The following is a 115,343-nucleotide window of genomic DNA, read 5'->3' as shown; positions in this document are numbered from 1 at the left end:
CTTCCTGTCCTTCGGTATATTTTAGCTGCTCATCGCTAAGGTTGTTATATTTACGTTGAACTTTAATTTTTACACGTTCCCAATCTTTATTGGAGATACTGATTTCGGCCATTGTTAAATTATTTTAAGCAAAAATATAAAAAATACACGTTGGCTGAATTAAAAATGAGGCTATACACCCTTTTTAGCACTAAATAGCAGCAAGATGAGGCGGCAATGGCAATCCCTGGCTCAGTTTATCGGGGATGGGCGCCAGTCGTTTGGTTTGCAGGGGGATAAGGCCCGACCATATAGGCAGTTCCAGGTCGTCGTCATCGTCAACCGGCATACCGGTGCGTAACTTGGCCGATGCCTCGTCAATTTTAAACGCAAGCGCTGTGGTTTTAAGTACTTCCCTGTCGGTTATTGGGCGAAGGTAATCCCAGCTGCCGGGCACAATTTTTTCGGTAAGCCATTTAAAAGCTTCGGTTTTATCGTCCACACTTTCAATTTTTTCTGCCTGCGCAAATATCACTACCGACCGGTAATTTACCGAGTGATGAAATGCCGATTTGGCTACCACCAGTTCGTCCATCAGGGTAACGGTGATACAAACGGGGATGCCTTTTTCCAGTTCACGCATCAAATGGCTACCTACCGAACCATGCACATAAATACGGTTACCATACCGCACAAACGCAGTAGGGATGGCGTATGGTTTGTTATCTGCCGAATAGCTGATGGTGCAATATAATGCCTCATCCAGGATACTGTTGATGGTTTCGGGCTCGTAATTTGCCCTTTTTGCTGCCCTGCTGGGGATAAGATGTGCCGGTGGATTTGCCATGATTTTGTTTTTTGGTAAAATTATGCGTTTATTGGATGGTGATAATGCTCCAGATAATACAAAATAGGTAGTCCAATTTTATGCAGGTATATTCATCAAGCTTAATAATTGATAAACAGGTGCAGCTGCCGGTTTATATTCAACTGGTCAATCAGCTTATGGCGATGGTAAAAGCGGGCACATTACAACCGGGCCACCGGCTGCCCAGCACCCGGCAGCTGGCCACCTTGTTAAACCTGCACCGTAAAACAGTGATAAGGGCCTATGACGAATTGCTGGCCCAGGGCTGGCTGCAAAGCCATACCGGCAGCGGAACTTTTGTGGCTGGCCATTTACCGGTAACAAAGCCCCGGCAGTTGTTAAATAATAGCGCCGACGTAGCTAAGATAGCAGGCTTTAGTATAAAGGAGGCGCCACACCTGCAACGCAGAATTGTTGATTTAAACATTGATCTGCATCTTGATGATGGTTTCCCAGACACCCGCATGGCACCCGTAACCGAACTTTCGAGGGCTTACCGCACACAGCTTTTAACAGGCAACCCCTATACCCGCTTGGGTTACGCCGACCCGAAAGGATCGGAGTGGTTGCGCACTGAGTTGGCGGCCTATTTAAATATCACCCGCGGCTTGCGGGTTACGCCGGCCAATATCCTGATAGTGCGGGGTACGGTTATGGGCCTTTATTTAACCTGTACCGGCTTGCTGCAACCCGGCGACACAGTAGTTACCGCCCAACCTGGCTGGGCGGGTGCCGAAGCCAATTTTTTACAGGCCGGGGCAAACCTGTTAAAAGTGCCGGTTGATGAATACGGATTGGATGTGGATAAGCTTGATGAACTTTGCAGCAGGCAAACCGTGCGTATGGTGTACGTTACTTCACACCACCATTACCCCACAACAGTGGCACTGCGGCCTGATAGAAGGGTACGCCTGCTTGAGCTGGCCCAAAAACATGGGTTCATTATTTTTGAGGACGACTATGATTATGATTTCCATTACCAAAACAAACCGCTGATGCCATTGGCCAGCGCCGACGAGGCTGGAATGGTGTTGTATTGCGGCGCTTTTTCCAAAAGTATTTCGCCGGCCATAAGGGTTGGGTATCTGGTTGGCCCCGAAAACGTGATTGAACATTTGGCCCAATTACGGCGCACCATTGACCGCCAGGGCGATAGCATGTTGGAGAATGCCATGGCCGAGCTTTTACAAAACGGAGTGATACAACGCCACCTGCGCAAATCATTACGGGCATACCAGCAGCGGCGCGATTTTTTTTGTGGATTACTGAATGATAGCCTAAAAAATTACGTGCAATTTAAAATGCCGGAGGGTGGCATGGCTGTGTGGACTTATTTTGATTCGCAAATAGATTTGAACAGGCTTGCCCAAAATGCCTTAAAAAAAGGACTATATTTCCAGGGCGAGAATAGCCCACTGGCGCCAAATTTTACCAGGCTGGGCTTCGCCTCCTCCGCACCGGCCGAGCTGGAGCAATGTGTAGCTGTACTGGCTAAATTGCTTGAAAAATAACCGCAGATGTTAAGCTTTGTTAAATTATTTTAGTCGGATTATAAAAAACGGGGCAAAGCAACGTTTAAAACTTTGGCGCGTCAATTGATGGGCTGTAAAACAGGCTATCAATACAGCCGTATTGTAAACTAACTATGTAAACAAGGGGTTAAGCTATAATTTTTTGAATATTTATAGCTTCGCCCCGCTAAAAATTAAAATTTATGAAAAAGTATCTATTAAGTGCCGTATTGCTGATAGCAGTGAGTATCAGCGCGCAGGCACAGTTTTCTTTAGGTGTTAAAGGTGGTGTCAATTTTTCGAAGATCAATACAGACAACCTGAAGGAATCAACATTGACTGGTTATCAAGCAGGGTTATTTGCCCGCGTTGGTAGCGGCCTTTATTTGCAGCCCGAACTTTATTTAAGCGGAACCGGTGGTAAATTCAGTTCGAGCGATAACGGCACTGATTACAGCGGAAAAGTAAGGTTTACCAATTTAAACGTGCCTTTGTTGGTTGGTAAATCATTTGGTGGTAAAGATTTAAACTTCCGTTTAATGGCCGGGCCAGTATATACTTACCAACTGGATAAAAGCACAAGTTTCTCCAATAATTTTACGGGGGCCTACCAGGATTTTGGTAACTACAACAAAAGTACATTAGGTTTCCAGGCTGGTGCTGGTGTTGATATCGGCGCAATAACTGCCGATTTGCGCTATGAGGGTGGTTTATCCAAGGTAAACTCTAACTACGGCCAGCGCCAAAACCTTTGGGCTTTAAGCGTTGGATTTAAGATTTTTTAAGCCAGGATAGTAAAGAGCCACGATTATTAAACAAAGCCCGGCGTGTGGAATAGGTCAACATATCGGGCTTTGTTGCGTTAACGTTATTCCTTTTTTTCCGTAGAGACGCATAATTGCGTCTCCCGCATGCAAAGCTCCCTTGCAAAGCACCCATGCAAATAAATTGGCCTTGCAGTTTCTGAATGCCCTGGGGGAGAGGTAATTATGCGTCGCTGCGAAAAGGGCTTAAATACATTTTTTAACACCCCTATGCCCCAACATTTATTCCTTTATTTGCATTTGAGAAAAAACGGTATTGTTAAAAATATAAATGAACAATCTGAAAAAGGAATTATATGATTTGTGCATAGCCCACGTTCGCAGGAGCATGGATGCCGCCGAACTGGCTATCAGCGAAGCGCAAAAATCATCAAACGATGATACTAAAAGCAGTGCCGGCGATAAATACGAAACCGGCCGCGAAATGGCGCAGCAGGAAACCAACCGCAACCTGGCCCAGCTTAACGAAGCCAATAAATTGCTGGTTGCGTTAAACCGCATAGGCACCAGCGGTACATCGGCCGTTGCCGAAGCTGGCAGCGTGATTATTACCAATAATGGCAATTTTTATATGGCTATAAGCGCCGGGGCACTATCACTCCATGGCAAAACCTATTTCGCCATATCGCCCGGTTCACCGGTAGGTATGAAACTGAGCGGTGCAAAAGCGGGCGACAGCTTTACGCTGAACGGGAAAACGTATGTAATTGAATCGGTAAGTTAGTGCAATAGTGGTTATTTGATGCTGCTTGCACTTGTGTTTTAATTGCTAAACATCTGCCTTTAACAGGTATACAATGAATTCGGTGCCTTTGCCAACTTCGCTTTTAATTTCAATGCGGCCTTTATTTACATCAACAAACTGTTTAACAAGGGCCAGGCCTATACCGGCGCCGGTTTCTTTATTGGTGCCATAGCCCGAAATTTCTTTACCGACCACCTTAAAAAGCTTGTCTATTTTTGTTTCACTAATGCCCATGCCCGAATCTTTTACGTGGATGGCTCGGTGGTTATCGTCGCAGGTATAATGGATAACAATAATGCCACCTTGGGGCGTAAATTTAATAGCATTGCCAACCAGGTTCTGGATAATTATTTTTACGTGATTAGGGTCGGCGCTCACCATTTGGTCGCCATTGTGTATGTGTTCTATGTTAATCTCCTTGTTTTTGGCCAGGAAAGCCGATACCGAAAGAATTTCATCAACTACGCCTGTGAGGTTTATGCTTGCTTTTTCAACGTTAACGCCTTTTTGCTGGCTACCAGCCCAAACCAGCATATTGTTTACCATATTATTTACAATGGTTACGTGCTGATAAAAATCCTCAATTAGCAACTTTTGTTCCGCCTCATCAATATCGCCCGAGCGTACAAGATCGATAGTTTGCATAATGGAGGCGAATGGGCTGCGCAGGTCATGGCTTATTACCGAAAACAGCATATCCTTGGTATGGTTTAAATCGTCAAGGGCTTCTTTTTGCCGCGAAATTTCCTGGCTTTGCTGCTTTAAGGCTTTGTTTAAAGCCGTTTTGTGCATGTTGCTTCGGCTAATGATTAATAGTATAATAATAACAAAAACGGCTGCCAGGCTTATTATAATAATCATTAACCGGGTGGAGTTGAGCTTTTGTTTGTTTAGTTCGTTCTCTTTTTCTAACCGGATGTTATCAACCTGTTGCTGTTTTAAATGCAGGTAATTAATCTCTTTTTCCTTGGTATCATTCAATAAGCTATCGTTATTAATTTTATAAAGCGCTTCGTTGCGGTAAGCGTTACCATAATCTTCCAGCGCGGCATAACTTTCAGACAGGATTTTCAGGGCTCTCACAATATCATAGCGGCTGTTAGTTTCGCTTGCCAGGCTTAGCCCTTTATTAGCATTGGTAATGGCTAATTGATATTGGTCCATGCCATAATAAGTTTGGGCGAGGCCCGAAAACGCAAAATCCCGCTCCCAGTTATCCTGGTAATGGGCATTCAATACTTTTTGATAGTACACTATAGCCTGCGGGTAATTTTTTAAATGAAAAAAAGTTTCGCCCATGCGGTTATAGGTCATGGATATAATGTGCTCATCCTTAATCAGCTTGCCGGTATTTAATGCCTTATCAAGATAGGTAAAAGCTTTTTTAGATAGCCCCAGTTCGTCATAACACAGGCCAATATCAAAATACATGCGGCTTATTTTGGCCTGGTCATTAACCTTTGTAAAACCGTCCAGCGCTTTTACAAACTGGTTAACGGCATCCTCAAACTTGTTTTGCCCTAAAAAAATCAGCCCCATTACCTGGTGGGCATTGGCTACCCCCGGCTGGTAATCAATGGCATTGCTAAGCTGCATTAACTTAGATGCCGCATCTAACGATTGAAAATATTCGCCAAGCACATAATAAGCCATGCCAATATTATTTAGGGAAGTAATCTCACCGGGTTGGTTTTTTTGTAATTGGGCAAGCTGTAGCGCCTGTTTGGCAAAATACAACGAACTATCGGCCTGGTTATACCTGTACCCGAGCGATAAACTATTAAGCAAATTAACGCTGGCGGTGTCTGCTTTATAGCCAGGCTGGTGTACCGCCTTTTGCCACTGGGTCAATAACGGCGCCTGGGTTTGCGCAAAACCCGTAACTCCCTCAAATAGAAGGGTACACACAGCAATTAAAAGGCGAAAAATCCGGATAGGTGAAATTTTCAAGCTATTGACAAGGTATTTGAAGTGAATTTATAAAATTTTACCGGTGCGGGCATTTTTTTATAATAAACGATATTGCTTTTATAATTTATGCGCTATAAATAAGGCTGTGTTTATTCACCAGTCGCATTAAATTATATTTTAATAGTTAAAAACGGGTGTTTTTAACCCAAAATCAATAAAAATTAACTTTTTTTAAAAATAAAACCATTCATTCATAAAATCATGCAGTAATCATCAAATATCTATTACTATATTTGATGTTAACAAAACTGGGCAAACAAAACAACCTTGCCTTTTATAAATTAAAGATTGATGAACATATTTGTAGGAAGCCTTCCTTTTCAATTAGAGGAAGCCGATTTAAAAGAGCTTTTTGAAGCGTACGGTGAAGTAAGCACTGTAAAAATTATTATTGACCGTGAATCTGGCAGAAGCAAGGGTTTCGGATTTGTTGAAATGCCAGATGATGAAGCTGCACAATTAGCTATCACGGGTTTAAACGGATCAGATGTTAGAGGCAGATCAATTGCTGTTAGCCAGGCTGAAGACAAAAAACCACGCGACAACCGTGGCGGCGGTGGTTATGGTGGCAACCGTGGCGGCGGTGGCGGCTATGGCGGCGGCGGTAACCGTGGCGGTGGCGGCGGTGGTTATTCAAAAGATAGCCGTGGCGGCGGCGGTGGCAGCCGTTGGTAAATTATAAATAAACAAAGTGCCGGGTATTGGTACCCGGCACTTTGCTGTTAATAATACATCTACTTACTGTACTTTGTGGGATTGGTTTAGCAGGTTTTTTACCTGCTGTGATAGTACTATATCAAAAAACCATGCTTATGTTATTTTTTCGGCGATGTTGCCTGCGGTAGCTTTACCTCAAATGTGGCACCCTGTCCCGGAATCGAAAATATATTAAACGTTCCCTTAAGGCTTTCAACCAGGTGCTTTACAAGCGCCAGGCCAAACCCATACCCATTTTCGCCACCGGTACCATTTGTTGATATAGCATTTCCCTGCAATATGGTGGCTATGCCGCCTGCATCCAGCCCAACGCCCGAGTCGGTTACTTTTACCTGCAATACATTTTCGTTTTTATCTTCAATCAAATCCAGGTCGACAGTAACAAAGCCATTATTCGGGGTGAATTTGATGGCGTTAGATATCAGGTTGCCCGTTATCTGCAGTAATTTATTTTTTGAAAAAGGAATGGTTTCTGATGCCGATGACGTATTTACTGTAAACGTAATATGCTTGTTCATGGCCTGCGGCACATAAAGCTTTTGCAGCTTATCTTTAAATACCACCTGGTTAAATTCGCCTCCCTTCAATTCGGGCACTTTCTTATCTTTTTTATCAGTGCTCAAAATCTCGTCGGCAAGTTCCAGTATCGACCGGCCACTTTTGTGTATCAGGTTCATAAACTCCAGTATCTCGTCCATCTGGTTTTCATCGCCTTGCTCACGAATGAGTTGTGCCAGCCCTATAATACCGCTTAAAGGCCCGCGAATATCGTGCGCTACTTTCTTTTGGGTTTGCTTAGCTTCAGATAAATTGCTCCGTAGGTCCTCAATTACTTTGATGTATTTGAGCCTGTTCACAATTTCGCCGGCAATGATCTTTAACAGCTCTACCTTTTCGGGGTTAAGGTTTTTTGACGAATGCGCGTCAACCACGCATAAAGCGCCTATGTTGTGGTTATCTACATTTAGTGGGATACCATAATAATAGCGCAGATGCGGCCCGCCGGTAACATAGGGCCGGTCTTTAAACCGCTCGTCGGCACTCAAGTCGGCAACTTCCATATTGTCATCACTCATTAACAAGTACTGACATACAGATTCCTCGCGCGGCATTTGCTCCAGGTCCAGGTTGTGGGTGGATATGGTCCATTGGGTATAGGAGTCAATGAGGTTAACCAACGACATTTCAGTGCCGGCAACTTTGGCGGCAAGTTTAGTAAGATCTTTAAAACTATCGGCATGCGCGCCATAGTCCAAATCAAATTCCGACAGGGTCATTACCCTGTCCATTTCATTTTCGGGGATTGGGGGAGTAAACATACAATCAATTAGTTACGCCCTTGTACGGGAGTTTACTGCCAATTGTTTTAACACAATGTCAATAACTGCTAACATGAAAGATGCCTGGGTTGTAAAACATTAATTGCAGTTGCTGCATTTTATTAAAAAAGCGTAATTTAACATTCCTAAAAGCCGATTATTTATGGAAAGCAAAAAACCTTGTTCGGGGCCTGATGAAGGCCTGGATGTGAAGGATAGTTCGCGCAGGAATTTCCTGAAACAATCAACCCTGCTAACCGCCGTAGCCCTTACACCGGGCACTGCCATTAAAGCTGCTGTCAGCCATGTAGATGAGCAGATTGCCGCCGTTTTTGAAAAAATGCCTTTAAAAATGCAGGTAAACGGCAGGCAGCAAAACCTGTCGGTTGAGCCACGATCAACCCTGTTGGATATTTTACGCGAGCAACTGGACCTAACCGGCACTAAAAAGGGCTGCGACCACGGCCAGTGCGGCGCATGTACCGTTCATGTTGACGGGCACCGTATAAATTCATGCCTTACATTGGGCATTATGATGAATGGAAAAAAAATTACCACCATTGAAGGCCTTGCCAATGGCGATAAGCTGCACCCTATGCAGGAGGCTTTTATAAAGCACGATGGTTTCCAGTGCGGGTATTGCACACCGGGGCAAATCATGTCGGCGGTGGCCTGTATCCGCGAGGGGCATGCCAACTCCGAACACGAGATTCGCGAATATATGAGTGGTAATATTTGCCGCTGCGGCGCTTATCCTAATATAGTTAATGCCATACAGGAAGTAAAAGATGGAGGGATGGCCGTATGAAACAGTTTCAATACGTAAAGCCAACTACATTACAGGCAACATTGGATGTAATTGGCAAACCCGGCTCAAAAATTATTGCGGGTGGCACCAACCTGATTGATTTGATGAAGCGAGGCGTTACTGCGCCCGATAAGCTGGTTGATATTAATCACCTGGGGGTAGTTAATCATGTATCATTAAGGGCCATAACCGCAACCAAATCAGGCCTGTCTATAGGTACGCTGGCGCTCAACAGTGTGGTATCAGAAAACGATATGGTAGTGCAGCGGCAACCGCTTTTGGCTATGGCCCTTAAAGCGGGGGCGTCGCCGCAATTGCGCAATATGGCAACCGTTGGCGGTAACATGATGCAGCGCACCCGTTGCGGGTATTTTTACGATACCACGATGCCTTGCAATAAGCGGGTGCCGGGCACAGGCTGTGGGGCCATGGAAGGCGTTAACCGTATGCATGCTATTTTTGGCGCAAGCCCGCAATGTATTGCGGTACACCCCAGCGACATGTGCGTTGCCCTTGCCGCGTTGGATGCTACCGTGATCATAGCAGGCAAAAAAGGAGAGCGACACATTCCCTTTACGGCATTTCATCGCCTGCCGGGAGAACATCCCGAGCTGGATAATACCCTGGCCAAAGATGAGTTGATTCTTGATATCGAGATTCCGGATAATAACTTCGCCAAAAACAGCTACTATTTAAAAATCCGCGACAGGCAATCATATGCCTTCGCGTTGGTTTCTGTAGCGGCGGCGCTTGAAATAGATAACGGGCTGATAAAAAATGCCCGGCTGGCCATGGGCGGTGTTGCCCATAAACCCTGGCGACTTTTTGACGCCGAAAAATCACTTGTTGGCAAACCTGCAACCGAAGAAAGTTTTGCCCACGCGGCACAGCTGGCTATGCAGGGGGCAAAAGGCTATGGCAATAATTCATTCAAATTAAAACTGGCACCGGCCACCATTACCGAGGCTTTAAAACATGCAGCAGGCTTAGTTTAACATCACCATGAAAACAGCGATAGACAAAACGATGCCCTCATCGGCAGAAGGCATGGGCCGGGTAGACGGAAGGTTAAAAGTAACCGGGGCAGCAAAATACTCGGCCGAATATACGCCGGCCGGTTTAACCTATGGGGTACTGGTAGGCAGTACCATTACCAAAGGCAGCATTACTGCCATTGATACCAAGGCCGCTTTAAAAGCGCCAGGAGTATTGGCTATAATTACCCATTTAAATGCCCCAAAAGTGCCCGGCGACCAGCCCGAAAAGGACAAGAAAGGGGGCGACAAGGGCGCTTTAAAGGTTTTTTATGATGATAAAATATATTACAACGGCCAGCCTGTTGCCATTGTAATAGCCGATACTTTTGAGCGTGCGCAGTTTGCAGCATCATTGGTAAAAGCGCAGTATAGGGCCGAAAAGCATACAACCAGCCTGCCCGATAACCAGGATAAAGGCTTTGCACCACGCGGCGAAGGCGGCTACAAGCGGGGGACCGAAGATGCCTGGAAAACTGCCCCGTTTAAACTGGAGCAGGAATATATTGTGCCTACGGTAACCCATAACCCTATGGAGCTTCATGCCATTATTGCCCGTTGGGATGCCGAGGATAAATTAAGCGTTTGGGATAAAACTCAGGGCGTTAAGGACACCCAGCAGGATTTGGCGCGCTTGTTTAAACTGCCTGTACAAAACGTGCAGGTGCACTCGCAATTTGTAGGCGGCGCATTTGGCAGCGCTTTGCGCACCTGGCCGCATGAAGTGGCCGCCATACTTGGTGCTAAGGTCGCGAAAAGGCCTGTGAAGGTAGTTTTAAGCCGCGCCGATATGTTTACATCGGTTGGGTACCGCCCTTTTACCTGGCAAAAAATTGGCATAGGCGCTACTGCCGATGGGAAGCTTACCGGTATTACCCATGAAGCGGCCGGCCAAACATCAACCTACGAAGATTTTACCGAAGGGCCCACCGGCGTAAGCCAGAATTTATACGCCTGCCCCAATGTAAATACCAAATACAACATTGTTCCGCTTGATATTGCTACACCTACCTGGATGCGCGGCCCCGGCGAAGCTACCGGCTCTTTCGCGCTGGAATCGGCACTGGACGAGCTATCTTACCAGCTCAAGATAGATCCCGTTGAATTGCGGATCCGTAATTACGCCGAAAAAGACCCGGATAGCGGAAAACCGTTTTCGAGCAAGTTTTTGAAAGAAGCGTACGCGTTAGGCGCAGATCATATAGGCTGGAAAAACCGGAAGGCAGAGCCCGGCTCGGTAAAAGAAAATGGCTGGTATGTTGGCTACGGAATGGGCAGTGGGATGTTTGGTGCCTACCGCGACAAGGCAACCATCAAAGCCGTGATGAAAGCCGATGGTACGCTGTTACTACAAAGCGCGGTGAGCGATATTGGCCCCGGTACGGGCACAGCTATGGTATTAATAGCCGCCGAACAAATGAACATCCCTGCCGAAAAGATAGAATTTGAGCTGGGCGATTCGTCATTACCCAACGCGCCCACGCAGGGAGGCTCGGCCACTACAGCCAGTGTTGGCTCGGCAGTATATAAAGCCTGTGCCGATTTAAAAGAGAAATTTCAAAAGCTGGTTGGCAATAGCGGCACCGACAACCCTGATTATGCGAAAATATTAAAGGACCACAACCTGGCATCGCTGGATGTAACTACCGAAACTGATGGAGGTAACGGGATGCAAACCTATGCCATGAACTCCTGGTCGGTGCATTTTGTAAAGGTTTTGGTAAATGCCGCAACCGGTGTTGTTAAAATTGACAAGGTTGCCTGCGTAGCAGATTGCGGCCGAATCATCAGCCCTAAAACAGCACGCAGCCAGGTTATAGGCGGCGCGATAGGAGGGCTTGGCATGGCTTTGATGGAGGAGTCGGTGATTGATCACCGGTATGGCCGTTACATCAACAATAATTTTGCCGACTACCACGTGCCGGTAAATGCCGATATCCCGCAAATAGATGCCCTGTTTGTAAACAAACCCGACCCCATCATCAATCCGATGGGTGCTAAAGGCATGGCCGAGATAGCCCTGATAGGCATGGCCGCCGCTGTAGCCAATGCAGTATACAACGCCAGCGGAAAGCGGGTACGGGAGTTGCCCATAACGCCGGATAAGGTGATGGGATAGGGAGGAGGAAATGCATTGCAAAGCGCCCGGAAAATTGAAAGTTTACTTTCAAAATACTTCTTTTTGCCGGCAACGCAAATCATTTCATCTACGTTATTGTTATAATCGCAATAAAAAAACCGACATGAAAAAACTGATCATACTTACGCTGCTAATCGCTTTTAGCTCATTCACCTTTGCTCAAGGCAAAAAAGTGGTTTGCTGCGCCAATCCATCATCAACCCAGCGTTTTGCCATGCTGGCATCCAACCCTGAGTTCCGGATGGCGCATTTAAAGCCCTTGCCAATCCATTTTCAGAGCAGTATAGGCGCAAATATTACCTACCAAACACCCGACGGAAAAACATCTACAGCCTATTTGCTGAAAGCAAAAAAGCCTACCAATAACTATATCCTGGTGATCCACGAATGGTGGGGCCTGAACGATTATGTTAAACGGGAATCGGAAAAAATTTACAATGATTTGGGCAATGTAAATATCATTGACCTTGACCTTTACGATGGCAAAATAGCTACCGACCCTAAAGATGCCGGAAAATTAATGCAGGCAGTTGTTGAAGACAGGGCCAAAGCCATCATCAATGGCGCTATTACTTATGCAGGAGCCGGGGCGCATATTGCTACCATTGGCTGGTGCTTTGGTGGCGGCTGGAGTTTACAAACCGGCCTGCTTGCCGGCAAAAAACTGGCAGGCACCGTAATGTATTACGGCATGCCCGAACAGGATGTGGCCAAATTAAAAACGCTGAACGCCGATGTGCTGGCCAATTTTGCCAATAAAGACCAATGGATAAACCCTAAAGTAGTGGGTAAGTTTAATGATGATATGAAAGCTGCCGGCAAAAAACTATACCTGCACCAATACGATGCCGACCATGGTTTTGCCAATCCCAGCAGCCCGGCCTATAACAGCGACGCCACCAAAGATGCTTATGCCAATACCATAGCGTTTTTTAAAGCAAGGTTGAAATAAACAAAAATGCTAAAGTTGCGTTATTGGGAAGCAAGTTAATCCTTGCTCCATTTTTCGTAACATTGTATAAACTTTTAGCTTCTTGACCACTTCTACTAAAAAAACAATTTCTTATCTACTCAAAGCCAGTATAGTAATAGTAGCCGGATTGTTTATTTACAGGCAATTTTCAAAAAAAAGCACCGAGCTACAGGAGTTTGAACTATTAGCATCCAATTTAAGTGTTTCAAGAGTGGTTTTTACACTTGGCATTGTGGTGTTACTTATGTTCTTAAACTGGTTTTTGGAGGCGCTCAAATGGCGTTACGTTACCAAAGCCCTGATAGCTATATCTTTATGGGAGGCTGTAGAAGCTGTTTTTTGCGGCCTTACCTGGGCTGTAACCACTCCTAACCGGATTGGTGAATATGGTGGCCGTGTTATGTTTTTACCAAACCGAAAAAGGATTCCTGGTGTTTTTGCTATGGGAGTAGGGGCATTTAGCCAGGCTTTAATCACCAATATACTGGGTATCATTTCGTCAGTTTGGTTTGTGCTAAGTTTTATTAATGATAAAAAATGGGCGTATATAACTGTTGTTGCCATTTTGGGCGTATTGGTTTTACTGCAGCTTATCGTTTATTTCCATATTAAATGGATGGTGTATTTATTTGATAAGATTGCCTTTATCCGTAAATATCATCGGTTTTTTGATGTGTTGAGCAGGTATAAAACCAATGAGCTTCTTAAAACCATGGCCTTTAGCCTGGCAAGGTACGCCACTTTTACATTTCAATATTACCTGGTATTCCAGTTGCTGGTGCCACAAGTCTCCATTATTCCTATGCTGCTGGTGCTTATGGTGTTTTTCTTTGTCACGTCAACATTGCCCTCGCTCGATTTATTTGATATCGGGGTGCGCGGTTTTACAGCGGCACACCTGTTTATATACGTTACAGATCAAAAATTGGCCGTTATATCCTGTGTTTCGCTCATATGGCTAATAAATTTGTTTATTCCTGCTATTTTAGGTTCTTTATTTGTTTTTAAACTCAAATTCTTTGATCGCAACGCTTAGTATCATTTCGTTACTGCTTACCTTCCTGTACGTGGCGTTAATCATGTATCTGGTAAAAGGATGGTTTAACGTTAAAACCACGCAACTTTCGCCTACAGGCTTTAATACCAGGGTTACCGTACTTATTGCCGCCCGTAACGAGGCCCAAAGTATCCATTTAACTATCGGCGACATCCTGGCACAGGATTACCCCAAACACCTGCTGGAAGTTATCATTGTAGATGATCATTCGACAGATAATACCGCTGATATTATAGCAAGCTTTGGCGGCCAAGGTATTACGTTACTTAAGCTTAACGAAAACCAACCTTTAAACTCCTATAAAAAGAAGGCTATTGCCGAAGCGATAAAGCTGTCATCGGGCGAGTTAATGGTAGCTACCGATGCCGACTGCCGCATGGGCAGCCAGTGGCTATCAACCATTGTTGGGCATTACGAAGCTTTTAACCCGGTAATGATATCATCGCCTGTTACATTTTTTGAAGAAAAATCGCTTTTTGAATTGTTGCAAACCCTGGAGTTTGCTTATTTAATAGGGATAGGCGCGGCATTTATAGGTAATGGCCGGGCATCAAACTGCAATGGGGCCAACCTTGCCTACCGCAAGGATGTATTTAATGAAGTTGGCGGCTTTGCAGGTATTGACGAACTGGCATCGGGCGATGATGAGTTGCTGCTGCAAAAAATTGCTGAACATTTTCCCGGCAAAATAGCTTTTCTCAAGCAGTCCGAAGCGGTGGTTTATACCCACGCCAAGCCCAATTTTAAAGAGTTTATGCAGCAAAGGCGGCGCTGGGCATCCAAGTCAACAAAATATAAGAATAAAAAGGTAGTGGCATTGGGTTTCGCCTTTTGGGGGTTCAATGTGTTATTGTTGCTCAACTTATTGCTTGGGTTATTCGACGTATATTTTTTTAAGCTTTTTTTAGCGCAGATACTCTTAAAAATTTTTGTCGAGCTTTTTTATATCATCCCCATTACTTCGTTTTTTAAGCGGAGCTACCTGGTTAGTTTAATTTTATTATTAACACCATTGCATATTGTTTATATTGCCGTAATAGGCGTAATAGGCGGTAATAAACAATACCAGTGGAAAGGCCGCATGGTAAAATAGCCCTGTTTTTAATATCAATGTAATTTGTAGCAACGCAATTGCTTATTGTGCCTATTTAAGCGATATTTAGCCAAACGGAACTATTAACTATTGGCCCAGCTTACCCCCTCAAAACGCACCTGGAACGCATTTAAGCGTAATAAAATTGCCATGGCTGGCCTTGTTTTCATTGCGATAACGTTATTGGTAGCTGTATTGGGGTATTTGATAATGCCCGACAACACCCCGCAAGCCAATAACATGACAATACAGCTAAGCATTAAAAAGCCCGGCACGAAATTCATGATGTTGCTTATACGCAAAGGCGAGCAGGTGGACACTGTGGGTTTTTTTAGGCGGATGTTTTTTGGACAGCCCTCATTTTACAGGGAAGTACCTATCACAGGGTATTATTTTAAACAGGATTCTATCCACGTAAATGAATATATTGGCAACGAGGATAAACCCGACCCCAAAGCCTACAATATTTTTGAAGTGGTAACCGGGATTAAACCGCGCTACCATTTTAACAAAGTATTGTTAAGCCCAACCTTCTCCTGCGAAAAAACCGCGGAGATATATAAAAATTTCAGTGATAAAATTAAAGGCGAGCAAATAACCACCAAAACTTTTTGGCTGGGTACCGATGTTTACGGGCGCGACCTGCTGAGCCGCCTGTTGCTGGGTACGCGTATTTCATTGGCAGTTGGGCTGATGTCGGTAATAATCAGCATGTTTTTAGGGGTAACCATTGGCTCCATAGCCGGGTATTTTGGCGGGTGGATTGATGGGGCTTTAAGCTGGGTGATGAATATATTATGGTCGTTACCGGCGTTGTTGCTGGTTATTGCTATATCATTTGCTTTAGGCAAGGGGCTTTGGCAAATATTTATTGCAGTAGGCTTATCCATGTGGGTTGAGGTAGCCCGCCTGGTACGCGGCCAGGTAATGAGCCTGAAACAGGTTGAATATGTAGAAGCCGCCCGCGCCCTCGGTTTCAATAACAGGCGTATCATTACCAGGCACATTTTGCCAAATATAACCGGCCCGATTCTGGTGCTGGCATCCTCAAATTTCGCATCGGCAATTTTGCTCGAGGCCGGGCTTAGTTTCCTGGGTTTTGGTGCACAGCCACCAATGCCAACATGGGGTGGTATGATTAAAGAGCATTACGGGTACATCGTCATGGATTCGGCTTTCCTGGCCATTATTCCTGGCCTTGCCATTATGCTGCTGGTGTACGCGTTTAACCTGGTTACAGTTGGTTTGCGCGATGCTTTCGATATAAAATCACAAAGTACACGCATTTGAAAATATTTTTTTTACTTTAGTCATGCGACTAAAAACAAATGCAATACAAAGACGATAGTTCTGGCGAAGACGAATTAATAAGGCTGTTGCTGAAACGGCAATCCGAGTTGAATTCCTTATTGGAGATCACCAGGGCCATTAATAAGAATACTTCTACCCCAATACTTATACAAATGCTTGAGGTAATCCTGCAAAACTATCTGCAGGTTGGCAAGCTCCGTTTCCTGATAGAAAAGGAAAATAAGTTTGTATGTATCTCTAAATACGGCGGCGAAACAGAGTCGGCGATGGCATTGAGCAGGGCGTGTGATAAATTAAAGAAGGTTAAGTCGCCTGTGGCGATAGCCGACCACCAGGATATTACCCTGCGTAAATACAATTATTTTATTCCGATATACCACAAAAGTAAAGCCCTGGCTTACGCGCTTATCGGCGATTTTGACACATCGGGCGAGATGTTAAGCAACGATCTTAACTTCATCCAAACCCTGATGAATGTGATCATCGTGGCGCTGGAGAATAAGAAATTATTTAAAGAGCGCTTACAATCAGAACGTTTTCAGCGCGAAATGGAGCTTGCCGTTGAGGTGCAGAATATGCTGATACCGCTGAGGATTCATAAAGATGATGCAGTAGAAGTTGGCGCTAAGTACCTGCCCCATCAAAACATAGGGGGCGATTATTTTGATTTTATCCGCCTTAATGAAAACGAATTTTTATGGTGTATTGCCGACGTATCGGGTAAAGGGATATCGGCAGCGCTGCTGATGGCAAATTTTCAGGCCAGCCTGCACGCCTGGGCCGCGGTGGAAGACGACCTGACCAATATTATTGACCGCCTTAATAAAATAGTGCTTAACAATACCAAGGGCGAACGGTTTATTACTTTGTTCCTGGCCCGGTATAACCAAAAGAAACGCAAACTAAATTATATTAACGCCGGCCATAACCCAACCATTCTTTTTGCTGATGGTGAGGCCATTCCGCTAAAACTGGGTACCACAATGATTGGTGTTTTTGAAGAACTACCTTTTTTAAACGAAGGAGAAGTGGATGTTGAACCCGGCAGCCTTATTGTAAATTATACCGATGGTTTGATGGATTTTGAATCAACCAGTAACAAGGTTTGGAACGAAGATAAACTACTTGCTTTTGTAAAAACACACGGACACTTGTCGCCCGATAATTTTAACGACCTGCTTTTAGATCACCTGAGCCTTGGGCATAAAAGCAAGCCAATAGACGATATTACCCTGCTTACATTGAAGATATTTTAATACACGCCAATTTCACGAATTGAAGCGAATTTAATACACACGAATAGGCGTGAATTGGAGCGAATTTCATCAATGCCGGTCAAGTATATTGCTGAACTATTCTTCGGTCCTGATACTTGATACTAACTACTCGATACTAAAAATTTTATCTTTGCCATATGTTAGCAGCAAGGTACCAATTTGAATTGATTGAAGCGGGATGTGATGAGGCCGGCCGCGGTTGCCTTGCAGGGCCGGTGTTTGCTGCGGCTGTTATCCTCCCTCATGATTTTGATCACAATTTACTGAACGACTCCAAGCAGGTATCGGAAGAGATACGGTATCAGCTACGCACAGTAATTGAAGAACGGGCCATTGCTTATGCTGTTGCATCGGTTGATAATTTTGAGATAGACGAAATCAACATTCTTAATGCCTCTTTCCTGGCTATGCATCGCGCTATCGAAAAACTGCACATTGCGCCGCAGTTTTTAATTATCGATGGCAACCGGTTTAAAAAATACCCAAACGTTCCGCACGAATGCATTATTAAGGGCGATGGTAAATATTTCAGTATTGCAGCGGCATCAATATTAGCCAAAACCTACCGGGACGACTATATGTTAAAAATTGCTACCGAACACCCGGAATATGATTGGCATACAAACAAGGGCTATCCAACTATAAAACACCGCGAAACGGTTATGAAAATTGGTTTTACGCCATATCATCGTAAAACTTTCAGGGTGAGCGACCCGCAGTTGAGTATTTTTTAAAGATACTTTGGGTATATGTTTTGATAACCACTTTCTGGTTGGTATTTTTGTGACAAACCCATCAATCATTTGAAGATCCTTATTTTAACACATCGTGTCCCATTTCCGCAAAATGGCGGATATGCCATAGTGGTGTGCAATACCATAAAAGGATTAATTGCCCTTGGGCATGAAGTGTCGCTGGTGGCGTTAAATGCGCAAAAGTATAGCAGCAGCTATTATGAAAAAGATGAGCTGGAAGATAAAATAAACTATAGCTCGTTTAAAATCAACATCAACGTATCTATGTTTGATGCTGCGGTGAACCTGTTTCGCAAAAAATCAAACAACGTAGATAGGTATTACGATGCCGAGTTTGAGAAATTGCTTATCAGGGAGTTAAAGCAAACGGCTTATGACATTATTCAGTTTGAAGGTTTGTTTGTAACACCTTACCTGGCATCTATCCGCAAAGTATCAAAAGCCAAGCTTATTTACCGGTCACATAACATCGAACACCAGGTTTATGAGCGGCTTGCGCATCAAAAAACCGACCTGCTTAAAAGGTGGTATTTGCGCATGGTTGCCCGCCGTATAAAAGATTATGAATTGCAACAGCTTAATAAGTTTGACGCAATTGCGGTATTTACAGCCGAAGATCAAAAAACGGTGCTTTCATACGGCGCCACCATTCCAGTCGAGATTTTTCCTGTTGGGATAGATCTTACCCGGTATCGCCCCGATTTTAAGAAAACAGAATTCCCCAGCTTGTTTTTCCTTGGTTCGTTGGATTGGCTGCCCAACCGCGAAGGGATAGAATGGTTTATTGACAATTTCTATAAAGACCTGACAGAAGGCGACCTGCGGGTTAAATTTTACGTGGCAGGCCATAACATTCCCGAGCGTTTTGACGACTATGAGGTAATGGGTAAAATATTTATCCAGGGCGAAGTTGACGATGCTTTTGATTTTGTAAATAGCAAAGCTATTATGATTGTTCCGCTTTTATCAAGCGGAGGTATGCGGGTGAAAATTGTAGAGGGAATGGCCATGCAAAAATGTATTATATCTACCGCCTTAGGAGCCGAAGGTATAAACTTTACCAATGGCACCAATATCATGATAGCCAATGATCGCGCCGAGTTTTACCATGCCATAGAACGGTGCATATCCGATGAAGAATTTTGCAAAAGCGTTGGCCTCAATGCGCGCAAATTGGTTGAGCAGCAGCATGATGTAAATAAGGTTGCAAAGGATTTGGTTAAGTTTTATGAGGAGCTAAGTAAAACGGATAGCTGAGTCAACTATCAGCTATAAAACCACTTTCTTAATTTGCAACCCGGCTTAATTTTCCTCACCAAAATAATTACCTTTGCGGCTGATTGAACTGACCGCATGAAGAATACTGCTTTAACCGATGTACATATAAAAGCCGGTGCCAAAATGGTGCCTTTTGCCGGCTACAACATGCCCGTGCAATACGTGGGTATTAACGCCGAACACGAAACCGTACGCAAGGCGGTAGGGGTGTTTGATGTAAGCCACATGGGCGAGTTTATTTTGAAAGGCGATAACGCGCTTGACCTTATCCAACGGGTTACAAGTAACGATGCCGCTAAATTATACGATGGCAAAGTGCAATACTCCTGCCTGCCAAACGAAGACGGTGGCATTGTAGATGATTTGCTGGTTTACCGTATTGACGAAAAGACGTACATGCTGGTAGTTAATGCATCAAATATTGATAAAGACTGGGACTGGGTATCCAAATACAATGCCAAGGGTGTTGATATGAAAAACATATCTGACCGTACATCATTGCTGGCCATCCAGGGCCCCAAAGCTGCCGAAGCACTACAAAGCCTTACAGATGTTGACCTGGTATCCATGGAATACTATACTTTTAAAAAGGGAAGGTTTGCCGGTGTTGATAATGTGGTAATATCGGCTACAGGTTACACCGGAGCAGGCGGGTTCGAAATTTATTTTGACAACCAATACGCAGAACAAATCTGGGAGGCAATTTTTAAAGCCGGTGAACCATTTGGCATAAAACCAATTGGTTTGGGCGCCCGTGATACCTTGCGTTTAGAAATGGGCTTTTGCCTTTACGGTAATGATATTGACGATACCACATCGCCATTAGAGGCCGGCCTTGGCTGGGTAACCAAATTCAACAAGGAGTTTACCAATGCTGAAGCTTTGCAACAACAAAAACAAGCAGGCGTAAGCAAAAAACTGGTTGGTTTTGAAATGATAGACCGCGGTATTCCACGTCACGATTACCCCATTGTTGATGTCGATGGCAATACCATTGGTAAGGTAACATCGGGCACGCAATCGCCGTCGCTACAAAAAGCAATTGGCATGGGTTATGTTGATAATGCCTTCGCCAAAGAAGGTACAGAAATTTTCATCAGCATCCGCGATAATAAAATCAAGGCTAAAATTGTAAAGCCGCCTTTTTACAAATAGGAAGCCCCTAACCCCCTGAAAGGGGAACAAGAGTCTGCACTCTAATTTATTGTTTAAACAAATGTCTGAAAGTATCGATAACCAAACTCCCCCTTCAGGGGGCCGGGGGGCACACGTTTGCCTTACCCCTGCATTGCTGCCACTCTTTAACGTGGAAGAATACATTGTAGTGGTTATTGATATTTTCAGGGCAACATCATCTATATGTTATGGTATTGAAAACGGTGCTGAGGCTATTATCCCGGTATCACAGGTTGAGGAGTGTTCCGCGTATAGAGAGAAAGGGCTGGATTACCTTTTGGCAGCAGAACGCGACGGAAAAGTAGTTGACGGCTTTGATTTTGGTAATTCGCCATTTTCATACACTATCGAAAAAGTTGCCGGTAAAACAGTGGTGCTTACCACCACAAACGGTACCCACGCACTGCATTTATCCCGCGCAGCTAAAAAGATTGTGATAGGATCGTTCCTGAACCTTACTGCATTAAGCGACTGGCTCAAAACGCAGAACGATAACGTATTGCTGGTTTGTGCGGGCTGGAAAAATAATTTCAACCTCGAGGATACGCTGTTTGCCGGTGCCGTAATCGATCAATTAAAAACTGACGGTTATATTTTGGATGATGCCGCGCTGGCCGCCAATGATTTGTACCAATTGGGTAAGCATGATATTAACGATTACCTCAAAAAGACATCCCACGGCGAGCGGCTTAAAAAATTAGGTATCCAAAAGGATATCGATTTTTGTTTGCAGGTAGATATCGCAACGGCTATCCCGGTGTTGGATGGGGAGCGATTGGTGAAATTACAGCAATAAAATTAGCAGGGTATTAGCGTCTTTTTATTCGGCATCCTTTTGCAGTTTTCTTTTTCTTGCCCATCTTCTGAACCACCAAAAACCTATAAGTGCTATAACTAAAACCGGCCAAAGTGTGATGATGGTAAAAAACAAGCCTTGTACAATATCCCAGCTTTGGGTTATTGCCTGTTTAAACCGGTAGCTAAAGCCATTTTCGTTAGTTGTTCGCTCGCCTTGTTTATTGTAAAAAGTGATGTCAAGCGAGCTGAAAGCAACCTGGCGAGTCATATAATTTAGCTGCCCCTGGGTTGACTCGATATCCGTGCGGATATCGGCTATCTTGTCTTCTATCTCCAATAAGTCGCTTGTTTTTGTGGCTCTTCTTAACAAGTCCAGGTATCGGCTTTCCAGTAACTGTTTATTTTTTAACCGGGTTGCTATGTCGATAAAATCTGAGGTAACATCTTTCCTGCGGATGTTTTTAGTGTCGATACTATCGCCGCTGGCTTGCAGCGCATCCAGGAACCTGTCGAAATTTTTTGAGGGTACGCGGACCTTTAAATCAAATTCTTTTTGACTGTTATCGCTGCCATTGGTTTCTGTTTCTTCGGCTACATAACCTCCAAGGCTTTGTAATGAATTTACTATTTTTTGTTTTGCAGCGTTAAGGTTGCCGGTGTGGAAACGGATCTCCCCTTCCTTAATGATCTTTTTTGAAGTATCAATCGTCTCTTTTTGGAGTGATATGCTTTTATCTGCAGCTGATTTAGCTAAAGAATTTGCGTTGCCAATGTTCTTTTCTTCTGCCATCGGCGGCGGTGCCAGCATGATATCCGCAGCATTCATTTTTGATGGCTCACTTTTCTTTTCGCATGAACAGAGCGCAATCAACAAGGTAAATGAGATAATATAATTTTTCATAATAAGGAAGTCTAGTTTTGAGTTTTAACGGCACTTTCCTTATTAAAGTATCTAAAATGCGACTTTTAACAAATTTAATTTTGTTAAATAATAAAAATAAATATATAATTTGGTCTTGCGCTATTTCAGCTTCTCGTTATTCTTATGCCGGTCGGCGTCACGGATGCTTTTCTTTTCCATATTCTTTTCCAGTGCATCCGTGAGGTCGATACCGGTTTGGTTAGCCAGGCATATCAGCACAAAAAGCACATCCGCCATTTCATCTGCCAGGTTTACCTCTGTATCCGATTTTTTGAATGATTGTTCGCCATACTGCCTCGCCATAATGCGGGCTACTTCGCCCACCTCCTCCATCAAAATGGCAGTATTGGTTAACTCATTAAAATACCGGATGCCCGTGGTATTTATCCACTTATCTACCAGATGCTGTGCTTCTTTAATTTCCATAAAAGTTGTTAAAATATTTTCAATGATTGTCTCTGTCCCTGGTATCCATCACAATGGTTACAGGGCCATCATTCAATAAACTAATCTTCATATCGGCACCAAAAATGCCGGTGGCTATTTTTTTACCGGTGATTGTTTGCAGCGTTTTTATCATTTGCTCATACATCGGAATCGCTTTATCGGGTTTTGCCGCCCGGATAAATGATGGCCGGTTTCCTTTCTTTGTTTGGGCAAATAGGGTGAATTGCGATATCAGCAATATGTCGCCATTGATATCGGCAAGGGCTTTGTTCATCAAGCCGTTCTCATCGCCAAAAACACGCATGCCTGCAATTTTATTGGCCAGCCAGTTTAGATCCTCGTCAGTATCGGCATCCTCGATACCCAGCAATACCAGGAAGCCGGCGCCAATTTGCCCGGTTATTTCACCATCAACTTTGCAACTTGCTTCGGTAACCCGTTGTAATACTGCCCTCATTATTCCGATTGTTTGGAAGTAGAAAGATAGTGCAAAAAAGGTTCAGGATACAATAAGCGTTGTTTTCTTTCTTGTCTGTCTATTCTCATATCTTGTTACTCACTCATAGTATATTAAAAAAGTCGTCATTTTTTGCTCAAAAACCGCTAAGTTCGCAACCGCTATTATTTTTTTACTGATAGGTTCACAATGACTACTAAAAGAGGCTTTACAACTACCCTATTACATGCCGACCGCCTGGGCAAGCCAGAGCATGGGTCTTTACATAAACCAATCCACACTTCGGTTACTTACGGGCACGAGGATGTGCAGGATTTGGTTGATATTTTTCAGAACAAAAAGAAAGGTTACGCATACTCGCGCCAGGGAAATCCTACGGTTACCGCATTGGAGTATAAAGTAACCCAAATGGAAAAGGGCTTGTCTTCTATCGCTTTCTCTACCGGTATGGCGGCTATTTCGGCCACCATTATGGCATTAATAAAGCATACAGATCATATTGTAGCCAGTTCGTTTTTATTTGGCAACAGCCGCAGCATTTTTCAAACGTATATTGATTTAGGTTTGGATATTACCTTTGTTGATGCTACAGATGTTGAAAACGTTCGCGCGGAAATAAAAGAAAATACCAAACTTATTTTTGTTGAAACCATTGCCAACCCTGCCACGCAAATTGCAGATTTGGAGGGTATTGGCACACTTTGCAGCGAAAAAGGAATTTTATACGTGGTAGATAACACCATGACGTCGCCTTACCTGTTTAACCCGGTTGATGTACAGGCAGGCCTGGTAATCAACTCGTTAACTAAATACATTGGCGGTCACGGCAATGCATTAGGCGGCAGTGTTACCGATACCGGCTTGTTTGATTGGAGCGTATACCCCAATATTTTCCCGAGCTTTAAAACCCAGGTAAAACCCGAAGCTTTGGGTATGACGCAGATTCGTAAAAAAGGACTTCGCGATGCAGGCGGCACTTTATCGCCCGAGGCTGCACACTCTTTGTCTGTAGGGTCAGAAACGCTGGCTTTGCGTTTGGAGCGGGCCTGTAATAACGCGCTGGCGTTGGCTACATATTTTGAAAGCCATCCAAAAATTAAAAAGGTATTTTATCCGGGCCTGGAAAGCCACCCACAACATCAGCGTGCCGGTAAGTTGTTTGCCAAATTTGGCGGGCTGATGAGTATTGAACTGGACGACAGTATTGATTGCCTTGCATTTTTAAACAAACTACAGCTGGTAGTAAAATCGAGCAACCTGGGCGATACCCGTACCCTGGCTATCCCCGTAGCCCAAACTATCTTTTTTGAGCTTGGAGCCGAGCGCCGTGCCGAAATGGGCATCCCCGAAAGCATGATCCGCCTATCGGTAGGTATCGAAGACCTGGACGATTTGGTGGAAGATTTTAAGGCAGCTTTGGAATAGAATCGAGAGGTTAGAGTCAAGAATTAAGACGATATTTTTAGAGGACAAAGAATGAAAACATGCAATAAAAGTTCATTCCTTGTCCTTTTTATCTTTGCGCTTTGTTCTGCATCGTGTAGGCACGATCGCGTGGTTAATACTTCCTTTTATTACTGGAAAACCGTTTATAAGGCCAATCCTGCCGAGCAGGCTTATCTACGGCATTTTCACACCAGTAAATTGTACCTGCGGATAATGGATGTTGATATGGACGAAACGGGCACCTCGCCTGTTCCAATATCGCCCATTACCTTTAACGCTCAACTGCCGGATACTGTTGCTATTGTTCCTGTGGTATTTATCGTTAACAACATTCTCAAAAACATCACCCACCCTCAGCTTGATGACCTGGCCGGTAAAATCAGCAATTTTGTTGATGGTAAAATACACCAGGCCGGCAAATACACGTTTGATGAGTTTCAGGTGGATTGTGACTGGACGGCAAGTACCCGCGAGAATTACTTTTATCTGCTGAAAAAACTGCAACAGGTACCTTACTTAAGAAGCAGGCGTTTTTCGGTCACGCTAAGGCTTCATCAAATAAAAAATCAAAAAAGCAGCGGCATCCCACCGGTTAGCCGGGTAATGTTAATGTGTTATAACATGGGTAACCTGCGCAAGTATGGGCAGCAAAACTCCATCCTGGAAATTGCCGAACTGAAGAAATATATCGGCGATAACATGAGCAACTACCCCATGCCGGTTGATGTTGGTTTGCCGCTTTTTAGCTGGGCGGTGGCCTTTCGTGATCATGAGTACATTGGTATTGCAAAAAGAATTTCGATTGATGATTTGCATAACAAAAATCAGTTTATATTTATAGGAAATAACATTTACAGTGCTAAAACAGACCTGCCCGATGATGGCTTAAAAGCCAATGACGAAGTAAGATGGGAGGCAGTTTCGGCCGGTGATTTGCAAGCCACAGCCGCTTACTTATCGCCGCTGATAAAAGCAGATACACTAAATGTCATTTATTTTCACCTTGACGAGCCAGTAATAAAAACCTATACCTATGCCGACCTTGAAAAAACTGATCATATTTTCCGTTAGTCTTATCGCTTGCTTTTTTATAGGAATAATTATTGACCTGGCTTGTGGCCCGGAAGCCGACCCTTACGATTATTATGCTTCTTTTTTTCATAACACGATACAGGAGAATGATAATTATAAATCATTTTATTTTAACGGGATGTCGTTTTTAAATGAGGACCATGACCCGCTTGACGAGGCAAATGTTAATAGCGCCGAATGGGCTGCGCATTTAGGTAAAGGCGTATTAGAAGGCGACGTGAGCAAAGCGATGTATGAATTTAACAGGCCTGTTGATTCGTTATTGCTTTTAAATTATTTAAAGCCGAACGGTAGGCTACCTGATAGTCTGAAAAAAAATACGTTCTTAAGAGTGCTCGTTTCAGGAAGTAACAATGAAGCGTTGCAATATTATCGTTTTGCAAAAACATTGGAGCCGTTAACCGTCTCATCTGTTGATATTAGATGGAGTACAACGTTGCCAGATAAAAAGTTGATGCATGCTAAAGCACGCGAGGCGGTAAAATATGCCAAAACTACTGCTGATAGTTTTATAAAGCTGCGCTATTATTACCAGGCACAGCGCTTGATGTATTATGCCGGCGAAGAACTTGGTGCAACTAAATTATATGTCAAACATATAGCAGGTTCTAAGTCAAAAAGTCACGTTAAAGGTTGGGCACTTTCATTAAGAGCAGGAAGCGAATGGAGAACAGGCGATCCGGCAAAGGCAGCTTACTTGTTCTCGGTAGTGTTTGCCCGTTATCCCGAGCGACGGATACAGGCTTTTTACGAGTTTAATGGTATTGACATTCCGATTGCAAGTATTACGAAATTTGCCAAAACCCCCAACCAAAAAGCTTACGTGTACGCGATCAAGGGGTTTCGCAACCCCAAGGTGAGTCTTTCTGCACTTGCCTCGGTTTATCAGTGTGCACCAAAATCAGAATTGATAAAAATGTTGTTGGTGCGCGAAATCAATAAAATAGAAGAGGCGTACCTTTGGTCAAAAATTAATAAAAAAACACTTTCTAACCCTTACGATTACTATAATTTTGTTTTTACGCCTAAAGCCAATTCCGTAAAAAAACAAGAAACATATTTACCCCGGCTTAAGGCATTTTGTAATCGCCTTGCAAATGAAGGAAAATATAGCCAGCCAGCATTAGCCAAACTTGCGGTAGCCTATCTTTCCTGGATGCAGCATAACAATTCCGACGGTTTTAAAGCTTTAGCTTCGATAAAAGGTGTACTAACTCCTGCGCTTGAGGATCAGAAACAAATGATAAAGCTTTTACTATTAGCCCAAAAGATAAATAAGCTCAATCGTATGAACGAAGCGGAATTGGCAACATCTTTATCATGGTTAGATAAAAAGGTAAAGTGGGAGGCCGCTTATACCAAATACCCATTGGGAACTAATTATGGAAACGATAGCTATTATCTTAAAAGCTATTCAACATCAGCACGCGATTTTTATAAACTGGTATTGTCGCCAATTTATCTAAAACAAAAAGATACCGCGATGGCCGCCCTCGTAATACTCAGGGGTGATCAAACAATACCCATTTATAGAGTGGCTCCTGGCTTTAATATGCCGGATTTTTTACAACGCAAAGTACGTTCGCACGATCTAAAAAAAATGATATCATTGATTAAAGACCGTAACAAAACACCGTACCTGAAGGTGCTCACTTCGGAGATAAACCAAAAGCTAAGCTACGATATATATGACCTTTTGGGCACAGCTTATTTGCGAGAGCACAAGTATGTAAATGCATTTGGGGCCTTTAAAAATATCCCGAAAGAGCTGGCGAAACATACACCATATACCGATTGGGCGGGAAAAGAATATAGTGCAGACCCTTTTTTCGAGAACGAGCGCATGGGTAAACCTACATATAAAAAAACGGCTTACACAAAATCAAGCTTTGCGCTGCGTATGGCTAAATTAGAAAATCTTGTAAAAACCGATCCCCGGAATGCAGCACAATATTATTACCAAATAGCAACAGGCATGTATAACACATCGTATTACGGTAATGCATGGTACTTGATTGCTTATACCTGGGCCGAGTATGATTTTGACCGTAAACGCGATGAGTATTACGACACCGATTTTTTAAGAGCCTCTAATGCAAAGAAATATTACCTTAAAGCCCGGGCTTTAAGTAAAAACAAGGATTTTGAGGCCCGCTGTACCTTTATGGCAGCCAAATGTTGTCAAAACCAGGTTAGGTACCCGCAACATTATTACCTTACCGATAAGGAATACCAAATAGCAATTAATAAATACAACGTTATGATGGAGCATAATCCCTATTTTGTTGAATTGCATCAAAATTACTCAAAAACTGCTTTTTATAAACTTGCCATAAATGAATGCAGTGATTTCAGAGATTTTATAGCGGGGAGGAAAAAGTAGGGGTTTATTATCGAACGATGGGCCAGCACATGAAGCTGTCTTAACTCTTGATTCTAATCTCTTGACTCTCTTCCCTACGCCCTGGTATCATTCCCATGATAAATGCTCAAATAGCTTTCATAACGTGATAGTTCAATATCACCCTCTTCCAAAGCTTCCAGCACAGCACAGCCTGGCTCGTTAATGTGGCGGCAGTTGTTAAAACGGCACTGGTTCATGCGCGAGCGCATTTCAGGAAAAAAGTGGCTTAATTCGTTTTTTTCTATGTCGATAACACCCAATTCGCGGATGCCGGGGGTGTCGATAATAAAGCCGCCCTGGGGTAGTTCAAACATTTCGGCAAAGGTGGTGGTATGCATGCCTTTGTCGCTCCACTCAGATACCATGTGGGTACGCAGGTCAAGGTTGGGCAACAAGGCGTTAATGAGGCTTGATTTGCCTACGCCGGAGTGGCCCGAAAACAGCGTTACCTTATCTTTTAAAAGTTCCTGTACTTTATCAATGTTGGTGCCCTCCAATGCTGATACTTCAAAGCAGGGGTATCCAATTTTTTCGTAAACGGCTTTCAGGTCGGCCAATATTTCCAGGCCTTCGTCGCTAAACAGGTCTACTTTGTTAAATATCAATCGGGCAGGTATATCATAAGCCTCGGCAGTAACCAAAAATCGGTCGATAAACCCTAAGGAGGTGCGTGGCGAAGCTAAAGTTACTACCAACAGCGCCTGGTCAAGGTTGGCGGCTATAATCTGGGCCTGCTTGCTCAGGTTAATAGCCTTGCGGATTATATAGTTTTTACGCTGGTGCAGTTTGGTAATTACCCCGCTTTCCTGCTCGGGTTCCATTTCAAATTCCACCACATCGCCCACGGCCACCGGGTTGGTGGTGGTGATGCCTTGCATCCTGAATTTGCCTTTTATCCGGCAATCAATCCGTTGGCCATCGGGTGTTTGCACCTGGTACCAGCTTCCGGTTGATTTGATGAGTAATCCCTGCATAATAATTAAGGCTCAAAAGTAACAAATACTATGCATACCATTGTTAAAACAGGGAAATAGCTATAGCCAGGGGTAAATAGTTAACGGCGAAAAGCTGTTATTTAAAAATAGCTAACGGAATAAGCTTATGGCCTGGGGAGATATGAGCATTAAGCGAAACCTTGTTTTTATTGCATGATGCTGGTTAAATGATGGAGCTGCCCAAGCGACTTGTATGGGCCAACACCAGGCACAAATATTTGGATGCGCCTAAATTGCGCAATCAGTTTAGTGTTAACCATGATAAAATATAAAATATTGATTATTAAATACTTATGAGTGTTTTATCTGAAATGTGTTAAGTTATGTTAACCCAATTAGATGCGTTTGCCTTGCACAATGCTGTTAATGAGGCCTCCGTTTTTAAAAAAGTAAAATAAAGCTTGCTTATTATAAAAATATCTATTTACTTTGTCGACATTATAAGTATGACAGCTAACAACACCATTATTACAACAATTATTACCACCGGCATAAAACTCGGAGGAAGATAATCGTATGGTGTAAAACATAAACAAAAGAAACCAAATGAAGCCTTCCTCCAAAAACGAGGAAGGCTTTTTTATTATTTATATTGCTAAAACCACACAATGAAAGTTTTAAAATTCGGCGGCACATCCGTAGGTTCCGCCGCAAGTATCCAAACGCTTTTAAACATATTAAAAGGCGAAGTAAAAAATGAAGTTAAGCCGGTTGTTGTATTATCGGCGATGGGCGGGGTAACCAACCTATTGGCCTCAATGGCCGAAGATGCCGCCAATGGTAAAGAGTTTACCGCTCAACTGGCCGAACTGGAACGCCGTCATTTTGAAGTAGTAAAAACACTGCTCGACGTGCAAAACCAAAACCCGGCCTTCACCCGTTTAAAAATTCACTTTAACCAGTTAGAGGAATTACTGCAGGGCGTATTAACGCTACGCGAGCTTACCCCCAAAACCCGCGACCAGGTACTTAGCTTTGGGGAACGCTGCTCGACCATTATGGTGAGCAAAATTGCCGCCCAGCATTTTAAAGACGTATTATATGTTGATGCTGCCGATGTAATTAAAACAGACAGCGCCTTTGGTAATGCCAAGGTAAACACCGACCTGACCGAACTGCTGATAAAGACTTTACACCAGGAAAATAAAGATAAAATATTGTTTGTTACCGGTTTTATTGCGGGTAACGATGCCGGCCAAACCACAACATTAGGCCGCGGCGGCTCAGATTATACCGCTGCTATCTTCGGCGCGGCGCTTAATGCCAATGAAATTCAGATATGGACTGATGTAAACGGTATGATGACCGCCGACCCACGCATGGTTAAAAAAGCATTCTCATTAACCGAGCTTACTTATACCGAAGCCATGGAACTTTCCTACTTCGGTGCCAAAGTGATCTATCCGCCAACCATGATCCCGGCTTTCCTAAAAAAGATACCTATTGTTATCAAAAACACTTTCGAGCCTGAATTTGAAGGTACGGTGATCCGTCATGATTGTAAGGCTTCAAGCCTGCCTATCAAGGGCATTTCGTCTATCAACAATATCAGCATCCTTAATTTAGAGGGCAGCGGCATGGTAGGTAAATCGGGTTTTAGCGGCCGTTTATTCTCGCTGTTAGCCAGGGAGCAAATCAATATCATCTTAATCACCCAGTCATCATCAGAGCACAGCATCACCTTTGCGGTACAGCCACAGGATACCGAAAAGGCCAAACAGCTGATAGAACAGGAATTTGAACTGGAGTTGTTAGCTAAAAAGCTGGAGCACCTGGTTATCGAAAAAAACCTGGCCATATTGGCCGTGGTTGGAGAAAACATGAAGCAAACGCCGGGCATGTCGGGTAAGTTGTTTCATGCACTGGGGCGTAACGGGGTTAACGTGAGGGCTATAGCCCAGGGTTCGTCGGAGTATAATATCTCGGTTATCATTTCGGCTCAGGATCTTTCAAAGGCCCTCAATGCAGTACATGATGCTTTCTTTGTACAGCTAACTAAAACGCTTCACGCTTTCTGTTTAGGTACCGGCAACATTGGTAAAACGTTGTTTGCCCAGCTAAATGCCCATACCGATTACCTGAAAGATAATAACGGCATCCAGGTAAAAGTTGCCGGCATCAGCAATACGCGTAAAATGACTTTTAACAGTGATGGTATTTCTTTAGATACCTGGCAAAATGATATAGAAGCATCACCATATAGCGCCGATTTGAAAGAGTTTATTGCCAGGATGAAGGCCATGAACCTGCCCAACTGTGTGTTTATTGATAATACCGCCAGCCCTAAGCCAATTGAGTTTTATGAGGATGTGTTTAAAGCTAATATATCGGTAATCACCTGCAATAAAATTGGCAACTCGGGCAGTTATGCGCAATACCGCACTTTTAAAGATACCGCGCGCCGCCATGGAGTCGATTTCTTTTACGAAACCAACGTTGGTGCCGGCCTGCCTATCATCAACACCCTAAAAAACCTGATGAATAGCGGCGATAGGGTGCAACGCATTGAAGCTATTTTATCAGGAACCATATCGTTCATCTTTAATAACTTTAAGGGCGATGCCAACTTTCACGATGTGGTGAAAGAGGCACAGGAAAAAGGATATACCGAACCCGACCCACGCGACGATTTGAGCGGTAAGGATTTTATGCGCAAAATGCTCATCCTGGCCCGTGATGCAGGCTACCCGATGGAAGAAACCGACGTTGATATTGAAAGCGTATTGCCAAAAGCCAGCCTTGAAGCAAAATCGGTAGATGATTTTTACGCTACGCTTAAAGCAGAAGACGCCCACTTTGCAAAGCTAAAAGATCAGGCCGAAAAAGACGGCAAGGTGTTACGCTACATAGGTAAGCTGGAAAATGGTAAAGTAACGATCACCCTGCAAATGGTTGATGAAAATCACCCGTTTTACATGCTATCGGGCAGCGATAACATTATATCGTTTACTACCGATAGGTACAAGGAACGCCCGCTGGTAGTAAAAGGCCCGGGCGCCGGCGCAGAAGTAACGGCTGCAGGTGTATTTGCTGATTTGATAAACTTGGGCGCGAATTAGAAGTCCCCTAACCCCCTGAAGGGGGAACTATAGTTTGATAAATTTATATGGAAGATAATAAGACATTCGAAACAACTAAACCCTCTTTGGCACCCCCTTCAGGGGGCGGAGGGGGCGTACACGTTTTTGCCCCGGCCACCGTTGCCAACGTAGTTTGCGGCTTTGATGTGCTGGGCTTTGCCGTTAATGAGCCGGGCGACGAGGTGATTATGCGGATGACCAATAAACCAGGCATCACTATAAGCAAAATTACAGGCGATGACGGGCGTTTGCCAATGGATCCTGCTAAAAATACGGTGAGTGTGAGCGTTCAGCATTATTTGCAAAGTGTTGGCCGTACCGATGTTGGATTGGATATCGAGCTGCATAAAAAAATGCCGATAGGTAGCGGGTTGGGTTCAAGCTCGGCCAGTACGGTGGCCGGTTTGTTTGCTATTAAAACCTTGCTAGGCGATGATAGCGATCCTGCAAAATTGCTGCCGTTTGCGATGAAGGGCGAAGAAATGGCTTGCGGTCATGGCCATGCAGATAACGTAGCCCCGGCATTGTTAGGTGGTTTTGTACTCATCCGCAGTTACGAACCTTTGGATGTAGTGCGTTTGCCGCATCCGGCAGGTTTGTGGTGCGCCATCGTATTCCCTGATGTGGATGTACCAACAAGGGAAGCGCGTCAAATCATCCGCAAGAACATCCAGATGAAAGATGCGGTAACCCAATGGGGCAATATTGCAGGACTGGTAAGCGGTTTGTTTATGAATGATATTGACCTGATTGGCCGCAGCATGAAGGATGTATTGGTTGAACCGGTACGTTCCATGCTGATACCTGATTTTTACAAAATGCGCGAAATGGCGATGGAATTAGGCGCGGTAAGCTTTGGTATCTCCGGCTCTGGTCCTTCTGTTTTTGCCTTCACAAAAGACGAGGATACAGCGCACCGCATAACCCAAAAACTACAAAAACATTTGACCGGTTTAAAAATAGGCTCTAATGGCTACGTATCAACGATAAATGATGCCGGGCCGAAGGTGCTGGGATAAGTCAAAAGTAAAATTCCAACAACGAATCTAAAACCACGTCATTGCGAGGCACGAAGCAATCTCCGATATGCCGGGGAAATAAGCTTGGTGTGCAGCCAGTCCTAAAGAGATTGCTTCGTGCCTCGCAATGACGGGAGCAAAAAACAAATCCGAAATCGAACATCCGAATTCCAAAATTAAAATGAAACTCTACAGTACCAATAACATCCAATCAGAAGTATCTTTTAAAGACGCGGTTTTTAACAGTATGCCGCAGGATAAAGGTTTATATATGCCTATCAGCATCCCGCGTTTGAGGGATGATTTTATAAATAACCTGGACAAGTATACCCTGCCCGAAATTGCCTTTGAAGTTGCTAAAAATCTTTTAGGCGATGCGATGCCGGTTGATGATTTGAAAGCTTTGATAGATGACGCTATTAACTTTGATGCGCCGGTTGTAAAGCTGGATGATCATGTGCATGTGCTGGAACTTTTCCACGGCCCATCTTTGGCGTTTAAAGATTTTGGCGCCCGGTTCATGAGCCGTGTAATGAGTTACTTTTTAGAAGAAGGCGAAAAACAACTGGATGTATTAGTCGCTACAAGCGGGGATACCGGCGGTGCCGTTGCCCTGGGCTTTTTAGGCGTTCCAAATACAAGGGTTACTATCCTTTATCCCAAGGGCAAAGTAAGCGGTGTGCAGGAACAACAATTAACCACAAACGGACAAAATATTCGCGCCCTTGAAGTTGATGGTACGTTTGATGATTGCCAGGCTTTGGTTAAACAAGCGTTTACCGATGCCGAACTGAACGAAAAATTCCGCCTGACATCGGCCAACTCTATTAACATCGCGCGTTTGGTGCCGCAAACCTTTTACTACTTTAACGCCTACGCACAGTTGTTAAGGCAGGGTGTTAAAAAGGTAATCTTCTCGGTACCAAGCGGAAACTTTGGTAATATAGGCGCTGGTTTATTAGCCTGGAAAATGGGTTTGCCTGTCGAAAAGTTTATTGCAGCTACAAATGCTAATGATACTGTTCCCGAATTTTTAAAAACAGGCATTTATCAGCCAAAACCATCTGTGGCAACCTTGTCAAACGCCATGGATGTGGGTAACCCAAGCAATTGGGTACGCATTGCCGATCTGTTTAAAACAGATATGGATGAGCTGAAGAAATTGGTGATTGGCTTCACTTACAACGATGATGAAACCGTAAAAGCCATCAATTGGGTATTTGATACCTATAATTACGTGGTTTGCCCGCATACGGCTATTGCCTGGCAGGCCTTAACTGATTTTCAGCACGATAATGCCAGTGCAGATACCGCAGGCGTATTTTTATCAACCGCTCATCCGTGTAAATTCCCCGATGTGTTTAGCGCCGAAATAACCGCTAAAATTGATGTGCCCGCGCAGGTAAAAGAACTGGAATCAAAAACCAAACTGGCCATTGCGATAAGTAAAGACTTCGAAGATTTTAAAGGCTATCTGCTGAACGCTAAATAATAAGCGCTTAGACTTCCGAAGTTTTAAAACGGCGAAGCCCTCAACGGGGCCAAACCAATATTATCGAGTTAAACTTCGGAAGTCTGGTTATTCATTCGTCAATTTTGCTATTCGTAGTTATATTTGATCTGTGAAAATTATTTCAATGCGCAACAAAAAAAACATCATTCTTTTTTGTTTAATTACGCTGTCGTTTGCGGCCTGTAAAAGCCATTCTAAATTTAACCCGGACGACTGGAACGAGGGCGACGGCCTTACATTTAGCTATCGCGATGGCATGGTGGACGATTTACTGCAAAACCAAAAACTCAAAGGGCTAAAATATCAACAGGTAATTCACCTGCTACACCGCCCACAGCAAAGCAGCAAGACTGAGATGCTTTACGAAATTTTGGAGATAAGAAAGCCTGGAAAACCACTATACGTTAAACAACTTATCCTATCCCTTAAAGATTCTGTGGTAACCGACGCAAAAATTTACGAGCATACTAATAAGAAATGATCAATACCATCATATTCGACCTTGGCGCAGTTTTGATAGACTGGAACCCGCATTACGTTTACAAAACAATATTTGACGACGAGCAGGAAATGCACAATTTCCTCGCCAATGTTTGCACTTCCGACTGGAACGAAGAACAAGATGCCGGCAGGTCGTTACAAGAGGGTACCGATTTGCTGGTAGCCCGGTTTCCGGAGCACGAGGCCAATATCAGGGCGTTTTATGGCCGGTGGATAGAAATGCTGGGCGAACCTTTTCAGGGAACCGTCGAGATTTTTAAACAGTTAAAGGAGCATAATAAATATAAGATCTACGCGCTCACCAATTGGTCGGCAGAAACATTTCCTTTTGCACAGGCACGTTTTGATTTTCTAAGCTGGTTTGATGGCGTAGTAGTATCTGGTACCGAAAAAATGCGTAAGCCGGCGCCAGAGTTTTTCCAGATCCTGCTCGACAGATATAACGTTAACCCCGCCGAAGCCTTGTTTATTGACGACAATTACCGCAATGTTTTGGCATCAGAAAAAATGGGTATCAAAACCATTCATTTTAAATCGGCCGACGAATTAGCGGAAGAACTGAAGGCGTTGGGTGTTTTGTAATCGATTTTAAAAATCAATCATATCCATATCAAATTGCGGCTTAAAGGTGTAGCGCAACTGCACCAGGCCGCTCGAAAAGGTTTCGCAACCCAAGAACATCAGGTCGGTACGGCCTTTAACATCAAACAGTTGCTTGCCAGCGCCCAGTATCACCGGGTGTACAGATAGTAAAAACTCGTTAATTTGCTTTTTGGCCACAAATGCGGCCACCAGCTCGGCGCCGCCAAACAGCCAGATGTTTCCTCCCGGCTGATGCCTTATCTCATCAACACGACGGTCAAAATCTGCCGACTGAATGATTTCTGCATTGCCTGTTACCGAGGTTAGCGTATCGGTAAACACGTACATTTTAAGCGCCGCAAACAGCCCCGGATCAGTATCAATAAACATTTCATAACTTTTGCGGCCCAGGAATATGGCGTCGGCTTGGTTCAAAAATTCCGTCATCCCATAATCCTGATCGGCAAAACACCAGTCGTACTCGCCGTTTGAGCCCTCAATGTAGCCATCAAGGCTCATGGCCAGGTTTAAAATTACTTTTCGCATGGTAGATGGATTTATGATTATTCTTCGCCCTGGTGTTTTTCCTGCCATTGCCTGGTGAACGATTTTTCGGCAATTTCGGGCATTTCTCTTAAATGGCCCCAGGTGTTTTTAAAGAAAAAACGAAGGAAGAAGTTTTTCATTTTGCCGCCAAAAAAATCTGTAAGACTGCGTTTCAGCATTCCTTTTTTCCAGATGGCCCAGCCCCAGCGCTCTTTGGTGGTTATCAGGCCCTCGTTAACCGCGTCGCGGCGGTTAAGCAACAGCATTTTGTGAATGTCTATCTTAATCGGGCAAACCTCGGTGCAACGGCCGCAGAGGCTTGATGCGTAGCTTAGGTGTTTAAATTCCTCCATGCCATCGGTATGCGGCGTTATAATAGCGCCAATAGGGCCGCTGTAAGTAGTATTGTAAGTGTGGCCACCAACATTCTGGTAAACCGGGCATACATTAAGGCAGGCCCCGCACCGGATGCAATACAAGCCCTGGCGTTGCTCTTTTTGAGCCAGCAGGTTGGTGCGGCCGTTATCAAGCAGTACCACGTACATTTCTTCGGGCCCATCGGTTTCATTAGGCTGGCGCGGGCCGCTTAATATGGTATTGTAAACAGTAAGGTTTTGCCCGGTGCCGTGCGTTGAGAGCATTGGCCAAAATAGGTCAAGATCGGTTATGGAGGGGATAACTTTTTCTATACCCACCACCGCGATGTGAATCTTGGGGAAGGTGGTGCACAAGCGGGCATTTCCCTCATTTTCGCTGATGGCTACACTGCCCGTATCGGCCAGCAGGAAGTTGGCGCCGGTTATGCCAACATCGGCCTGCAGGTATTTGTCCCGTAATAATTCCCGTGCTTTTAGGGTTAGCTCCTCGGCTGTGGCATCTAAAGGAGTGCCGAAATGCTGATTGAATAGTTTGGCAATATCCTCCTTGCTCAGGTGCATTGCCGGGGTAACAATATGGTAAGGTGCTTGCCCTAATAGCTGCACAATGTATTCGCCAAGGTCGGTTTCTAATGACTCGATATGGTTATCTTTCAAAAATTCATTCAGATGAATTTCTTCAGTTACCATCGATTTGGATTTTACAACCGTTTTGGCTTTCGCTTTTTGAATGATGTTCAGGATTTCGCGGTTGGCTTCTTCGGCATCATTGGCCCAGATAACTTTGCCGCCCCTGCGCTGGAAATTGGCTTCAAACTCGGGCAAAAACTTGTCCAGGTTTTCCATCACCTTCCACTTGATCACATGGCCTTTTTTCTTGGCATTATCCAGATTTGCTATGCGCGATATGCCGCTTGCTGCAGCCGCGTTGTACTTATCAATACTGTTATTGATAATACGGCGGTGGTCCGCATCAAATACCTTCTCCTCTGATGCAACCAAAAATTCCTCGGCAGTGCTTCCCATATATGCGAATTTAGGGATTTTAGTGGGAAGTTGATTAGGTTAGTGGTTGATTAGGTGGGTGGTTGATTGGATTAATTTAGAAATAGTCAGTTTATAAACAAAACGAGGCGTAATTTGCGCCTCGTTTTGTTCCGGATATTGGTTTTCAACCTAATCAACAACTCACCTAATCAACCATTTCCCCAATACCAACTATTTCGCTCCATCAACCACCGGTTTTTTATCACGATTGGCTAACTCCCAACCTGTGTAAAATACCAATTGCGCGCGTTTTGCCAGTAACGGGAAGTTGATTTTGCTTACTTCATCGCCTGGCTGATGATAATCGGCATGTACGCCGTTGAAGTAGAAAATAATGGGCACGCCATGTTTTGCAAAGTTGTAATGATCGCTGCGGTAGTAAAAACGGTTAGGATCATTAGGATCATCATATTTATAGTCCAGCTTCAAATGGGTATAAGTATTGTTTGCGTTTTCGCCAATATCATGCAAGTCCTTGCTTAGCATAGCCGAGCCGATAGGGTATACATAGTTGGCAGAATCTGGTTTGCCAATGTACTCTTCTCCTACGCGGCCAATCATGTCAATATTTAAATCGGTAATGGTATTAGCCAACGGATAAATAGGATGGTCGGTATAGTATTCAGAGCCCAAAAGACCTTTTTCTTCGCCTACGTTACCTAAAAACAAAATGCTGCGGCGCGGGCCGTGACCTTGCTTTTTTGCTTTAGAAAATGCCCTGGCAATTTCAAGGATACCTGTAGTGCCCGATCCGTCATCATCGGCACCGTTATTTACTTTGTCTTTAGCTTTAGGGTCAGCCTCTAACCCGATATGGTCATAGTGGGCCGAAAACACCAACACTTCGTCTTTTAAATCGGTGCCTGGCATAAAGCCAACAACATCAACAGCTTTAACATCAGTACGGTCATTTGAAAAATTGGCTGTAAAATCGGCTTTTGCTGTTACAACAGGTGTAGTAGCGGCGGCGGCTTTTAAATCGCTGTAGGTTTTTCCGGTTGATTTTACCAGCTCATCAGCAATTGCTGTAGTTACATGAAAAACAGGTACGCCAGTGTTGGCTTTGGCAGCATCTTCTTTAATAGTTAAACGCGGGCTTGCAATACTTCTGCCGAAACGTTTAAGTAAAGCAGTTAAATCGCCGTTGGCGGCCAAAATAATTGCAGGTTTTTTGCTTTGCAGGTTGGCAAATACTTTTAAACGCGCGGTGGTCATGCGAACGGCCACATTTGGTGTTTTACCTTCTTCGGGTTTGTCCTCGTTTATCCACAATACAACCTTGCCCGCAATATCAGTTGATCCTATTTCGCTTTCGGTGCCGAAGCCTACAAATACAACTTCGCTGCCGCTTACATTTTTATCGGGCACTGTGCCGTTAGGTATAAAATCCTGCCCTAAAACAAATGGTTTTCCATTAACAGTAAAGGCCGATACTTTTAACGCGCTTTGTACAAGTGGTACGTTAAAGAAGTACGATCCGTTTACCGGGGCCTGCAGCCCTAATTTTTTAAATTCGCCGGCTATGTAGTTTGCGGCCTTTTCAGCTCCGGGCTTACCGGTTTCCCGGCCCTCAAATTCGTCAGACGCCAGGATGCTTAAGTGTTTTTTGGCATCCTTGGCCGTAATCAGCTTCCCGTACTTCATGGCAGTAGGGTTTTGCTGCGCACAGGCATTAACCGCTATTGCAGCAGAAAATGCCAGTAATGTTACTTTTTTCATGTATGGTAATTAATTAAGTCAGTTTCTTTTTAGTATCAAGTATCAAGTAGCAAGACCGCTGCAAGTGATTTATCCGTCAGCGTAAGAAATTTTCTACCTTTCGCCTTTTACCTTTACCCTTTCGCCTGATTTACCCTTTCACCTAAAATCAGCAGGAAATTTTACCTGTCCTGGTGGCGTGGCGGCCGCCTTCAAATTCGGTGGCAAAAAAGGCCTGCACTATTTTTTTAGCTTCGTCGATGCTGATGAATCGTGCCGGGATACATACAATATTGGCGTTGTTATGGCTGCGGGCCAATACGGCCAGCTCTTCGTTCCAGCAAATGGCAGCGCGGATGCCCTGGTGTTTATTGGCGGTAATGGCTACGCCGTTGGCGCTGCCGCAAACCAGGATGCCCAAATCGCACTCACCACTTTCAACTGCTGATGCTACAGGGTGTGCAAAATCGGGGTAGTCAACGGAGGTATTGGAATAGGTACCGAAATCTTTTAACTGGTAGGCCGGGATATCGGCCGATAAAGCTTGTTTATAATCAAAACCGGCATGATCGGCGCCAATGGCAATTTTAAGCCCTTCTTTCATTGATATTGAATAATTAGTAGTTTTTGCAAAGGTGCAATAAATGTGCAAATTTCAAATATGCCGATGTGCAGATTATTTGAGGGATGTGAGATTGTTACAAAGCTGCGTTAAATGTGCAGATATGCAGATTTAAGGTGTGCAGATTAACTTTATTGGGGCTGAGCCGTTTTGGATGTAGACCGGTATACCCAGGTGCTATAATTGCGCAATAGCGGTGCAGTTTTAAAGCCCTCTCCTTTGGAGAGGGTTGGGTGAGGCTCTTTACACCACCTTATCTTTGCAGCGTTCTACCACTTCTATGTAGTAGTTTTCATAAAGCGGGAGTATGGTGGCCAGGTCGAATTGTTTGGCACGGGCAAGGGCGTTGTTTTTAAAGGTTTCCAGGCGGGCTTCATCTTCCAGGATGTATATCGCTCTTTCGGCCATGCCATCCACGTCACCTACATTGTTCAGGTAGCCGGTTTCGCCGTCAACATTCAGCTCCGGTAAACCGCCGGCGTTACTGCTGATAACCGGCACCTTGCATGCCATGGCCTCCAGCGCTGCCAAACCAAAACTCTCAGATTGTGATGGCATCAGGAATAAATCTGCTACCGACAAGATCTCCTCGATGGCATCCTGCTTGCCCAAAAAACGCACGTTATCGGTAACGCCAAGATCGCGGCATAACTGCTCGCAGCCCGAGCGCTCGGGGCCATCGCCCACCATTAATAATTTTGAAGGGATGGATTTAATCACCTGGGCAAATATCTTCACCACATCTTCGGTACGTTTTACCTTGCGGAAGTTGGAGGTATGCACCAGTATCTTTTCGCCAAATGGAGCTATCGCTTTTTTGAAGTGGTCCTTTGCTTTTAGGCTGAAACGGGTAAGGTCAATAAAGTTGGGGATTACCTTAATATCGTTTTCGATATCGAAAAATTTATAAGTGTCTGATCGCAGATTTTCGGATACCGCGGTTACGCCATCTGATTTATTGATAGAGAAGGTAACTACCGGTTTAAATGTGCGGTCTTTACCAACCAACGTGATATCGGTACCATGCAGGGTGGTAACTACGGGGATATAGATGCCATAAGTGGCCAGTATTTGTTTGGCCATAAACGCTGCCGAAGCATGTGGTATAGCGTAATGCACATGCAATACATCTAATTGCTCGTGGCGTACCACGTCAACCAAACGGCTGGCCAGGGCCAGTTCATAAGGCGGGAAATCAAACAGCGGGTAATTGCTTACCGATACCTCGTGGTAAAAAAGGTTTTCAGAAAAAAGGTCTAACCGTGCAGGCTGGTTATAAGTAACAAAATGTACCTGGTGACCGCGGTTTGCAAGGGCTTTACCAAGTTCGGTAGCAACAACCCCGCTTCCGCCAAAGGTTGGGTAACATACGATTCCAATTTTCATCTATGATTGATTTCGATGCAAGTTTAACAGCAATTTATGGCAAATGTGTTAACACTGTGTAAAATGATTTAACTTCGTTAAGTAACTTTTACCTATTATAAAACATAAAGCAGCTACCTGTTATGAGCAATGCTATTAATTTAAAAATCAACGCCATACAGCACATTGGTGTGCCCGTAACCAACCTGGAAGCCTCGCAGCTTTTTTATAGCCGCCTTGGCTTCGGCAATGTAATGGAAGCGCCGTTTACCGATAACGACGGCACAGGCACCTGTGTGATGATGCAAAGCGGTAATATCATCATGGAGCTATACCAGCTACCCGATGCGGGCCTGCCGGAAATCCGGTCAAGAAACAACGGACACATAGATCATGTAGCGTTTGATGTAAGCGATATCGACGAAGCCTTTAGGGAGATAACCGAAGCCGGTTTTAACGTAATTGAGCCCGAACCGGTGTTCCTGCAGTTCTGGGAAAAGGGCTGTAAATATTTTAACATCACCGGACCCGATGGGGAAAGGCTGGAGTTTAACCAGGTGCTGTAAGATTTGATGGGGGAGAAGCGTGAGAGCGAAGACTCACCCGGGCATTGCTTCGCTCGCCATTCCTCTCTTCTGCTGCGCAGGAAAGAGGGGCTTGAATGTGGGTTAGTTGTATAGTAATGCCCAAAGCAGCACCTGGTTTTCAAAGCCCAGTTCCAACGAAGCTGAAGAGCGGGTAAGTCATAGCCTGTGTTTAAATTCAGTCCATATATTTTTCAAATACATTTTCGCCTTTATGGTATACGTTATAATGGCTTTTATCATCAAGGATAGAAATTCCTACTGCTCCATTAAGTTCCCAGACATTTAAAACTATGCTTTCAGCGCAGGCGTTGGTTTCAATAGTGATATTTTCATTTACCGGAAGCTGAAATTCGAAGCATTCAGGCTCATGAACTATGGTTATTTCGGATGATGTATTATTTGATAGCTCAAATGTTGTTGTCATTGCTGTATTGTTTTCACTAATATAACAACAATCCCTCACCTGATATAAATCTCGCCTGGTTTACCTGGATTGCTGTGGGGCGCTTCGCCTTTTCGGGAACCGGGCGGTATGGTCCAAACGTTAATAACGTTATTGAGCAGCTTATTTTGCTGGTCCTTTTTTATCACGTTAATCTCGTTGATATCTGCAGTAGCTACCCGTAAGTTTTTATTATCGACAAAAAAACCATCGACCGCAAAATCAACCTCGCCCTTCATATTTAGCCAAAGTTTAATGTCGTTTAACGACTTAGCTTCTACCTTCACACTATCATTAAGTACAAATATAATAACCCCATATTTATCCAGGTTTTTATATTGGGCCAAATCGGGCACATTGCCTTTTAAAACGTTTATCGCTTTAATGTTGCTAACATTAATGGAACAGCCGCCACCAATAATATCCGAGTTGATGATGTACAACGGCACTTTTTGCCGCGCATCTGGCAACTGCTTGTATGGGCTATCGGATTGCGCCATAGCAACGCAAGTAATTGAGCATAGCAATATAGCTGCAATTGCTTTTTTAAAACGGAAATGAAGAAACGGGATCATGTTATAAATTTAATTTTTATTAATGATGCTATAGCTTATTACTTTCCATAAATAATACTTACCTTTTAGGTTAAATAGGCTTATCGCTCCCTGCATCCGACCGGTAAGGCTTATTTGTTATACCAAAACCCCAAACACAATGATGAAAAAAGTATCTGGATGCTTTTTATTGCTCATATTTTGCTGCTCGGTAGCGCTGGCACAGGTAGTTACGTTAAATGGTAAGGTTGCCGATGCCAAAACCGGGCAGGGCATACCAGGGGCTACCATTAAAATGGGCAATTACGGTACATCCACCAATGCCGATGGCGAGTTTGTGCTGGTTGCAAAAAAAGAGGTAGCCGTGCAGTTTGGTATTAATGTTACCTGCATTGGTTACCAGCAACAGCAGCGGCCCTTTAAGCCGGATGTCCCCTATAACATTCAACTAATACCTGCTACCCGCCAGATGGCCGAGGTGGTAATTGCAAATAGCGAAAGCATTGTACACCGGGCTATCCGCAAAATTTCGCAAAACTACCCGGATAAAAGTATCATTATCAACGGCGATATACAGATGATACACGAAGCCCGCGACAGTGTAGCCTACCAGTACTTTTACCATAATAATGCCCAGGTTAAAATGTACTATCCGCCTTATACCGATAACAGCCGCCCCAATGTAATGCTGGTGCACAAGAAAGATACATTAGCAGCAAATCCAAACTCTGACCTGAATGTGCATTGGCTGGCCGGCTATACCGATGCCGTAACCCGCGATTATGTACACAGCCGTATGGATGTACTCGATATCAAATCCAAAGATTATCAATACACCCTGAATGGCAAAGATTGGATAAATGGCCACCGCGTGTTTGTAATTAATTTTTATGGCACCAAAAATAAGGGCAATGGTGGTACTTTATACATTGATACCGCTACCTATGCCTTTGTGCGTATAGCCGTTACCAAATACCACGTTACCCACACTATATTTATTCCCATTGATAAAAATACCGGAATCACCGATTACCGGCAACTGGGGCATAAATGGTATCTTGATGGGGTAAAGGAAATCAGTATTACCCGTCACGGCAAGTTCGACCTGAATACGGTGATCGACTATCAGTCAACAAGTATCGATACCGGCGGGGTAAAGCGCCTGCCTTACCCCAGCATCATCCCCGAATTTTCGGAAGATATAAAAGTGAGCAATCCTGCAAAGCCGTCGGCTGATGGTCCCGGGCAAATGATTATTACCAAAGCAGATACAGGTTTTACCAGTATAGCCACGCCATTGGTTGATACCACCGGCACAAAACAAAAGCGTAAAAATGTACTGACGGTAATTGTTAACTATATGATTGATGATAACGTCCGTTATATCCTCGGCATTAATAAGCTGCCGCTTAGCCTGTCGGGTTATCAGCCGGTATTATCAAAAAGTGTTAGCGGCATCAGTGTTTATGGGTTTAACATTAATACACAGTTCCGGCTATACCATGAATTGTTTTTCTTGTTCGACGGGCAGTTTAATTCCGGTATCGGCGGCATAAAAAACTACGAGTCGGACTATGATCTCACCTACAACTTTATTCTCAATAAGGCTGGCCATCCCATCATGTTATCACCCATGTTCGGCTTTTCAAAAATCAAACTCAGCAGCCACAAAACCGACTACTATACCCAGCAAAGCTGGCTGTACGGTCTTAACCTCACTTTTGAACTAAGCCCCCGCATAGGTTATTTTATCAATGCCAAACACTACGATGCGTTTTACACGCACAACACGGGCTTGCTGCTAAACAACCAACAGTTGGGTTTAGCAACAGGATTTATATTTAAGCTGAAGTTGTAAGGACACTTATCTGTATCACGTTAATTCTGTAGCCTATATTACATTGTTCACCCACCAGGTATTCCCAAACGGATCTTTAACCCCTGCGCTGCGCCCGTAAGGCTGGTTGGCCGGTGGTATAATGTTTTCGGCTCCGTTATCAAGGGCTTTATGGTAGGTTTCGTCGCAGCTATCTACATAAATGAACATGCCGGCATTTTGCTGGGTATAGGTATCGGTGCAGCCGGCAAACATAATGGTGCTGCCTTTAATGTTAAGCTCGGCATGCATTATGGTGTTTTCATCGCGCATGGCTTTGTATTGTTCGGTAGCGCCAAATACGTTTTTCATAAACTCAATAAATTTATCGCCATTGGGTATTACCAGGTAAGGCATAATGCGCTGGTAGTTTTCGGGGATGTTTTTTTCAGGTTCCATTTTGGTTTGTTTTTAAACAAAAGTAAAATGTGGCGAGCAATCAAAATTGTAAAAACCAGACATTATTCCATTTGGGAACGATAATGTTTTATGATTTCAACCAATGCTGATAAAACCCTCGGCCTTACCAGAAAAGTAAAAGCCGGGATGGTAGCCGGTAAACGCTTTTACATCATGTATAAAATGCGATTGGTCGTAATAGCCGCAATCCATCGCAATTTGTGTAAGGGTTTTGCTGCTGTCATATTGTTGAATGGCATTATGCAGGCGCACCACGCGCAGGTAGGTTTTGGGACTAAAGCCCGCGTATTCTTTAAACCGCCTGTCAAATTGCCTTACCGATAGGTTATAAGTATCGGCCAGTTGGGCAACCGTTTGGTTTTGATTGGCATGGATAACCTGCCTTATGGAAGTGATAACCCTATCGTCCCGGCTCGCGCTGCCCCGGAGCAGCTTTATTAAATAGGCTGATAAGATATTGGCCCGTTGCTGGTTATTTGGGGCAAGCATGATCTGCTCTTCCAGCAACCGGCCTGAATTTCCTAAAAAGGTATCATAATCTAAAGCCAGGTTACTGGTTTTGCTGCTTGGAATATTAAATAACAAGGGCACCGCGAAAGGATAAAGATACGCGCCAAAAATGCCAAAGCTTTGTGTGGTTATAAACCGCCGGTACCTGGTACTTTGAAACTGAATGCCCGACGGCCCGCCGTTTTCGATCCCTTTATTGGTTAATTCATCAAATGTCGACTGGTAATGAAAAACCATTTCGGTGCAACTGTCCGCAATAGAACGGTAAACATACTCCGGTTCGCCCACTGTTAGCTCATGCTCCAGCACCCAGTAAAACCTCACATAAGGTTTCAATATTTCGGGTGGAGCAATGGTATAATACTTCATTTGAGAACCGGCTATTTGGAATGGTGGTTTATTAACTTAAAATTAGGGTTTATTTTTGAATTTGCAGCGCTTAACATTAAGGGGTTCAACCGGGGCAAACGCATATAAACATGGTTAACATAACTTAACACATTTCAGAAATTTAATTTATAAGTGCCTGATAAACAATATGTTGATTTTTTTCATGGTTAACACTAAAATTGAGGTTTTGCACAATTCAGGCACGTCGAATGTTTATGCTTATGGTTAAAACAGGTGCTGAACAATATGCCCTAAACGCGCATTAACAGTAAGGGGCCCGTGTGCTCGCAGGCCCCTGGAAAAGAAATGTCATTTGCAAACATCTGAAGGCTATAACCTGCTCATCAATAGTCCGGCTCAATGACTAATATGCAGCCCGTTATAAGTATGCACTCCCGATTGATTGCCGTAGCTAAAGTTGCTTACAGTAAATCGTTTGTATTTTTCTTTGTACTTATTTAAAATCGCTTCGGGTTGTTTTTTGCCGTTAACCGTCATCTCATCGGCGTTCAGCGTTAAATCATGAACGCTATTTTCGTTAGCCACAATATTATCGCTCACCAAATTGGCTATTAATTGCTTCACCAGTTGCTGGTCTGCTTTGGCCTGTGCCTGGTCTTTTTTAGCCTGTATCTGGTCAAGCCGGGCTTGTTGCTGGTCTTTCATGGCCTGCTCCTGATCTTTTTTTGCCTGCTCCTGGTCGCGGGCGGCGTTTTCCTGGTCGTGCCGGGCCTGCACTTGCTCATTTGCGGCATTTTCCTGGTCGCGCTTAGCTTGCTCCTGATCACGTTTAGCCTGTTCCTGGTCACGCGCGGCCTGCTGTTGGTCGCGTTTGGCTTGCTCCTGGTCTTTCAGGGCTTGTTGCTGGTCTTTTTTAGCCTGCACCTGGTCGCGGGCGGCCTGTGCCTGATCCTTTTTGGCCTGAATTTTATCCAGCCTGATCTGCTCCCTTATTTTGCTGATTATTGTGCTGTATTCGCCCCATTTGGCGGCAGGTATTTTTTCGCCATCTACATAAAGTTCTGTCAGTTTCCCGGCTATCAGTTCTGCCTTATAAACGGTGCCATTCCAGTTGGTTTTAAATTCTTCTACCTGTTTGCCGTTGCGGTTTACTACCTGGTCGTAATTACTGTATTTGTAATCTTCGTTGCTTAGCTTTTCTTTTTTTTGTGCGTAAGCTGTAGTTGTAAAGGCAATGGCGGCTATAAGCATGCCATGTTTTAAATAGTTTGTTTTCATTTTGTTTTTGACGATTTGTGGGTTTAAAAAAAGGCAATACAATTCCGGCCCGCCTTGCGGCAAGTTTTAAAAAATGCATAACCTGTTGGGTTTTAAAAATGCTAAGCCTGCAGCAAGGGGCGCGCTTTCCCTTTGCTAACTGCCATTAGCGGGTATATTTATAACTGTACACTTACATTTGGTTTCTTTACGGCTTGTTGGTCTTTAAACGCTTGCTCCTGGTCTTTACGGGCCTGTGCCTGGTCTTTACGGGCCTGCTCCTGGTCTCTTTGGGCTTGTTGCTGATCTATCAAAGCCTGCTGCTGATCGCGTTTGGCCTGCTCCTGGTCGCGTGCGGCCTGTTGCTGGTCTTTGCGGGCCTGTTCCTGATCGCGTTTTGCCTGTTCAGTCGTTTCTGCTTGCCGCGGTTTAATCGGGGTATCATGGCTGTTTAGTAATTCGCGGTCGGCAATCACTTTTTCTGCATCAGCGGCCATTCGCGCGGCATCTTTTTTTAATTTTTCCTGCATTTCGGCGGCCGGAGGAGGTTGCGGTCGGTCAACCGGTTTCATTTCGGCAGGTGCTTTTGGCATAGGCAAACTTGGCGGTTCGGCAAAAGACTGCTGATGTTTTGGCCGCGTGGCAGCTGTTTTTGTTTGATGGCTTAGCGCTGTGCCATCGTTTAACTTAACAGACGCTGTAACTTTATGATTAAACGAATTGCGGTGTACAACATCCGTTTTGGCCATGTGCCGGGTTATTTCCCTTACCTGGCTAATGGCAGCCGTTGCCACCATTGACGATAATATGATAATGCCAGCCAGGAAGAAAATTTTTTCGGATGTGCCGATACCCTTATTTTGATTTTGAAGTATCCGGCTGATGCGTTGCAGCAATTGATTTTTTTTGCCGGGAAAGGCCACCTGGTATGCCGTGCCATACAAAGAATACTCTTTAAAGCTGATGAGCGCCTGCACAAACTCGCGTTTGTTTTGTGTTTGAGCCAGGGCTATATCATCGCAACAATTTTCGCGCTCGTCGCGCAGCAGCGAAGAAATCCACAGGAGGCCGGGATTGAAAAAGAAAACGGTTTCTACCAGCACCTGTATAAAATTAACAACGTAGTCATTACGCCTGATGTGGGCCAGTTCATGCAGCAGCACAGCTTCAACCTGGCCGGCTGGTAAACCGGCAAGCAAACCTACAGGTATTAATACGATGGGTTTTAAATGCCCTACTACCAAAGGCACTTTTACATAGCCCGACTCAAAAAGCTGTACAGCTTTTGTTAATTGCAACTTTTGGCAAAGCGCAGTTACCTTTTGTTGCCAGTATTGGGCAGGCGCCGATATATACCTGCGCCTGGCCTGGTGGATGTAAAGTACCGACCGCATCATTTTTATAGCCCTAAACACAAACAAAGTAAACCACAGCAATACCACCACCGGGGCATTGGCCGTAAAGTAGTTGGCACAGGTTTGTGTAAATGCTTTTATACCTGCGGCATTTAAATTAAAAAATTGTGCGGCATTATAGCCTACAGCGCCTGCAAGCGGCTTTGCAGCGGGTTGCAACGCATTGCTGTTCCATATCCATATAAACGTAAGCGTGCATGAACCGGCAAACAATAAAAACTGTAAAAACACCAGGTTATACCTTACCGCCGCGCTTGCTTTGCGGGCCAGCATTAAGCTTATAACGGCCAGCACAGCAATTAACAAGCCCTGCCATAATGAGTGGATAAGCATCCAGCTAAAGGCCTGTATCAGGCGGCCGGCAGTATCGGTGGTTGTGCTAAGTAGCGGCATAATTTGGGTAATTAATTATTTAGCTTTATCAAAATTGTTCAGTAGCTCCTTTATTTTTTGCAATTCTTTATCAGATGTTTTATCGCTGCCCAATAAAGCAACCATCAGGTTACTTGCCGATCCATCGTACATCGAATCAACAAAGCGGCCCAGCATGTTTACCTTAACTTTGCCTTCTTCAAGCGTGGCGCGGTATATATGCTTCATATTGGTTTCGTCGCGGTCAAGCATGCCTTTTTCTTTCATTACCTGCATCAGCTTCAGGGTTGAGGTATAAATTACAGCGTCTTTTTGCTCGTTAAGCTTATCATGCACAAAACGCACGGTTGATGGTCCGTGGTTCCAAAGTACCTGTAGTACATCCATTTCGGTTTTGGTGGGTATCGTTTGGTTGGTTGTATCTTTCATGTTAAATCAAAGGTATGTATTTAAAACGTACGTTGCAATGATTAGGATGGATTTATTTTTTTTCTTAAATTGGGTTTTTAAAGGCACCTACAAACCAATGATTTAAACAAACAAAGCGCCGGTTTTGAATGTTTAAATCATCAATCACTTACATCTATGAAAAAATTCGACATAAAATATGCCGTAAAAGGCAAGCAGTTTGATCTGAATATCCGCGCCAAATCCGACTCGGTGATCAAAGGGGTTTATTATTCGCTTTATATGCATGGGGTTTGGATAGCCAATATTTATAAAACAGGTATGGAGCAATACAAAGCACTGTCATATACCAGTGCCTTTCATCAGCATGAACTGGAAGCGATAGGGCAGCAGATTGACCTGGTTAATTAAAGCAGGAGCGTAGTTTAAATCCTATAAAAAACAAAAGCGGGTAATGCATAAACACTACCCGCCCTCATTGTAATATTACACTTTATTATTATTCAATAACGCTTACTTTAAGCATATTGGTTTTGCCTTGTTTAATAATTGGCACGGCTGCTGTGTTAATAACTACATCGCCGGCTTTAATAAGCTCTGCACTTTTAAGTATGTTGTTTACATCGCTGATGGTATCATCTGTACTTTCCAGTTTATCGTAATAAAAAGAACGTACACCCCAAACCAGGCTAAGCGCGTTAAGCAATTGCTTGTTTGATGTAAATATGTAGGTACTTGCCTTAGGCCTGTGGCTTGATATTTCAAAAGCGGTATAGCCAGAAGTAGTCATAGATACTATGCCTACCGCATCGGTACGTTGTGCCAGGTGCACTGCCGACTCGCAAAGGGCGTTGCTCAGGTAATTTACAGCAGAGGCGTCAACTTTTTCTTGTTTTGATGAATTAAAGGGATAGCCCAGTTCTTCTACATTGCGTACAATTTTGGCCATGGTTTCAATAACAATAACCGGGAACTCGCCAACAGATGTTTCGCCGCTTAGCATAACTGCATCGGCGCCATCCAATACGGAGTTGGCCACGTCATTAACTTCGGCGCGGGTTGGGCGCGGGGTGGTTATCATTGATTCCAGCATCTGGGTAGCAACAATTACCGGTTTTGAAGCCGCGCGACATTTGCGGGCAATCATTTTTTGCAGCAATGGTACTTCTTCCAAAGGCATTTCAACACCCAAATCGCCACGGGCAACCATTACGCCATCAGTAGCTGCAATAATTTCGTCTATATTATCAATAGCTTCAGGTTTTTCTACTTTAGCAATAACCTTGGCAGCCTTACCGCTTTTGGCAATAATTTCTTTAAGTTCGATAATATCCTGGCCGGTACGTACAAATGATAAACCAATCCACTCTACATCATATTTTAATGCAAATTGCAGGTTAATCAAATCCTCTTCGGTTAAGCTGGGGATAGATACTTTGGTGTTTGGCAGGTTAACACCTTTACGCGATGTTAATATACCACCGTGTACTACCTCGCACATTACTGTATCAACCCTGTTTGTTTCAATTACCCTTAACTGTAGTTTACCATCGTCCAATAAAATAATTTCATCGGCCTGTACATCTTGTGGGAAGGTATCGTAAGTGATATAAATCTGCTCGTCATTACCAATACATTCCTGGGTAGTAATTTTTATTTGGGTACCGTTTACTAAGTGGATGCCGCCATCTTTTACTAATCCAATACGAATTTTAGGGCCTTGCAAATCGGCAAGGATGCCAACATTGGTTTTGTATTCTGCATTAATTTCCCTGATAGTATCAATAACTCCTTTATGATCTTCGGGGCGTCCATGCGAAAAGTTAAGGCGGCAAACGTTTACACCAGCCTTTATCATCGCTAATAAAACTTCTTTTTTAGCTGATGCCGGGCCCATGGTGGCAACAATCTTAGTACGGTTATAGTATAATTTCATATTAATCGGGTTAAACTGGCTTTGTATTCACATTAGGTGTGATACCAACACTTTTAAAATTTTGCGCTAAAATAACAGATTTTCCCGTGATTTTATTTTTTTCGGATCAATCTTTACTGCGGCAACAATTTCGGGTATTTTATTTAGGGTCGATATCAGGTTATCAAGGTCGGTATCATCAATATAATTACGCACCATTAAAAAATAATCGGCGCTCTTCATTTCGGGCACTAAATAGCCCTCAGAGCCTTTATTGCCTATAAAATAAAAATCAGTTTCGGTGGTTTCCCAGTTATAATGGTATTTTGAGAACAAAACGGGTTCGCTTCCGGGGTGAATATCAACAGACAGATCTTCAGTTTTAATAAAATTAAAATTTAAAAATTTGTTGATAAGATAACATACACGGTAATCTTTTAACGAAGAAGTTACCGCAATAAGCACAAAATCAAAATCGATCTCAAACTTTAAAAATTTCCTGTTCAAAATCATTACTTTTACCGCATCAAAAATACAAATCCAAACCGCTTCAATAAAATTTTGTTATCGAATTATATTGTAAAAGTTTTAGATTTGATTATTGACAGAATTTATTTTTCTTTGCACTGAATTTTTATTAATCATTAAACTATAAAGACTATGTCTGATATCGCTTCAAGAGTAAAAGCTATTATCGTAGAAAAACTGGGTGTTGACGAAAGTGAAGTTACACCAGAAGCGAGTTTCACCAACGACCTTGGTGCCGACTCGTTAGACACCGTGGAATTAATCATGGAGTTTGAAAAAGAATTTAACGTGGCTATTCCTGACGATCAGGCTGAAACTATCGGTACTGTAGGTCAGGCTGTTGCTTACCTTGAAAAAAACGTTAAATAAGACTCCCTAACTGGATTAAATGGAGTTCAAAAGAGTTGTAGTAACCGGGCTTGGAGCACTTACTCCAATTGGTAATACCGTTTCTGAATATTGGAATGGCTTAATCAATGGGGTAAGTGGCGCTGCCTTTATTAAAAGTTTTGATACCACACATTTCAAAACTAAGTTCGCATGTGAAGTAAAGGGCTTTGATGCGGATGGTTTTTTGGGTCGTAAAGATGCCCGTAAATTAGATCCGTTTGTTCAATACGCACTTTTCTCCACAGAAGAGGCAGTGAAAGACGCGGGTTTAGATTTCTCGAAACTGGATACCAGCCGCATAGGTGTTATCTGGGGATCGGGCATTGGCGGTTTAAAAACGTTTTTGGATGAAGTTGTAAACTTTGCCAAAGGCGATGGCACCCCACGTTTTAACCCATTTTTTATTCCTAAAATGATAGCGGATATAGCCCCTGGCCATATCTCGATCAAATATGGTTTGCGCGGTCCAAACTTTTCAACAGTTTCTGCCTGTGCTTCATCAAACAATTCGCTTATTGATTCTTTTAACTATATCCGTTTGGGTAAAGCTAATATGTTCATCAGCGGCGGTTCTGAAGCAATCATTAACGAAGCTGGTATCGGTGGTTTTAACGCCATGCATGCATTATCAACCCGTAACGATGATCCGTCAACGGCATCGCGTCCGTTTGATTTGGATAGGGATGGTTTTGTTGCCGGCGAAGGCGCGGGTACCATAATTTTAGAAGAGCTGGAGCATGCAAAGGCCCGTGGCGCAAAAATTTATGCCGAAATGATGGGTGGCGGAATGAGCGCTGATGCTTATCACATGACAGCACCACACCCGGATGGGCTTGGCGCGGCACTGGTAATGCGGTCGGCACTGGAAGACGCAAACTTAACCCCCGCAGATATCGACTATGTGAATGTTCACGGAACATCCACCCCAATAGGCGATCCGCAGGAAATTAAAGCGATACAGGATGTTTTTGGCGATGATATTTACCGTATAAATATCAGCTCAACCAAATCAATGACAGGCCACCTTTTGGGTGCTGCCGGCGCGGTTGAAGCTATTGCCTCTATATTGGCTTTACAGAATGGTATAATACCCCCTACTATTAACCATTTTACCGATGATCCATCATTTGATCCTAAAATTAATTTCACCTTTAATACTGCTCAAAAAAGGGATATTAATATAGTACAAAGCAATGGATTTGGTTTCGGCGGCCATAATGCTTCTGTGATATTCAAGAAATACGTAGATTAATTGTGGTTTAATGCCTATCAGCCGGTTATACAAGCTTTATATATCGCCCAATAGAAAATACGTTAAGGTTTTAAATAATTTGCTCGGTTTCGTGCCGGGCAATTTGTCTTTATACCGTTTGGCATTCAGGCATAAGTCTGTTGCCCAAAACGTAAAAAAAGGGGTAAAAAACAGTAACGAGCGATTGGAGTTCCTGGGCGATGCCGTTTTAGGCAGCGTAGTGGCCGAAGTGCTTTTTAAACTGTACCCTTATGAGGATGAAGGGTTTTTAACCGAGCTGCGATCAAAAATTGTGAGCCGCAACAACCTGAATGCCCTTGGCCGCAAGCTTGGCTTTGATAAATTAATTGAGTACGATAGCCGCATGCTAAACTCCAGCAGGCAGGGCTCATTACTTGGCGATGCTTTTGAAGCACTCATTGGCGCCGTTTATTTGGATAAGGGGTATGATTTTACCAAAAGCTTTTTGATAAACCACATCATCAAATCGCATATAGATATTCATAAACTGGAGCAAACCGAAACCAACTTTAAGAGTAAATTAATTGAGTGGTGCCAGCGCCATGGCCGCGATATTACTTTTGAGCTGGTAACCAACCAGGAAGGCGAAAATACCAAGCTATTTACTGTACAGGCCCTGGTTGATGGCGAAATAACAGGCTCGGGCAAAGAATTCAGTAAAAAGAATGCCGAGAAGCTTGCCGCCGAAAAAGCCTGCGAAACGTTAGGCATTTAACAATACTGTCGTGTCAACGATAAATTGATGGATTGTCTTTAGCCCAAAGTCTTAAGTTCTAAGTCGAAAAAGAAAAAATTCAACTTTAGACTTACGACTTATACTGGCGACTTAACACTACATCTTTCTTAGTGTTGCCCCGGCTTTGATAGCTTGGTTGAATCTGATTTAATGAACGTTGGAGAATTCAACAGTTCCAGCTTCTCTTTTTCCCCGCTGTTTTTGTAATAGTCGTATGATTTTTGGATGTGACTAATCAGGTCGTAATCATTCCAGCCTTTCAATTCGTCGAAAGTTGGCGTATAATAATTCATGAAGCGTTGCGCTTCGGTATCTGATTGCACTTTGGTAACCTGTTTTACAAAATTGATATTATACCGCCGGTTCACTTCTGCCTGCTCAATCTCGCCTTTTGAGAATTGTGCAAAGCGTTTGGCCCTGTTTGGCGTTTGGCCAAAAAGCTCATAAATTCCTGTTAGCGGGTTGGTTATAAATGATGTTACAGGTGGCTTGCCAGCGTAAAAAGTGCCCTGTTTGCGGTAATCGCCCATAATTTCATTAACCTCCTGGCGCTTGGTTTGACCCGTGATTTTTACTTCGGCCAATACAATCTGGGGCTGCAGGTAAACAGGCATATCGCTGTTATTCAGTACCTCTATCTTTTGCGGTGTAAATTTTTCTTTCGAAAACAGCAATGTGTCGCCAACCGAAACTTTCACTGTAAACCAACCAAGGTCATCGCTCATGAGCGTGACATTGGTTTTTAAGTTTTTGATCATTACCTGACCAACACGTTCGGGCGTGCTTTTTTTTGATATCACCCCTTTTAGGGTAAATTCCTGTGCTGATGCATTTAAAACAAAGCAAAAGCAAACGAGTAACTGCAGGGTAAAACGAATGCGCATTAGTACAAATAAGAACGTAAATATATACAGAGTATTTTACACCAAGTGTGAAAAAGTGTTAAAGGAGGAAGTTGGGAAGTCCGAAAGTCGGGAAGTAAAAGAGTCTGATGGTCAATCAAACAATTCCTTAGCATCAGATTTCCCACTCCTCATCTCAACTTTTCTATCTTTCGGACTTCCCGACTTTCGGACTTCCTGACTTTCCCGACTTTCGGACTTTGACAACAAAACCCTATCTTTGCACATGATAAAATCCATGACAGGGTATGGAATTGCCAGTTTTGATTCGGGTAATACTAAATACACCGTTGAAATTAAATCCCTGAACAGTAAATTTCTTGAACTTTCGCTTCGTTTGCCTAAAATTTTCTCTGAAAAGGAATTTCAGCTGCGTAACGATTGCAGTAAACTGATTGAGCGTGGTAAGGTAAACTTATCTATCAATGTAGAGCAGGTTAACGCCTCTGTAAGAGCGGCCGGTATTGATAAAGTGTTGCTTAAGCACTATTATCAGCAACTTAAAGATGTTAGTGTTGAGCTTAACGAGCCCGCCGCCAACCTGATGCAACTTGCCTTAGGCTTGCCCGAAGTTGTTAAATACGATGAGGAGACGGTATCTGAAGATGAGTGGAAACAGGTTGAAAAAACCTTTCAGCAGGCCATGGCCGCTTTTCAGCAATTCAGGGCCGATGAAGGCAACGTGTTGGAGAATGATGTAAAGTACCGTATTGGCATCATCCTAAAAAACCTGGAACTGGTTGAACTGGAAGACCCTAAACGAGTGCCGCTGATTCGCGAAAGGCTGAATACTTTCCTGGCCGAGGTTGCCAATCGTGAAGCCATCGACCAAAACCGTTTTGAGCAGGAGCTTATTTATTACATAGATAAGCTGGATATAACCGAAGAAAAGATCCGCCTTAAAACCCACTGCGAGTATTTTATTGAAACCCTTAAAAATGCTGATGCCAATGGCAAAAAGCTCGGCTTTATTTCGCAGGAGATAGGCAGGGAAATAAATACCCTTGGCTCAAAAGCCAACGATGCCAATATTCAGAAACTTGTGGTAGGCATGAAGGAAGAATTGGAAAAAATTAAAGAACAACTGTTAAACGTATTATAGTCATTAGTCACTGGTCATTAGTCATTTGTGCTTAGCGCATTAAAAACTAATGACCAATGACAACTGACCAATGACAAGATGGAAGGTAAACTCATCATATTTTCTGCACCATCGGGTGCTGGTAAAACTACAATAGTACACCACCTGTTAAGTATAATTCCCGAGCTGGAGTTTTCCATTTCGGCAACTACCCGCCAGGCCCGCGGCGATGAGGAAGATGGCAAAGATTATTACTTTATTAGCCTGGCCGAGTTTACACACCGTATTGCCAAAAAGCAATTTGTTGAATTTGAAGAAGTTTACACCGGGACATTTTACGGCACCTTGCGCGCCGAAATTGAGCGCATCTGGGCAAAAGGCAAAACAGTAATTTTTGATATCGACGTGGAAGGCGGCCTTCACCTGAAACGTAAATACGATGGGCAGGCATTGGCTATCTTCGTTCAGCCCCCTTCGTTGGAGGTTTTAATAGAACGTTTAACCGGCCGGGGTACAGATAGCGAAGAAAAATTGAAAGAACGCTTTGCCAAAGCCGAAAAAGAACTAAAATACGCGCCCCAGTTTGATATTATCCTCAAAAATTACGATCTTGAAACGGCTTGCAAAGAAGCGCAGGAATTGGTGAGGAACTTTATTAGCCCCCCGGCCCCCTAAAGGGGGAGTGCTAAATTCAATTTGGCCAGGGCTTACAGATTAATAACAAAACTTTAATTTATTTCCCCTTTAGGGGGTTAGGGGGCACCACTGAAATGAAAATAGGCTTACTGTTTGGTTCATTTAATCCAATACATATAGGGCACCTTATTATTGCCAACTACATGGCCAACCATACCACATTGGATAAGGTTTGGCTGGTGGTATCGCCCCAAAATCCGCTCAAAAAATATGGCGACCTGATTAATACCTACGACAGGCTGGAAATGGCCCGCCTGGCTACTGATAATGCCACCAACATTGCTGTAAGCGATGTGGAGTTGAGGCTGCCACAACCATCTTATACGATAGATACGCTAGCCCATCTTAAAGAAAAATACCCCGACCATGAATTTGCCCTTATCATGGGCTCAGATAACCTGGGAACCCTGCATAAGTGGAAAAACTATAAACTCATCCTGCGCGATTACCGCATTTACGTGTACCCCCGCCCCGGCTACGAAAACGCCGAACTGGCCGACCATCCTTCCGTAACCATTACCATGACACCACAGATGGAGTTATCGGCAACCTTCATCCGCAAATCCATCGCCGAAAAAAAGAACGTACAATATTTTGTACCTGATCCTGTTTTGAAATTTATTGAGAGCAAGAGTTTGTATAAATAAAAGTGAGCGAGAAAATCATGAAGTTAACAAAACAATGGGCGTACGATATTTTACAAACTATGCCGGAAACATTTTCGGCAAATGAGTTTATCGACAAAATCGCCATCAGCTATAAAATTGCAATGGCCCGGGAAGAAGTTAGAAATGGCGATTTTTTAACTGAAGAAGAAATGGACGCAACGATACAAAAGTGGTTGTTGGATAATTAAATTCATATTAATTTGCTCTCGATTCTTGATGCTAATTTCTTGACTCTATCTTCCTATATTTGTCCTCGTGAGCGAGAAAACTATACTTAAATTACAGTTACCAACTGATCCGCTTTGGGTTAAAAATGTGGTGGAAAGCAATATTGAAGAACTATTAACCGATCATGCTTATTGCGAGCAGAAGGCAGCTACTAACGGTATCACGCTTATTGTTCAAAACCCCAACCTATCCGACCTGGTGCAGGAGATGATTGCCCTTGTACAGGAAGAAATGGACCACTTTAAACGCGTGCATGAAATTATTGTAGCGCGCGGTTTTGTTTTAGGCAAAGAGCGCAAGGATAATTATGTAAATGAGCTGCGCAAGTTTATTATCATAGGCGGCGGCCGCGAGGCGCAGCTGATAGACAGGTTATTGTTTTCGGCGATGATAGAGGCACGCAGCTGCGAGCGCTTTAAGGTGCTATCTGAAAACATTAACGACACCGAACTATCCGGATTTTACCATGAACTGATGATAAGCGAGGCTACACATTATTCGATGTTTATACGGCTGGCCAAAAAATATGCTGTGGAGATAGATGTGGAACAGCGCTGGAAAGAGTTTTTGGCTTACGAAGCTAAAGTGATCCAGAACTACGGAAAAAGCGAGACAATACACGGTTAATCCATTTTTATAAATTAAAACTATGCTGCTTAAATGTATCGCAATTGACGACGAGCCCCTGGCATTAAAACTCATCGCCGGTTATGTTGCACGTTTCCCGTTTTTGCAGTTGCTGAATACTTTTGAGGATGCGATTTCGGGCGCCGAATTTTTGAAAAATACGCCAATTGACCTGCTTTTTATCGACATCAATATGCCAGATATTACGGGGATTGACCTGGTGCGCGCCCTAAAAGTTAAGCCCATGGTGATATTTACCACCGCCTATAAAAACTTTGCGTTTGAGGGTTTCGAACTGGAGGCTATTGATTATATCCTGAAACCTATCGATTTTAAACGTTTTGAAAAGGCCGTTGAAAAAGCGGTTGATTATCACCAATACAAAACCAGGCCCGCCGCGGAACAGGCCGACGAAAGCCTTTATGTATACTCGGAATACCGGATGGTGAAGGTTGATTTAAACACCATTGAGTATATTGAAAGCATGGAAGATTATATAAAAATTCATGTTACCAATGCCAAAACGGTGCTTACGCTGATGCCATTAAAAAAAGTACTGGAAAAGCTGCCTTCAGATAAATTTCAGCGCATCCACCGGAGTTATATTGTACCGGTTAATAAGATCCGGTCTATCCAGAACCGTAAGGTTAAACTATCCGACATTGAACTACCCGTGAGCGAGAGTTATCTCGATTTTGTCAGAAACTGGATGAAATCGCGTTAATAACCCGGTTTTTATTTATTCATCTATACAAAATGCCTGTTCGCCGATACACGGTTGGTTAATGACGCATTCCACCGCATCTTTACATCGTTATCCCAACGGCGTTGCAGGGCAAAGTTGGGGTTAACATACCCTTTTTTCATAATAGTTTCGATAAGGCGTCTGTGTTTAGGATACACAGGCGCTTTCTTTTTCATAGGTTTTGCGATTGGTTTGATTTGTGGAATTTTACAAATGCACGACTTGGCAGATTGCATTACCAGCTTTATCACATTGCTGCCCTAAAATGTCCCGAAAATCAATTGCCTCAAAATGACCAGCATACCTGCCTGCTAAATTCAAAACATTTTTGCTATAATTGTTTAACCTAAAGTTGAAATGATTAGGTATAAGCCAATTATAGCCCTGTTGCTATTCTTTTTATTATACACCAACAAGCCAGTGTTTGCGCAGCAAGCCCCAATCATTACGCCCAAGCCACCGGTTATATTACTTCAGCTTGATGCAACTGGCTATTATAAAAATAAAATTGAAGACCTTGCTTTAATCAACAAGAGCACAAATGACTCAGCAAACAGGGCCCTGTTACAGCCCGTCAGTTTCAATTGCAGCGATATCGGCAATCAGGACATTAAAGTTAAGGCTGTTAATAATGGTTTTATAAGAAGCTTAAAACCCAATGCCGTACAATTGCAATATCCAAATGGAGTAGCTTTTGATAGGGCAGGCAATTTGTTCATTTCCCAAAATAGCGGTTTTACTATTCAAAAAATAACGCCTCAAGGCGATGTATCTGCTTTTGCAGGTACTGGGGTACAAGGGTATGCTAATGGGCCCAAAACAACTGCAATGTTTGATGCTATGCAGGATATTGTTATTGATTCGGCCGATAATATTTATGTGAGCGATAGTCATAACCGGATCAGGAAAGTTACTCCCGGCGGCATGGTTTCGACATTTGCAGGCAAGGGAATACCCGGCGACGCCGATGACCAGGGCGAGAAGGCAATATTTAGAGATCCAGGTAAAATGGCTATGGACAAGGATCAGAATATTTATGTTGCCGATAGGGGTAATTTTAAAGTTCGCAAAATAAATCCGGGAGGCGTTGTAAGCACGCTTGCAGGCGACGGCAAGCAAGGCAATATTAACGGTAATGGCAAAATTGCGCGGTTTGGAGCAATCTGGGGATTAGCAGTTGATGCCGCCAATAATGTTTATGTTGCTGATAATACTTATTTTCAAATTAAAAAAATAACCCCCGACGGCACAGTTTCTGTGTATGCGGGGAGGGGTGTACAGGGAAACGATGATGGCGATAGATTAAGGGCATCGTTTGCAGCGCCTTTTGCAATAGTATTTGATGCTGATAGCAACCTGTGTGTGGGAGATTTATTTAGCATCAGAAAAATAACACCGGATGGTAAAGTAGTAACTATTGCAGGCGATAACGGCAGCTCGAATCCTGTAGACGGTAAAGGCTCCGCCGCCCGGTTTTCGATTTGTGAAGGCATGGCAATTGATCCCTGCGGAAATATTTATATTGCTGATTATGATAATCAGCTTATCAGAAAAATGACGCACGATAACATCGTATCCACAATAGCGGGCAACGGACCGTATTTTGTTTATACCGGTAATGTTGGCCCAAGTACTTGTACCTTTTCTACAGCCAATGTGCCGGTTTTTGTACAAAGCCGGCCAACCATCACCTCGGCCTTTGGCGATATAGATGTTACCGACTGTTCAAACCTGGCCAATTATACAATTAGGGCTACCGCTACTGATAACTGCCCTGGCAGTACTATAAGGTTCACGCAATCGCCCGATGCAAATACAGTACTGCAAAACGGGGTGCCCGTTAAGGTTACGCTTACAGCTATTGATAACTCTGGGGGCAGTAGCAGCATTACTTTTAACGTTACAGCCAAAAACGATATAGAGCCCCCTGGTCGTTCAGTATCTATAAGCCCCGCCCCGGCACTGGGCTGCCAGGGCGATTTTATTACTTTTACGGCAACAGTAAAAAACCCCGATGCAGGCACCCGTTACCAATGGCTGGTAAACGGGATAAACGCGGGAATAAACACACCGCAATTTGTAGCTGATAATTTAAAAACCAGCGATCTTGTCAATTGCGCGGTAACCACTGGTGGTGGCTGCGGAATTCCAAATCTGGGGTTTGATGCCGCTGTTACTATTAACCCATATCCAACAATCATTCTTAATCCGGCCGAGCAAATCATAGCAGGTAAAAATATTACGTTTAAGCCTGTTGTTTCTGGCAATATTGCCGCTTACAACTGGACACCCGCATATGGTTTGAGCAATCCAAATTCCCAATATGCGGTTGCAAGCCCGCAAAAAACCACAACCTATAAACTAAAAGTTACCTCAACAGATGGGTGCGTTGCCTCCAGCCTTGTCACCGTGACTGTTATCAATACTATTATACCTCCAAATACTTTTAGCCCTAATGGTGATGGGCAAAATGATACATGGAATATTAAAGGATTAGATAGTTACCCAAAGTCAGTTACGCAGGTTTTTAACCGCTACGGTAGTATAGTATATAAAAGCACTGGTTACCCCAATCCCTGGGATGGGCATTTTAATGGGAAGCCAATGCCCGCAGGTACCTATTATTACACCATCGATCTTAAAAACGGAACGATATTAACAGGATGGGTAATGGTGGTAAGGTAAGTATTAAGGTACTAATCCCCAGGGGATGGATTGTTAGCAGATTTGCGTTAAGATAATTAATTACGTGCCTTTAGTTTGTTTACCCGCACTATGCGTTAGTTGCTACAAACTACCTGCTGCCCACTGAAAAACCCCACCACATTCTGCAAATAATTATCCATCATATCTATATCCACCACATCATTTAAAAAGCCAATGTGCATATCCGGGCGCACGATGATGGCTTTTTTTTGATTGCCTTTAATCTCGAACGTATCAAATACGGGCTGGTTTTTGGCCGATGGGGGTAGGTAAAAAAAGTTGAGGTTGGCCGGGTATTTTTGGGTTATCCATTTGGCAAGGGTAAACAGGTCAATATCCTGAAGCTTGCCAAGCGCTATGATGGTAAAGCCGGGTTTGCTGCACCATTCGTGCAGGTCGGTTTCCTGTTGTTTCTTCTCGTCGAAAACTTTGAGGTAGGGCAATCTGTCGCCTGCTTTAATGCGGGTAGCATGGCTCAGGTTCAGGCTAATCTGGCTATTGCGATAGCTGATACCGGTTTGCGATATCCGTTTAAAAAACGCCTGCTTTGACTCGGGCTTGTTCCATGCGTTTTTCAGCAATACAGGCAGCAGCCATTTTTTAAATAGCCCAACAAACCAGTTGCGCGAAAGGATCATTTTAAAAATACGGTCGGTAGTGTTTAACAGGTCACGCGCCACGGGCATGCGCTCGGCGGCGTAACTATCTAAAATGGATTCTTTTAACTGGTTATTAACAACCCCTGTTAATTTCCAGGCCAGGTTGTAGGCATCCTGCAAACCGGTATTCATACCCTGCCCGCCAACCGGCGAGTGGATGTGCGCGGCATCGCCTATTAAAAAACAACGCTGCTCCCTGAATTTACCCGCCATGCGGTGATGCAGTTTATAAGTAGCAAACCAGTTGGTATGCGCTATTTTAATGCCCGCCCCGGTTATGGTATCCAGGTAAGGTAATACATCATCCATTTGCAGCCCTTCGCGGTTGTCAAACTCATTCGGCAGGTTACCCACAATACGGCAGTAATGCTCCTCGGGCATCAGGAAAAAAGCAGCGAACCCCTTTTTTGATAAATAGAGGCTCACTTTATCGCCCAAAACATCCTCTATTTTAACATCGGCTACATAAAACTGGTGTTGGTAGGTGTCGCCGTTAAAGGTTAGCTGTAATTGTTTGCGGATGGGGCTGCGTGCGCCATCAGCGGCTATCAACCAATCGCAGGTAAGCGTTTGCGTATCCGTGCCGGTTTGCAGTATCACGGTCGCCTTTGAGGCATCCTGCTTCGCACTTAGTAACGTAGTATTCCAGTAAACCGGGCAGCAGTTAAGTGTTAAATAATCAAGCAGCAGGCGCTCGGTTTTACTTTGCTGATACATATAAATGTAGGGGAAGGCCGTTTGCCCTTCGCCAATGCCATCAAGGGCTAAGGCCGCTACCTCAAACCCTTCCTGGTTAATAACTGCCCCGGCAACTGCTTTGCTGCCGGCAATCACCCGTTCAATAACGCCCATCTGCCTGAAAATCTCCATCGAACGGGCCTGTACCGCCAGCGCCTTCGACTTGTCGGTAGGCCCTTGCTTACTATCAATAATTACGGGCTGCACACCATAACGCAATAGCTGGGCGGCCATCATTAATCCCGATGGACCGGCGCCTACTATCAACACCTGGGTATGTTGCTGCGTAATCTGCATGCTTTATCCGTGGAAGAGTAAAAATATGGTGGGACGTTTATGCAGTTCGGGCACCTTCTTTTGCCAATCCATAATGGTTTTGGTTTGCACAAATTCGGTAGTAGCAGTCAAATCTGTAGCTATGCAAAGCTTTGTTTTGGGCGATGCTGTTTTTAACACCTCTTCCAATAAAGAGTTGTTGCGGAAAGGCGTTTCAATAAAAATCTGCGTTTGGTCAAGCCGGGTTGCCAGGCCTTCCAGCTCTTTTATTTTTTTACTGCGCAGTAGTTTATCAATAGGCAGGTAGCCATTAAAGGTAAAGCTTTGGCCGTTGAAGCCAGATGCCATCAGCGCTAATAAAATAGAGCTTGGGCCAACCAGCGGCACCACTTTAATACCCATGCGGTGGGCTTTATCTACAATTTCGGCACCTGGGTCGGCTATGCCGGGGCAACCGGCTTCGCTCATCAGGCCAACATCGTTACCAGCTTGTAAGCCTTTAAAAAAGTCGGCAGTGCCGGTTTCGCGGTTATATTTACCGTAATCATGTATGGCAAGTTCGCTTTGCGGGGTTTTCAACCCCGCCTCTTTTAAAAACTTGCGGGCGGTTTTCTCATTCTCAACAATATATTCCTTAATACCGTTAATAGTATCAACAAGGTAGGGGGTAAATGATTTTGCGGCCGCTTCTTCGGCAAGGGGCACGGGGATTAAATAAAGGGTTCCATAGGGCATATTGCAAAGTTGGTGTTTTTTGTTTAATTTAAGCTATTGAAAGGAGCCTGAAAAATATGAAACCACTGGGCGTTAACTGGTTTATTGAGGGATACATTGATTTTGAACATAAAAAGTATGTACTGCTAAATTATCTGCAGGAGATTAACCGCCATTTTGATAAAAGCAGGCTATATCCCAACCTTGCCGATTTGATTTTCCATTATAACAACCTGGTAGATTTTAAGAAAAATAAATCGCTCATGCAGCAGGCCTTTCCGCAACGCCTTACCCAGGCTGATATTGATGCCGTTAAGCTCACCTACCAAAAAATTATACAGGACGATCAAAGTATGCAGGAGATAGAGCAGATCATTGCCTATGCCATGGCCCAGATGAACCCCGCCATACAAATAGGTAAAGAAATTTATGACTTTGTAGAGAGCCGGTTGAATATAAACCCGATAGGCATTATGCCGCTGATGCCCTATCATGGCTATTTCTCGTTACGTAACGGCAAAGAACGTACCGGTTTCATTTACGAATACCAGATTACCATTTTTGAAGGCAAGGACGATAAATACCGTGGCATTAACATTAATTTTCTTGAAAATTATGAATACAGCATCGCGAACACTCCCGAGGCCATGAAGCTAAAACTCATCAACCGCAATAAATTTATGCCCAATCCGGCGGTATATTATGTACATAGCGATATTACGTTTCCGTTGGAGCAAACGCTTTTGCCAGTTGCCAAAAGGAGTTTGGTGAAGTATATATCGAACGCGGCGTAATCTGAACCGTAATTCAACGAATTTTTTGAATTAACAGAATTTCCGAAGTATGGCTTGTAATTAAATTCTGTTAATCCTTTAATTCGAGAAATTCCGGTCCTGACAATTAATTCCACAAAAAAGACCGTTATCCCGGGTATAAACCCAGATAACAGCCTCTTTTAAAAAATCGCGAATCGTTTGGTAATGGTTATTCTAAGGTAATCTGCCTCCTTATGCTTTCTTCAAGCGATATGAAGGTTTCGGTACGTTGAATGCCTTTTACACCCTGTATCTGTTCGTTTAAAACCTCGCGCAGGTGGGTGGTATCGTGGCATACAATTTTGGCAAAAATACTCCACTCGCCGGTAGTATAATGCAGCTCAACTATCTCTTTTATAGTTTTTAACTGTTTTACAGCCTCGTTATATTGCGATCCCTTTTCCAGGTAAATACCCAAAAAAGCGGTAATATCATACCCTAACTTTTGCGGATCTACCTCCAGACTGGCACCCTTAATTACACCCATCTCCTCCAACTTTTTCATCCGCACGTGTATGGTTCCGCCAGAAACTATTAACTCTTTAGCTATCTCGGTGTACGGCGTGGTAGCATTTTTCATTAATATTGATAAAATCTGGATATCGAGATTATCAATTTCTAAATTTTGAGCTTTTCTGTGGGACATAAATTTGAATATCTATATTGAAATACAAGTTTAATTAAAATTTGAATAAAAATAAAATATTTTTGTTGAAATATTTGCAAGGAATTGATAGGTCTCTTAAATTTGTATCAAGCAAGTGACAAATGCTGAGCGTTCTTTTAAAGAAAAACAATGTTGGGTGGTGAAATTTTTGGCAGACACACCTCCTTGTCCCGGTGGCGGAGATCATAGAAAACCCGAAGCGGGCTAACTACTCTGTGGAGGTTCGAATCCTTCCCCAACAGCAAATCCATGAAAGACGGGATTTATATCATGTAGGATGGTGAAATTTTTGGCAGACACACCTCCTTGTCGCGGTGGCGGAGAAATTGGGAAACTTTTAGCAATAAAAATAACCACTCCGTGGAGGTTCGACCCCTTCTCCTACAGCTCTTCTCATAATTTAGGTTTATAATTGGTTAGTAAAGGCCCCTGCCCATCAGGGGCTTTGCTGTTTTTAAAGGTTTTTTTCGGGCGTTCGAAAAATTTTCTACAAAGCATATTTCGATAAAGGACTACGCACCATGACAATAAAAAATCTATAAATAAGTTTTTAACCCCATAAACCACTCTAAATAGCCTTAATAATTATCATCATCCATTCATTATCTTGATTCTTGACTCTAATCTCTTGATTCTTTTCTTTGGCGTTACCTGCGGTCCGGGCTTTACGCTCATACTACACAGGCCTTAGCCACATTGGCCGGTATACGCTGCAATCCCTAACGCTTAATCGTCTGAAATCAGAATTTACAGAATTTTAAAATATCCAGAATTCTGTAAATTCTGATTCTGACAAATATTGTGTCATTGTTACACAATAGGTATTGACACTTCGATATTTAATTATAAATTTGATAAGTGCCAATAGATTGTATCATTTTGTCACAATAGCTCCTAAAAACCAAGTTCTAAACACCAGTTTAACACAAAATTCATAATAGTCGATATGAAAAAAATCGCCCTGTTGGTTCTTGTAGCCCTTAGCTGCACTTACTTGTCATGTAACAAAGCCAGGCCGGGTAAACCGCGCGTGCTTATATTTTCAAAAACCATGGGCTTTCACCATGCATCCATAGATGCAGGGATAGCCGCAATTCAAAAACTGGGGGAGCAAAATGGGTTTGATGTAGATACCACCAAAAGCTCCGCTATGTTTAATGATACAACTCTAGCAAAATACGCAACGGTTATATTTTTAAGCACTACAGGTGATGTGCTCGATTATCGGCAGGAAGCGGCTTTTGAACGCTATATACAGGCCGGCGGGGGCTACGTAGGCATCCATGCCGCGGCCGATACCGAGTATGATTGGGGATGGTATGGCCGCCTCATGGGCGATTGGTTTTACGACCACCCCGGCATTCACGATAAAAACCCTAACGTACAACCAGGCACCTACAATGTGGTTGATGCCGATAACGACGCCACCAGGCACCTGCCCAAAGTATGGAAACGTACCGATGAGTTTTACAGCTTTAAAAAGGCTTTGGCAGCCGATGTGCATGTTTTAATTACCCTTGACGAAAGCACATACAAAGGTGGTAAACGTATGGGGCTGCACCCAGCCACCTGGTATCATGATTTTGACGGAGGCCGCGCCTTTTACACCGCCATGGGCCATACCGACGAAACTTATAAGGATGACAATTACCTTAAAATGCTGACAGCCGGAATTAAATATGCCATTGGCGGAAATAAAGAACTGGACTACTCCAAAGCTAAAACCCAAACACCGCCCGAAGAGGACAGGTTTGTTAAAACCCAGCTTTCGACCGGTGAGATTTTTGAGCCAACCGAAATGACCGTACTGCCCAATCTTGACATACTTGTTATACAACGCCGGGGCGAGATTATGCGCTATGACCATGCTACCCAAAAAGTAAAACAAGTAGGCTTTTTTGATGTATACTGGAAAACACTGCACACCCCGGGCACAAATGCCGAAGAAGGTATGCTGGGCCTTGCTAAAGATCCCGATTTTGCCAACAACAATTGGGTGTACATTTATTACAGCCCGGCCGATAGTTCGGTTAACCGCCTGTCGCGCTTTACGTTTAAGAACGATACGCTGGATAAAAAGACTGAGAAAGTGATACTGGAAGTAAAAGCCCAGCGCGAAATTTGCTGCCACACGGGTGGTTCAATAGCCTTTGGACCGGGGCCTGATAAGATCCTGTTTTTCTCGGCTGGTGATAACTCCACCCCTTTTGATGAAAAAGCACAAAAGTATGTAACCAGCGGTTATGCTCCCTTGGATGACCGCCCGGGGCATTTACAGTTTGATGCCCGCCGGTCGGCAGGGAATACCAACGATTTACGCGGTAAAATTATGCGTATCAAAATTAAGGACGATGGTACTTATGACATCCCCGAAGGGAACCTTTTCCCTAAAGGCACGCCAAAAACCCGTCCCGAAATTTATGTAATGGGCGACAGGAACCCTTACCGCATCTCTGTAGATCAAAAAAATAGCAACTTATACTGGGGCGAAGTTGGCCCGGATGCACATAACGATAGCCTGGACACCCGTGGCCCAATGGGTTACGATGAAATAAACCAGGCACGCCATGCTGGTAACTTTGGCTGGCCATATTTTGTGGGTGATAACAAACCATATCATATTTATGATTACGCCACAGGTAAATCGGGTCCTGCATTTGATCCTAAGCACCCGGTAAATAACTCGCGCAATAATACAGGGTTAACAGATTTACCTCCTGCGCAACCGGCATTTATCTGGTATCCTTACGGCCCCTCGGCCGATTTTCCGCAGGTTGGTGCCGGTGGCCGTAACGCCATGGCAGGCCCGGTTTATTATACCGATATGTACCCGGCCGAAACCCGTTTGCCCGATTATTATAATGGCAAGTTTTTGGCTTATGAATGGATGCGCGGCTGGATAAAAGCCGTAAGCCTAACCCCCGAAGGTGATTTTGATAAAATGGAGCCCTTTTTCCCTGGTCTTAAATCAAATTCGATGATTGATATGGAGGTTGGACCCGATGGCAGGCTTTACGGCCTGGAATATGGCAGCGGCTGGTTTACGCACAATCCCGATGCGGGCTTATTCCGGATAGATTATATTAAAGGGAACAGGCCGCCGGTAATAAGCAGCGTAAAGGTTGATAAAACAACAGGTTTGTTGCCTTTCACAGTAAAATTAACTGCCCAGGCCAAAGACCCCGAAGGAGATAAAATAACCTATAGCTGGAAAATGGGCGACGGGACTACCAAAGAAACCGATGCCCCGGAACTTAGCTATACTTACACCAAGGCAGGCGATTATAAAATAAGTGTTGAAGCCAAAGATGCAGAAGGCGCTGCAAGCAAGGGCAGCCCGGTTAACGTTTATGCAGGTAACGAGCAGCCCGTTGTTTCGGTAAAACTCACCGGTGGCAATAAATCATTCTTCCTGCCGGGTGTTCCGCTTAGCTATGCAGTTACCGTTACCGATGGCGCGGCAACCAGCAAGGTTGATGCAAAACGTATTATAGTTAACGTTGATTATATTGATGGCTATAAAAAGCCTGTTGAAGCATCCCAGCTGGAGCAAACAGCGCCCGAAAATACCGGCAAAACGCTTATGCTGAGCATGGATTGCAAAAGCTGTCATAAAGAGGTTGGCAAATCAATAGGCCCTGCGTTTATTGATGTAAGCAACAAGTACCAGAAAGACCCTGATGCCATGAATAAGCTAAGCCAGAAGGTTATCAAAGGTGGCGCTGGCGTTTGGGGCGAAACCGCCATGTCGGCCCACCCAAGTATCAAAAAGGGCGATCTGGAACAGATTATTGGTTGGGTAATGTCGTTAGGAAAGGACAGCCAGAAAAAATCCTTGCCGCCAACAGGCACTATCATGCCTGATCCGGGCAAAACACCATCGGCTACTTTGGTATTAACAGCTAAGTATACAGACGATGGTACCGATGCAATTAAAGCCTTAACCGGTACCGGCGTAGCTACATTAAACAGCAGCAACTACCTGTTCACGGGCGCCGAAAAGACAAACGGCTTCACCGGGTTTAAGTACAACGGCATGAATTTGATGATCATTCCGCCGGGCGAAGGCTGGTTTGAGGTTGACGATATTGACCTTACCGGCGTAAAATCAGTAAACCTGACTACATTTTGGCAGGCAGCACCAACGTATGGTTTCAATTTTGAACTTCATGCTGATGCGCCGGATGGTAAGCTGATTGGCAAAGGAGGCATGCCAACACCTGCAAAAGACCAAAAGGGAGGCATGGCGCATGTAGCGGTTACCCCGGTAACTGATGGGAAAATGCACAAGCTGTTCTTTATTTATAAACCGGTAAAACCGGGTGCCCTGACGGCCGGTGTTACGGGCTTGATATTTAGCGCGAAATAAAAACTTCGCCACAACTTTTGAGAAGGCGACTTTAAACAAGAAATCCCGGTAGTTAAACTTGCCGGGATTTCTTGTTTAATTTATAACTATGCATTTTAGCGATCAGGAAATTATCAATGGATCTTGCCTGTTGTCCCAAAAACAAATTACCACAATTGTGTGATCATATATTTTATATAGCATTGAGCAATTTTTATGAAGCACACACCTCCTCAGCTGTGTATGTTCTTCGGCAACCGGATACAAGTAAGGTGTGGAAGATATTGTTTTTAAAGTAGAGGCGACTTTGTTTTTAAATTTCTTTACAAATCCGTTACCCCATCTTGTACGAAGTTGTCCAACAATATTTTGAAATGTTTCTTCGGCTTCAGGAGTAAACCTGATATCAAAGTTCATTATTCCGATAAGTGTTTTTGAGTAAATTCTTCCAGCGTGATACTTTTTCCGGCTTCGTATTGTTGCATTCCGCGGCTGATACTTTCTGAAACATGGGGAGGGAATGTAACAGTGCTTGATTCAAACTGTACCTTCAATGCTTTCAATACAGCTTTAACTGTTTTCAGTTGCTCTGCACTTTCAGGATGTATAAGAATGCTTTCCATATAAACAAATATACAAAATCAGGACCTAAAATAATAGTAATCCAGAATTCAATGATTATTTTATAAAACGGGTTGGCTATTAAAATTTGAATTTCATAGCCTCAAAATGCTGCAAGGTATTCCCGCTCGGAATTGTAAGCCAATATTGTCAGGTTACGGAGTTGTGAATATTATTTTGCCTTCGGCCGCCCACAAAAGGTTAAGCAGATAACAGTGTTTTTGGCTGAACCCATATTCCCAAATTCATTTTCAACTCACAAAGTCTGCTTCCGCTTAAACTCGCTTGGGGTACAATTATATTGCGCTTTAAACACCGTTGAAAAATAATTGGGGCTTGCAAAGCCTACCATGTAAGTAATCTCTGAGATGGAATAGCCTTCGTGGGTGAGCAGGTACCTGGCTTTTTTTAACCTCCGGGTTAAAATATAGTCGGTAATGCTGCAGCCTAACAGCGCTTTTACTTTACGGTATAGCTGCACCCGCGATATGCCGATGGTTTTGCAAATGTCATCTACATTAAAGTTTTCATTGGCCAGGTTTTGCTCCACTATACCTGCAAAATCGTTAAGGAATTTTTTATCAAGCGATTTTGATGCAGGTATTTTGCCGTGGCTTACGTCGCTTGTAAAATGTTCTTTAAGTATCACCCTGTTTTTGATCAGGTTTTTTACTGTTGCCAATAGCTGATCGTAATTAAAAGGTTTTACCATGTATACATCGGCCATGCTGCCAATACCATCAATTTGCTGCTCAACGCTGGCTTGCGCAGTAAGCAAAATAACAGGGATGTGCGATGTGCGGATATCTGTTTTAAGATTTTCGGTAATTACCTTGCCCGACATCCCTGGCAGTACAACATCTGATATAATAAGGTCGGGCACTTTTTCAAATGCTTCTGTCAAACCCTGCAATCCATTATCTGCCGTGAACACTTCGTAATCGGCACCCAGTTTATCGGCAAGGTAGCCCAGCAAATCGGCATTATCTTCAATGATCAGGATGGATTGCTCTTTAGGGCTGCCAAGGCCGGTCGTATCGGTTTTTATTTCGTCTTGTTCAAGGTCGGTAGTATAAATGCGCGAACGCTCGTCAATAGCAGCGGTGCTTACCGGCTTGCCATGCTGTCCGGTGCTATAATTGTAAGGGTTGCCCAGTGGCAGTGTAATGGTAAAAATTGTTCCATGCCATTTTTTACTGCTTACATTAATGCTACCATGATGCAACAAAACAATCTCTTTGGATAAGGAAAGCCCCAGGCCCGAGCCCTTCGCGTTGCCATTATCGGCCTGGTAAAACTGGTCGAAAATGTGTTCGGCTTCTTCCTGCTCCATGCCTATACCGTTGTCCTGCACGGCTATTTCAACATGGTCGGTGTTTAGGGTAAAGGTTATCTGGATGCGGCCGTTATCTTTAATAAACTTCAGTGAGTTTGATAGCAGGTTAAAGAAAACCTTATCCAGCATATTGGCATCAAACCAAACATTTATGTTTTTCTCTGCCGATGTTAAGCTCAGGCTAATGTTCCGCTTGCGGGCATTGTGCTGAAAGCTATCCATGATATCGGTAACAAAAGCTACCAGGTTGTTTGGCGCGGCGTTAATTTGCTGTTTATCGTATTCAATTTTGCGGTAGTCTATCAGCTGGTTAACCAGCCTTAACAGCCTGAACGTATTTTTATGGATTAGCTTTAAATTTTTGCCGCCTATAATATTCAGCTTCTCGTTTTTCATCATATCCTCAACCGGCGATAGGATGAGCGTTAATGGTGTACGGAACTCGTGCGAGATATTGGTGAAAAAGTTCAGCTTGGCTTCGGTGGCAACCTCGGCCCGGGCCGACATTTCCATCAGTTGGTTGCGCTGCAGCAAAATTTCATTGGTCTTTACTTCCAGGCTTTTGTTAATCTTTCGGTTCTCCATCAGCCAGTAAAAGGCAAGCCCTCCAAAAACAATGGCCAACACCAGGGTTATTACAATAATATTTAAAACTAACTGCTGGCTGTTGTAAACCTGCCGCTGCTCTTCTAATAGTGATTGCTGCCTTTCAATATCCTTTTGTTGGCTGTTGATCTTGTTCCACTGCATTTTCATGAGCTGCACATTGGTTGAATCGATAACCAGCGATTGCAAGATGTTTTCTTTGGCAAAAGCTTCTTTATTCAGAATTCTGAACGCGGTGGTGATGGCTTCTTTGCCGCCGGTGGGGTATACCAAACTGGCATCAATAGTTTTTGATGCCACCATTTGCAGGCCTCCGCCGGCCCCGGGCATAGCGTCGACCCCTAATACTTTAACGTGGTGGTTTAAATGCAGGTTGTTTAGCACCTCCCTTGATGCGCCTGCCATTACATCGTTATGGGCAAACAGGGCATCGGCTGTTTTTAAATCGGGCTGTACCTGGTAAAGTTGTTTTTGGGCATGGTCTTTCAGCCAATCGCCATATACCTGTGCTTTAATATGTATATTATTGAATTTAGCCAGGGCATCGCTAAAGCCCCTGTGCCGTTCAATTGCAGGCGAAGAGCCGGGCAGGCCCATCACCTCTACAATGTTGCCCGTGCATTTTAAATTACTGCCAATATATTCGCCGGCCATTTTGCCAATCTGGTAATTATCGGCACCCACGTAGGCTGTGTAAAGATCAGATGATGTTTTACGGTCAATCACAATTACCGGGATGCCTTTATTATAGGTTTGCTCAACTATACCGGTTAAAGGTTGTGCTTCGTTGGGCGATATGATGAGCAGATCGATACCTTGATTAAGCATTTGCTTTACCTGTTCAATTTGTTTTTTGCTGCTGTTATCTGCATCAGCATAAATAAAACGGGCATCGGGATGTAACGAAAGCTCCATTTTCATTTCGTCCAGCATATTACGCCGCCACAAGTCGGAGCCTACACATTGCGAAAAGCCTATTGTATACTGTGATGTTTTGTCGGCTTTTTTACAGCCGGTAAACACCATGAGTATGCATATGGTTGGCAATAACAGGTTGCGCAATTGATGAAGCAAAGCCATTAAAAAATATTAAGTAAGCGTTTAAGCACGGTTTTATTGGTTAATACAATTCTTTTTGGGGAGGATGTATACAAAAGTATCGATAAATGTTTTTACAATACAAATAACAACCCCCGGCCGCAGGCTATCCCTTGTATCATAATGTATCAAAACTGAAAATACCGTGTATCAAAATCAAACATCCGGGAGGTACAGGATTGAAAATAAATTTTATTATACTGAAAATCAAGCAATTGGCAAGATTTAAATTTTTGTACTGTTTTGGAATAAAATCGATAACTGCCGCTTTGCATATCGCCCTACTTTGCAACCGTAAATCCAATTAACACCTTTTATAATTATTATGAGAAAACATTCCGTCCTGGCCTGGTCCATGGTCGTGGCCCTTGGTGGCTTCCTTTTCGGGTTTGATACCGCTGTGATATCAGGCGCCGAAAAATCTATCCAGCAATTCTGGCACTTGTCCGTAATGGAGCATGGGCTTACTATATCTATCGCACTTATTGGTACTGTAATTGGTTCATTGTTCGGTGCAAGGCCATCAGATATCTTCGGAAGAAAAAATACATTATACTTTGTAGCGGCAGCCTACCTGCTATCATCAATAGGTACCGCGATGGCTGATAACTGGTACCTGTTTTTGGTGTTCAGGTTATTGGGCGGCCTGGGTGTAGGCATATCATCGGTAACAGCCCCTATTTATATTTCAGAAGTTTCGCCTGCAGATAGGCGGGGGCGTTTGGTTGGCTTGTTTCAGTTCAATGTAGTACTGGGCATCCTCATCTCGTACTTATCCAATTACCTCATTAGCCAGGGCGGCGAGGCTTCATGGCGATGGATGTTGGGCGTGCAGGCGTTCCCTTCGGCTTTGTTTTTAGCGCTCATTTATTTTATACCCGAAAGCCCCCGCTGGCTCATCCTCAAAAAAGGCGAAACAGGCAGGGCATTGGAAATATTGCGTGTAATCAATCCGCTCAATTGCGAGCAGGAACTGGCCGCTATCAAAAATTCTACCCTTTATGACACCGCTTCAAGCGGCAATCTTTTCTCGGGCCAATATAAAACACCGGTCATATTAGCTGTGCTCTTCGCCTTTTTTAACCAGGTATCGGGCATCAACGCTATTATATACTATGCGCCCCGCATATTTGAAATGGCCGGGCTTGGCGCCCATTCTTCGCTCCTATCCACAGTTGGTATAGGGTTAATCAATTTCATATTCACCCTGCTGGGTATCAATATTATTGATAAGGTGGGGCGCCGTACATTAATGCTGGTTGGCTCATTCGGGTTAATAGCATCGCTATTCATGGTGGCGTTCACTTTTTACTCGGGGCACATGAGCGGGTTTGCAATCCCGGTTTATATGATGATGTTCATCGCCTTTTTTGCCTTTTCGCAGGGGGCGGTTATCTGGGTTTTTATATCCGAAATATTTCCCAACCAAGTACGTGCCAAAGGACAAACACTGGGCAGCTCGACTCACTGGGTAATGGCCGCGATAATAGCTTTTTGTTTCCCCTACCTGGCCGAGTCGTTAGGTGGCGCGGTTACCTTTTCCTTTTTCTGTGTGATGATGGTATGCCAGCTCATTTTCGTCTGGAAGTTTATGCCCGAAACCAAAGGCCGTTCATTGGAGCAGATTGAAACTAACATGGTAATGCATTAATAATTGAAATGACGATGACCCCGCAAACAAACATAACAACCCCGGCCATTTGCTACGGCGAAATTCTTTGGGATGTATTGCCCGATGGCCCGCAGCCCGGCGGCGCATTGCTTAATGTGGCGTATCACCTGAATAAACTGGGCATGCCCACCAGCCTGGTAAGCAAAATAGGCAACGATGCAAACGGCCACAAACTGGAAAATTTGATGGATGGCTGGGGCATACCCAAACATTTACTGCAAACTGATACAGAGCACCCAACCAGCCAGGTAATTGCCAAAATGAACAATGGCAACGAGGTTTCGTACGAGATTGTTTTCCCGGTGGCCTGGGATTTTATAAGCGATAGCGAGCATATCATCAGCCAGTTGCAGCCATCAACCTACCTGGTGTACGGCAGCCTGGCATCACGTAACAGCGTATCGCGTAATACCCTGTTTGAATTGTTGGCCAGCGATGGTGTTAAAGTATTTGACATTAACCTGCGCCCACCCTTCATCAGCCGCGATTTGCTGGATGAACTATTGCGCAAGGCCGATATTGTAAAATTTAACCAGGCCGAACTGGAAATGGTGCAGGGTCTTTTCAGGGGGTCATTCGGGAAGGAATCGGAACAGATCAGGTTTATACAAGACCACTTTAACATTCCCGAGATAGTTGTTACCAAGGGCGAGTTTGGGGCATCGTACTACAAGCAGGATAAGGTATATCATGTTGCCGGCCGCGAGGTAAAAGTTACAGACACCATTGGCAGCGGCGATTCATTTTTGGCCGCGTTTATTGCCAACCATTATAACGGCGTACCGCCGGAAACCTTGTTAAAAAACGCAATAGCGATGGGTGGCTTTATTGCAACAAAGAAAGGAGGTTGCCCCGATTACAAAATCGCAGAATATCAAGACTTTAAAAACCAAGTATTTTAAATAAACCATACCTAATAAACTTAATTAAAAACCAATGAGAAAATTATTACTTATTTGTTCCCTGCTTATACTGCTCATAAGTAAGGGGTACGCGCAATCCCGCGTTATTACCGGGACTGTGCTGGATAACGCATCAAAACCAATGGATGGCGTTACCATTGTGGTTGTTGAAACCCAAAAATCAACATTGTCAGATGCCAGCGGAAAGTTCAGCATCACGGCAACAACCGGGCAATCCATAAGGTTTTCATATGTGGGCACCAAGCCGATATTAATAACTGTTGCCGCCGATACCAAAGTGCTTGATGTGGTATTTAAAGATGCTGCCACCACCTTAAATGAAGTAGTAGTAACCGGTTACACATCCGAAAGGAAGAAAGACCTTACAGGCGCTGTGGCGGTTGTTGATTTGACGCCGGTAAAAAATAACAGCTCGGGTAATACCATGCAGGCTTTACAGGGGAGAGTTGCCGGTTTGTACATCGAGAAAGATGGATCGGCAAACGGATCAACCAGCAGGATCCTGATCAGGGGTGCAAATACATTGGGCAACAACAATCCCTTATATGTTATTGACGGTATACCCACCACCCGGCCCGAAGTGTTTCAAAACTTATCACCCTCAAATATTGCATCGGTACAGGTGCTAAAAGATGCGTCGGCCGAATCAATTTACGGATCACGCGCATCCAATGGTGTTATCATTGTAACCACAAAAAACGGGGGCAATACGCAGGGCAAAGTACAGTTCCAGTTTAATAACAGTACATCTGTTCAGTCCGAAAAATCATTGCGTTTTAAAATGCTAAATTCGACAGACAGAGGTAAGGCGCTATGGCAGGCTTCTGTAAACGATGGCCAGGATCCAGTTGCCGGTTATGGCGACATATATACCTTTAACTGGAATGGTGATTATAGCAACCCGGTTTTAAATAATGTTACCCCCAAACAATTTGTAGGCGGCGACCCTAATACCCCGGCCGGTAATACCGACTGGCAAAGTGTGCTGTATAAAACAGCCATGGTTTATAATAACGATTTCACAGCGTCGGTTGGTAACAAAAATGCATCGCTTGAAATTAACTTTGGCAACATCAAAAACACCGGCCTTGTACGGTTTACCAAATACAACCGCACTACTGGTAGTATTAACGGTGTGGTACGTGCTTTTGATAACAAAGCTTCCTTTGGTGTAAACTTAAAAATAACCAACTCCAATGAAACGCTTACTACCTCAGATTTGGGCGGAGCGGCAACCACGTTTTTGGCGGTAACGCTGGCACCAACTATCCCGGTATACCAAAAAGATGGTGTTACTTACGCCGGCGAATCTGGCGCGGGATACTCTGACAGGAATAACCCGCTGCATATGCAGGACCTGGCCAAGTGGAACAACGCTAACCGGGTAAATACCTTTGGTAACGTTTTCTTAGAGATACAGCCCATTAAAAACCTGTATTTCAAATCGAACTTTGGTGCCGATAATTCAAATTACCTAAGTAAGGTAATAACACCAACTTTTCAGGAAGGGGCTCTGGCCCGTACAACTAACAGCTTGTTTTTTGACCAGAACCATTTCCTGAGCACTACTTTCTCAAACACCTTAAGGTATAACTACGATTTGACAACTAACAACCACTTTAAATTATTGGTTGGTACCGAGTACATTAAATCCTTTATCGATTTTCAAACTACCCTTAAACAAGGATACGCTATACAAACTGAAGACTATTTTACCTTAAATGCCGGTACAGGTAATACCAATGTAAACGGTGGGTCAAACGGATACAGCTTGTTTTCGCAGTTTGCACGGATAGATTATAACTATGCCGGCAAATACTTAGCATCGGTAACTATGCGCCGTGACGGTTCTTCAAGGTTTGGTTTAAATAACCAATATGGTATTTTCCCGGCAGCTTCTTTTGGTTGGAAAATTGACCAGGAAGGCTTCATGAAAAACAACACCATTTTTTCTGAATTAAAACTAAGGGTAGGTGTGGGCCGGGTGGGTAACCAGGAAATTGGCGAATCGCGTTTTGCCCTTTACGATACCAGGTATGGTAAAACTCAAAATGATATAACACCAGGTTTTTGGGAACAATACATGAATATTGGAACCGCGTATTCACTCTCTGGCGCCAATACTGGTTCATTACCTTCGGGCTTTGTACAAACCCAGGCTGCAAATGCCAACCTTAAATGGGAAACCACCGACGAGATAAATGCAGGCCTTGACTTTGCCATTCTGAACGACAAGATCTCGGGATCATTTGACTATTTTACCCGCCGTACCACCGGCATCCTGATTACGCCGCCAGTTGCAGGGGCCTTGGGCGAAGGGCAATCTAAAACAATTAATGGTGCTTCAAAATCTAACAGGGGCTGGGAGTTTTTAGTAACTTATCACGGCCAGCAATCCGGCGATTTTAACTACAACGTAACGTTAAATTTTTCGCATTTCAGGGATAAGATTACCAATTTACCAGAAAACGTAAGGCCGGCTTATGCAGGGAACTTACAAAATACCATATTGGGTCATTCTCAGTTTGATATTTTTGGCTACAAAACCAATGGCCTTTTCCAATCTCAGGCAGAAGTAGATGCCGCACCAACGCAAATCGGCGCAGGTCCGGGCCGGATCCGTTATGTCGATACCAATAATGATGGAAAAATTGATGCCAATGATCAAACCTGGATAGGTACTACATTGCCGGCTTTAGAGTACGGTGCAAGAATTGACCTGACCTATAAAAAATTCGACCTGTCTATATTTGGTTCGGGCGTTGCTGGTCGTAAAGGGTTTGATGTATATACCTTGTACAATAACCTGATGCATAGCCGGGAAAATGTTGGTCCCGGCGTATTTGGCGGGTGGACACCGCAGCATACTAATACAAGCGTACCGGCATTAACATTAAAAGACAATAACAATGAAGGCCGCACTTCTGATTACTTTATTGTAAACACATCTTACTTCAAACTCCGCAACATTCAAATTGGATACACTATTGTGCCTAAAGCTGTATTTACCAGGCTAAGGGTGTTTGCTATGGCCGAAAACGTATTTACGTTGAAAAGCAAAAGCTATTTAAGCCCCGATCCGGAAAGGATTGACCTGGGCCCGGTTCCAATTCCTAAAGTTTTCAGTTTTGGTATCAACGCATCATTTTAACGATAAAAACTATTCAGTATGAAAGCAAAAATATTATTTACAGCTGTTTTATCCGGACTGATCATCTTCAGCTCCTGTAAAAAAGCGTTAGATTATTCACCAAAAGGTGTATTGTCTGCATCAGATTTAAAAACGCCAACCGCTATTGACGGTTTGGTAACCGCGGCTTATGCCGCTATTGGTAATGGCGATATGATAGGCCCTATATACAGCGACTGGGCATACGGCAGCGTTCGTTCAGATGATGCCTATAAAGGAGGAGGTGGTACGGGCGACGTGGGCGAGGTTGATGCATTGGAACATTATAACCTGGTAACCCCATCAATGGATTCGTTTGTTTCGCGTACCTGGAAAAATCTGTTCAAATCTATATCAAGGGCAAATGTTGCGCTAAGGGCAGTTAATTCACTCTCCGAGGCCGATTACCCTAACAAGAAAACACGATTAGCCGAGTTGAAATTTTTACGTGCCCATAGCTATTTCACCATGAAACTGCTCTATAAAAACATCCCCATTTTTGACGAAAATGCTACTTCGGATGATATCCTGAAAGTATCAAACACGTTATCAAATGAGGATGCATGGAATAAAATTGCAGCCGATTTTCAATATGCTGTTGATAATTTGCCAACAACCCAGCCCGAGCTGGCAAGGGCCAACAAGTTAAACGCCCAGGCTTATTTAGCAAAGCTGAGGTTATACCAGGCTTATGAGCAGGATGATAAGCATCATGTAACCAATATCAATAAAACAAGGTTACAGCAGGTGGTTGATCTTACACAGGCTGTTATCGCATCGGGTAAATATTCATTAAGCAGCGATATTGCTGATAATTTTTTACCGGAAACTGAAAACGGCCCCGAGTCGGTATTCGCTATTCAATTTACGATCAATGATGGCACTACTGCCGGCCGTATGAATTTTGAGGATGGTTTAAATTATCCACATGGCGCACCGCAATATGGTTGCTGCGGCTTTCATGCTGCAAGTCAGAACCTGGTGAACGCGCATACTACAGATGTTAATGGTTTGCCTAACTTTGATACATTTAACACCACTATAGCCGATTTGACAAAAGTGACCGTGGACCCAAGATTAGACCATACCGTTGGTATTGACGGCCATCCGTATAAGTACGACAACACAAAGCCATTCAGCAACAGTTGGGTGCGTGACCCTGGTGTTTACGGAAATTTTCACACCATGCGTAACCAGCAGTTGGCTACAAGCTCATCATACTTTAAGCTCGGTCCGTTCATGGGGTCGGCAAAAAATTATGATATTATCAGGTACGATGATGTATTGCTCATGCAAGCCGAAGCCTATATTGAGCTGGGGCAGCAGGCAAGTGCATTACCACTCATTAATCAAATAAGAAACCGCGCAGCGACAAGCACCGGGCGGCTTAAAAAAATAGATGGTACCTTTCCATCCAACTATAACGTTAAACCTTACAGCATTGCTAATTGGACGCAGGATTACGCCCGCAAAGCGCTGCAATGGGAAAGGCGACTGGAGTTTGCCACAGAAGGAGCCCGTTTTTTTGATTTAGTTAGATGGGGTATTGCCKAGAAAACTTTAAACGACTATATCAATATTGAAAAAGGTAGAAGAACCTTCCTGGCTACCGCTAAATTTACGGCAGGCCGGGACGAATACCTGCCTATACCACAATCAGAAATTACATTTACCAACGGTTTATACAAACAAAACCCGGGGTATTAAATTTGTTAAAATATATCGGGGCCCCGGTTTTATAATTATGCCGGAGCTCCTTTAATACACGCTTAAGTTCATCTGCCTAAATTAAAAGAACTTCAATTATGAAAACAAAAAACGGCATCACGTTACTGATGGCCTTTATGATGATTACCATGGTTAGTAAAGCGCAGGATAAATCAGGAGTAAGCTACCAGGAACCGCACCGCCCGCAGGTGCATTTTTCGCCGGAGCAGCATTGGGTAAACGACCCCAATGGGATGGTTTATTTTAACCACACCTACCATTTGTTTTTCCAATATTATCCAAAGGATATTATTTGGGGACCAATGCATTGGGGGCACGCGGTAAGTAAGGACCTGGTTCATTGGAAACAATTGCCTATCGCTTTATATCCGGATAGCCTGGGGTATATTTTCTCGGGCAGCGCCGTAGTTGACTCTAATAATACATCGGGTTTTGGCAAAAACGGGAAAATTCCGTTGGTTGCCATATTTACGCACCATGATCCAAAGGGAGAAAAAGCAGGAACGGAAGTTTTTCAGAACCAAAGTATTGCATACAGCCTGGATGAAGGAAGTACCTGGACAAAATATGCCGGCAACCCCGTGCTTAAAAATCCGGGGATTAAAGATTTCAGAGATCCTAAAGTGATGTGGTACGCCAAACAAAAAAAATGGGTAATGACCCTGGCCACCAAAGATCATATTACCTTTTACTCGGCGCCTGATTTAAAAACCTGGAAAAAGGAGAGTGAGTTTGGTTTAAGAGAGGGAGCGCATGGCGGGGTATGGGAGTGCCCCGACCTGTTCCCTTTAAAGCTGAACGGCAAAACATACTGGATACTGGTGGTAAACCTTAACCCCGGAGGCCCTAACGGAGGCTCGGCAACCCAATATTTTGTGGGGGGCTTTGATGGGCACCAGTTTACGCCGATGGATAGCCAAACCCGTTGGCTGGATTATGGCCCCGATGAGTATGCAGGCATTACCTGGAGCAATACCGGCAGCCGCAAAATTTTCCTGGGCTGGATGAGCAACTGGGAATACGCCAACCAGGTACCTACACAAAAATGGCGCAACGCCATGACAATCCCGCGCGATCTGCGTTTAAAACAAAGTAAACAAGGCATCGTCATTGCATCGGCCCCGGTTCCTGAGTTAGTTAATATCAGTGCCAATACATCTGTATCAAAAAACGTTGCTTTTAATAAAACTCTTGAGCTCACTGATAAAGTGAGTAAACTAAAAAGCCAATACGTTTTAAAGCTAACCCTTGCTCAGTTAAAGGGCTACACCATTAAATTATCAAACAAAAAAGGGGAGGAAGTATTAGTTGGCTACGATGATGTTAAGGATCAGTATTTTATCGACAGGACAAAATCAGGCAAAATAGATTTTCAAAAAGATTTTTCGGGCCGGTTTACTGCCCCAAGATTGAGTACATCAAAAAGCTCCGACCTGACTATTGTAGTTGATAAAGCATCCGTTGAGCTTTTTGCCGATGGAGGTTTAACTACCATTACCGCCGTTTATTTCCCAAATGAGGATTTCACAGGCCTGGCTATAAATGCAGATGGAAAGCTGAAATTAAACACACTTGCCGTTACCGGGTTAAAATCAATTTGGAAATAGCACATTCAGCTATCTGCTGTCATTGGAAAAGTAAAAGAGGCTGCCCTAACAGGTTAGCCTCTTTTGCTTTTGGCAGATATTTTCAATTACGGGTGATTTTTGATAACTGTAAATTCAAACCCTATCTTTACTTTAAAAACACCGTATGTTCGACCTCATAATGGCAAACTTTGCCATGCACGTTTCATTAACTCCTGCAGAGGCAGCTTATGTTCAATCGGTATTGCAGCACAAGGTTGTAAAAAAGAATACAGTGCTGCTGAGCGCCGGCGACATTTGCCGGGCAATATATTTTGTGAACAAAGGCTGCCTGCGAATTTTTAATATAGACCGCGAGGGCGACCAGCACAACATATCATTTTGTCCGGAAAACTGGTGGTCGGTAGATATATCCAGCTTTTTTGCACAAAGCCCCGCATTCTATTCGATAAGCGCGTTGGAAGATACAGATGTGTTTTACCTGGGCCATGCAGCTATTGAAAAATTATTTACCGAGGTGCCTAAGTTCGAGCGTTTTTTTCGCATACTTACCCAAAACGGGTTCAATTTATACCAACGCCGCATTACCTCAAACCTTTCTAAAACCGCCGAAGAGCGCTACCTGCAGTTTCAAAAGCAATACCCCAAGTTGGAGCGGCGGATAGCGCAAAAGCAAATTGCATCGTACCTGGGTATTACCCCCGTTTTTTTGAGCATGCTGCGTCGCAATAAACAAACCACAAACAAGTAATCTCTCCCGCAGCCACGGCAGCAGGGATTTTAACAGTCATAGTAAAAAGAAAAGACCGCCACTTTTGATGACGGTCTTTTTCTGTTTTATAGTATCCTCCGGTTTTTAATTCCGGTCTCAGGTTCCGTATTCGGGAGTGGTTACTTCACTTTCTTCAAACTCGTAATCTGTTAACGGCGGGCACGAGCAAATGAGCGTTCTATCACCATAAGTATCATTAACCCGGCCTACTGATGGCCAGAATTTAAAGGCCGCAACATAAGGCAGCGGGAATGCCGCTTTTTGGCGGGTGTATGGATGCTCCCATTCGTTGCCTGTAATTACGGCTACGGTGTGCGGGGCATTTTTTAATGGGTTATCAGTTTTATCTAACACGCCACTGGCAACATCGGCAATTTCATGACGGATAGCTATCATGGCATCACAGAAACGGTCAAGCTCGTGCTTAGGCTCGGATTCGGTTGGCTCAACCATTACCGTGCCCGCAACCGGGAACGATACAGTTGGCGCGTGGAAACCATAGTCCATTAAACGTTTGGCAATATCTGTAACCTCGATACCGAACGGTTTAAACGAGCGGCAATCCAATATCATTTCGTGTGCGCAACGGCCATTGGCACCTGTGTATAATACGGGGAAATGACTTTCTAAACGGGTTTTAATGTAGTTGGCATTCAGGATAGCGTAGCGGGTTGCGTTAGTTAACCCTTCACCGCCCATCATGGCTATGTAGGCATGTGAGATGATCAGGATAGATGCCGAACCCCATGGCGCTGCAGATACCGCATGGATAGATTTACCCCTGTCGATATCAACCACAGCGTGACCTGGTAAATAAGGCACCAGGTGTTTAGCTACACCGATAGGGCCCATACCGGGGCCACCGCCACCGTGAGGGATACAGAAGGTTTTATGTAAGTTTAAATGGCAAACATCGGCACCAATATTGGCCGGGCTGGTTAAGCCTACCTGTGCGTTCATGTTGGCGCCATCCATATAAACCTGGCCACCATTTTCATGGATGATCTGGCAAATCTCGATGATCGATTCCTCAAACACTCCGTGTGTAGATGGATAGGTAACCATTAAGCACGATAGCTCGTTTTTATATTGCTCGGCTTTGGCACGCATATCGGCCACGTCGATATTACCATTATCATCACATTTAACCACCACTATCTTCATACCGGCCATTGCTGCCGATGCAGGGTTGGTACCGTGTGCCGATGATGGAATTAACGCGATGTTACGGTGCGTATCGCCCCTGTCATGATGGTAAGCGCGGATAACCATCAGGCCGGCGTATTCGCCTTGTGCGCCCGCGTTTGGCTGTAAACTCATGGCTGCAAAGCCGGTGATCTCGCTTAGCCAGTTGTTAATTTCGTCAAACAACTGCATGTAGCCGCCAACCTGGTCGGTTGGTGCAAAGGGGTGAATCTTGCTAAAATGGTTCCAGGTAACCGGGATCATTTCGGTGGTGGCGTTCAGCTTCATGGTGCATGAACCCAATGCGATCATGGAATGGCAAAGCGAAAGGTCTTTAGCCTCTAATGATTTAATGTAGCGCAGCATTTCATGTTCTGAATGGTGCGAGTTAAATAAAGCATGGGTTAAGTAAGCAGATGTACGCTGTAATTCGGTTGGGATCACAGTTTCCAAACCGGCTTTCAATCCGTCAAAATCAACATCGTTAATGGTTTTACCCAATACTTTGGCAAAGAACCTTACAATGGTTTTGATATCCTCGGGCGATGTGGTTTCATCAACAGAAATGGTAACAACCGAACCTTCGTAGTTCAGGTTCATCTCGTTGTTCAACGCTTCAGAGTGAATAGGGCCTGCTAAATGGGCAACATCAAACTTCAGGGTATCAAAATAACTTTCGTTCAGTTGCTTGTAACCTAATTCGCCAAGGGCTTTGGCTAACAATATGGTTAAGCCATGAATCCTTTCGGCAATTAGTTTAACACCTTTAGGCCCATGGTATACGGCATACATACCGGCCATAATAGCTAATAATGCCTGCGCGGTACAAATATTTGAAGTGGCTTTATCCCGGCGGATATGCTGCTCGCGGGTTTGCAAAGCCATACGTAAGGCATAGTTGCCCGCGCTATCAATAGTTACACCAATGATGCGACCGGGGATAGAACGTTTGTATTCTTCTTTAGTAGCAAAAAATGCGGCATGCGGACCGCCAAAGCCCATTGGTACACCAAAGCGTTGGGTGCAGCCAACAACAATATCGGCACCCCACTCACCCGGAGGGGTTAACAACACCAGGCTCATAATATCGGCAACAACGGTTAGTTTAATGCCTTTTTCGTGGCCGGCGACAGCAAAATCCTTGTAGTTGTACACCGCGCCTTTACCGGCAGGATATTGTACAATGGCGCCAAACATATTGTCGGTTAATTCAACCGTACGGTGGTCGCCTATTTGCAGTTCGATGCCGTAAGGCTCAGAACGGGTTTTTAAAATATCAATGGTTTGCGGGAACAGTTCTTCAGATACAAAGAACACGTTGGCAGCGTTGTTTTTACGCGTGCTGTATTGCATAAACATAGCCTCGGCAGCGGCAGTACCTTCATCTAATAACGATGCGTTGGCAATTTCCATACCGGTAAGGTCGATAACCATGGTTTGGAAATTTAACAAAGCCTGTAGGCGGCCCTGCGCAATTTCGGCCTGGTATGGCGTGTATTGGGTATACCATCCGGGATTTTCGAGAATGTTACGCTGAATAACACCAGGCACAATTACATCATAATATCCCTTGCCGATGAACGACTTAAATACCTTGTTTTTTAATGATGTTTGCTTAAGCGTGGTAAGATAATCAAACTCACTTTTGGCAGGCGGTAAATCGAGTGGTTTTTTAAGCCTTATCCTGTCAGGAATGGTTTGCGCAATCAATTCATCAAGTGAGCTAACACCGATGGTTTTTAACATTTTTGCCGTGTCGGCCTCATTAGGAGCAATATGCCTTGACTGGAATTGTTCCTGGTAATCTGCGTTTAGCTTCATGAAGTAGTCGTCCCCTTAAATTTACCGCAAAGGTACGGTTTTACAATATGAGTAACAATTGCGTAATATGATATTGACAAAGCATTTACAGAGATATTTTATATCTTTAACAGACTTATACTTATCATGTTTGCTAAGAAATTTTTACTATTAGTAGTTATTGTGTTTTTGTTAAGCAATTTCTGTTTTGCTGCCACCATTGTAGTAACCAGTAATGCCGATACAGGCCCCGGTACGCTTCGCGAGGCACTCGCTATAGCAGCCGGCAATGGAACAACTGCTCCCGATATCATCCAGTTTAATTTACCCGGCAGTTTGGTATCTGATCGTACTATCAGGTTAAAAAGCCAGTTGCCGTCTATTACCTCTAACATAACTATTGACGGTACTACCCAACCGGGTATTGCATTCGGGGTGTCAAACGCAAAGGTGATTATTGAGCCCGAAACCTCTCCGGTTTATTTTAATGCTTTAAATATTAATGGTGAGGTAAATGCAGGCGGCGCACCGGCCACAAAAATAGCCATCTATGGATTGTACATTCGCAACTTTGCCAAAATTAACAGCTTGGCCACTGCCGACCTTAATCAGGGCTCGGGCCTAATGATGCAGGGAGATGTAAGCGGGGTTATTATAGGAGCGCCCGGTAAAGGGAACGTTTTTTGCGGTAATATTAACGGAATTTATAACACTTCCTATTACTATGCAGCAGGCGCTTCAGATATCCAGATTCAAAGTAATATTATAGGTTTGCTTGATGATGGCTTTACCGCTGCCAGTAACTACACCGGCATTAACCTTACTTTAGATAAAGATGGTTTGATAGGTGGTACAGATGCCGGCATGGGTAATGTGATAGCGGCTAATGTTACCGGTATTAATATAGCGCGGGCTTATTATTACGGGGTAGCCAACACCATAACCATGCAAAACAACAAAATAGGCACCGATTATACCGGCAAGGTTGATTTTAAAAATATCCCGCTTTTGCAGCAAAGCGCTTTCATTAAAGCCTATGGTGTTAATGTTAATTCATCCAATACAACGGTAAATATTACTTCCAATTTAATATCGGGCCAGCGTTATTGCGGTGTTTATATCGAGAACGCCACGTTTAAAATAACAGCAAATAAAATAGGAACAGATATTACGGGAACAAAAGACCTCGGAAATGGCGAGGGTATTCACGCCGGTACAAGTTCGTCTGGTACCATCGGTGGCAGTGCCGTCGCCGATATTAATTATATAGGCTATAACTTTTACGGTATTGAAGCTTTAAACAGCACACATACGCTAATTACGCATAATAGCATTTTTTGCAACAGTGATTATGGTATAAGCGTGGTAAGTAACAATTACAAGGTGCCATTTGTGCAGGTACTTAATTTTAGCGGCGCAGCTGTATCGGGCACTGCAACACCAAATTGCAAGATTGAATTGTTTTTGTCAGACGATTGCGGCAATATATGCCAGGGTAAAACTTCCATAGCTACAGTAACATCAAACGCAAGCGGGGCATGGAGTTATTCGGGTACTTTTAGCAAGGCTGTTATTGCCACAGCTACAGATGCCAATAATAATACTTCGCCCTTTTCGTCATTGGTGATACAGGATAACGATGTGGTTGTAAAAAACTATACCTGTGCTTACCAGGGGAGTGTAACCATACAGCAACCCCGTACCGGGCTATTATTTCACTGGGATAAAAAAGAAACCAATGGCTCATTAACGCCAATAGGAGATACACAGAATATCAAAAACCTGTTGCCCGGCACTTACCAGCTAACTATTCAATACCCGGGTGGCTGTCAAAAAATAACCCAGCTGTTTGAGATAAAAGACCTACGGATAAAAATACAGAATGTAATTGTACCCACGCCACAGTGCCGCCAAAAATCGTTCCCGTTTGATGTGAATTTTACGGGTGGTACAGGTAACGTAACCTTTGCCTGGAAAGATAAGGCGGGCCTGGTAAAATCGACAGATAAGGCCGCCAATTTACCCGAGGGCACTTATACAGTTACTATTTATGACGAGGCCGGTTGCGCAGTTACTTCATCGCCGGCGGTTACTATTAAAGCCAAGCCCGGTCCCGATTATGATCTTTCGACCATGCAGGTTGCCCCCGCGCGTTGTGGTATTGCCGATGGCGGTATCAGCAATATAACAACAACAGTAGGCATTGGCACATTAACCTATAAATGGACAAATGATGCCGGGGTAGTGGTGGCTACTACCAAAAACCTGGCAAAAGTTAAAGGAGGGTACTACACCCTAACGTTATATGACCAAAGCGAATGCAGCCCATATTCAACGCCTTCTATTTTTATCCTGGAAACAAACTCTGTAAATATTAGCGGAGGTGCTATTACTCCCGCCAAATGCGGTGCCAATAATGGTGCAATAACTGGCGTATATGTTCAAAATGCCGACCTGTATCAATGGTACGATCCGCAGGGAAATGCAATGGCTACCAATCAAAACAATTTAGATATTTTTAACCTGGCCGACGGCACTTATCGGCTCAACGCGGTTAATACGGTAACCAAATGCAGTAACGATGGATATTTTACTGTTAACAGGCTAACGCCCGAAGTATTTACCATTAAGAGCCTTACGAGCGTTGCCACCACCTGCGGGTTGAATAACGGGGCTATTAACCTGGAGATTGAAGGAAAAATAATCCCGGTATCGTACCAGTGGTTAAAACAGGATGGTACTTTTATTGGTAGTTCGCCCAGTATAAGCGGTTTAACCGCCGGCTTTTACACGCTTAATTTAACCGATAAATACGGTTGCCCAAGCGTGCTGGTAAACAATTTAGAAGTAAAAGTAACGCCGCTTTTACAGTTTTCGTCGCTAAATAATCCCGTTTCCAATCCCGATCAGTGCGACCAGTTATTTGGAAGCATTACCGGTGTGGATGTAACCGGCGGCGTGCCTCCTTATAAATATACCTGGACTAATATGGATAACAATATTGTCGCCGGTACAGATAAAGAGCTGAAAAATGTAGGCAAGGGCAACTACTCGCTGGTGGTTACCGATAACACCGCATGCGCCATCCCGCTTACAGTTGGGCGCGCAGTTGATAACAATGAGTTTGTGCCCGATCAGCCGGTTGTTAATAATCAACGAATTTGCGATCCGGAAACGGTTACCATCAGTGTACAAAACCCGGTTACCGGCACCTATAAATTGTATGCAGATGCCACAGCTATGCTGCCGCTTTTAACCAATACAACGGGCAGATTCAGTTTAGCGGTTACTGAAACCAGCGATTTTTACATCAGCTATAGTATTGGTACCTGTGAAAGTAACCGTATCCAAACACATATCGAGATTGTACACGTAGATGTTAAGAAGCCAAACTCATTTACGCCCAATGGTGATGGCGTAAACGACTATTGGAAAATTGAAGGGCTTGAAAAATTTCCAGGCTCAGTGGTACAGGTATTTAACCGTTATGGTCAAAAAGTATTCGAATCCAAAGAGTATGTAACCGTATTTGCCGGGAAATTCAATGATCAGCTGCTGCCGCCGGGCGTATATTATTATATTATCAATTTAAATACCCCTTGCAGTCTGCTATCGGGCAGTTTAACCATTATCAGGTAGGATAACTGTTGGATGTGTGTGGGTAGGGGAAAGTCCTAAAGTTTAATAGCAAATGCGTTACAAATACCTGTTTATTGTATTGCTTATATTGTTTTGCCGGCCGGCAACGGCAGCGGTATTTATAGTTACCAGCAATGCCGATAGCGGACCAGGCACTTTGCGCGAAGCCTTAACCTTGGCCGCGGCTAATGGCAGTGCGGAAAAGGATTTTATCAATTTTAATTTACCGGATTTGAGCGAGGCGGGCAGGACGATCATGATTTTTAGCTCATTACCTAATATTTCGTCTGATTTAATAATAGACGGCACAACGCAGCCCGGGAATAAATTTGGAGTTAGCGATGCCAAAATTATAATCGAATCGGGAGGAACAGAAAACTTTTCATGTCTTGTGATTAACAATGAAACGTTCGGTAGCTATATTTCAAATATCGAGATATATGGATTGTATATCCGTAATTTTAAGAAGAAACCACTTTTAAGCTCTGTTGATTATGGCGCAGTTGGCATCCGGGTATTAAGGCAATGCAAAAATCTGGTTATAGGAGCGTTAGGAAAAGGAAATGTGATATGCGGAACTCATATTGCAATAGGTTCCACCCCCGACTCTTATGATGGCATCTTTGAGGGGTCGATAACAGGCGTATCTGTTCAATGTAACATTATAGGTGTCGCCGAAGACGGAAAAACAGCCAATTCAAACTTTACGGGAATTTCGCTTATAATAGAAGGAGGCCAGGCGCTTATTGGCGGTTCACTACCGTCATTGGGGAATATTGTTGCCGCAAATGGCACCGAAATCTTTGCCGGTCAATATCCGGACCCGAGCCGGCCATTTACAACAGGCAACACGGCCATAATTGAAAATAACAGGATAGGGACTGGGGTGGGCGGAACAGAAAGTTACATAACCCATTTTGTTGGCGAAAGCCCCTTGTTCGACCTTAATTACCCCTTTCTTGGCATACAAACTGATCTTAGGGAATGTTTTGTAAGCCTGAAGAATAACATAATATCCGGCCATACCAATAATAATGTTATTATCCGGGCATCCAGATATGAAATCAAGGGGAATAAAATAGGAACAGATATAACCACCACGCTGGATTTGGGTAATGGACGAAATGTATCATTAGAGGAAAATGCTACAGGCATTGTTGGAGGGGATGACGAAGCGGATAAAAACGTTATAGCATTTGGCAAGCAAGGCGCTATTTATGGACAGAGCATGGTTATTAATAAAAACAGCTTTTACTGTAATCAGGATTTTAGTATTAATCAAAATGATAAAACATTTGCCCCGGCTCCTGTAATTAAAAGCGTTACTAATTTGGCTGTTGCCGGCACAGCTAAGCCGGGGGCGTTAATTCAACTGTATTATACGGCGGATTGCACACTGTGCGAAGGTAAAAACTTTATAGCCAAAGTAAATGCCAATACCGATGGAAGCTGGGTATATCATGGAAGTATAACAAGAAGCATAATAGCTACCGCTACTATTGATAATAGCGCAACCTCGGAGTTTTCGGTTCCTTACCTGAATGTTGCCATTAACGAAAGCCAGCAGGAAACAAAAGCAGCCACATGTACCAATGCCGCTGATGGTTATATAAAAAACATCATTATCGAAAATATAGGATCAAATGGCGGTCCCTATACCTATACATGGAGAAATGAAAATGGCGAAACAGTAGGCAACGCGCTGAACCTTGTAAATGTGCCTAAAGGTTTATATACTTTAGAGATTAAAGGAGCATCATGCGGATCGGCATTCACAAATCCAATACCAGTTGGCTCAAAGGAAATTGTTATTGATCTAACCTCCGTTCAAAAATCAAACGCTGGATGCAATAAGGCCAATGGCTCAATTATAGGAATAACAGCGCCACAAGCAACAAAGTTTGAGTGGCGGAATGCCGGCAATAATCTGGTTGGAACAAAGGCCGCTCTGGACGGCGTGCCGGCCGGTACCTATTTCCTTACGGCATCAAATGAATCTGGCTGCAGCAAGACTACCGGCCCCTATGAAATTTTAGAAATTCCCGGTACCGTATTCCCCTCAACCTATACCGTTAATCATATTGACGCCTGTTTCGGCAAAGCAAACGGCGCATTACAAGTAAACCAGGATATCCTGATAAAGGCTGTTAGGTGGGTTAACGCCGCCGGGGTTAACGTTGCCCTGCACCACGGCGCAACAGACTTGCCCGCCGGTGGCTACAAGCTTTATTTAACCGACCAAAATGGTTGCGAAAGTTATTATAACACCTACCGGGTAGATCAGCTGCCCGAATTAAAAGTTACGGATAACGGGCAAACAGGCAACGAACAATGCGGATTGAAAAGCGGTTACGTAAGTAACGTAACGGTTGCCGGGGGATTACCGCCTTATACCTACACCTGGCTTAACGCCAATGGAACATCGATAGGCGCCGCAAACAGCATCTCAAACCTTTCGGCAGGTACCTATACATTAAACATTGCGGATAGTAGATGCGGGAGCATAAATGTTAACTACCAAATTCAAAACATTCCGCAGAATTTGGCAGCGCCATCGGTAAGTGACATCCAGGTTTGCAGTCCGGGGGATGCCATTCTTTTGGTAAACGACGCCGGGGCCGATGTCGTTTACCGTTTATACAACCAGGCTGATAGTGCCTCGCCGTTAACTGAACAAAAAGGCGGGAGGTTTAAAATAGCTGTAACCACCAACCGCAGTTTTTTTGTAAGCCAGGTAAATGGCACCTGCGAAAGTCCAAAAACAGGGGTAAAAGTATCGGTAGGCTTATCTCCGCTCAGCATCGCCAATTCTTTTACCCCCAATGGTGATGGCAGCAACGATTACTGGAAAATCAGCAACATCGAAAGCTACCCTGCCGCCGTGGTACAGGTATTTAACCGCAACGGCCAAAAGCTGTTTGAATCAAAAGGATACACAACACCGTTTAACGGCACCTATAATGGCAAAGCGTTGCCCGTGGGCACCTACTACTACATCATCAACCTGAATAAAAACTGTAACCTGTTGTCGGGCAGCTTAACTATTTTGAGATAATACGGAGGTCAGGAGGCTGAGGCGGGAGGTGTGAAGGGGAAATCCGGTGCCCATTTCAATTCTCAGACCACAGATCACACACCACAGATCTCAGACCAATTGCCTTAAATACATCTGGATGGTATTTTCCAATCCATAATATAATGCATCGCAAATAAGGGCGTGGCCTATGCTTACTTCATCCAAAGCAGGTATGTTTTCGGCAAAGTATTTCAGGTTGTGCAGGTCAAGATCATGCCCGGCGTTAATGCCCAGGCCAGCCTCGTGTGCTACCTTCGCGGCTTCAATATATGGCGCTATGGCCAGTTCTTTCCCCTGGTGATAATGGGTGGCATACCCTTCCGTATAAAGCTCAATACGGTCGGTGCCGGTTTTGGCGGCTCCTTCAACCATTTTGGCAACCGGGTCAACAAAAATAGATACACGGATGCCGGCTTCTTTAAAAACGGCTATCATATCGGTTAAGTAATGGTAGTTGGTAATGGTGTCCCAGCCATGGTTAGATGTTATTTGCCCTGATACATCAGGTACCAGGGTTACCTGCTCTGGTTTGTTGGCCAGTACCAGGTCAATAAACTTTTGTTCCTGGCAGTTACCTTCAATATTAAACTCGGTGGTAACTATTCCTTTCAGATCAAAAACGTCCTGGTAGCGGATGTGCCTTTCATCGGGACGAGGATGCACGGTGATTCCCTGTGCCCCAAAACGTTCGCAATCTTTGGCAACCTGTACCAAATCGGGGTTGTTACCACCGCGCGAATTACGCAGGGTGGCTATTTTATTGATATTGACAGATAAACGGGTCATAGGGCAAAGTTAATACATCATTTATATATAAATAAACCTATTATTAAGGGATAAGTTTATATTTAAATCATGAAATGGAAACCTGCAATTGCCGAGCTGGCCATACTGTTAGGCATATTCATGCTCGCTACAGCATTTTCATTGTTGTTTACCAGCGCGCTGTTTAGCAATGCAGCCCTTGATATTAACCTGCATGACACCTACTTTGTAGGTGAGTTTTCCTGGTGGATAATTACACTCCCGCCGTTTTTTGTGTTAGTGGTATTGGTTTATTTGACACGGGCTATAGCCGGTCGTTTTACTAACAGGATGGTGAACGTGGTACTCTCGGCCGGACTTTTTTTTAATGTTTTGCTGTTATTAAAGGTTTATAAAAGTTTATTAGCGATTGAAAATATGATAATGTCGTCCGCTTCAGGTAGCGTCACCCTGTACCCTCCATTATCAGCGTTAAAAGATGTTCAAAAGCCGGTAAAGCACATCCAGGAATCCGCACCTTTCAGCCACGTTATATTTATTATTTTAATCGTTGTTTTAGTTTTACTGGTTACATGTTCTGTATTGACCGGCAAAAACTGGAATGTTAATAAACATGAATTACAAAAGTTTTAGATCGATCGCCCTCGCTTTTTTATTTTTTATATGCCTATGCAAAAAGGCCAATGCCCAGGCTATCTATCGCAAAATAGAAAACTATAAAGCCTTTTACGGTTGGGCGCACCATTATCCGCAGGATTGGATGATTATCCGCTCGTTTGAAAACGAGGGTAAAAGCTATTACCTGCTGATAAATCCTCAAACCCTGGAAACAAAAATTGAAGAGCCCAATTTTTACCAGGTAAAGCCAATGAGCCTAACCGATGCCCGTACTTTTTTTAAAAATACACCTTACCAAAAGGCGTTGCGCAAAGCCGAAAAACAATCGGTATCCATACAGGATGCGGGCATTGAAAGCGGGGTGCCAAAAGAAACAGGCATCAGCCTTACAGCCGACCTTTGCCCATCGCACCGGCCATTGGATAAACGTATTTTTACAGATATTTTCAACGAGTTTAAAAAAGTAGAGCGGCCCGTGCCTGTGGCTTTGTCGGTAACAGGCATCTGGATGCGCCAGCACCCGCAGGACCTGGAATGGCTTAAGCAAATGCAGGCTAAACACGAAATTTACATCACCTGGATAAATCATTCCTTTAACCATCGCGTAAGCCTGAAAGCACCGCTTAAGGAAAACTTTTTGCTGGAACCGGGTACCGATATCAGCTATGAAGTGTTGGAAACAGAAAAGGCCATGCTCAAAAACGGACTGTTACCATCGGTGTTCTTCAGGTTCCCCGGTTTGGTGTCTGATCAGCAATTGGTTTACAAGATAACCGATTTTGGGTTGATTCCGGTCGGAACGGATGCCTGGCTGGCCAAAGGTCAGCAACCCCAGTCCGGTAGTATTGTGCTGATACATGGCAACGGCAACGAACCTACCGGCGTTAACGATTTTATTAAGCTGCTGCAATCAAAAACCCAGGCCATAGCCAACAAGCAATGGCTGCTATATGACCTGCGCGAGAGTGTAGGCGAGGAGTTTGAAGGGCAATAGGCTTCGCTAAGCAATAAAAGTGTGGTGGTTTTGTTGCTATTTGTTATTTATAAAGAGACTCGATTTTTGCTATTCACTTGTAGCAGCACTACAAAAAAGTCTTAATTCTTGATTCTTACCTCTTGACTCTTTCCCCGAAGCTAATTCAGTCTCCTCACCATCTGCTCCTCAACCTTTTTAAACACCTGAATGGGTTTAAGGCTGCGCCAGCCCAGATCATCTAACTGGCCGCCAAAGTTGATGTAGTAATCAATGTTATTGCGTTTAAATTCGTCAATCACATGCTCGCGGAAGTTGATGCCTGCTATCCAGCCATCTTCAACATCCTGAAACCACTCTTCGTAATAGCAATCATCTGATGAGTGAAAGTTGAGGATGTTTTCGCCTATCAGTATAAAATGGTTAATGCCGTTATCAATCATCAACTCCAGTATCTCGCGTTTCAGCATCATGATGTCATTATTAATGGCATCATTCCACTCGCCTATAAACTCAATAATGGTATAGCCTTTTTCATAATCGGCATACAGTACTTTCATGTACAGCGTATTGGAGCCAAACGAATCCCATTGCGGATGCAACAAGTAGTTGTACACCTGCTTATCAAACTCAAACTCACTATACTCCGTAGCATAAAAAGGCGAATATTCGTCTTCGGCTGCTATGTAATCATCCCTCCAGCGGTAATATGGTTCTATCTCGTGCATTGTTCTTTCACATTTTTTGTCTGAACCAGAATTTTCAGAATTTAAGAATTAACTGAATCCCATTCATTTTCAAATTCTCAAATCTTCAAATTGCAGGCTTATAATTATCAACGGCAGCTCTTACGCTGCCATATTTTTTTAGCAGGGTGGCGGCTTCGGCTTCGGCAAGGCCCGTTTCGTCCATTACCATGTGGGTGCCGCGGTCAATCAGTTTATCATTACTTAACTGCATATCAACCATTTTATTCCCTTTTACCTTTCCCAGCTGAATCATTACACTGGTGCTCAGCATATTTAAAACCAATTTTTGGGCAGTGCCGGCCTTCATCCGGGTCGATCCGGTTAAAAACTCGGGCCCGGTAACTACTTCAACCGGGTATTGTGCAACGGCCGCAACCGGGCTTCCGCTATTGCAAACTATACAGCCGGTAACCATATTATGGCTGTTGGCCGCTTTAAGGCCGCCAATTACATAGGGTGTAGTGCCCGATGCGGCAATACCAACCACTACGTCTTTTTCGGTTACGTTATACTCCAACAGGTTGTGCCAGGCAAGTTCGGTATTGTCTTCGGCAAATTCAACCGCTTTTCTAATTGCGCCGTCGCCACCGGCTATCAGCCCAACTACCATATCAAACGGAACACCAAATGTTGGCGGGCACTCTGATGCATCAACTACGCCAAGGCGGCCACTGGTACCGGCGCCAATGTAAAAAAGGCGGCCGCCTTGCTTCATCCTTTCGGCAGTTATAGTGGCAAGTGCCTCAATCTGGGGCAATGCTTTGGCAACAGCCAACGGTACGGTTTGGTCTTCCCGGTTTATGTTTTCCAGGATTTCTTTTACCGATTGCAACTCCAGGTTTTTATAATGCGATTCCCTTTCGGTGGTACGTTCCATTAATTTTTAATAATTTATAACAAAATTCGTTAAAAAACATCAAATGCAAGGCTGCCGATAAAAATTATTGGCAACGCATTGATTAACTTTGTTTGCTGAATATGAAAAAGACTGCGGGTGTAATTTTCAGGACGTTGATCCTGTTGCTGGTGGGGATTACTATTGGATTGTACATTAGTAGGAACAATGGCGACCGTAACCTTGGCTTTTCATTTTCTGGCGACGATAAACTATCTAAAGTGCTAACCCTGGTTGGCGAAAGTTATGTGGATAGTGTAAATGTTGACAGTATTGAAGGCGCATCCATCAACGAGCTGCTGCAAAATCTCGATCCGCATTCGCTTTACCTGCCACCGCAGCAGGCACAAAACATCAACGAACGTTTAGAAGGCGGTTTTAACGGCATCGGTATTGAATACCAGTTGCTGCGCGATACGCTGATAATTACCCAGGTATACGCCGGAGGGCCGGCAGCCAAAGCGGGCTTGCCCGTGGGTAGCAAGGTTGTTAATGTTGATCATAAAAAATTCTCGGGCACCAAACTAACGGCCGATAGGGTTAATAATATTTTCAGAGGCGAAAAAGATGCCACCATTGTAATGGATGTGGCAAACGCCGATGGCAAAGGCACCAGGGCATTTGCCATGAAACGTGGCCGGGTTGATATAAGCAGTGTAAACGCGGCGTATATGGCCAATACCAATACCGGCTATATTAAAATAAGCAAATTTGCCGCTACTACAGATGTTGATTTCCGCACGGCGCTTAAAAAACTTAAGGTTGATGGCATGAATAAGCTGGTGCTTGATTTGCGGGGCAATGGTGGCGGTTACCTAAGCGCGGCAACATCAATGGCCGACGAGTTTTTGGGTAAAGGCAAGCTGATTGTATACACCCAGGGCGTTCACGAGCCCCGCACCGATTATTTTGCTACCGACTCGGGTGCATTTCAGCAAGGAAAGATTACTGTGCTGATAGATGAATATTCGGCATCGGCAAGCGAGATACTGGCCGGGGCCTTGCAAGATTTGGATAGGGCCACCATTGTTGGCCGCCGCTCGTTTGGTAAAGGACTGGTACAGCAACAATTTCCGTTTGGCGATGGCTCGGCCATTAACTTAACCGTGGCAAGGTACTATACACCATCGGGCAGGTCGATACAAAAATCATACAAAGAGGGCGTAAGCAGCTACCGGAATGAGCTGGCCCAGCGCATGCAAAAAGGCGAACTGTTTTCTGAACAGAGTAACCGGAACGACACGGTTTTCAAAGGATCGTCATACCATACCTCAGGTGGGCGCAAAGTTTACAGTGGCGGCGGCATTATGCCCGATGTTTTTGTGCCTGCTGATACATCACAAAACACCCAGGTTGTGCAAAACCTTGGCGAACTGCAACTGTTTTCGGCCTATGTGATTGATAAAATGCAAGCCTTACTTGGCAACTACAACACCGGCGAAGATTTTATGAAACATTACATCGTTAGCGATGATGATTACCGCAATTTTATACTATACTCATCACATACCTTAAAAGAGATGGATTCGCGCGAGTTGTTGCAATCAAGAGATTACATCAAAAGCATCCTGAAAGCCAGCGCAGCCCGGTTTAAATGGGGCGATAACGCCTTTCAGGAAGTGATGAACACCAATGATGTGGCTTATAAAAAAGCATTGGAACAGTAGGGGTGGATGTGCAGATTTCAAATGTGCAGATGCATTAGTGTAATTTTTAGCTATCGTTTGTTTTAAATTGCTGTCAGGAGAGCTATGCCGCTTCAGATGTGTAGGTAAAATGACAACGTCACGACCTGTTCAATCATCATACAATTAAAAACGCATCTGCATATCTGCACATTTGAAATCTGCACATCTGATACCAGCATTTCAATTCCGGCTTTTGTTTAAAGTAAGTATGCCGTTATTGTAAAATAATAGTTTGGCGTTATCATCCTGTACAATGGCAAAAGGATAGTCGTGGTTTGCGGGGGTAACCCGCCATGCTTTTATCAACTGGCCGTGCGAATCGGGACTGATATCATAATAGCCAAATTCGGCAGCCAGGCATGAGTCGGCTATTTTTTGGTTAACCGAATAAGAATCTTTCAAAGCAGCCTGTACAAACAAATAACGTAGTTGGGGCAATGTTGTGCGTGGCGTTGTGCCCAATGTTACATTGCCATATATGTACCCGCTGGTAGTATAATAAATGCCGTTGTTAAAATGATAACCTACCTGGGCAAATAGTATGGGCAAATCATTGCGGTATTGCTGCGCAATTACGTGCTGAAGCACGTGCATGGGCCCATTGGTGGTAATGGTATCGTTTAAAATTGCCCTTGTTACAACAAGGTTATTGGTAGCAATATGGTTATCCGTTAACAACTTTAACGAGGCCGTCAGTTCGGGTTTATTCGTATCAGCATAATCGCGCTGGACACGACTGATGCAGCCGTTATCATTTTGCACCCCGGTCAGGGTCGATTTTTTACAGGATGAGCCAAGGGCCAATGCCACCAAAGCAACGCAGGACAATTTTTTAGCAAACATAACAGCTTAAGGTTTAGCTATATTACGCGTGCAAGACCTTAAACGATACAAAATTTTAGATTTTTGTGTGCCGAAAAGAAAATGTGCAGATGTGCAAATTTCAGATGTGCAGATGTTTTTGTTTAGATAGCTGACCGAGTAACATTGCTATTGCTCATCCGCACATCTTGAATCTGAAATCTGCACATCTGCAAGGTTTTATTTCTGCCTAAACCATACTTGAATCGGCGCTCCGCTGAACTCAAAATTTTCCCTTAGCTTGTTTTCAATAAAGCGATAGTAAGGCTCTTTAACATACTGCGGCAAATTACAGAAGAAAGCGAACATGGGCGATGAACCTGCAATTTGGGTAATGTATTTAATTTTTACGTATTTGCCTTTGATGGATGGCGGCGGATAGTTTTCGATGATAGGCAGCATTACCTCATTCAGTTTGGAGGTAGCTATTTTACGGGCGCGGTTTTGGTAAACCTGGTTGGCCACGTCAATTACCTTTAACACACGTTGCTTTTCGGTAACGGATGTAAATACGATGGGTACATCCGTAAATGGTGCAATCTTCTCGCGGATCATCTCTTCAAAAACCTTAACGGTTTTGTTGTTTTTCTCAATTAAATCCCACTTATTCACCACAACCATGATGCCTTTTTTATTTTTTTCGGCCAGGTGGAAGATATTGATATCCTGCGATTCGATACCTTCAACAGCATCAATCATTAAAATAATTACGTCGGCTTCTTCTAAAGCCTTTATAGTACGCATTACCGAGTAAAACTCGATGTTTTCTTTAACCTTGGTTTTTTTACGCATCCCGGCAGTATCAATCAGCATAAAATCATGCCCATACTGGTTGTAGTGGATGTGGATAGAATCGCGGGTGGTACCGGCAATCGGGGTTACTATGTTGCGGTCTTTACCTATTAGGGAATTGATGATAGATGATTTGCCCACATTCGGACGGCCTACGATGGCGTATTTAGGGCGGGTGTTTTCTTCAAGTACTTCGTCGTCAAAATGCTTTACAACTTCGTCAAGCAGCTCACCTGTGCCAGAACCAGTCATGGATGAGATGCTGTAGATCTCGCCCAGGCCCAGGCTATAAAACTCGGTAGCATCAGATAATAGCGCGTTGTTATCCAGTTTGTTTACTACCACAAAAACCGGTTTTTTGCTTTTGCGCAGCATGGTGGCAATTTCATCGTCAAGGTCGGTAATGCCTGTGGTAACATCAACCATAAACAAAATAACCGATGCTTCTTCAATGGCAATTTCAACCTGCTCACGAATGGCAGCCTCAAAAATATCAGCAGAGTTGGCTACATAGCCGCCTGTATCAATTACGGTAAACTGGTGGTCGGTCCATTCAGAAACACCGTAGTGCCTGTCGCGGGTTACGCCGCTAAAATCGTCAACAATGGCTTTGCGGGTTTCGGTTAAGCGATTATATAAAGTTGATTTGCCTACGTTAGGGCGGCCAACTATGGCTACTATGTTACTCATGCTTTTAAATTAGAGTCAAGAATCAAGAACCAAGAGTCAAGATTTATGCAAATCTATCTATCTTAAAATTCCTGTTCTATATATAAATGAAATTTTATTAAAGGGTCAAGACAAAATCTTGATTCTTGACTCTTGATTCTTTCGGTCTATGATTCGTATCCGAATTTTTTAAGGTAATTTTTTTTGCTGCGCCAGTCGGGAATCACTTTTACAAACATCTCCAGGAAAATTTTCTTCTGAAAAAACTCTTCCATATCGCGGCGGGCATAGGTGCCTACTATTTTTAGCATGCTGCCGCCCTGGCCAATAATGATGTTTTTTTGCGAATCGCGCTCTACAATAATTTCAGCGCTGATGCGGTGCAGCTTTTCTCCTTCAACAAAAGCGGTTACAATTACTTCGGCGCTGTAAGGGATCTCTTTCTTGTATTGTTTAAGCAATTGTGCGCGGATCATCTCTGAAGCAAAGAAGCGGTCGTTCCTGTCCGTAAGCTGGTCCTTTTCATAATAGGCCGGGTGTTCGGGCAAATTGCCGATCACAAAATCCATAATGGCTTTAATATTATGACCCAGCAACGCCGATATAGCGAAAATGGCTTTAGGGTTTAACTTCTCCTGCCAAAACTCCACTTTCTTTTTTACGGTTTCCTCGTCGCTTTGGTCAATCTTGTTAATAAGCACAGCAATTGGCGCCAGCGAACCTTCCAGTTTTTTTAAAACGTCGGTTTCGTCAAACTCCTCGTAAATATCGGTAACCAGCAAAATCAGGTCGGCATCAACAATTGATCCGTCTACCTGGTGCATCATACTTTCGTGCAATGCGTAATGTGGCTTGATAACCCCGGGCGTATCCGAAAATACAATCTGGTAGCTATCATCGTTAACAATTCCCAAAATACGGTGCCTGGTGGTTTGCGCTTTTGGGGTGATAATTGACATTTTTTCGCCAACAAGGGCGTTCATAAGGGTTGATTTCCCGGCATTGGGCTTACCAATTATACTTACAAAACCTGCCTGGTGACTCATATAAAAATAATTAAAAATATATTTGGACTGCAAAGAAACGAATTATATCTTTGCAGTCCAATTAAAACGGAGTGCAAAATTGCATTTTGACAATTGGAAGCATCTTTCCGAGGTTATGACGGAATGCAATATATACCAATACAGTGCGGGATGGAGCAGTTGGTAGCTCGTCGGGCTCATAACCCGAAGGTCGTAGGTTCGAGTCCTGCTCCCGCTACATCGAAAATGAAAGCCTCAAGTTGAAAAATTTGAGGCTTTTTTCGTTTGTGGCGTGCTGTTAAAGTTGTCGAGGTGGTTTGGTTTCTATGGCAAAACAAATACTTTTTTTTCCGACTGATCCCTTTCCGACTGATCCCTTTTTTTATTCCTCACAAAAGTTCTGCTTGATCCCTCATTTGCACGCACATTAACAGGATAGTTAGAGGCAACAAAAAACCCCTTAGATTATCTCTAAGAGGCTTTTAAATGGTGGGAGTTACTGGGTTCGAACCAGTGACCCTCTGCTTGTAAGGCAGATGCTCTGAACCAGCTGAGCTAAACTCCCTTTTTTGCTTCGGTTGATCTTTTAATCAACCCCCTTGCGTTTGGGTCTGCAAATATAGAATCTTTGATCTATTCTTCAAAAAATATTTTACAATTTATTTTAAGACGCTATAAAATAGGGTGTTGTGTTTTCGAGGTCACTTAATTCGACTTTACATCGCTATAAGTTGCCCCCGGTCGGGGGTCCTCGGGGAATATTTCCATCCCGGGATCTTCAACGTATTCGGCATACCATTGTATGGCATCTACCAGGTCAAGTGCATCGTCTGCGGCTATATTTATGGTTTCAAAAGCATATAGTTTACCGTTGGCATAGCCGTATAACTGAATTTCATTGTCATCAGGACTAAAACTTTCTTCATCAAGGCAAAATACCCTTACCTTCAAACGGGTATCCCGTGAATGAATAATATCCCGGCAAGGATTTTTAGGGTCGGTTGCCAATAAATAAACGTTATGGTCCATAAAAAGCTTAACAATGTTTAAGGTTTATGGTTTCTGCAATGTTCATTTATATTAAAAATAGCAAGCCTTATAGTATGGTGTTAAAAAGAGTATACCGGCTTATTTGCCAGTGCATTGAGTAAAACGTCTACATATTTAGGGGAAGTATTTCTACAAAGCGCGAAAGTTGTAAAATAAAAGGGGGCAATTTAGGTGTTTTAAGCCCTTTTTATGTTTGGCATTGGATTTGAACTCAGTATTATACCCTTCTCAAAGGGTTGTTTTTCATAGGTAGATGTAGGGCTAAAAAAACTGCGAGAGTTTTTTTAGCCTTTTTTAATTAAACGGCTTTCCATCCATATATCACAGCAATAAACCCCCGATTGCTCGCTACATTATCAGATTCGATTTAATCTCGACAATTAACCAATAGTAAAATACTCTAATTCAGAGTAGATTATTGTCAATGTTTTACAATCCACTGAGTTTCTATCAGCGTATGTCCTCTTATAAACGGATTGTAAACTTATCGAATCATTTTAAACATTTACTTTATGAAAACAGAATCACAAGAAAGCATATCAGGAGCAAATATCGCCCGGCGGTCGTTCCTGCGTTATGCGGGTGTGGGTATTGCTGCGGCAGGTTTGTTGGCTACCGCCTCATGTACCAAAGACCATCCTATTATTACAACCAACAAAGGAATTGACATTGGCGCTACCGGAGATTTAGCTATCCTGAACTATGCTTACGCGCTGGAGCAACTGGAAGCTGCATTCTACACCCAGGTTGTTTTAACACCGTATTCCGGCATTCCTGCAAACGAACTGGCACTGCTAACATCAATCCGCGACCATGAAATTTTGCATCGCGAATTTTTTAAAGCCGCCCTGGGCGCAAATGCTATCCCGGCTTTGACGGTTGATTTTAGCAGTATCAATTTTAAAGACAGGGCCGCAACACTTGGCGCTGCAAAAGCTTTTGAAGATACAGGCGTAACCGCTTACGACGGGGCCGGCTACTTAATAGGCGGCGGTGCGTATCTTACCTTGGCAGGAAAAATTGTTTCTGTTGAGGCAAGGCACGCTGCATTAATAAGCAATTTACTGGTACGCGGCTCATTCGCGGCTTCAGACCAGGTTGATGCCAATGGGCTAAACAAATCGGCATCAATTGCCGAGGTATTGAAAATTGCCAATACTTACCTGAAAACAAAAGTGAGTGCATCAAATTACAATTACGTAGCAGCTTAAACCAACGAACGCCATGAATTTATTCAATATAGTAGAGGAAATAGAAAAAATAGATCCGGATTTTAGTGATAAGGTAAACCCTCGTCGCGCTGCGATCAAAAACATAACCAGTTTTGGTTCAAAAGTAGCTATGGCTGCGGTACCTTTTGCTTTTGGTACCATGATTAAAAGGGCGGTGGCTCAAACAGCAGTACCATCAGTTGTTGACATTTTGAACTACGCGTTAACACTGGAATACCTGGAGTCTGGCTTTTATAATGCAGGTGTTGCCGCGCCAGGATTGATTCCGGCAGCAGACCTGGCTTATATTAAAGATATTCAGGATGATGAAAACAATCACGTAACGTTTTTAACAAATGTGATCAAATCTGTAGGTGGTACGCCTGCAACTGCTCCTACGGTAGATTTTACAGCCGGTAACGGATCGGGCAATGGGCCGTTTAAGGGCTTGTTTACTGCTGGTAACTACACCTCGCTTTTTCTTAAAGTAGCACTTGCTTTTGAAGATACCGGTGTACGCGCCTATAAAGGGCAGGCCGAAAATATATTAGGTAACAAATCAAAAGTAACGGCCGATTTGTACAAAACAGTTTTAACTTCTGCATTGTCTATCCATGCTGTTGAAGCCCGTCACGCGTCTGCTGTACGCTCTCTTTTAGGCGTTACGCCGTGGATTACCAGCACAGCATCAAAAGGTAATGATACCGGAGTTTCGTTGGTTGATGGCAACTACGATGGCGAACAAAATGTTACCCAGGGTGGTGTTGATGTAACTACATTGAAAAACGCTTCGGGCGGCAGCACCTCTGTAGCTGTTGCAACCGCATCATTTGATGAGCCGTTAAGTATGAGCCAGGTGCTTGCGCTGTTGGTGGGCTCGTTTATTGTAAAATAAAGTTGATAAATAAGGGTGTAAAATGCCGGGCAGTTTTCGTAATTGTCCGGCTTTTTTGTGTCTCGTTATTTATTAAGGCCTTGTGCACCAAATTTAATCAGTTCATCGGGCTTTATAAAGCCAACCGTACCATAAACGGCCTTGCCTTTTGAGTTGAGTATAATTAGGGTTGGGTAGGCTCGCAGGCCCCAGGCGGCGGCGAGTTGCGGGCCATCGCCTTTCTCCATATCAATGGCAACGTTTATAAAGTTGCTGTTAAAAAACTCGGCCACCTTACTGTTTTTAAAAGTGGTTGCCTTTAACATTTTGCAGGGGCCGCACCAACTGGCGTAGGCATCAACAAAAATATATTTGTTTTTGGCACTGGCCTGTTTAATAGCCTCGCCGAGCGAGTTTTCGATAAAATTTATCTGGCCCCCGGTTTTCACGTCCTGTGCAGTGRCACGCCCGGCCCCTAAAAATGCAAGCACAAATATTGATATAATAAAACGAGGCAGATTGTGTACTTGTTTCATAATGTTTAACTAATTATAGCGCCAATAAAAATAGCACATATAAACCTTAAAAAGCTGTTTATACGTGCTATTAAAAAAATGGTTAAAGCCAACGCTTAATTGGTGGGCTTTTTCTCACGTTGTTGTTGCTCTCGCTGCTGCTGTTGGCGTTGTTGAGCAGCCTGTTGCTGACGTTGTTGTTGCGCCTGCTGTTGCTGCGCCTGCTGTTGTTGTTGGCGCTGTTGCGCAGCCTGTTGCTGGCGCTGCTGCTGCTGAGCCTGTTGTTGCTGCTGACGCTGTTGCTCTGCCTGTTGCTGACGTTGTTGTTGCTGCTGCGCCTGTTGTTGCTGCTGACGCTGTTGCTCTGCCTGCTGCTGACGTTGTTGCTGCTGAGCCTGTTGTTGTTGTTGACGCTGTTGTTCTGCCTGCTGTTGGCGCTGTTGAACAGCCTGCTGCTGTTTAGCCTGCTGTGCCTGTTGCTGCTGAGCTGCCTGCTGTTGGCGCTGTTGCTCTGCCTGCTGTTGTTTAGCCTGCTGGGCAGCCTGGTTTTGTTGCTGGCCGCGTTGTTGCCTTGCCTGCTCGGCTTGTTGTTGTTTAGCCTGCTGATCGCGCTGAGCAGCCTGGTTTTGTTGCTGATCGCGTTGTTGCTTTGCTTGCTCAGCTTGTTGTTGCTTAGCCTGCTGATCGCGCTGGGCGGCCTGGTTTTGTTGCTGACCGCGTTGTTGCTTTGCTTGCTCAGCTTGTTGTTGCTTAGCCTGCTGATCGCGCTGAGCGGCCTGGTTTTGTTGCTGGCCGCGTTGTTGCTTTGCTTGCTCAGCTTGTTGTTGCTTAGCCTGCTGATCGCGCTGGGCGGCCTGGTTTTGTTGCTGACCGCGTTGTTGCTTTGCTTGCTCAGCTTGTTGTTGTTTAACCTGCTGATCGCGCTGAGCGGCCTGGTTTTGTTGCTGACCGCGTTGTTGCTTTGCCTGCCCGGCAGCCTGTTGTTTGTTTTGCTGGTCGTTTGGCCTTGCGTTTGGCTGTGCAGGCCTGTTATTGGGCTGTTGTCCTGGTGCTGCGGCGGGGCGGTTGTTGTTAACCTTTACAAACTTATTATCATTGCTTTTGGCTACCTGGGCCAATCTTGCGGCGTTGTTGCGGTTTACAGTAGCCTGGCCGCCAGCGCGGTTGGCAATGCCCTGGTTAGGGTTTGCTTTGCGGTACTCGGCTGCGTTTACAACCCTTGCCGGCCTGGCATCAGGTGCTTTTTTTATCTGGGGCCTGTAAATGTTCACCGTATTATTTACAATCCGGCCGCCTCCATTTGGCCGGCTATCGTTGCCCACCCTGTATACCGGCACATTGTTATTGTGCGTAACACGTCTTATCTCGGTAACCCTGGGGCCGGTTACGTAGGTACGGTTGTTATATACGTAGGTATTGTTAATAACCGTGGTACGGTTTATAATATTTACTACCCGGGCGTGGGGTGCGTAATAATTGTAAATATTGGGGCTGTTAATATAGTTTTGCGGCGCACAAACCCAATAAGAATCGGGTACGCGGTAACTGCTGCCAAATGATATATTAATACTGATGCCCGGTGTTAGCGGTGCCCAGCCGTAATAGCCGCCGCCCCTGCGCCAGCTTACCCATGCCGGTGCCCATTCGTGGCCCGGAATCCATTCCCAGCCGTAATAATCATCGTAGCGCCAGCGGCCGTAGTGAAACGTTGCCCAGCCCCATGGATAGTCGGATACCCAGGTGTTTCCATAATCGGTAACCACCCAGTGCCCGCGTGTTGCGTAGGGCCTAAAACCATCTTCGGCATCGGGTACCCATACGTTGCCGTACTGCGGGTCATCAACCCAGGTTCCGTAGGGGTCAAGATTGTCGTAAAACTCCTGGTCAGATACATAGCCCCCCTCCTGGGCCTTGCTTATATTTGGTGCGGCAAGCATTATCAAAAATGCTATTAAGCTTATACCGCATATTCTATTGATATATTTCATTTTCATCAGGTTTTGATAGTCAATTTATAATTGATGCACATATGTATGACAATGCAGAATATAAAACGTTTAAATCAAAAATTGTTTTAAGCAGTTTACATTGTTTAATACTACGTGTTTTGGGGTTACACAAATAATAGGTTGAACGCAGGCTAAGACTCACCCGGCCAACGCTGCGCTGGGCCACCCTCTCTTCACCTGCGGTGGAAAGAGGGGCTTGAACGCTGAATATCAAAATCTTATAAAAAAACCAATAATAAATTTTCAAGCCCCTCTTTCCGGCGAAGCCGAAGAGAGGGTGGCGGGCGTAGCCTCGCCGGGTGAGTCTTCGCCACCATGCGATATACGTCATTCCCCTTCAAAATTTCGCAAAATTTTACGACTATGCCTACCCTGTCAGCGGGCAAGCAACTTTTTATCAACACTTTGCAAATGCTCTCTTAAAAATTAAATAGTTTTACCTTTTATTACCATTACGCTACAGCTATGAGCACAGTAAACATTCCACGACTTGATCTTAACGATTATATAAACGGCACGGCTGCCGACCGCAAACGGTTTTCGGACAGTATTGGTGCGGCCTTTAACCAAACGGGCTTTGTTACCATCACCAACCATGGCTTAAGCAAGCAATTGATAGATGAGCTTTATGCGCAGGTTAAGGCCCTTTTTGCACTACCCGATGATGTAAAACAAAAATATGAGATACCCGGCCTGGCAGGTCAGCGTGGCTATACCGGCAAAGGTAAAGAAACCGCTAAAGGCTTTAAAACTCCCGATTTAAAGGAGTTTTGGCAGATAGGCCAAACCGTAACAGACGGCGACCCCATTAAAGATATTTACCCGGACAACGTAGCTGTTGATGAGATACCCTCATTTAATGTTACCACCCTGGAGGTATATAAAAAGCTGGAAGATGCCGGCAAGCACCTGCTGCAGGCTATTGCGGTGTATTTAAACCTGCCCGAAAATTATTTTGACGATAAGGTGCATAACGGCAACTCGATATTGCGTACACTGCATTATTTCCCGATTACTGATCCCGATTCTGTTCCCGACGACGCGGTACGCGCGGGGGCACACGAGGATATTAACCTGATTACACTTTTGATAGGCGCCAGTGCCGATGGCCTTGAACTGCTTACCCGCGAAGGCACCTGGTTCCCGGTTAAAGCACATGGCGAGGATTTGGTGGTAAACGTAGGCGATATGCTGCAGCGCCTAACCAATAACAAATTGAAATCGACCACGCATAGGGTAGTAAACCCGCCGCGCGAACTGATGAAGTATTCCCGGTTTTCGGTACCCTTTTTCCTGCACCCAAAATCGGGTATGGATTTAACCAGCCTGGAATCGTGTATTGATGCAGATCATCCTAAACTATATACCGATATCACCGCCGGCGAATACCTGGACGAGCGATTGAGGGAAATTGGATTGAAGATGTAAAATAAGAAAAGCCCTTTCCTGGTTGGAGAGGGCTTATACTTAAAAGATGAAAGAGCCCAATCTTCACATAGAAATCCCTATAAGCAAAACTAAATCGCTATTTGTTATTTTAGGGTCACTTGCCTTTGTATTGGGATCAATATGGATTTATTCTATTGCTGAAAATCAAACAGATTGGCCCCCTTTCGTTTTGAAGACAGTTTCAATAATGGGTTTGCTATTTTTTGGATTGGGCATAATAATGGGCATTAAAAAGCTGATTGATAAATACCCGGGGTTAATAATCGACGATCATGGCATACTCAATGCTTCAGGTTTCGGCAAGCCGCAATTCATCCCGTGGGAAAGTGTAACCAGTGTTAGGCTAATTGAAATTGAGCACGCTAAATTGATACAAGTTTTCATAAACAATGCCGAAGAAGTAATAAGCAAGCAAAGCCGGTGGAAGCAAAAGTTGATGAGAATGAGCCAGAGCCGATATGGAACACCCATTTCCATCAACTGCGTAATTCTAAAAATTGATCCAGGTAACCTGTTGCAGTTATTGGTAGAAAGGCAATCTACGGTTAAGGCTTTTACTTCGCCAGCATAGCCTTTCCGCCAATATTCCCTTCAATCCCCTGTCTTCTTTTATACAAAACAAAAACTCCGGTTGCCAACAGGCCAATTGCACCTTCAATGAAAACGGCTTGCCTTGGGCCAAGTTCATTGGCCAGCCAGCCCACCATCAGGCTGCCCACGGGTATCATGCCCTGGTATGCCATTACATAGTAGCTGATAGCCCTGGCACGCATGGCTGGTATAGCATGTGTTTGGATGTAAGTGTTAATGGCCGATGTTTGTGCCATCATCCCCAACCCCGTAAAGCTCATAAATATTAGCGCAAAGGGCAATTTGCCGGCATAGGCTACCATCAGCACGCTTGCGCCAAAAATAAGGCCGGCTACTATAATTATCCTGACCAGGGTTTTATCTGTTTTTAAATTGGCCAGGTAAACAGCGCTGATAACCGACCCAATGCCCGCGGCGCTCTCAAACCAGCTAAACGTTTTAGCATCGCCGTTAAAAATATCTTTGGCAAAAATAGGCATCAGGGTATTAAAGGGTATCACAAACAGGCTGCTTACGGTAAGCATCAATATCAGGCTGCTTAGGTCACGGTCGCCGGATACGTATTTGAAACCATCCTGCAACTCCTGCCAGATGCCTTTTTGTGGTTTGCCAATTACGGCGGTGTTCAGCTTCATCATAAACAAACAGGCCAGCACCGGTATATAACTTAAAAAGTTGCCGAAGAAACAAACATCTTCGCCAAAGGTGCTTAAAATGATGCCTGCTACTGCCGGCCCTGCTATACGGGCAAAATTGGTCATGGTGGAGTTTAGGGCGATGGCGTTGGGCAGGTCAGCCTTATTGTCAACCATCTCAACCATGATAGACTGGCGGCAGGTTACATCAAAGGCATTAATAATACCCTGCACCAGGCTTAGGCCAATGATGGCCGGGATATTATAAAACTTAAACAATATTAAAAACGCCAGCGCGCCCGCCTGCAGCATGGATACCACCTGCGTAATAACCAATATGCGATAGCGGTTATGCCTATCTACAATGCTGCCGGCATAAGGTGCCAATATTAATGAAGGGATAAGGCTTACAAAACTAACTATCCCAAGCAATAATGCCGACCCGGTGAGCCGGTAAACCAGCCAGCTAACAGCTGTTTTTTGCATCCAGGTACCAATGAGGGATACAGATTGGCCGTAAAAAAACAGCTTGAAATTACGGTATTTTAAGGAGCGGAAAATGTTCATTTATTCAATCATAAAACAAAGCAAGTTCAGGTGAGATCTTAATGTAAGACTATTGAAATTGTTTCTGATGCAAATATCGGCCTTAATGATATATTTGTAAAATAGATTGTTTTAATAGATTTGATAGATAAAAACGATTGATTATGGAAATAAGGCAATTGCAGTATTTTGTTAAAGCGGCCGAAACGATGAACTTCACCGAAGCCGCCGCCGCTGTATTTATTACCCAAAGCACGCTATCGCAACAAATAAAGCAATTAGAAGATGAGTTGGGTATGCTGCTGTTTGACAGGATTGGCCGCCATGTGCGAATTACCGAAGCCGGCCATATATTTTTAACCCACGCCAGTAAAATATTAAACGAGGTGCAAAAAGGGAAACAGGCCATTACCGAACTCAATAATGCCGCCACCGGCGAACTTAACCTGGGCGTGTCGTACGCCTTTACATCGTTGCTGCTGCCCGCCCTGGCCCCATTTTCCAATAAATATCCCGGTATTAAAATATTTATAACCTACGGCAGCCCCGAAGAACTGGAAAAAAAGCTGCGCCTGGCCGAGCTGGATATGATCCTGGCCTTCCACAATCAATCCGACGATGAAGACCTGGAGATGCAGGTGCTTTTTAGCAGCAGTATTGTGATGGTGGTTGCCAAAAACAACCCGCTGGCCAAACTGGAACAAATAAGCCTGGAAGAACTGGCCCGGCAGGAACTGATATTGCCCGGCAAAGGCTTTAGCTCGCGCGACTTTATTAACGCCCTGTTTTATAAAAGCAAGATAGTACCTAATATCAGGATTGAGCTGAACGATGTGCACTCACTGCTATCGCTGATACAGGACGGCCACTGGGCAACCGTGCTTAACGAAAAAGCCTTAATAGGCTGGCATAAAGTGGCCGCAGTACCCATCATCGCCAAAGGCATAAAAAGGCAATCATATATCCTGTGGCAAAAAGGCGTTTACCGCAAAAAAGCCGCCATATTGTTTATTGAGCAATTGGTGGAGGTTATGGGGACCGAGGGGTAGCCGTACATCGATTGATGTTAACCATGAAAAAATACAAATCATTAATTATCAGATAACTACAAATTACAAACCTGAAATATGTTAAGTTATGTTAACCCAATTTAGATGCGTTTGCCCTGATCTTAAACCCTTGCCTGCCCCCAGTTATCAATTATTTTTAGTATAATTGGTAAAACAAGCCTAACGCCCCGATGACACAGTTCGCCACGAAAAACCCGCGTGTTACCATAATTTATGGTCTTATATTAAGTGCTGTTTTATTTCTGTGCTTCTCGGTAGGGTCAAAAGTTTTTTCAATTTTAGCCGGCCCTGGTTTGCCGTTAGATACCCGGTTTGTTATATCCCGCTTATTTTTTTGGCTATGTTTTGTAATTATCTTAGTATATGTCAGCAAAGCCGAGCGGCAGCGCCTCCTGTTGTGGGACGATGAACGCTACTCGGTTGGCTATTACATTTTATCTGTAATTGTAATCTTACTAATCATCGTATTTGGATCGGCCATTATAGGCCTCACGCTAAAACGGCTCGACCTTTTAAAATTCAGCCCGGCTATTACATTAATGCGAAACATGAGCGCCCCGGTAAAGTTGTTGGGTATTATTACCGCAGGCGTTTTAGAAGAATTGATATTCAGGGGCTATATGATACCCCGGCTAAAGCTGTTTTTTAAAAGCGGGCATTGGCCGGTAATTATATCGTCGGTAATATTTGCCGCGGGTCATTGGGGTTATGGTACTTTAATAAATATATTGGTGCCTTTATTTATAGGTTTGGTTTTTAGCTATCATTATTACAAATACCGCAACATTAAAATACTTATTATTTGCCATTTACTGATAGATTTGAACGCGATGTTTATAACAAGCCTTATCAAACATTAGCATAGAACGCTAAGCAATCCTGGATCCCGCCTTAAAAAATTCGTGCAATTCGAATAAATTCGTTCCTGTTCGTGTGCCTACTTTTTCATCTCTTCCCTTATCGCCCGCAAAAATTCATTTACATGCTGCGATCCTATGATGTATACCATGCCATCCCTATCGGTTAAATGCACTGCATCGTTGCCGGCGGCGTAAAAGCGAATGGTGCCTTTGGTGTGCAGGTTGTATACCGGGTTATTAAACAGGTAGCGGCTGTATAAGCCCTTTTCGGCCTTTACAATGCTGTTAAGGTCAATTTTTACCACGCGGGCAGTCCACAACCCGGCCAGCCTGATGCTTTTATTTTCGACGGTTGTGCTGTAATGGAGTAAAAACCCCATGATGATGGAGATGATAATGATGGCAAAGCCAACCAGCACCAGCAGGTTGCCGTTATGCTCGCTTTCGTCGGTAAAAAAGTATGCGGCAAAGCAAAACATGGCCAGCACAAGGCGAATAGTAATGGGGATAAACTCCCTGCCCAGGTATTGCTTTTCTACAAATACAGTTTTCTCGTTCATGATAGTTTGTACAATTCGAAGATAGTAACTTTTTTAGTGTTATTGTTTACTTTATACCTTTCATCTAAGCGGTATCCACCCACCCAAATAATGTCGCCATTGCCATTCACCAACAGGGGCACTTCCTGCTTTTGATGCAGCGATAATTTCTGGTTAATGAAATAATCGCTCAGTTTTTTACGGCCTTTCATCCCCATCGGAAAAAAATAATCGCCCTCGTGCCAGTTACGTATAATAAGCGGATACACCAGCAAAGCAGCATCAACCGAGGTAGCCATTTTGTTATTCTTTACAATCAGCGGGCTATCGTCATGCAGCAAATTCAGCTTGTACACGCCAAAATGGGCTTCATGATCGTTTATGTCGATAATTACCTCCTCCGGCCCGCCTGCTTTTTTTTGTTTGATAATCAGCCTGTCGCGGTCAAGCACCAGTAAATATCCAGTTGATTCAAATACCCGGCCTGAGTGCTTATCCAAAACCGACAGCACATCATCAACGGTTGTTTCGTTAAATCCGTATTGCTGTAATAACTTAAACAGCAGCAAACGGGCGGGGTTTAATTTTTTAACGTCGGCAACCAGCAAAAATGTTTCATCGGTGCCCTGTTGCAGCATCGTTTCTTTTAACCCGGCAACCTGGTTTTCCAATAGCAATTCCAGGTCGCGAAAATGTTTCAGGTTATTTTCAAACGTTTTTTCGAGCGATGGGTTAAGTTCTTTTAACCGGGGTATCACCTCGATCCTGATTTTGTTACGGGCATATTTTGCCGATGCGTTTGAGCTGTCTTCAACAAAATCAAGTTTATCGTCCCTTATTGTTTTATTTATTTCATCGCGGGTTAAAAACAACAGCGGGCGTGCCAGCATGCCGTTTTTGGGCAGTATGCCATGCAACCCGGCAATGCCGGTGCCGCGGGTAAGGTTTAACAATATAGTTTCGATAGTATCGTTTTGGTGATGTGCCAACGCAATGGACTGGTAACCATGTTGCCGGCTTAAGGTATCAAACCATCGGTAGCGCAAATCGCGGGCTGCCATCTGGATAGATATTTTGTTTGCGGCTGCATAGGCCGT

The 115,343-nt window shown here is 43.9% G+C and carries 98 protein-coding genes and 3 tRNA genes (2 of these 101 running past the window's edge); 58 read left to right on the top strand and 43 right to left on the bottom strand.

What is annotated here, in order from left to right; translation table 11 throughout:
- Positions 1-112 carry the 5' portion of a hypothetical protein gene (locus tag AC1DV1_RS02825; RefSeq protein ID WP_090638442.1) on the bottom strand. The gene continues 104 nt to the left of window position 1, outside the view, so the window shows 112 of its 216 coding nt (coding positions 1-112); it begins with the start codon at positions 110-112; the stop codon falls past the left edge of the window.
- Between the two features lie 78 nt (positions 113-190).
- Entirely contained in the window at positions 191-826 is a 636-nt protein-coding gene (locus AC1DV1_RS02820) for a pyridoxamine 5'-phosphate oxidase family protein (protein ID WP_477354928.1), read from the bottom strand.
- A gap of 80 nt (positions 827-906) precedes the next feature.
- On the opposite strand from AC1DV1_RS02820, the gene pdxR reads away from it, so the two are divergent.
- The 3 genes from pdxR (at position 907) to AC1DV1_RS02805 (ending at position 3,906) form a co-directional block, all read left to right on the top strand.
- Positions 907-2,358 carry a MocR-like pyridoxine biosynthesis transcription factor PdxR gene (pdxR, locus tag AC1DV1_RS02815; protein WP_477354925.1) on the top strand — a complete coding sequence of 484 codons (1,452 nt, stop codon included), beginning with the start codon at positions 907-909 and terminating at the stop codon, positions 2,356-2,358.
- Between the two features lie 203 nt (positions 2,359-2,561).
- Complete coding sequence (locus AC1DV1_RS02810) at positions 2,562-3,143, top strand: porin family protein (RefSeq protein ID WP_477354921.1); 582 nt, start codon at positions 2,562-2,564, stop codon at positions 3,141-3,143.
- A 310-nt stretch (positions 3,144-3,453) separates the two neighbouring features.
- Entirely contained in the window at positions 3,454-3,906 is a 453-nt protein-coding gene (locus tag AC1DV1_RS02805; protein ID WP_477354918.1) for a 3-oxoacyl-ACP synthase, read from the top strand.
- A 45-nt stretch (positions 3,907-3,951) separates the two neighbouring features.
- On the opposite strand, the gene AC1DV1_RS02800 is transcribed toward AC1DV1_RS02805, so the two are convergent.
- Positions 3,952-5,835 carry a tetratricopeptide repeat-containing sensor histidine kinase gene (locus AC1DV1_RS02800; RefSeq protein ID WP_477354915.1) on the bottom strand — a complete coding sequence of 628 codons (1,884 nt, stop codon included), beginning with the start codon at positions 5,833-5,835 and terminating at the stop codon, positions 3,952-3,954.
- A gap of 354 nt (positions 5,836-6,189) precedes the next feature.
- Between AC1DV1_RS02800 and AC1DV1_RS02795 the strand changes: the two genes are divergently transcribed.
- Entirely contained in the window at positions 6,190-6,573 is a 384-nt protein-coding gene (locus AC1DV1_RS02795; RefSeq protein ID WP_090638138.1) for an RNA recognition motif domain-containing protein, read from the top strand.
- Positions 6,574-6,713: 140 nt separating this feature from the next.
- Here AC1DV1_RS02795 and AC1DV1_RS02790 read toward each other — a convergent pair whose 3' ends face one another.
- Positions 6,714-7,934 (bottom strand): GAF domain-containing sensor histidine kinase, encoded by a 1,221-nt coding sequence (locus AC1DV1_RS02790; protein ID WP_477354912.1) that lies wholly within the window; start codon positions 7,932-7,934, stop codon positions 6,714-6,716.
- Between the two features lie 163 nt (positions 7,935-8,097).
- On the opposite strand from AC1DV1_RS02790, the gene AC1DV1_RS02785 reads away from it, so the two are divergent.
- The 12 genes from AC1DV1_RS02785 (at position 8,098) to AC1DV1_RS02730 (ending at position 21,632) form a co-directional block, all read left to right on the top strand.
- The gene (locus AC1DV1_RS02785) at positions 8,098-8,742 is read left to right on the top strand and encodes a (2Fe-2S)-binding protein (RefSeq protein ID WP_477354909.1); all 645 of its coding nucleotides are present in this window, start codon (positions 8,098-8,100) and stop codon (positions 8,740-8,742) included.
- Positions 8,739-9,737: an FAD binding domain-containing protein gene (locus tag AC1DV1_RS02780; protein ID WP_477354906.1), complete on the top strand. Its 999-nt coding sequence runs from the start codon at positions 8,739-8,741 to the stop codon at positions 9,735-9,737. The genes AC1DV1_RS02785 and AC1DV1_RS02780 overlap by 4 nt, the downstream gene beginning before the upstream one ends.
- A 7-nt stretch (positions 9,738-9,744) precedes the next feature.
- A complete protein-coding gene (locus AC1DV1_RS02775) occupies positions 9,745-11,895 on the top strand; it encodes a xanthine dehydrogenase family protein molybdopterin-binding subunit (RefSeq protein ID WP_477354903.1) in 2,151 nt (716 codons plus the stop codon).
- A 124-nt stretch (positions 11,896-12,019) separates the two neighbouring features.
- Positions 12,020-12,868, top strand: a complete 849-nt coding sequence (locus AC1DV1_RS02770) for a dienelactone hydrolase family protein (protein WP_477354900.1) — start codon at positions 12,020-12,022, stop codon at positions 12,866-12,868.
- Positions 12,869-12,950: 82 nt separating this feature from the next.
- Positions 12,951-13,925, top strand: a complete 975-nt coding sequence (locus AC1DV1_RS02765; protein WP_477354897.1) for a hypothetical protein — start codon at positions 12,951-12,953, stop codon at positions 13,923-13,925.
- On the top strand, positions 13,909-15,039 hold the full coding sequence (locus tag AC1DV1_RS02760) for a glycosyltransferase family 2 protein (protein ID WP_477354894.1): 1,131 nt from the start codon (positions 13,909-13,911) through the stop codon (positions 15,037-15,039). The genes AC1DV1_RS02765 and AC1DV1_RS02760 overlap by 17 nt, the downstream gene beginning before the upstream one ends.
- A gap of 90 nt (positions 15,040-15,129) precedes the next feature.
- Positions 15,130-16,329, top strand: a complete 1,200-nt coding sequence (locus AC1DV1_RS02755) for an ABC transporter permease (RefSeq protein ID WP_477354891.1) — start codon at positions 15,130-15,132, stop codon at positions 16,327-16,329.
- A 38-nt stretch (positions 16,330-16,367) separates the two neighbouring features.
- Positions 16,368-17,606, top strand: coding sequence for a PP2C family protein-serine/threonine phosphatase (locus AC1DV1_RS02750; RefSeq protein WP_477354888.1), 1,239 nt, complete (start codon positions 16,368-16,370; stop codon positions 17,604-17,606).
- 158 nt (positions 17,607-17,764) lie between these two features.
- Positions 17,765-18,361, top strand: a complete 597-nt coding sequence (locus AC1DV1_RS02745; RefSeq protein ID WP_477354885.1) for a ribonuclease HII — start codon at positions 17,765-17,767, stop codon at positions 18,359-18,361.
- Between the two features lie 69 nt (positions 18,362-18,430).
- A complete protein-coding gene (locus AC1DV1_RS02740) occupies positions 18,431-19,639 on the top strand; it encodes a glycosyltransferase family 4 protein (RefSeq protein WP_477354882.1) in 1,209 nt (402 codons plus the stop codon).
- Positions 19,640-19,735: 96 nt separating this feature from the next.
- Positions 19,736-20,815, top strand: a complete 1,080-nt coding sequence (gcvT, locus tag AC1DV1_RS02735) for a glycine cleavage system aminomethyltransferase GcvT (protein ID WP_477354879.1) — start codon at positions 19,736-19,738, stop codon at positions 20,813-20,815.
- Positions 20,816-20,876: 61 nt separating this feature from the next.
- Positions 20,877-21,632 (top strand): 2-phosphosulfolactate phosphatase, encoded by a 756-nt coding sequence (locus AC1DV1_RS02730; RefSeq protein ID WP_477354876.1) that lies wholly within the window; start codon positions 20,877-20,879, stop codon positions 21,630-21,632.
- Positions 21,633-21,656: 24 nt separating this feature from the next.
- Here AC1DV1_RS02730 and AC1DV1_RS02725 read toward each other — a convergent pair whose 3' ends face one another.
- From AC1DV1_RS02725 to dtd, 3 genes are all read right to left on the bottom strand, one after another.
- Positions 21,657-22,535: a DUF4349 domain-containing protein gene (locus AC1DV1_RS02725; protein WP_477354873.1), complete on the bottom strand. Its 879-nt coding sequence runs from the start codon at positions 22,533-22,535 to the stop codon at positions 21,657-21,659.
- A 120-nt stretch (positions 22,536-22,655) separates the two neighbouring features.
- Entirely contained in the window at positions 22,656-22,982 is a 327-nt protein-coding gene (locus AC1DV1_RS02720; protein ID WP_090638190.1) for a nucleotide pyrophosphohydrolase, read from the bottom strand.
- Between the two features lie 19 nt (positions 22,983-23,001).
- The gene (dtd, locus tag AC1DV1_RS02715) at positions 23,002-23,460 is read right to left on the bottom strand and encodes a D-aminoacyl-tRNA deacylase (protein ID WP_477354870.1); all 459 of its coding nucleotides are present in this window, start codon (positions 23,458-23,460) and stop codon (positions 23,002-23,004) included.
- Positions 23,461-23,649: 189 nt separating this feature from the next.
- Here dtd and AC1DV1_RS02710 point away from each other — a divergent pair, with 189 nt between their 5' ends.
- The 3 genes from AC1DV1_RS02710 to AC1DV1_RS02700 are packed head-to-tail and all read left to right on the top strand — an operon-like array spanning position 23,650 to position 28,381.
- Positions 23,650-24,885, top strand: coding sequence for a cystathionine gamma-synthase family protein (locus AC1DV1_RS02710; protein ID WP_477354867.1), 1,236 nt, complete (start codon positions 23,650-23,652; stop codon positions 24,883-24,885).
- Positions 24,886-24,936: 51 nt separating this feature from the next.
- Positions 24,937-25,977 (top strand): hypothetical protein, encoded by a 1,041-nt coding sequence (locus AC1DV1_RS02705; protein WP_477354864.1) that lies wholly within the window; start codon positions 24,937-24,939, stop codon positions 25,975-25,977.
- Positions 25,940-28,381 carry a hypothetical protein gene (locus AC1DV1_RS02700; protein WP_477354861.1) on the top strand — a complete coding sequence of 814 codons (2,442 nt, stop codon included), beginning with the start codon at positions 25,940-25,942 and terminating at the stop codon, positions 28,379-28,381. The genes AC1DV1_RS02705 and AC1DV1_RS02700 overlap by 38 nt, the downstream gene beginning before the upstream one ends.
- A 74-nt stretch (positions 28,382-28,455) precedes the next feature.
- On the opposite strand, the gene rsgA is transcribed toward AC1DV1_RS02700, so the two are convergent.
- Positions 28,456-29,376, bottom strand: coding sequence for a ribosome small subunit-dependent GTPase A (rsgA, locus tag AC1DV1_RS02695; RefSeq protein WP_477354858.1), 921 nt, complete (start codon positions 29,374-29,376; stop codon positions 28,456-28,458).
- A 629-nt stretch (positions 29,377-30,005) separates the two neighbouring features.
- On the opposite strand from rsgA, the gene thrA reads away from it, so the two are divergent.
- The 5 genes from thrA to AC1DV1_RS02670 all read left to right on the top strand — a co-directional run bounded on the left by thrA (position 30,006) and on the right by AC1DV1_RS02670 (position 36,092).
- On the top strand, positions 30,006-32,456 hold the full coding sequence (thrA, locus tag AC1DV1_RS02690) for a bifunctional aspartate kinase/homoserine dehydrogenase I (protein WP_477354856.1): 2,451 nt from the start codon (positions 30,006-30,008) through the stop codon (positions 32,454-32,456).
- Positions 32,457-32,503: 47 nt separating this feature from the next.
- A complete protein-coding gene (locus AC1DV1_RS02685; protein WP_477354853.1) occupies positions 32,504-33,496 on the top strand; it encodes a homoserine kinase in 993 nt (330 codons plus the stop codon).
- A 181-nt stretch (positions 33,497-33,677) separates the two neighbouring features.
- Complete coding sequence (gene thrC, locus AC1DV1_RS02680) at positions 33,678-34,988, top strand: threonine synthase (RefSeq protein WP_477354850.1); 1,311 nt, start codon at positions 33,678-33,680, stop codon at positions 34,986-34,988.
- 145 nt (positions 34,989-35,133) lie between these two features.
- Positions 35,134-35,490 carry a hypothetical protein gene (locus tag AC1DV1_RS02675; protein WP_477354847.1) on the top strand — a complete coding sequence of 119 codons (357 nt, stop codon included), beginning with the start codon at positions 35,134-35,136 and terminating at the stop codon, positions 35,488-35,490.
- Positions 35,487-36,092, top strand: coding sequence for an HAD family hydrolase (locus tag AC1DV1_RS02670; protein ID WP_477354844.1), 606 nt, complete (start codon positions 35,487-35,489; stop codon positions 36,090-36,092). The genes AC1DV1_RS02675 and AC1DV1_RS02670 overlap by 4 nt, the downstream gene beginning before the upstream one ends.
- 6 nt (positions 36,093-36,098) lie before the next feature.
- On the opposite strand, the gene AC1DV1_RS02665 is transcribed toward AC1DV1_RS02670, so the two are convergent.
- From AC1DV1_RS02665 to bshA, 5 genes are all read right to left on the bottom strand, one after another.
- Positions 36,099-36,638, bottom strand: coding sequence for a dihydrofolate reductase family protein (locus AC1DV1_RS02665; RefSeq protein WP_477354841.1), 540 nt, complete (start codon positions 36,636-36,638; stop codon positions 36,099-36,101).
- Positions 36,639-36,655: 17 nt separating this feature from the next.
- Positions 36,656-38,041: a LutB/LldF family L-lactate oxidation iron-sulfur protein gene (locus AC1DV1_RS02660; RefSeq protein ID WP_477354838.1), complete on the bottom strand. Its 1,386-nt coding sequence runs from the start codon at positions 38,039-38,041 to the stop codon at positions 36,656-36,658.
- 192 nt (positions 38,042-38,233) lie between these two features.
- Complete coding sequence (locus AC1DV1_RS02655; protein WP_477354835.1) at positions 38,234-39,781, bottom strand: M28 family peptidase; 1,548 nt, start codon at positions 39,779-39,781, stop codon at positions 38,234-38,236.
- Between the two features lie 148 nt (positions 39,782-39,929).
- Positions 39,930-40,364 (bottom strand): ribose 5-phosphate isomerase B, encoded by a 435-nt coding sequence (gene rpiB, locus AC1DV1_RS02650; RefSeq protein WP_477354832.1) that lies wholly within the window; start codon positions 40,362-40,364, stop codon positions 39,930-39,932.
- A 261-nt stretch (positions 40,365-40,625) separates the two neighbouring features.
- Positions 40,626-41,768, bottom strand: coding sequence for an N-acetyl-alpha-D-glucosaminyl L-malate synthase BshA (bshA, locus tag AC1DV1_RS02645; protein WP_477354829.1), 1,143 nt, complete (start codon positions 41,766-41,768; stop codon positions 40,626-40,628).
- 122 nt (positions 41,769-41,890) lie between these two features.
- Between bshA and AC1DV1_RS02640 the strand changes: the two genes are divergently transcribed.
- Positions 41,891-42,313 (top strand): VOC family protein, encoded by a 423-nt coding sequence (locus tag AC1DV1_RS02640; RefSeq protein ID WP_477354826.1) that lies wholly within the window; start codon positions 41,891-41,893, stop codon positions 42,311-42,313.
- 196 nt (positions 42,314-42,509) lie between these two features.
- On the opposite strand, the gene AC1DV1_RS02635 is transcribed toward AC1DV1_RS02640, so the two are convergent.
- Positions 42,510-42,758 (bottom strand): hypothetical protein, encoded by a 249-nt coding sequence (locus AC1DV1_RS02635; protein ID WP_477354823.1) that lies wholly within the window; start codon positions 42,756-42,758, stop codon positions 42,510-42,512.
- A 35-nt stretch (positions 42,759-42,793) separates the two neighbouring features.
- The gene (locus AC1DV1_RS02630) at positions 42,794-43,351 is read right to left on the bottom strand and encodes a hypothetical protein (protein WP_477354820.1); all 558 of its coding nucleotides are present in this window, start codon (positions 43,349-43,351) and stop codon (positions 42,794-42,796) included.
- Positions 43,352-43,490: 139 nt separating this feature from the next.
- On the opposite strand from AC1DV1_RS02630, the gene AC1DV1_RS02625 reads away from it, so the two are divergent.
- Positions 43,491-45,188 (top strand): carboxypeptidase-like regulatory domain-containing protein, encoded by a 1,698-nt coding sequence (locus AC1DV1_RS02625; protein WP_477354817.1) that lies wholly within the window; start codon positions 43,491-43,493, stop codon positions 45,186-45,188.
- A 33-nt stretch (positions 45,189-45,221) separates the two neighbouring features.
- Here AC1DV1_RS02625 and AC1DV1_RS02620 read toward each other — a convergent pair whose 3' ends face one another.
- The 5 genes from AC1DV1_RS02620 to AC1DV1_RS02600 form a co-directional block, all read right to left on the bottom strand.
- Positions 45,222-45,605, bottom strand: a complete 384-nt coding sequence (locus AC1DV1_RS02620) for a VOC family protein (RefSeq protein ID WP_477354814.1) — start codon at positions 45,603-45,605, stop codon at positions 45,222-45,224.
- Between the two features lie 96 nt (positions 45,606-45,701).
- Positions 45,702-46,505: a helix-turn-helix domain-containing protein gene (locus tag AC1DV1_RS02615; protein ID WP_477354811.1), complete on the bottom strand. Its 804-nt coding sequence runs from the start codon at positions 46,503-46,505 to the stop codon at positions 45,702-45,704.
- Positions 46,506-46,883: 378 nt separating this feature from the next.
- Positions 46,884-47,765 (bottom strand): hypothetical protein, encoded by an 882-nt coding sequence (locus AC1DV1_RS02610; RefSeq protein ID WP_477354808.1) that lies wholly within the window; start codon positions 47,763-47,765, stop codon positions 46,884-46,886.
- 158 nt (positions 47,766-47,923) lie between these two features.
- Complete coding sequence (locus AC1DV1_RS02605; protein ID WP_477354805.1) at positions 47,924-49,552, bottom strand: M56 family metallopeptidase; 1,629 nt, start codon at positions 49,550-49,552, stop codon at positions 47,924-47,926.
- 15 nt (positions 49,553-49,567) lie between these two features.
- Entirely contained in the window at positions 49,568-49,960 is a 393-nt protein-coding gene (locus AC1DV1_RS02600) for a BlaI/MecI/CopY family transcriptional regulator (RefSeq protein WP_477354802.1), read from the bottom strand.
- A gap of 156 nt (positions 49,961-50,116) precedes the next feature.
- Here AC1DV1_RS02600 and AC1DV1_RS02595 point away from each other — a divergent pair, with 156 nt between their 5' ends.
- Positions 50,117-50,350 (top strand): hypothetical protein, encoded by a 234-nt coding sequence (locus tag AC1DV1_RS02595; RefSeq protein WP_477354799.1) that lies wholly within the window; start codon positions 50,117-50,119, stop codon positions 50,348-50,350.
- 88 nt (positions 50,351-50,438) lie between these two features.
- Here AC1DV1_RS02595 and pyk read toward each other — a convergent pair whose 3' ends face one another.
- Positions 50,439-51,875, bottom strand: a complete 1,437-nt coding sequence (pyk, locus tag AC1DV1_RS02590; protein WP_477354796.1) for a pyruvate kinase — start codon at positions 51,873-51,875, stop codon at positions 50,439-50,441.
- 66 nt (positions 51,876-51,941) lie between these two features.
- On the bottom strand, positions 51,942-52,367 hold the full coding sequence (locus tag AC1DV1_RS02585) for an IPExxxVDY family protein (protein ID WP_477354793.1): 426 nt from the start codon (positions 52,365-52,367) through the stop codon (positions 51,942-51,944).
- A 147-nt stretch (positions 52,368-52,514) separates the two neighbouring features.
- On the opposite strand from AC1DV1_RS02585, the gene AC1DV1_RS02580 reads away from it, so the two are divergent.
- From AC1DV1_RS02580 to rnc, 3 genes are read left to right on the top strand one after another with little or no spacing between them, the layout of a single operon-like run.
- On the top strand, positions 52,515-52,751 hold the full coding sequence (locus AC1DV1_RS02580; protein ID WP_031266521.1) for an acyl carrier protein: 237 nt from the start codon (positions 52,515-52,517) through the stop codon (positions 52,749-52,751).
- Between the two features lie 19 nt (positions 52,752-52,770).
- Positions 52,771-54,024 carry a beta-ketoacyl-ACP synthase II gene (fabF, locus tag AC1DV1_RS02575; protein WP_477354790.1) on the top strand — a complete coding sequence of 418 codons (1,254 nt, stop codon included), beginning with the start codon at positions 52,771-52,773 and terminating at the stop codon, positions 54,022-54,024.
- Between the two features lie 10 nt (positions 54,025-54,034).
- Positions 54,035-54,760, top strand: a complete 726-nt coding sequence (rnc, locus tag AC1DV1_RS02570; protein ID WP_147054753.1) for a ribonuclease III — start codon at positions 54,035-54,037, stop codon at positions 54,758-54,760.
- Positions 54,761-54,888: 128 nt separating this feature from the next.
- Here rnc and AC1DV1_RS02565 read toward each other — a convergent pair whose 3' ends face one another.
- Positions 54,889-55,665: a hypothetical protein gene (locus AC1DV1_RS02565; RefSeq protein ID WP_477354787.1), complete on the bottom strand. Its 777-nt coding sequence runs from the start codon at positions 55,663-55,665 to the stop codon at positions 54,889-54,891.
- Between the two features lie 244 nt (positions 55,666-55,909).
- Between AC1DV1_RS02565 and AC1DV1_RS02560 the strand changes: the two genes are divergently transcribed.
- The 6 genes from AC1DV1_RS02560 to AC1DV1_RS02535 all read left to right on the top strand — a co-directional run bounded on the left by AC1DV1_RS02560 (position 55,910) and on the right by AC1DV1_RS02535 (position 59,707).
- Positions 55,910-56,785 (top strand): YicC/YloC family endoribonuclease, encoded by an 876-nt coding sequence (locus tag AC1DV1_RS02560; RefSeq protein WP_477354784.1) that lies wholly within the window; start codon positions 55,910-55,912, stop codon positions 56,783-56,785.
- A gap of 78 nt (positions 56,786-56,863) precedes the next feature.
- Entirely contained in the window at positions 56,864-57,439 is a 576-nt protein-coding gene (gmk, locus tag AC1DV1_RS02555) for a guanylate kinase (protein ID WP_477354781.1), read from the top strand.
- Positions 57,440-57,534: 95 nt separating this feature from the next.
- On the top strand, positions 57,535-58,107 hold the full coding sequence (nadD, locus tag AC1DV1_RS02550; RefSeq protein ID WP_477354778.1) for a nicotinate (nicotinamide) nucleotide adenylyltransferase: 573 nt from the start codon (positions 57,535-57,537) through the stop codon (positions 58,105-58,107).
- Between the two features lie 17 nt (positions 58,108-58,124).
- On the top strand, positions 58,125-58,316 hold the full coding sequence (locus tag AC1DV1_RS02545; RefSeq protein WP_477354776.1) for a hypothetical protein: 192 nt from the start codon (positions 58,125-58,127) through the stop codon (positions 58,314-58,316).
- Between the two features lie 67 nt (positions 58,317-58,383).
- Positions 58,384-58,983 carry a MiaE family protein gene (locus AC1DV1_RS02540; RefSeq protein ID WP_477354773.1) on the top strand — a complete coding sequence of 200 codons (600 nt, stop codon included), beginning with the start codon at positions 58,384-58,386 and terminating at the stop codon, positions 58,981-58,983.
- A 22-nt stretch (positions 58,984-59,005) separates the two neighbouring features.
- Complete coding sequence (locus AC1DV1_RS02535; RefSeq protein WP_477354769.1) at positions 59,006-59,707, top strand: LytR/AlgR family response regulator transcription factor; 702 nt, start codon at positions 59,006-59,008, stop codon at positions 59,705-59,707.
- A 23-nt stretch (positions 59,708-59,730) separates the two neighbouring features.
- Here AC1DV1_RS02535 and AC1DV1_RS02530 read toward each other — a convergent pair whose 3' ends face one another.
- Entirely contained in the window at positions 59,731-59,904 is a 174-nt protein-coding gene (locus AC1DV1_RS02530; protein WP_477354766.1) for a hypothetical protein, read from the bottom strand.
- A 181-nt stretch (positions 59,905-60,085) separates the two neighbouring features.
- On the opposite strand from AC1DV1_RS02530, the gene AC1DV1_RS02525 reads away from it, so the two are divergent.
- Positions 60,086-62,413: a T9SS type B sorting domain-containing protein gene (locus AC1DV1_RS02525; protein WP_477354763.1), complete on the top strand. Its 2,328-nt coding sequence runs from the start codon at positions 60,086-60,088 to the stop codon at positions 62,411-62,413.
- Between the two features lie 95 nt (positions 62,414-62,508).
- Here the strand turns inward: AC1DV1_RS02525 and AC1DV1_RS02520 are convergent, their stop codons facing one another.
- Both AC1DV1_RS02520 and AC1DV1_RS02515 read right to left on the bottom strand, forming a co-directional pair.
- Positions 62,509-64,128 carry an FAD-dependent oxidoreductase gene (locus AC1DV1_RS02520; RefSeq protein WP_477354760.1) on the bottom strand — a complete coding sequence of 540 codons (1,620 nt, stop codon included), beginning with the start codon at positions 64,126-64,128 and terminating at the stop codon, positions 62,509-62,511.
- A gap of 3 nt (positions 64,129-64,131) precedes the next feature.
- The gene (locus AC1DV1_RS02515; RefSeq protein ID WP_477354758.1) at positions 64,132-64,842 is read right to left on the bottom strand and encodes an SAM-dependent methyltransferase; all 711 of its coding nucleotides are present in this window, start codon (positions 64,840-64,842) and stop codon (positions 64,132-64,134) included.
- A 56-nt stretch (positions 64,843-64,898) separates the two neighbouring features.
- On the opposite strand from AC1DV1_RS02515, the gene AC1DV1_RS02510 reads away from it, so the two are divergent.
- Positions 64,899-65,615 carry a hypothetical protein gene (locus AC1DV1_RS02510; protein ID WP_477354755.1) on the top strand — a complete coding sequence of 239 codons (717 nt, stop codon included), beginning with the start codon at positions 64,899-64,901 and terminating at the stop codon, positions 65,613-65,615.
- A 190-nt stretch (positions 65,616-65,805) separates the two neighbouring features.
- On the opposite strand, the gene AC1DV1_RS02505 is transcribed toward AC1DV1_RS02510, so the two are convergent.
- The gene (locus tag AC1DV1_RS02505; protein WP_076373882.1) at positions 65,806-66,282 is read right to left on the bottom strand and encodes an Lrp/AsnC ligand binding domain-containing protein; all 477 of its coding nucleotides are present in this window, start codon (positions 66,280-66,282) and stop codon (positions 65,806-65,808) included.
- 151 nt (positions 66,283-66,433) lie between these two features.
- Here AC1DV1_RS02505 and AC1DV1_RS02500 point away from each other — a divergent pair.
- Positions 66,434-66,545, top strand: a tRNA-Asp gene (locus tag AC1DV1_RS02500).
- A gap of 704 nt (positions 66,546-67,249) precedes the next feature.
- Positions 67,250-70,672: a ThuA domain-containing protein gene (locus AC1DV1_RS02495; RefSeq protein WP_477354752.1), complete on the top strand. Its 3,423-nt coding sequence runs from the start codon at positions 67,250-67,252 to the stop codon at positions 70,670-70,672.
- A gap of 395 nt (positions 70,673-71,067) precedes the next feature.
- On the opposite strand, the gene AC1DV1_RS02490 is transcribed toward AC1DV1_RS02495, so the two are convergent.
- Both AC1DV1_RS02490 and AC1DV1_RS02485 read right to left on the bottom strand, forming a co-directional pair.
- Complete coding sequence (locus tag AC1DV1_RS02490) at positions 71,068-71,274, bottom strand: DUF2683 family protein (protein WP_477354749.1); 207 nt, start codon at positions 71,272-71,274, stop codon at positions 71,068-71,070.
- A 254-nt stretch (positions 71,275-71,528) separates the two neighbouring features.
- On the bottom strand, positions 71,529-74,294 hold the full coding sequence (locus tag AC1DV1_RS02485; protein ID WP_477354746.1) for a substrate-binding domain-containing protein: 2,766 nt from the start codon (positions 74,292-74,294) through the stop codon (positions 71,529-71,531).
- A gap of 343 nt (positions 74,295-74,637) precedes the next feature.
- On the opposite strand from AC1DV1_RS02485, the gene AC1DV1_RS02480 reads away from it, so the two are divergent.
- From AC1DV1_RS02480 to AC1DV1_RS02455, 6 genes are all read left to right on the top strand, one after another.
- On the top strand, positions 74,638-75,963 hold the full coding sequence (locus tag AC1DV1_RS02480) for a sugar porter family MFS transporter (protein ID WP_477354743.1): 1,326 nt from the start codon (positions 74,638-74,640) through the stop codon (positions 75,961-75,963).
- Positions 75,964-75,977: 14 nt separating this feature from the next.
- Positions 75,978-76,886, top strand: a complete 909-nt coding sequence (locus AC1DV1_RS02475; protein WP_477354740.1) for a carbohydrate kinase family protein — start codon at positions 75,978-75,980, stop codon at positions 76,884-76,886.
- A 34-nt stretch (positions 76,887-76,920) separates the two neighbouring features.
- On the top strand, positions 76,921-80,058 hold the full coding sequence (locus AC1DV1_RS02470; protein ID WP_477354737.1) for a SusC/RagA family TonB-linked outer membrane protein: 3,138 nt from the start codon (positions 76,921-76,923) through the stop codon (positions 80,056-80,058).
- A gap of 18 nt (positions 80,059-80,076) precedes the next feature.
- Positions 80,077-81,783: a RagB/SusD family nutrient uptake outer membrane protein gene (locus AC1DV1_RS02465; RefSeq protein ID WP_477354734.1), complete on the top strand. Its 1,707-nt coding sequence runs from the start codon at positions 80,077-80,079 to the stop codon at positions 81,781-81,783.
- A 98-nt stretch (positions 81,784-81,881) separates the two neighbouring features.
- Positions 81,882-83,411: a glycoside hydrolase family 32 protein gene (locus AC1DV1_RS02460; protein ID WP_477354731.1), complete on the top strand. Its 1,530-nt coding sequence runs from the start codon at positions 81,882-81,884 to the stop codon at positions 83,409-83,411.
- Between the two features lie 145 nt (positions 83,412-83,556).
- Positions 83,557-84,141 (top strand): Crp/Fnr family transcriptional regulator, encoded by a 585-nt coding sequence (locus tag AC1DV1_RS02455; RefSeq protein WP_477354728.1) that lies wholly within the window; start codon positions 83,557-83,559, stop codon positions 84,139-84,141.
- A 117-nt stretch (positions 84,142-84,258) separates the two neighbouring features.
- Here AC1DV1_RS02455 and gcvP read toward each other — a convergent pair whose 3' ends face one another.
- A complete protein-coding gene (gene gcvP / locus AC1DV1_RS02450) occupies positions 84,259-87,168 on the bottom strand; it encodes an aminomethyl-transferring glycine dehydrogenase (protein WP_477354725.1) in 2,910 nt (969 codons plus the stop codon).
- A gap of 126 nt (positions 87,169-87,294) precedes the next feature.
- Here gcvP and AC1DV1_RS02445 point away from each other — a divergent pair, with 126 nt between their 5' ends.
- Together AC1DV1_RS02445 and AC1DV1_RS02440 are read left to right on the top strand one after the other, a co-directional pair.
- Positions 87,295-90,786, top strand: coding sequence for a T9SS type B sorting domain-containing protein (locus AC1DV1_RS02445; protein ID WP_477354722.1), 3,492 nt, complete (start codon positions 87,295-87,297; stop codon positions 90,784-90,786).
- A gap of 52 nt (positions 90,787-90,838) precedes the next feature.
- Positions 90,839-93,841: a gliding motility-associated C-terminal domain-containing protein gene (locus AC1DV1_RS02440; protein ID WP_477354719.1), complete on the top strand. Its 3,003-nt coding sequence runs from the start codon at positions 90,839-90,841 to the stop codon at positions 93,839-93,841.
- Between the two features lie 90 nt (positions 93,842-93,931).
- Here the strand turns inward: AC1DV1_RS02440 and AC1DV1_RS02435 are convergent, their stop codons facing one another.
- Complete coding sequence (locus AC1DV1_RS02435) at positions 93,932-94,648, bottom strand: pyridoxine 5'-phosphate synthase (RefSeq protein WP_477354716.1); 717 nt, start codon at positions 94,646-94,648, stop codon at positions 93,932-93,934.
- 69 nt (positions 94,649-94,717) lie between these two features.
- On the opposite strand from AC1DV1_RS02435, the gene AC1DV1_RS02430 reads away from it, so the two are divergent.
- Together AC1DV1_RS02430 and AC1DV1_RS02425 are read left to right on the top strand one after the other, a co-directional pair.
- The gene (locus AC1DV1_RS02430) at positions 94,718-95,260 is read left to right on the top strand and encodes a hypothetical protein (protein WP_477354713.1); all 543 of its coding nucleotides are present in this window, start codon (positions 94,718-94,720) and stop codon (positions 95,258-95,260) included.
- A complete protein-coding gene (locus tag AC1DV1_RS02425) occupies positions 95,241-96,239 on the top strand; it encodes a polysaccharide deacetylase family protein (RefSeq protein ID WP_477354710.1) in 999 nt (332 codons plus the stop codon). The genes AC1DV1_RS02430 and AC1DV1_RS02425 overlap by 20 nt, the downstream gene beginning before the upstream one ends.
- Before the next feature lie 140 nt (positions 96,240-96,379).
- On the opposite strand, the gene AC1DV1_RS02420 is transcribed toward AC1DV1_RS02425, so the two are convergent.
- Positions 96,380-96,946: a hypothetical protein gene (locus AC1DV1_RS02420; RefSeq protein ID WP_477354707.1), complete on the bottom strand. Its 567-nt coding sequence runs from the start codon at positions 96,944-96,946 to the stop codon at positions 96,380-96,382.
- 85 nt (positions 96,947-97,031) lie between these two features.
- On the bottom strand, positions 97,032-97,844 hold the full coding sequence (gene murQ, locus AC1DV1_RS02415; protein ID WP_477354704.1) for an N-acetylmuramic acid 6-phosphate etherase: 813 nt from the start codon (positions 97,842-97,844) through the stop codon (positions 97,032-97,034).
- A 101-nt stretch (positions 97,845-97,945) separates the two neighbouring features.
- Between murQ and AC1DV1_RS02410 the strand changes: the two genes are divergently transcribed.
- Entirely contained in the window at positions 97,946-99,529 is a 1,584-nt protein-coding gene (locus tag AC1DV1_RS02410) for a S41 family peptidase (RefSeq protein WP_477354701.1), read from the top strand.
- 201 nt (positions 99,530-99,730) lie between these two features.
- Here the strand turns inward: AC1DV1_RS02410 and AC1DV1_RS02405 are convergent, their stop codons facing one another.
- The 3 genes from AC1DV1_RS02405 to era form a co-directional block, all read right to left on the bottom strand.
- Positions 99,731-100,393, bottom strand: coding sequence for a hypothetical protein (locus AC1DV1_RS02405; RefSeq protein ID WP_477354699.1), 663 nt, complete (start codon positions 100,391-100,393; stop codon positions 99,731-99,733).
- A 198-nt stretch (positions 100,394-100,591) separates the two neighbouring features.
- Entirely contained in the window at positions 100,592-101,893 is a 1,302-nt protein-coding gene (der, locus tag AC1DV1_RS02400) for a ribosome biogenesis GTPase Der (RefSeq protein ID WP_477354696.1), read from the bottom strand.
- 146 nt (positions 101,894-102,039) lie between these two features.
- A complete protein-coding gene (gene era / locus AC1DV1_RS02395; protein WP_477354693.1) occupies positions 102,040-102,918 on the bottom strand; it encodes a GTPase Era in 879 nt (292 codons plus the stop codon).
- Between the two features lie 144 nt (positions 102,919-103,062).
- On the opposite strand from era, the gene AC1DV1_RS02390 reads away from it, so the two are divergent.
- Positions 103,063-103,135, top strand: a tRNA-Met gene (locus tag AC1DV1_RS02390).
- 249 nt (positions 103,136-103,384) lie between these two features.
- Here AC1DV1_RS02390 and AC1DV1_RS02385 read toward each other — a convergent pair.
- Positions 103,385-103,462: transfer RNA gene (locus tag AC1DV1_RS02385), tRNA-Val, on the bottom strand.
- Between the two features lie 140 nt (positions 103,463-103,602).
- Positions 103,603-103,926 carry a hypothetical protein gene (locus tag AC1DV1_RS02380; protein WP_477354690.1) on the bottom strand — a complete coding sequence of 108 codons (324 nt, stop codon included), beginning with the start codon at positions 103,924-103,926 and terminating at the stop codon, positions 103,603-103,605.
- A 533-nt stretch (positions 103,927-104,459) separates the two neighbouring features.
- On the opposite strand from AC1DV1_RS02380, the gene AC1DV1_RS02375 reads away from it, so the two are divergent.
- Both AC1DV1_RS02375 and AC1DV1_RS02370 read left to right on the top strand, forming a co-directional pair.
- Positions 104,460-105,158: a ferritin-like domain-containing protein gene (locus AC1DV1_RS02375; protein ID WP_147053918.1), complete on the top strand. Its 699-nt coding sequence runs from the start codon at positions 104,460-104,462 to the stop codon at positions 105,156-105,158.
- Between the two features lie 13 nt (positions 105,159-105,171).
- Positions 105,172-106,053 carry a ferritin-like domain-containing protein gene (locus AC1DV1_RS02370; protein ID WP_477354687.1) on the top strand — a complete coding sequence of 294 codons (882 nt, stop codon included), beginning with the start codon at positions 105,172-105,174 and terminating at the stop codon, positions 106,051-106,053.
- A 65-nt stretch (positions 106,054-106,118) separates the two neighbouring features.
- Here AC1DV1_RS02370 and AC1DV1_RS02365 read toward each other — a convergent pair whose 3' ends face one another.
- Positions 106,119-106,568, bottom strand: a complete 450-nt coding sequence (locus tag AC1DV1_RS02365) for a thioredoxin family protein (RefSeq protein WP_477354684.1) — start codon at positions 106,566-106,568, stop codon at positions 106,119-106,121.
- Positions 106,569-106,663: 95 nt separating this feature from the next.
- Positions 106,664-108,484: a DUF6600 domain-containing protein gene (locus AC1DV1_RS02360; RefSeq protein ID WP_477354681.1), complete on the bottom strand. Its 1,821-nt coding sequence runs from the start codon at positions 108,482-108,484 to the stop codon at positions 106,664-106,666.
- 537 nt (positions 108,485-109,021) lie between these two features.
- Between AC1DV1_RS02360 and AC1DV1_RS02355 the strand changes: the two genes are divergently transcribed.
- Together AC1DV1_RS02355 and AC1DV1_RS02350 are read left to right on the top strand one after the other, a co-directional pair.
- Complete coding sequence (locus tag AC1DV1_RS02355) at positions 109,022-109,984, top strand: isopenicillin N synthase family dioxygenase (RefSeq protein ID WP_477354678.1); 963 nt, start codon at positions 109,022-109,024, stop codon at positions 109,982-109,984.
- A 46-nt stretch (positions 109,985-110,030) separates the two neighbouring features.
- Positions 110,031-110,576 (top strand): STM3941 family protein, encoded by a 546-nt coding sequence (locus AC1DV1_RS02350; RefSeq protein WP_477354675.1) that lies wholly within the window; start codon positions 110,031-110,033, stop codon positions 110,574-110,576.
- On the opposite strand, the gene AC1DV1_RS02345 is transcribed toward AC1DV1_RS02350, so the two are convergent.
- Positions 110,560-111,798 carry an MFS transporter gene (locus AC1DV1_RS02345; RefSeq protein WP_477354672.1) on the bottom strand — a complete coding sequence of 413 codons (1,239 nt, stop codon included), beginning with the start codon at positions 111,796-111,798 and terminating at the stop codon, positions 110,560-110,562. The genes AC1DV1_RS02350 and AC1DV1_RS02345 overlap by 17 nt on opposite strands.
- A 143-nt stretch (positions 111,799-111,941) precedes the next feature.
- Between AC1DV1_RS02345 and AC1DV1_RS02340 the strand changes: the two genes are divergently transcribed.
- Both AC1DV1_RS02340 and AC1DV1_RS02335 read left to right on the top strand, forming a co-directional pair.
- The gene (locus AC1DV1_RS02340; protein ID WP_477354669.1) at positions 111,942-112,826 is read left to right on the top strand and encodes a LysR substrate-binding domain-containing protein; all 885 of its coding nucleotides are present in this window, start codon (positions 111,942-111,944) and stop codon (positions 112,824-112,826) included.
- A gap of 191 nt (positions 112,827-113,017) precedes the next feature.
- Positions 113,018-113,707 carry a CPBP family intramembrane glutamic endopeptidase gene (locus AC1DV1_RS02335; RefSeq protein ID WP_477354666.1) on the top strand — a complete coding sequence of 230 codons (690 nt, stop codon included), beginning with the start codon at positions 113,018-113,020 and terminating at the stop codon, positions 113,705-113,707.
- Between the two features lie 77 nt (positions 113,708-113,784).
- Here AC1DV1_RS02335 and AC1DV1_RS02330 read toward each other — a convergent pair whose 3' ends face one another.
- Positions 113,785-114,267, bottom strand: coding sequence for a hypothetical protein (locus AC1DV1_RS02330; protein WP_477354663.1), 483 nt, complete (start codon positions 114,265-114,267; stop codon positions 113,785-113,787).
- Positions 114,264-115,343: the 3' portion of a tRNA lysidine(34) synthetase TilS gene (gene tilS, locus AC1DV1_RS02325; RefSeq protein WP_477354660.1), read on the bottom strand. 258 nt of this gene lie beyond the right edge of the window; 1,080 of the gene's 1,338 nt are visible here — the last part of the coding sequence; the start codon falls outside the window, past its right edge; the stop codon is at positions 114,264-114,266. Before tilS ends, AC1DV1_RS02330 begins: the two co-directional genes overlap by 4 nt.

It is taken from the genome of Mucilaginibacter sp. P4_D1, from assembly GCF_056401935.1.
This window is presented reverse-complemented; position numbering and strand designations above follow the sequence as displayed.

Excerpts from the sequence above, each read along its gene's own strand:
- pyk (WP_477354796.1), bottom strand. The coding sequence starts at position 51,875 with ATGAAATTATACTATAACCGTACTAAGATTGTTGCCACCATGGGCCCG.
- AC1DV1_RS02670 (WP_477354844.1), top strand. The coding sequence starts at position 35,487 with ATGATCAATACCATCATATTCGACCTTGGCGCAGTTTTGATAGACTGG.
- AC1DV1_RS02655 (WP_477354835.1), bottom strand. The coding sequence starts at position 39,781 with ATGAAAAAAGTAACATTACTGGCATTTTCTGCTGCAATAGCGGTTAAT.
- AC1DV1_RS02700 (WP_477354861.1), top strand. The coding sequence starts at position 25,940 with ATGCCGACCTTGAAAAAACTGATCATATTTTCCGTTAGTCTTATCGCT.
- AC1DV1_RS02350 (WP_477354675.1), top strand. The coding sequence starts at position 110,031 with ATGAAAGAGCCCAATCTTCACATAGAAATCCCTATAAGCAAAACTAAA.
- AC1DV1_RS02480 (WP_477354743.1), top strand. The coding sequence starts at position 74,638 with ATGAGAAAACATTCCGTCCTGGCCTGGTCCATGGTCGTGGCCCTTGGT.
- AC1DV1_RS02340 (WP_477354669.1), top strand. The coding sequence starts at position 111,942 with ATGGAAATAAGGCAATTGCAGTATTTTGTTAAAGCGGCCGAAACGATG.
- AC1DV1_RS02380 (WP_477354690.1), bottom strand. The coding sequence starts at position 103,926 with ATGGACCATAACGTTTATTTATTGGCAACCGACCCTAAAAATCCTTGC.
- rpiB (WP_477354832.1), bottom strand. The coding sequence starts at position 40,364 with ATGAAAGAAGGGCTTAAAATTGCCATTGGCGCCGATCATGCCGGTTTT.
- AC1DV1_RS02430 (WP_477354713.1), top strand. The coding sequence starts at position 94,718 with ATGAAATGGAAACCTGCAATTGCCGAGCTGGCCATACTGTTAGGCATA.
- AC1DV1_RS02335 (WP_477354666.1), top strand. The coding sequence starts at position 113,018 with ATGACACAGTTCGCCACGAAAAACCCGCGTGTTACCATAATTTATGGT.
- AC1DV1_RS02560 (WP_477354784.1), top strand. The coding sequence starts at position 55,910 with ATGATAAAATCCATGACAGGGTATGGAATTGCCAGTTTTGATTCGGGT.
- AC1DV1_RS02580 (WP_031266521.1), top strand. The coding sequence starts at position 52,515 with ATGTCTGATATCGCTTCAAGAGTAAAAGCTATTATCGTAGAAAAACTG.
- AC1DV1_RS02710 (WP_477354867.1), top strand. The coding sequence starts at position 23,650 with ATGACTACTAAAAGAGGCTTTACAACTACCCTATTACATGCCGACCGC.
- AC1DV1_RS02525 (WP_477354763.1), top strand. The coding sequence starts at position 60,086 with ATGATTAGGTATAAGCCAATTATAGCCCTGTTGCTATTCTTTTTATTA.
- AC1DV1_RS02515 (WP_477354758.1), bottom strand. The coding sequence starts at position 64,842 with ATGCCCTATGGAACCCTTTATTTAATCCCCGTGCCCCTTGCCGAAGAA.
- AC1DV1_RS02785 (WP_477354909.1), top strand. The coding sequence starts at position 8,098 with ATGGAAAGCAAAAAACCTTGTTCGGGGCCTGATGAAGGCCTGGATGTG.
- AC1DV1_RS02510 (WP_477354755.1), top strand. The coding sequence starts at position 64,899 with ATGAAACCACTGGGCGTTAACTGGTTTATTGAGGGATACATTGATTTT.
- AC1DV1_RS02595 (WP_477354799.1), top strand. The coding sequence starts at position 50,117 with ATGAAAAAATTCGACATAAAATATGCCGTAAAAGGCAAGCAGTTTGAT.
- AC1DV1_RS02375 (WP_147053918.1), top strand. The coding sequence starts at position 104,460 with ATGAAAACAGAATCACAAGAAAGCATATCAGGAGCAAATATCGCCCGG.
- AC1DV1_RS02360 (WP_477354681.1), bottom strand. The coding sequence starts at position 108,484 with ATGCTTGCCGCACCAAATATAAGCAAGGCCCAGGAGGGGGGCTATGTA.
- AC1DV1_RS02370 (WP_477354687.1), top strand. The coding sequence starts at position 105,172 with ATGAATTTATTCAATATAGTAGAGGAAATAGAAAAAATAGATCCGGAT.
- AC1DV1_RS02810 (WP_477354921.1), top strand. The coding sequence starts at position 2,562 with ATGAAAAAGTATCTATTAAGTGCCGTATTGCTGATAGCAGTGAGTATC.
- AC1DV1_RS02455 (WP_477354728.1), top strand. The coding sequence starts at position 83,557 with ATGTTCGACCTCATAATGGCAAACTTTGCCATGCACGTTTCATTAACT.
- AC1DV1_RS02545 (WP_477354776.1), top strand. The coding sequence starts at position 58,125 with ATGAAGTTAACAAAACAATGGGCGTACGATATTTTACAAACTATGCCG.
- fabF (WP_477354790.1), top strand. The coding sequence starts at position 52,771 with ATGGAGTTCAAAAGAGTTGTAGTAACCGGGCTTGGAGCACTTACTCCA.
- AC1DV1_RS02630 (WP_477354820.1), bottom strand. The coding sequence starts at position 43,351 with ATGATCCCGTTTCTTCATTTCCGTTTTAAAAAAGCAATTGCAGCTATA.
- AC1DV1_RS02605 (WP_477354805.1), bottom strand. The coding sequence starts at position 49,552 with ATGCCGCTACTTAGCACAACCACCGATACTGCCGGCCGCCTGATACAG.
- AC1DV1_RS02725 (WP_477354873.1), bottom strand. The coding sequence starts at position 22,535 with ATGAAAAATTATATTATCTCATTTACCTTGTTGATTGCGCTCTGTTCA.
- AC1DV1_RS02535 (WP_477354769.1), top strand. The coding sequence starts at position 59,006 with ATGCTGCTTAAATGTATCGCAATTGACGACGAGCCCCTGGCATTAAAA.
- thrA (WP_477354856.1), top strand. The coding sequence starts at position 30,006 with ATGAAAGTTTTAAAATTCGGCGGCACATCCGTAGGTTCCGCCGCAAGT.
- bshA (WP_477354829.1), bottom strand. The coding sequence starts at position 41,768 with ATGAAAATTGGAATCGTATGTTACCCAACCTTTGGCGGAAGCGGGGTT.
- AC1DV1_RS02565 (WP_477354787.1), bottom strand. The coding sequence starts at position 55,665 with ATGCGCATTCGTTTTACCCTGCAGTTACTCGTTTGCTTTTGCTTTGTT.
- AC1DV1_RS02445 (WP_477354722.1), top strand. The coding sequence starts at position 87,295 with ATGTTTGCTAAGAAATTTTTACTATTAGTAGTTATTGTGTTTTTGTTA.
- AC1DV1_RS02820 (WP_477354928.1), bottom strand. The coding sequence starts at position 826 with ATGGCAAATCCACCGGCACATCTTATCCCCAGCAGGGCAGCAAAAAGG.
- gmk (WP_477354781.1), top strand. The coding sequence starts at position 56,864 with ATGGAAGGTAAACTCATCATATTTTCTGCACCATCGGGTGCTGGTAAA.
- AC1DV1_RS02635 (WP_477354823.1), bottom strand. The coding sequence starts at position 42,758 with ATGACAACAACATTTGAGCTATCAAATAATACATCATCCGAAATAACC.
- gcvP (WP_477354725.1), bottom strand. The coding sequence starts at position 87,168 with ATGAAGCTAAACGCAGATTACCAGGAACAATTCCAGTCAAGGCATATT.
- AC1DV1_RS02665 (WP_477354841.1), bottom strand. The coding sequence starts at position 36,638 with ATGCGAAAAGTAATTTTAAACCTGGCCATGAGCCTTGATGGCTACATT.
- AC1DV1_RS02425 (WP_477354710.1), top strand. The coding sequence starts at position 95,241 with ATGAATTACAAAAGTTTTAGATCGATCGCCCTCGCTTTTTTATTTTTT.
- AC1DV1_RS02705 (WP_477354864.1), top strand. The coding sequence starts at position 24,937 with ATGAAAACATGCAATAAAAGTTCATTCCTTGTCCTTTTTATCTTTGCG.
- AC1DV1_RS02470 (WP_477354737.1), top strand. The coding sequence starts at position 76,921 with ATGAGAAAATTATTACTTATTTGTTCCCTGCTTATACTGCTCATAAGT.
- AC1DV1_RS02675 (WP_477354847.1), top strand. The coding sequence starts at position 35,134 with ATGCGCAACAAAAAAAACATCATTCTTTTTTGTTTAATTACGCTGTCG.
- AC1DV1_RS02330 (WP_477354663.1), bottom strand. The coding sequence starts at position 114,267 with ATGAACGAGAAAACTGTATTTGTAGAAAAGCAATACCTGGGCAGGGAG.
- AC1DV1_RS02405 (WP_477354699.1), bottom strand. The coding sequence starts at position 100,393 with ATGTTTGCTAAAAAATTGTCCTGCGTTGCTTTGGTGGCATTGGCCCTT.
- AC1DV1_RS02585 (WP_477354793.1), bottom strand. The coding sequence starts at position 52,367 with ATGATTTTGAACAGGAAATTTTTAAAGTTTGAGATCGATTTTGATTTT.
- AC1DV1_RS02750 (WP_477354888.1), top strand. The coding sequence starts at position 16,368 with ATGCAATACAAAGACGATAGTTCTGGCGAAGACGAATTAATAAGGCTG.
- AC1DV1_RS02775 (WP_477354903.1), top strand. The coding sequence starts at position 9,745 with ATGAAAACAGCGATAGACAAAACGATGCCCTCATCGGCAGAAGGCATG.
- AC1DV1_RS02790 (WP_477354912.1), bottom strand. The coding sequence starts at position 7,934 with ATGTTTACTCCCCCAATCCCCGAAAATGAAATGGACAGGGTAATGACC.
- era (WP_477354693.1), bottom strand. The coding sequence starts at position 102,918 with ATGAGTCACCAGGCAGGTTTTGTAAGTATAATTGGTAAGCCCAATGCC.
- AC1DV1_RS02660 (WP_477354838.1), bottom strand. The coding sequence starts at position 38,041 with ATGGGAAGCACTGCCGAGGAATTTTTGGTTGCATCAGAGGAGAAGGTA.
- dtd (WP_477354870.1), bottom strand. The coding sequence starts at position 23,460 with ATGAGGGCAGTATTACAACGGGTTACCGAAGCAAGTTGCAAAGTTGAT.
- pdxR (WP_477354925.1), top strand. The coding sequence starts at position 907 with ATGCAGGTATATTCATCAAGCTTAATAATTGATAAACAGGTGCAGCTG.
- AC1DV1_RS02685 (WP_477354853.1), top strand. The coding sequence starts at position 32,504 with ATGGAAGATAATAAGACATTCGAAACAACTAAACCCTCTTTGGCACCC.
- gcvT (WP_477354879.1), top strand. The coding sequence starts at position 19,736 with ATGAAGAATACTGCTTTAACCGATGTACATATAAAAGCCGGTGCCAAA.
- AC1DV1_RS02495 (WP_477354752.1), top strand. The coding sequence starts at position 67,250 with ATGAAAAAAATCGCCCTGTTGGTTCTTGTAGCCCTTAGCTGCACTTAC.
- AC1DV1_RS02440 (WP_477354719.1), top strand. The coding sequence starts at position 90,839 with ATGCGTTACAAATACCTGTTTATTGTATTGCTTATATTGTTTTGCCGG.
- AC1DV1_RS02530 (WP_477354766.1), bottom strand. The coding sequence starts at position 59,904 with ATGAAAAAGAAAGCGCCTGTGTATCCTAAACACAGACGCCTTATCGAA.
- AC1DV1_RS02780 (WP_477354906.1), top strand. The coding sequence starts at position 8,739 with ATGAAACAGTTTCAATACGTAAAGCCAACTACATTACAGGCAACATTG.
- AC1DV1_RS02410 (WP_477354701.1), top strand. The coding sequence starts at position 97,946 with ATGAAAAAGACTGCGGGTGTAATTTTCAGGACGTTGATCCTGTTGCTG.
- AC1DV1_RS02720 (WP_090638190.1), bottom strand. The coding sequence starts at position 22,982 with ATGGAAATTAAAGAAGCACAGCATCTGGTAGATAAGTGGATAAATACC.
- AC1DV1_RS02625 (WP_477354817.1), top strand. The coding sequence starts at position 43,491 with ATGATGAAAAAAGTATCTGGATGCTTTTTATTGCTCATATTTTGCTGC.
- AC1DV1_RS02805 (WP_477354918.1), top strand. The coding sequence starts at position 3,454 with ATGAACAATCTGAAAAAGGAATTATATGATTTGTGCATAGCCCACGTT.
- rnc (WP_147054753.1), top strand. The coding sequence starts at position 54,035 with ATGCCTATCAGCCGGTTATACAAGCTTTATATATCGCCCAATAGAAAA.
- AC1DV1_RS02745 (WP_477354885.1), top strand. The coding sequence starts at position 17,765 with ATGTTAGCAGCAAGGTACCAATTTGAATTGATTGAAGCGGGATGTGAT.
- AC1DV1_RS02520 (WP_477354760.1), bottom strand. The coding sequence starts at position 64,128 with ATGCAGATTACGCAGCAACATACCCAGGTGTTGATAGTAGGCGCCGGT.
- thrC (WP_477354850.1), top strand. The coding sequence starts at position 33,678 with ATGAAACTCTACAGTACCAATAACATCCAATCAGAAGTATCTTTTAAA.
- AC1DV1_RS02505 (WP_076373882.1), bottom strand. The coding sequence starts at position 66,282 with ATGTCCCACAGAAAAGCTCAAAATTTAGAAATTGATAATCTCGATATC.
- AC1DV1_RS02420 (WP_477354707.1), bottom strand. The coding sequence starts at position 96,946 with ATGCACGAGATAGAACCATATTACCGCTGGAGGGATGATTACATAGCA.
- AC1DV1_RS02600 (WP_477354802.1), bottom strand. The coding sequence starts at position 49,960 with ATGAAAGATACAACCAACCAAACGATACCCACCAAAACCGAAATGGAT.
- AC1DV1_RS02770 (WP_477354900.1), top strand. The coding sequence starts at position 12,020 with ATGAAAAAACTGATCATACTTACGCTGCTAATCGCTTTTAGCTCATTC.
- AC1DV1_RS02640 (WP_477354826.1), top strand. The coding sequence starts at position 41,891 with ATGAGCAATGCTATTAATTTAAAAATCAACGCCATACAGCACATTGGT.
- AC1DV1_RS02345 (WP_477354672.1), bottom strand. The coding sequence starts at position 111,798 with ATGAACATTTTCCGCTCCTTAAAATACCGTAATTTCAAGCTGTTTTTT.
- AC1DV1_RS02475 (WP_477354740.1), top strand. The coding sequence starts at position 75,978 with ATGACCCCGCAAACAAACATAACAACCCCGGCCATTTGCTACGGCGAA.
- AC1DV1_RS02795 (WP_090638138.1), top strand. The coding sequence starts at position 6,190 with ATGAACATATTTGTAGGAAGCCTTCCTTTTCAATTAGAGGAAGCCGAT.
- AC1DV1_RS02460 (WP_477354731.1), top strand. The coding sequence starts at position 81,882 with ATGAAAACAAAAAACGGCATCACGTTACTGATGGCCTTTATGATGATT.
- rsgA (WP_477354858.1), bottom strand. The coding sequence starts at position 29,376 with ATGCAGGGATTACTCATCAAATCAACCGGAAGCTGGTACCAGGTGCAA.
- nadD (WP_477354778.1), top strand. The coding sequence starts at position 57,535 with ATGAAAATAGGCTTACTGTTTGGTTCATTTAATCCAATACATATAGGG.
- AC1DV1_RS02615 (WP_477354811.1), bottom strand. The coding sequence starts at position 46,505 with ATGAAGTATTATACCATTGCTCCACCCGAAATATTGAAACCTTATGTG.
- AC1DV1_RS02730 (WP_477354876.1), top strand. The coding sequence starts at position 20,877 with ATGTCTGAAAGTATCGATAACCAAACTCCCCCTTCAGGGGGCCGGGGG.
- AC1DV1_RS02610 (WP_477354808.1), bottom strand. The coding sequence starts at position 47,765 with ATGAAAACAAACTATTTAAAACATGGCATGCTTATAGCCGCCATTGCC.
- murQ (WP_477354704.1), bottom strand. The coding sequence starts at position 97,844 with ATGGAACGTACCACCGAAAGGGAATCGCATTATAAAAACCTGGAGTTG.
- AC1DV1_RS02490 (WP_477354749.1), bottom strand. The coding sequence starts at position 71,274 with ATGGAAAGCATTCTTATACATCCTGAAAGTGCAGAGCAACTGAAAACA.
- AC1DV1_RS02485 (WP_477354746.1), bottom strand. The coding sequence starts at position 74,294 with ATGGCTTTGCTTCATCAATTGCGCAACCTGTTATTGCCAACCATATGC.
- AC1DV1_RS02355 (WP_477354678.1), top strand. The coding sequence starts at position 109,022 with ATGAGCACAGTAAACATTCCACGACTTGATCTTAACGATTATATAAAC.
- AC1DV1_RS02620 (WP_477354814.1), bottom strand. The coding sequence starts at position 45,605 with ATGGAACCTGAAAAAAACATCCCCGAAAACTACCAGCGCATTATGCCT.
- der (WP_477354696.1), bottom strand. The coding sequence starts at position 101,893 with ATGAGTAACATAGTAGCCATAGTTGGCCGCCCTAACGTAGGCAAATCA.
- AC1DV1_RS02435 (WP_477354716.1), bottom strand. The coding sequence starts at position 94,648 with ATGACCCGTTTATCTGTCAATATCAATAAAATAGCCACCCTGCGTAAT.